This window comes from Pseudomonas sp. KK18 (genome assembly GCF_037094675.1).
Classification (GTDB): Bacteria; Pseudomonadota; Gammaproteobacteria; order Pseudomonadales; family Pseudomonadaceae; genus Aquipseudomonas.
On sequence record NZ_CP146605.1, the window covers coordinates 2,673,920 to 2,787,602 of the forward strand.

Consider the following 113,683-nt stretch of genomic DNA (forward strand, 5'->3'; position numbering starts at 1 on the left):
CACCGTGTAGCCGGCCAGATACTCGAGGGCGTTCTCGCGCTTGACGTTGCGCGCAGGCTTGCCGATGACCGCCACCAGTTCGCACTCGTAGTGCATGTAGGCGACGTTGTCCGGGCGCCAGGTCACCTGGTTGTGGCCGGTGTAGGTGCCGGGGGACTTGATGAACGCCAGCGGTTCAGTCGGTGGCTTGAAGGCCAGTTCGGCGGCGTGGTCGGCGTAGTTCAGGCCGAGGGCAAACATGCTGCCGGTGGCCGGTGGCAGCCATTCGACCTGGTCTTCGGCCAGCAGGCGACCGTCGGCCAGGCGCACGGCGTTTTCAGCTTCTACCAGCACCTGGTGGGCTTCACCTTCAAAGCGAATACGGGCGTGTTTCATGACAGCTCCTCTGCCTTGATGTGGTTGACCAGGCGGCCCAGGCCGCTGATCTCGACTTCAACCGTGTCGCCGGGTTGCACGTCCACCCGGCCTTCGGGGGTGCCGGTGATCAGCACATCGCCTTCGTGCAGGGTCATGAACTCGCTGATCTCGGCGATCAACTGCGGCAGGCTGCGCACGAAGTTGGCGGTGGAGTTTTGCTGGCGCAGTTCACCGTTGACGAACAGCTTCACGCTCAATTGATGCGGATTGGCGACCTGGTCGCGGGCCACCAGTTCCGGGCCCAATGCGCAGAAACCGTCCCGGCACTTGGCTTTCACCGCCGGGCGGTAGTAGCTGTCTTCCGGCAGGCTGAACTCATTGACGATGGTGTAGCCCGCCACATGCTCCAGGGCATTTTCGACGCTGACCCGGCTGGCGCTCTTGCCAATCACCACCCCGAGTGCCGGGCCCGGTTGCAGGCGTTCACCCTGTGGGTGCAGCACCACGCCGTCGTGGCCGTTGCGGGTATTGGGCGTCTTGATGAACAGCACCGGCTTCACCGGTGGCTTCTGGTAAGGCGCTTGTTCGAATTCGGCGAGACGTTGGTTCAGCAACCCCTGGTAGTTCAGCGCAACGCCGAACAGGGTGCCGTTCGCAACATCATGCAGGGCACGGCTCATGCTTTTCTCCTGGCAGTGGCGGGGCAGATTCGGACCTGCACCGTGGGAAATTCGTTAACCTGTTAACGTTATAATTAAGATGTTAACTATCGTCAAGCGTGGCAATATTTCAGGGCAGTCAAAACAACAAAGAGAATGCAGTGATGAGCGATCGTCAGCCGATCCCCAACATCAACATCGGGCAGGTCTACGACCAGCGTTACAGCGATGCCGAGGTGCACTACGACCGGCTCGGCAACCTGGCGGGATTTTTTGGCCGCAACATGCCGGTGCATCGCCATGACCGGTTTTTCCAGGTGCATTACGTCAAGACCGGCGCGGTGCGGGTCTACCTGGACGACCAGCAGTACCTCGAATCCGGGCCGATGTTTTTCCTCACGCCGCCGACGGTGGCGCATTCCTTCGTCACCGAAGCCGACGCCGACGGCCATGTGCTGACCGTGCGCCAGCAACTGGTGTGGGCCTTGATTGACGCCGACCCAAGCCTGGCCCCCGGCGCGCAATTGCCGGCGGCCTGTGTGGCGTTGGCGCGCCTGGCGCCGGAGTTTCAGCCCGAAGTGCGCCGCCTGGAATTCCTGTTTGATGAGCTGTGCAGCGAGATCAACGCCCAGGCCAGCGGGCGCGGTTCGGCGCTGGACAGCCTGACGCGCCTGATCATGATCAGCCTGCTGCGGCTCTGCGCCAATTCCCTGGAAGCCCGCCCTGCACGTCACGAAGACCTGCGGATTTTTCACCGCTTCAACGAACTGATCGAAGACCACTACCTGCAACACTGGCCGCTGTCGCGCTATGCCGACGGTATCGGCGTCACTGAAGCGCGGCTCAACGAGGTGTGCCGACGCATCGCCGACCTGCCGTCCAAGCGCCTGATTCTGGAGCGGCTGATGCAGGAGGCCCGGCGCCTGCTGCTGTTCACCGGCAGTTCGGCGAATGAAATCTGCTACCAGCTGGGGTTCAAGGACCCGGCGTATTTCAGCCGGTTCTTCCAGCGCTACGCGCAAATGACGCCGGGGGAATACCGCCAGCGTCAATCGGGGTTGCGCTGAGGTGGCCAGCGTTACCACAGGGCTACGGTGTAGCCGATGATCACCCGGCTTTCGTCGATGTCGCTGGTCAGGCCGTTGCTTGAGCGCAGGGTCGCATTGCGCAGGCGCACGTTGACGTTCTTCAACGGGCCGCTCTGCACGGTGTAGACCAGGTCGGTGTCGCGCTCCCATTCGTGGCCGTTGCGCACCGTGGCGGTTTGCGCATGGCTGCCGTCGACGTAGCGGGTCATGAAGGTCAGGCCCGGCAGGCCGAGGGCGGCGAAGTTGTAGTCGTAGCGCGCCTGCCAGGCATCGGTGTTGGCCTTGGTGAAGATATTGATGGTCACCAGGTTGACCGAATAGGGATCTTGCCCCGGGAAGGCAAAGTCGCCGTCACCGGAAAGGTTCTGGAAGCCCAGGCCGAATTTGTGTGCGCCCACCGACAAACTGAACATGCCGTTGAAAAAGCGGTTGTCGATCCGGCCGCCGTCCACGCGGGTAGGGCTGCGCAATAGCGTGCTGCCTTGCTCGCGGGTGTCGAAGTAGCGCAGGTCGGTGCGCAGGTTCACGCCCTGGGCCAGCGGCAGGTCATGCACCAGGCCGATGAAATTCTGGCGGTAGATGTCCTGCATCTGCGCGTAGTAATAAGTCGCCGCCAGGTGCGGATTGATTGCGTAGGTGCCGCCGGCCAGGTCCAGGTGGCTGCTGAAGACGCCGCCGTAGCTCATGGATTCGTTGTTGGAGGAGTCCCGCAGGTTCTGCTTTTCCAGGCGGCCGACGTTCAACGTCAGGCCGTCGATGTCCTGGGAGGTCACCAGTTCACCGTTGTAGGTCGACGGCAACAGCCGCGTGTCGTTATAGGCGGCCACCGGCAACAGCGGTTGCAGGGTGCCGAGCTTGAGCACGGTTTTCGACACGCGCAATTTGGCGGTCAGGCCGAGTTCGCTGTAGCTGTCGGCCGGCTCGCCGCTGGCGCCAGACGGCAACAGCCCGGTGCCCCGGCGGTCGCGGCTGGAGTCGAGCTTCAGGCCCATTTCACCCAGGGCGTCCACGCCAAACCCGACCACGCCTTCGGTGTAGCCCGACTCCAGGCGCAGCACAAAACCTTGCGCCCATTCGTCTGCCTTGTTCTGCGGCGCGTTGGCCTGGCGAAAGTCGCGGTTCATGTAGAAATTGCGCAGGTCCAGGCTGGCCTTGCTGTCCTGGATGAAGTCGGCGTGGGCGACCAGAGGGCTAAACGCGGCGCACAGGCCAGCGCTTGCCGCCGTGCGAAAGAGGCACGAATGCATGAGGGGCGTTCCTTTTGTTGTTTTTGTTGGTAGAGCCCGCCACCAGGGCAGGGGCGGGCATATTGTTAACATGTTATCTTTAAGCTGAATAGCTGGATTAACAGGTTTTTATGAATTCGTTTCGAAATTAACGACTTGCTGCGTGCGTCGGGTTGCGCACGCGGAACACCGACTCTAAGCTTCGTCGCTTCGACCTCTATTGCGCGTGAACCATGCCCACCCCCAGACCGTCCCTTACGCTCACCTTGCTCCAGGCCCGCGAAGCGACCATGGCGTTCTTCCGGCCGTTGCTCAATGAACATGACCTGACCGAACAGCAGTGGCGGGTGATCCGCATCCTGCGCCAGCAAGGCGAACTCGAAAGCCACCAACTGGCGCACCTCGCATGCATCCTCAAGCCGAGCATGACCGGCGTACTGGGGCGGCTGGAGCGTGACGGCATCGTGCGCCGGCGCAAATCCGCCGAAGACCAGCGCCGGGTGTTCGTCGCCCTGACCGAACAGGGCCAGCAGTGTTTCGTCGACATGAGCGCCGGGATGGAAAGCAATTACCTGAAGATCCAGGAGCAGTTCGGCGAGGAATCCCTGGAGCAATTGATGGAGCTGCTCCAGAAGCTCAAAGGCATCAAACCGTAATAATCAAAAAATAGTGGCTGAAGCCTGTCCCTTTTTTTCACGTGACTGGTCATTCCAGGTAAGTGAACAAAATCGAGAGCTTCTTCCAATGCCCGCAATACGCCCGTTGCTGAACCTCAGCCTCATGCTGAGCCTGAGTGCCAGCCCGTTGTTCGTTCCCATCAGCTATGCCGAAGACGGTGCGTCCCGGCGCAGCTACCAGGTGCCGGCCGGCAGCCTGAGCGCCGCGCTGACCCGTTTCGCCGGGTTGGCCGGGGTCAACCTCTCGGTGGACCCGGTGCTGGTCAGCGGCCGCAACAGCAGCGGGTTGTCCGGCGAATACGGCGTCGAAGAAGGTTTCGCGCGCCTGCTCCAGGGCTCCGGCCTGCAACTGCAGCCCATGGGCGAGCAGGCCTATAGGCTGACCCCGGTTCCCGAAGGCGGCAGCCTGCAACTGGCGCCCACCTCGATTCTCGGCGCCACCGGCGATGCCGGCAGCGAGTCCTTTGCTGGTGGCCAGGTGGCGCGCCGTGGCTCCCAGGGCCTGCTGGGCTCGAAGGACTTCATGGATACCCCGTTCAGCATGACCACCTACACCAGCGCGGCGGTCAAGAACCAACAGGCGCGTACCCTTGGCGACCTGATTGCCAGCGACCCCTCGGTGCGCGCCACCAACCCGGCCGGCGGGCGCTATGAGCAATTCACCATTCGCGGCTTCAGCCTGTTCAACAGTGATGTCGCCTACAACGGCCTCTATGGCGTATTGCCGACCTACACCATCGATATGGAAATGGCCGAGCGCGTCGACATCATCAAAGGCCCCAGCCAGTTGATCAACGGCATCTCGCCACGGGGCAGCGTGGGCGGCGGGATCAACGTGGTGCCCAGGCGTGCCACCGACACACCCATCACCTCGCTCACCGGCAGTTGGGCCTCCGACAGCCAGGCGGGCGGAGCCGTGGATATCGGCCGGCGTTTTGGTGAAGACAACCAGTTCGGCCTGCGTTTCAACGGCGTGAAACAGTCCGGCGACACCGCCTGGGATCACCAGAGTGTCGACCGCGAAATGGCCGTGCTGGGCCTGGATTTTCGCGGTGAACGCCTGCGACTCTCCACCGACATCGGCCGCACCGAGCGCGACACCGACGCCCCCCAGGAACGTGTGCAAGTCGGGCCCAACGCCAGGGTGCCGAGTGCCAACGACGTACGCCACAACTACGCGCAGCCCTGGAGCAAGGCAAGCACCAACGACACCTTCGGCACGGTCAACGGCGAGTTTGATCTCAGCGACAACGTAATGCTCTACGGCGGCGTCGGTGCGCGCAAAAGCAACCATGACTTCCTGCGCCATGCTGTGTCAGTGACCAACAACGCCGGCGATTTCAGCGTGCAGCCCCGCGACTTCACCCGTGATGAAAACGTGCGCACCGCCACGGCGGGCGTGCGCAACTGGTTCCATACCGGCCCGGTGAGCCATGAGGTCAACCTGGCGGCCAGCTACTTCTACATGGACTTCGAAAACGGCGGCGCGCGATATGCGCCGGGTTCGAGCAATATCTACAACCCTGTGGAAACCCCCGCGCCTGGCCGGCCAACGCGATTTGACTCGAAGGTCTACACCGAAAACCGTTTCAGCGGTGTGGCGTTGTCCGACACCCTGGGTTTTTTCGATGACCGGTTGCTGCTGACCCTCGGTGCGCGCTGGCAGCGGGTCAAGGTCGACGACTGGACCGATGACGTCAAAGGCGACACCGCCTACGACGAGGAAAAAATTTCACCGTCCGGCGGCATCCTGTTCAAGGCCACCGACAAGCTCTCGTTGTACGCCAACTACATGGAAGGCCTGAGCCAGGGCAAGGTCGCGCCGTCGGCGTCGGTCAACGATGACGAAATCTTCCCACCGTTCATCAGCCGTCAGGTCGAAGTCGGCGCCAAGTACGACGCCGGTGCGTTCGCGGTGACGGCCGCTGTATTCCGGATCAAGCAGCCGGCCTACGAGACCAACGCCACCACGCTGGTCTTCGGCCCCAATGGCAAGCGCCAGAACGATGGTGTGGAACTCAGCGTGTTCGGCGAGCCGCTCAAGGGTTTCCGCCTGCTGGGCGGGGTGATGTACATCGACAGCGAACTGACCCACACCACCAACGGCACCTACGACGGCAACCGCGCGCCGGCCACGCCCAAGTACAACGTCAACCTGGGCGCGGAGTGGGACGTGCCGACTGTTGAAGGCCTGACCCTGACCAGCCGCGGGATCTATTCCAGCTCGCAGTACCTGGACCAGTCCAACGTCAAGGAAATCGACGCCTGGACGCGGCTTGATGTCGGCGCACGCTACGCCTTCAAGGTCGACGACAAGCACATCACCCTGCGGGCCAATGTCGAGAACGTGGCCAACCGGCGCTACTGGAGTTCGGCCGGTGCCTCGGATGACAGCGAGCCGGGGTTGACCTTGTCGACGCCGCGCACTTACTTGCTGTCGGCCACCGTCGACTTCTGAGGAGCCTGCCATATAGCCTTCTGTACATCGATGGGCTTGGGCAGCAGGCGGTTCTGGTAAAACAGGTCCGCCGTCTCTTGCTGCGCCCCAATGATGTGCTTATCAATCGGCAGGATGGGCGATGGCGGCCGGTTGTCGACGTAACGTGCAATCACCCCGGCCGGCAAACCCATGAAACGGGTCAGCACCTGCAGGCTGTCTTCGCGCTGGCTGCGGGTCAGGGCTTCGGCGGCGCTCAGTTCATCGAGCAGGGCGTGGATGAACGGACCATTGGCCTCGGCGTATGCACGGCGCGCGGTATAGATCGGCCCAGACAGGTTCAAGCCTTCGCCGTTGGCCAGGACGCGGCTCGGGCTTTGGCTCAGGGCCAGTGACGAGTAGGGCTCCCAGATTGCCCAGGCGTCGACACTGCCTTGCTCGAAGGCGGCGCGGGCATCGGCCGGTGGCAGGTAAACCGGCTGGATATCCTTGTAGCTCAGGCCGGCTTTGTTCAAGGCCCGCAGGATCAGGTTGTGGGAGCTGGAGCCTTTCTGGAAGGCGACTTTCTTGCCCTTGAGGTCGGCGATGCCGTGCAGTGGGCTGTCGGCCTGCACCAGGATGGTTTCCGCCGTCGGCTTGGGCGGTTCAGCGCCGATGTAGACGAGGTCGGCGCCCGCCGCCTGGGCGAACAATGGCGGGATATCACCGGTGGACGCCACGTCCAGCGCGCCCACGTTCAAGGCTTCGAGCATCTGCGGGCCAGCGGGGAATTCGATCCATTGCACCTTCGTCTGGTCGAAGCGTTTTTCCAGCAGGCCATGTTCCTTGGCGAGTACCAGGGCGATCGAGCCTTTCTGGTAGCCGATCCTCAGGGTGGCCGGCTCGGCGGCCATTGCAGTTTGAGTCAGGGCAAACAGCGCAAACAACAGTGCAGGAATTCTCATGCCGGTTTCTCCGCAAAGCGATTGGCCGGTCGCGCCAATCCAAGGTTTTCACGCAGGGTGGTGCCGGCGTATTCGGTGCGGAACAGGCCACGCCGTTGCAGTTCCGGCACCACCCATTGGGCGAAATCTTCCAGCCCGCCCGGCAGGTGCGGCACCAGCACATTGAAGCCATCGGCGGCGCCATTCTCGAACCAGTGCTGCAGTTCATCGGCGATCTGCGCGGGTGTGCCGATCAGGCTGTAGTGCCCGCGTCCACCGGCGATGCGTCGGCCCAGTTGCGCCAGGCTCAGTTGTTCGCGGCCCGCCAGTTCGGTCAGCAGTTGCTGGCGGCTGCGCTGGCCGCTGTCGGTCAATGGCAGGTCCGGCAGCGGGCCGTCCAGCGGGTAGCCGGACAAGTCGAAGTTACCCAGCATGCGCCCCAGTAACGCGACGCCAACCTGCGGTTCGACCAACTGCTGGAAGGCCTCGAATTTGTCCCGGGCTTCAGTTTCTGTCTGCCCGACCACCACAAACACCCCCGGCATGATCTTCAGCGCATCCGGTTCCCGCCCATATCGAGCCAGGCGACCCTTGAGGTCGGCATAGAACGCCTGGGCATTGGCCAATGATGTCTGGGCGGTGAACACCACTTCGGCAGTTTGTGCCGCCAATTCGCGGCCTGCCTCGGACGAACCCGCCTGGACAATCACCGGCTGGCCCTGGGGCGAGCGCGCCACGTTCAGCGGGCCCTTCACACGAAAGTGTTCGCCGACATGCCCGAGTACATGCAGTTTCGCCGGGTCGTAGTAGCTGCCACTCGCCTTGTCGCGCACAAAGGCATCGTCTTCCCAGCTGTCCCACAGCCCCGTCACCACCTGGTGAAACTCCCGGGCACGGCTGTAGCGTTCGCCGTGGCCGAGGTGCTCGTCGCGGCCAAAATTCTGTGCTTCGGCGGCGTTGTCCGAGGTCACCAGGTTCCAGCCGGCGCGCCCGCCGGACAGATGATCCAGCGAGGCGAACTTGCGCGCCACATGGTACGGCTCGTTGTAGCTGGTGGTGGCCGTGGCGATCAGGCCGATGTGTTCGGTCACCACGCTCAATGCCGACAGCAGCGTCAGTGGCTCGAAGTGATCCGAGCGCGCCATGCGGCTGGCAATGTCTCCGGTGGCGGCGGCAATGCTGTCGGCCACGAACAGCGCGTCGAATTTCGCCGCTTCGGCAATTTGCGCCAGGCGTTTGTAGTGGGCGAAATCCAGCCCGGCATTGGCCGGTACATCGGGGTGACGCCAGGCGGCGACGTGGTGCCCGGTGGCCATCAGGAAAGCGCCGAGTTTCAGTTCACGGGGCATGCTCAAAAATCCTTGCGCAGTTGCACGCCGAAGTAACGTTCATCGTCACGGGGTACGGCGCGGTAGATGTAGCTGCCGCCACTGGCCAGCAGCGGTGAATAGGACTTGTCGGTGAGGTTCTTCGCCAGCAGGGCCACGCGCCAGCCGTTGCTGTAGTCGGCCAGGGCGACGCTGGCGTTCCAGATGCCGTAGGCGCCTTGCTTGGTGTCGACGTTCTGGCTGATGTCGTACTGCACTTCGCTCTGCCAGCTGTAGTCGGTACCCAGTTCGATATCCAGGCCGTTATCCAGCGGGATGCTGTAGTCGGCGCGCACGTAGCTTTTCCAGTCCGGGCTGAAGGGCAGCGGCTTGCCGTTGACGTTGCAGGACGCCGCCGCGCCAGGCGGGCAGGCGAACTCATCGATGCGGGCCCGGGTGTAGGCCAGCGCGCCGGAGAGCTTCAGTTGTTGGGTGGCCTGCAGTGCGTAGTCGAGTTCGACGCCTTCGGTGCTGACGCTGCCGGCGTTGATCAAGCGCGTCACCACTTGCCCGGCGACGGTGTCGAAGAAGTTCGCCTGGTAGTTGTCGTAGTCGCTGTGGAAGATCGCCAGGTTGGTGGTCAGGCGATTGTTCCAGCTGGTGGCCTTGATCCCGACTTCCCAGGTGTTGGAGGTTTCCGGTTTCAGCGCGTCGGTGTCCCGTGGCTGCATGTTGAAGAACACGTTGTAGGCCGGGCCCTTGTAGCCGCGCGAGTAGGTCAGGTAGCTGGTGACGGTGTCGCTCAGGTCGTATTGCACCCCCAGCCGGCCGGACCAGCCGTCTTCGTCCACCGAGCCGGAACTGCTGGTGGCCGGTTGAATGCCGCTGACCGTGGTGGCCGAGGTGGAGACGCGGCGGTGATCGTATTCCAGGTCGTCGTGGGTATAACGCAGGCCGGCGATGCCACGAAAGGCCGAGGTGAAATTCAGCGTGGTCTCGCCGAACACCGCGTAGCTGTCGCTGGTGGTGCCGTATTCGGCGATGCCGCGGTCGGTGCGCGTGGTGGTGGTCAGGGTGCGCTGGTAGGTTTCCTGGTCCTTGCCGTGCATGTAGAACAGGCCGCCGACGTATTCGAGGAACTCACCTTTGGGCGAGGCCAGGCGTAGCTCCTGGGAGTATTGGTCGAACGCCAGTTGGCCTTTGTCGGCGGTGCCGGGGAACGCGGCGGTCACGGTGCCCAGGCGGTCGCCGTCCTGGTACTGGGTGTTGTCCCAACCGCGCCAGGCGGTGATCGAGGTCAGGGTGTAGTCGCCGAGGTTCCAGTCCAGTTGCGCAGACAGGCCTTTGTTGGTGTCCTCCACGTGGCTGCGGGTGTCGGCGTTGATGTCGCGGTTGTCGCTGGTCCCGCGCACCGGGTTCAGCGCGTTGGCGAACGCCGGGGTCAGGGATTTGCTCACCACGCCATTCGGCGCATCGTCGTGGGACTGCATGTAGTCGGCAATCAGGGTCAGTTTCACGTCGTCGTTGGGGGTGAACTCCAGTTTGCCGCGCACGCCCTGATGGTTGTAGCCGTTCACTTCCTGGCCGTTGTGCTTGTTGTCGACGTTACCGTCGTAGCTGCCGAACAGCCCGCTGATGGAGCCCTTCAGCGTACCGGGAATCAGGCTGCCGCCCAGGCCGAAGCGGGTGCGGCTTTCATTGCCGCTGAAGTAGGACTGGTCGATATAGCCGTGGGTCTCGGCCGTCGGCGCCTTGCTGGTGATATTCAGCACGCCGGCCGAGGCGTTCTTGCCGAACAGTGTGCCCTGGGGCCCGCGCAGCACTTCGACACGATCCAGGTCGAGCAGGTCCAGGGTAGCCTGGCCGGGGCGGGCGTACACCACGCCGTCAATCACCGTCGCCACCGTGGGTTCAACCCCGGGCGAGGTGGATATCGTGCCCACTCCGCGTACGAACAACGAGGTGTCCTTGTTCGACGCGCCGGTACGGAAATTCAGCGAGGGTACCTGCTGGACGATGCTCGCCACGCCGTTGCGATTGTCACGCTCCAGTTGTTCGCCATCGAGCACCGAAACTGCTACCGGGACTTTTTGCAGCGACTCTTCGCGGCGGGTGGCAGTGACCGTGACCGGCTTGAGGGTGGGTTCCTGGTCGTCGGCGGCGAATGCAGCGGGAACGGGCAGGGCGGCGAGCCCCGCCAGTAGCCAACCCAGGTGGGCGCGGCGCCCGGTGGCGGCGCGTATGGATTGCGAAAGTTTTTGAGGTTGCCCCGAATGTGTGTGCATGCTCTGACCGCTCGAAAAATGCCCTGAACCGCTGCCGTTCTGCGACGACAGCGCCGTTGAATCCGTCTTGGGCATTCGCTCGAGCGAGTAGCAGACAAAACGCTTTGGTAGCGCTAACATCGGCATTATTGGTAGGTGCGATATAGAGCGTCAAATACTAAAAAATTAGTTTTATATTCTTTTAGGTTTTTAACAGGATCGTCCCTTGAGCGAAGACAAACCCCGGAAACGCCGTGGTGCCGGCCGCGTCACCTTGAATACCGTGGCGCGCCAGGCCGGTGTGTCAGCGATTACCGTGTCGCGCTATTTCAACCAGCCGGAGCAGGTCTCGCCCGAACGCCGCGAACGCATCGCGGCGGTGGTTGCCGAATTGGGCTATGTGCCGAACCTGGTGGCGGGTGGGCTGGCGTCGGCGCGGGGCAGGATCGTCGCGATGGTGATTCCAAACATCTCCGGGCCGATCTTCGCCAATACCATCCAGGGCTTCAGCGATACCCTCAGCCGCCACGGCTACCAATTGCTGCTGGCGTCCAGTTACTTCAGCGCCGAGCAGGAAGAAAATGCAGTGCGCGCGTTTCTCGGCTGGTCCCCGGCGGCATTGGTGCTCACCAGCCGCTTCCATAGCGCGGGCACCGAGAAGATGATCGCCGAGGCGGATATCCCGGTGGTTGAAACCTGGGATTACCAACCCGAGCGGGAGCCGTTGCAGATTGGCTTCTCGCATTACGAGGTGGGCGTGACGGCTGCGCGCTACCTGCATGGCAAGGGTTATCGGCGCATCGCGTTCGTACAGAACAGCGCGCCGGGGGACTTCAGTGCACTGGAACGCCGGGATGGCTACAGCGCGACCCTGATTGAGCTGGGCATGCAGCCGTGGGTGTTTGCCCCGGACGCCGATCGCGCACCGTTTGAGGCGGGCAAGCAAGCGATGCAGGCATTGATGAGTGCCGCCATTCCACCGGACGCAATCATCTTCGCCAATGACAACCTGGCCGCCGGTGGCCTGCTGGCCGGGCAACGGGCAGGTCTGGAGATCCCCAAGGATTGCGCCGTGCTCGGCTTTGGTGATTACCCGTTTGCCGAAATGCTCTTGCCCAGTCTCAGCACCATCAAGCCGCCCGCCCTGGAGATCGGTGTGCTGGCGGCGACGCGGGTACTGGAAAGCCTGGGCGTGTTGCCGGTTGAGGATGAGGTGCAGCGCTTGAACCTGCTGGAGTGCCGCTTGATCGAGCGCGAGAGCGCCTGAGTCCAGTTGCGGCTCATGGCCATGTTGCGTTGACTCTCGGTATTTTCTGATAACGGATTATTCAAGGTCAGGCGCTGAAACATGCGTTTGATTGCGTGCGCTCGTCTCTTTTTTATCAGTGGGTAGTTCTTCTTCGGTGACAAGTTTTAGCGATGGCTAATTGCAATTAGTGCGGTGAGTTTCGCGATTTAAAAAGTGCAATGACTTGGTGGGTTGTTCTTTTGAGTAGTGTCCATGTGATATTGCAAGATGGCCTATTGAACTGATCATTGATTGCCATTAGGTGCCGGGATAGACCAAGATCTTGCGTGAGGCTGGCGATATTTTCTTGCGCTGATGAACTAAGTTTAAACATGTCAGTCGATGCTTTAAACATCATGCGTACGGTCATGGCTAACTAATGGCGCCTATTGGTAGTTCTAAAAGGCCATAACTTAAGTGGGCTGTAATACAAAATGTTTTGGTGTAGGGTCCGTACCTTGTCATGACAGCGCTTGCGCTAAAAACCTCCAACTAAGTGTGGATGCCCTTGTTCCGGCGCGTGCCACGGAACAGGTTTTTAAATAGCCCCTCAGACTTGTGCAGATGCCCCAGCCGATACCGTCAATGCCCATCGATGCATGCCGAATGCAGATTCCGGATGCCGAACAAGTGTGCGCGTGGCTGATGCGAAAAGCCGGTCTGAAAACCGTCGACCTGGAACGTGCTCGACGGTTATCCCAGGAATCCGACGACCCCGAACTGCTCGGCCTGCTGACGCGCCTGGGGCTGGTTTCCGAAGTGGAACTGGCGCGGGCCTGGGCCGATTTGCTCGGCGCGCCGTTGCTGCTGGCCGATGCCGCACCGCCCGTGCTCGACCCGCTGCCGGCGCTGACCGAACGCTTCATGCGCCATTACCAGGTGGTGCCGGTGGGCTGGAGCCACGGTGGTGTGCGGGTGTTGGCGGCCAACCCGGCGCTGCTGTATCCGTTCCAGGCCCTGGCGTACGCGTGCGGCGTGCCGGTGTGGCTGGCGGTCGGGCCGCGCAACGAAGTCGAAACCCTGATCGAGCGTTACTACGGCCAGGGCCGTTCCGCCATGGGCACCCTGATCGAAAACCTCGATGAACAGGGTGGCGCCCTGGAAGACATCGAACACCTCAAGGACATGGCCTCCGAAGCCCCGGTGATTCGCCTGGTCAACCTGATCCTGCAACGGGCCGTGGAGCACCGCGCCTCGGACATCCATATCGAACCCTTCGAAAACCAGCTCAAGGTGCGCTACCGCATCGACGGTGTGCTGCATGAAGCGGAAGCGCCGCCGGCGAGTTCCTCGGCGGCGGTGATTTCCCGGGTCAAGATCATGGCGCGCCTCGACATCGCCGAGCGCCGCCTGCCGCAGGACGGCCGGATCATGTTGCGCATCCAGGGCAAGGAACTGGACCTGCGGGTATCCACGGTGCCCACCAGTTTTGGCGAGTCGGTGGTGATGCGCCTGCTGGACCGCCAGACCGTGCAGTTCGATTTCCAGAGCCTGGGCTTTGACGGCCAGCGCCTGGAAACCTTCCTTGAAGTGCTCGAGCGACCCCACGGCATCCTGCTGGTCACCGGGCCCACCGGCTCGGGTAAAACCACCACGCTCTATACCGCGTTGTCGCGGCTCAATACCGCCGAGCGCAAGATCATCACCGTCGAAGATCCGGTGGAATACCAACTGGAAGGCATCAACCAGATCCAGGTCAAACCCGCCATTGGGCTGGACTTCGCCGGCGCGCTGCGCTCCATCGTGCGCCAGGACCCGGACGTGATCATGATCGGTGAAATCCGCGACCTCGAAACCTGCCGCATCGCCATCCAGTCCTCCCTGACCGGCCACCTGGTGCTCTCGACCCTGCACACCAACAGTGCCGCAGCAAGTATCACGCGCCTGCTGGACATGGGGGTGGAGAGCTACCTGATCGCCTCGACCGTCAATGGCATCCTCGCGCAGCGCCTGGTGCGCCGCCTTGACCCGGCGACCCGTGAGGCGTTTGAAGCACCGCCGGAGTTGATCGAGGAACACGGCCTCGACCGCTTCACCGAGCAGCGCCCGATCCTGCTTTACCGGCCTCGCGCCAACGCCGCCGGCGGCGGTTACCACGGCCGCAGTGCAATCACCGAATTGCTGGTGATGAATGACGAACTGCGCAGCTTGTTGATGCGCCAGGCCGACGCCGCGACCCTCGAACAGGCCGCCCGCCGTGGTGGCTTGCGCACCCTGCATGAAGAAGGCCTGCGCCAGGCGGTGGCCGGTGTCACGTCCCTTGAAGAAGTGTTGCGCGCCACCCGTGGAGAGGGCGCGTGAGCCTGTTCAAATACCGCGCCCTGGACAGCCAGGGCGTCGCGCAGAACGGCACCCTCGAAGCGAAGGACCAGGCCGCCGCCGTCGCTGCGCTGCACAAACGTGGCCTGCTGCTGTTGCACATCGATGCCGCCGGTGCCCAAGGGCTGCGCAATACCTTCGGGCGCGGCCAGTTGAATGGCGCGGCGCTGGTCAGTTTTACCCAGCAACTGGCCACCCTGCTGGGCGCGGGCCAACCGTTGGAACGCTCGCTGGGCATCCTGCTCAAGCAGCCCGGCCAGCCGCAGACCCGAGCGCTGATCGAACGTATCCGCGAGCACGTCAAGGCCGGCAAGCCATTGTCGGCAGCGCTGGAAGAGGAGGGCAGCCAGTTTTCGCCGCTGTACCTGAGCATGGTCCGTGCCGGTGAGGCGGGCGGTGCGCTGGAGAACACCCTGCGCCAACTCAGCGACTACCTGGAACGCAGCCAGTTATTAAGAGGCGAGGTGATCAACGCGTTGATCTATCCCGCCTTCCTGGTGGTGGGCGTGCTCGGTTCCCTGGCGCTGTTGCTGGCTTACGTGGTGCCGCAGTTTGTGCCGATCTTCAAGGATCTGGGCGTGCCGATTCCGTTGATCACCGAAGTGATCCTGGGCCTTGGCCAGTTCCTCGACGCCTATGGCCTGGCGGTTTTTGCCGGGTTGATCGTGACGGTCTGGGCCCTGGCGGCACGCCTGCGCAACCCACGACACCGCGAGCAGTACGACCGGCGCGTGCTGGGTATCCGCGTTATCGGCCCGCTGTTGCAGCGGGTCGAAGCCGCACGCCTGGCACGCACCCTCGGCACCTTGCTGAGCAACGGCGTGGCGCTGCTGCAAGCGCTGGTGATCGCGCGCCAGGTCTGCACCAACCGTGCCTTGCAGGCACAAGTGGCCCAGGCCGCCGAGTCGGTGAAAGGCGGCGGCACCCTGGCCAGTGCATTTGGCAGCCAACCGCTGCTGCCGGACCTGGCCCTGCAAATGATTGAAGTCGGCGAACAGGCCGGTGAACTGGACAGCATGCTGCTCAAGGTCGCCGACGTGTTCGACGTCGAAGCCAAGCGCGGCATCGACCGCCTGCTCGCCGCCCTGGTGCCGTCCCTGACGGTGGTCATGGCGGTGCTGGTGGCGGTGATCATGCTCGCGATCATGCTGCCGCTGATGAGCCTGACCAGCAATATATGAAGACCCAAGGAAGCAAGCCGATGCGCCATACCCGTTTCAAACCCGCCCGCCGCCAAGGCGGTTTCACCTTGCTGGAAATGCTCGCGGTGATTGTGTTGCTGGGCATCGTCGCGACCATCGTGGTGCGCCAGGTGGGCGGCAACGTCGACAAGGGCAAATACGGCGCGGGCAAGGCGCAACTGGCCAGCCTGAGCATGAAGATCGAGAGCTACGGCCTGGACGTCGGCTCGCCACCCAAGACCCTCCAGCAATTGGTCGACAAGCCCGGCAACACCGCCGGCTGGGCCGGACCGTACGCCAAGCCCTCAGACCTCAAGGACCCGTTCGGCCATGCCTTCGGCTATCGCTTCCCCGGTGAACATGGCGCCTTCGACCTGATCTTCTACGGTCAGGACGGCCAGCCCGGCGGCGAAGGCTACAGCGCCGACCTGGGCAACTGGGAATAATGCCGGCCCTCCAACGCGGCTTTACCCTGCTGGAGATGCTGGTGGTGATCGTGTTGATCAGCATCGCGGCCGGGTTGGTGGGATTTGGCCTGCAACAAGGCCTGCGGGTAGCGAAAGAGCGCCAGGTGGTCGGGCAGATGGTGGATGCCCTGCGCAGCACACGGGCACGGGCGATTGTCAGCGGCAGGTCGGCCAAGACCGTCTTCGACTTGGCCCGGCTGAGCTTTCAGGCGCCGGGGCAACCCATCAAGCACTGGCCGGCCGATCTGCAAGTGACCCTGCACACCGCCGAACACGCAGGCGCTGCGGTGGAGTTTTACCCCGACGGCAGCTCTACCGGCGGCAACCTGTTATTGGCCAATGGTACGCGGCGCTGGCGCATCGACGTCGGCTGGCTGACCGGTAGCGTGCAGTCCAGGGCATTGCCATGAATCGTCAGTCGGGTTTCACCTTGCTGGAGATGCTCGCAGCGCTGACCCTCATGGCGATCTGCAGCACGGTGTTGCTGGTCGCGTTCGGCCAAAGCGCGCGCTCGTTGTTGCAGGTGGCCCACAGCGACCGCCTGACCCATACCGCCTTGAGCGTGATGGATCAGGAGGCGTCGGGGCCCCTAGCCAGTGGCGTGCGCCAGGGCGAGCTGGACGGCATTGCCTGGCAACTGCGCGTCGCCCAGCAGCCCACCCGCATCGGTCAGCCACATTTGTTTCGCCTCGATCTCAGCGTCAGCGAAGGTCTGCGCCGCGCAAATTTCAGTACCTTGAAACTGCGCGCCAGCCGCGACGGGAGCCTCCAGTGAAGCAGCAGCGGGGCTTCACGTTGCTCGAAATCATGATCGTGCTCAGCCTGCTGGGCGTGTTGTTGGCCCTGGTGGGCGGCGCGCTCCTGGGAGCCAACCGTGCAGTACTCAAGGCGCAGCGCTACACCGTCAGCCTGGATGAAAGTCGCGCCGCGCAACAGTTCCTGCGCACTTCCATCAGCGAGGCGCTGCCCCTGGACGTGACCGAGGACGACAGCCAGACCAACGGCTTTTTTGTCGGCGCTCCCCAGCGCCTGCAATACGTCGCGACCTTGCCGGGCGTGCTCGGCGGCGGTATCCAGCGTTTCACCTTGCAGTTGACCGAGCGCGAGTTGCAGGTGGCGTTCGCACGGTTTGAGTCCAATGCCCAAGTGAGCGTGCCGGCCACCCGCAGCGAACCGCAGGTGTTGCTGAAGAACGTCGAGGATCTGCAATTCAGCTATCGCGGCCTGTCGCCCAAGGGCCAGGCCACCGGTTGGATCAGTGACTGGCCGTGGACCAAACGCCTGCCTTATGCGGTACGCATTGCAGCACAAGTCAACGGACCGGTGCCGTGGGTCACCCAAGTGGTTGCCCTGCGGCTGAACCTCTCCAGCGGAGCATCAGGCGAATGAAGCGTCAGCGCGGCGTTGCATTGCTGCTGGTGCTGTGGGTACTGGCGTTGCTCAGCTTGCTGCTGGGCGGCCTGGCCGGTTGGGTACAACTGGAAAGCCGCCAGGCCCTGTGGCATCGCCAGCATACCCAGGCGCTGCTGGCGGCGGAGGCGGGCGTGGCGTTGGCCATGCAGGCCCTGGCCGACCCGCTGCAACGCAAGCAATGGATCGCCGACGGCCGCGAAATGCCCCTGGTATTTGATGACGCACAGCTTCACGTGAGCCTGCACAGCGAGCGCGGCAAGCTGTATTTGAACAGCGCCGAGGCCGCTGATTTTGCCCGCCTGGCCCTGGCCTGCGGCGCCACCCAGGCCCAGGCCAGCCGGCTCGCCAGGGACCTGGAAGTGCGGCGCAACGCAGGCCTGGCGCCGTTCCGCGTGGTGGAGGAGGTGCGGCAATTGCCCGGCATGACCCAGGCGCTGTACAGCCGGCTGGCCCCGGAAATCAGTTTGTGGAGCGGCCTGGACCGGCCCGATCCCGCTTTCGCCAGCCCCTTGATGCGCCAGGCGCTGAACCTGCCCCGGCAGAGCGCAGTAGGGGCCGACCCCGGTGACGTGCTGGTGATCGACAGCCGCGCACAACGCCCCGGCGGTTACCACGCCCGGTTACGAACCACGGTTTTATTGAGCCCATCGGAGGGAAGCGCACAACCTTATCGGGTGCTGCGTTGGCAAGAATGAATCCAAACCTTTCGGCGCCAGTGGCGCGCCTTCAACAGCTGGCCGAACCGCTCACCCGGCGCTGGCGCGGCAGCTTGCTGCAAGTGGGCTGGCGCCTGTGGCTCAAGGAGCTGCGTGGCTGCCTGCCGGCGTGGCTGTCGGTCCGTGACATCCCCGAGCACCGCTACCACTGGCCGTTGACCGGGCCGGTGGCAAAACCTGCCGACGAGGTGCGCCAGGTGCTGGTGCTCGCGCCCTCGGCGGTGTTGCTGCAAACGCTGCAACTGCCCCTGGCGGCCGCGCGCAACCTGTCGACGGTGGTGGGTTATGAGCTGGACCGCTTTACCCCGTTCGAAGCTGAACAGTTGTACTTCGTGGCCCGTCAGGAACGGCGCACCGCCACGCATGTGCAGGTGACCCTGGTGGCCATCCTGCGGGAGCGCCTGGATCAAATCCTGTTGGACTGCGCTGCCCTTGGCTTGCAGCCCCATGCGGTGGATGTGGACGGGCCAATGGGCATCGACCTGCTGCCGGCGCCGTTGCGCCCACGCCAGCGGCCGGCCGGGAAGGGCTTGCAACGCAGCCTGCCCTGGCTGTGCGGCGCCTTGCTGATTGCCGCGATGCTGCTGTGGCTCAACGACCGCCAGCGGGTGCTCGACGTCATGCAGGCGCAGGTGCAACAACAGAAAGCCCAGGTCGCCGAGGTCCAGAGCCTGCGCCAGCAACTGCTTAACACCCGTGGCGCCGCGCAGTACCTGATCCGCCGCAAGTCGGCACAACCGCCGTTGGCGGCGTTGCTCAACGAGCTGACCGCCTGCCTGCCCGCCGACACCTGGATCGACCAGTTGGACGTCAACAACGGCGCCGACGTGTCCTTCTCCGGGCAAAGCGCCAAGGCGAGTGCCCTGATCACTCGGATCAAGGCGTGCCACAGCCTGGAAAACCCCCAGTTCGAAGGGGTGATCCAACCCGATGCGCAAACCGGCAAGGATCAGTTTTCCCTGCGCGCCCACTTGCACCAGGAGGCCGCCGATGCGCCGACCACTGACACCCCGTGAGCGTCGCGGCGCCGCCTTGCTGGTCCTGGCGCTGGTGCTGGGCGGCGGTTACTGGCTGCTGATCGACAGCTGGTTCGCCGGGCCATTGCGTGCCATGGGCGAGCAGGCCGAACAGCTGCGCGAACAACAGCAACGCTATGCGGGCCTGCTGCACCAGGGCACCGCCTTGCGTGAGCAATTGGAGCAAGCCCGCCAGGACCCGGCCAGCAGCACCAGCCTGTTGCCGGGGGATGACCCCAGCGCCGTGGCGGCGGACCTGATGCAGCGCATCGCCGACCTGATCAACAGCCGCGCCGGCCTCGGCGGCGGCTGCAGCCTGACCCAGCGCATGCCCATCACCCCGGAGCAGGACGACACCGAGCCCTATCGCCAGGTCAAAGTCAGCCTGACCCTCAACTGCGCCATCGAACCCCTGACCGCGATCCTGCATGAGCTGGAGTACCAGCGACCGTTCCTTTTCGTGGATGAAATGAGCGTCCGTCGCGGGCCGAATGCCCCCGCCAGCGGCGGTGCCGGAAAGCTGGTGGTGCACCTGTTGGTGCGCGGTTATCTGCAACCGGCAGCCGCCACGCAGGCCCGCCGATGATCAATTCATTGCGCCCCCTCGAGTGGGGATTGCTCGGTGTGGCCGGGCTGCTGGGCCTGCTGATGGTGGGCATCTTGAGCAGCATCGGCGACGCGCCGCAGTGGTTGGATGAGCCTGCCTCCGCCGTGCGCGCCAATGCTTCGGCCAAGGTTCACGTGGCCCCGAGTGCGACCCTGGAAAGCCTCGCCGGCACCTGGCAGGCGCCGCTGTTCAGCCCCGACCGCAGCCCCGATGTCGCCGTGGGTCAGGCCGAGATTTCCAGCCTGTCGAGCCTGAAGCTGACCGGCGTGCTGCTCGACGGCGACCTGCGCGTCGCGCTGCTCAAGCGTGACGAGGGCCCGCCGCTCAAGGTCCACCAAGGCCAGACTCTGCCCAACGGCTGGCGCCTGGAACACCTGACACCGCTGCACGCCCGTTTTGTGCTGGATGGCCGCACGCAAACCCTGAGCCTCAGCGTTCCGCGTTTGCCGCCGCCGTCCACCACACCACCGATTTCCCTTCCTCACGAGCCCGCCCCTTGATCGATACTTCCCCTAGCGCCTTGCGCACCAGCGTGTTTTGCCTGGCCACCGCCGTCGCCTTGGGCGGCTGTGGGTCATTCCCCGATCACCTCGACCCGGACGATGCCTTGCTTCACGAGGCGATGCAGGGCACCGGTTCGCAACGGCCGCCCGTGGACCCGGCCAGCGAGTCGCCTGCGGCCGACAGCCGCCAACCCCAGGCGCCTACGCCGCCCCAGCGCCAGTTGATTCGCGGTAACCAGCAGTTCGTGCGCCAGCCCGCACCTGCGCCGGCGGTCAAGGATGAAGCCAGCGGCGACATCGTGTTCAACTTCGCCGACCAGCCGATTGAGGCGGTGATCAACAGCGTCATGGGCGACCTGCTGCACGAGAACTACAGCATCGCCCAGGGTGTGAAAGGCAACGTAAGCTTCTCCACCTCAAAGCCGGTGAGCAAGCAGCAGGCGCTGTCGATCCTCGAAACCCTGTTGTCCTGGACCGATAACGCGATGATCCGCCAGGGCCAGCGCTACGTGATCCTGCCCGCCAACCAGGCGGTGGCGGGCAAGCTGGTGCCGGAAATGAGCGTGTCGCAACCCTCCAGCGGACTCTCCGCACGGCTGTTTCCGCTGCGCTATATCTCGGCCACGGAAATGCAGAAACTGCTCAAGCCGTTCGCCCGGGAAAACGCATTCCTGCTGGTGGACCCGGCACGCAACGTGCTGAGCCTGGCCGGTACGCCGGATGAGTTGGCCAACTATCAGGACACCATCGACACCTTCGACGTCGATTGGCTCAAGGGGATGTCGGTGGGGGTGTTCGGTTTGCAACGGGCCTCGGTGGCCGAGTTGATGCCCGAGCTGCAAAAAATGTTTGGCCCCGACAGCGGCATGCCCCTGGCGGGCATGGTGCGCTTCCTGCCCATCGAGCGGACCAATTCGGTGGTGGCGATCTCGTCCCAGCCGCAGTACCTCAGTGAAGTTGGCGACTGGATTCACACCATAGATGAAGGCGGCGGCAACGAGCCGCAGATGTACGTCTACGACGTGCGCAACATGAAGGCCACGGACCTCGCCAAATACCTGCGGCAGATCTACGGCACCGGCGCGATCAAGGACGATGCGCCGGCCCAGGTGGCGCCGGGGCTGCGCACGGCGACCTTGTCGTCACTCAACACCAGCGGCGGCACCTCGGGTGGCTTGAACAACAGCAGCAATAGCCCGCCCGTCAGTGACGATGAGGACCAGGCCCCGGCCGCCAGCGAAGACGGTGAAAATGCAGAGCCGGGCGCTGCCAAAAGCCTCGACGCCGGCACCCGGATCACCGCGCAAAAAAGCAGTAACCAGTTGCTGGTACGCACCCGACCGGTGCAGTGGAAGGAGATCGAATCGGCGATCAAGCGCCTCGACAACCCGCCGCTGCAAGTGCAGATCGAGACGCGCATCCTCGAAGTCAAACTCACCGGCGAACTGGACCTAGGGGTGCAATGGTACCTGGGCCGCCTGGCGGGCAACTCCACCAGCACCACGGTAGCCAATACCCCTGGCAGCCAGGGCGCCCTGGGTGGCGGCGGTGCGGGATTGGGCGCGGATTCGCTGTTCTATTCCTTCGTCAGCTCCAACCTGCAAGTGGCCTTGCACGCCCTGGAAACCAACGGCCGCACCCAGGTGCTGTCGGCGCCATCGCTGGTGGTGATGAACAACCAGCCGGCGCAGATCCAGGTGGGTGACAACATCCCCATCAGCCAGACCACGGTCAACACCGGCAACGCCGACAGCACCTTGAGCAGCGTCGAATACGTGCAGACCGGGGTGATCCTCGACGTGGTGCCGCGGATCAACCCGGGCGGCCTGGTGTACATGGACATCCAGCAACAGGTCAGCGACGCCGAGAACCAAACCACCAACAGCAGCGACACACCCAACAACCCGCGTATCTCCACGCGCTCGGTGTCGACCCAGGTGGCGGTGCAAAGCGGCCAGACCGTGTTGCTCGGCGGGCTGATCAAGCAGGACAACGCCGAGAACGTCAGCGCCGTGCCGTACCTGGGGAAAATCCCCGGGCTGCGCTGGTTGTTTGGCAACACCAGCAAGTCCAGGGATCGCACCGAGTTGATCGTGCTGATCACGCCGAAGGTGATCACCAGCAGCGGTCAGGCGCGGCAGGTGACGGATGACTACCGCCAGCAGATGCAGCTGTTGCGACCGGCCAACTGAAGGACCTTTCAGCCCTTGCGTTGCAGGGTGTGATAACCCAGCGCCGCCCGTGCTTCACGCAGGGATTTGCCTTCATCGAGCAGCGTCCGGATACGCGCTTCCACCGCTTCAATCGAGCGTGCACAGGCTGCCACTTCATGGGCCCGCTCGCGCGGCACGATCACCACGCCGTTGGCGTCGGCGACCACGATGTCCCGGGCGCACACCCGGGCCTGGCCGATGGACACCGGCTGGTTTACCGCTTCCACTTCAACCCGGTCCTTGCCCGTGCGCATGAACCGGCCCTTGGTGAACAGCGGGTAGCCGTCGCCCAGGGCCTTGCTCACGTCGCGGCACACGCCATCGATCACCGTCGCGGCGATCCGCTGGCTGCCGGCGTACTGGGTCATGATGTCGCCCCACACCGTGCAGTCGGTGCGTCCGTCGTTGTCGATCACCACCACATCGCCTTCGGCCACGTCATCGATAAAGTCGCCTACGGTGCCCGGCGGGGTGCTGGCGCTGACGTAGCGCACCGTGAAGGCCGGGCCGACCACCACCTGGCGATAGTTGTCCAGGGGCATGATTCCCAGGCATTGGCCGGGCAGGCCGAGTTTGTCCAGGGCGTCGGACACGCCCGGGGTGTCCAGGCCTGCAAACAGGGCAACCAATTCTTGGTCTTGGGGTGACATGGGTAACTCCTCGTGGTGGTGACAAATCAGGTCGGGTGGCTGGAGGCCGGGCGGGGCTCGGCAATGGTCAGCAAAATGATGAAGCTGATGAACGAGCCGATCGCCAGCCAGGCGAACACGTAGTTCCAGCCGTAGTTGTCCAGCAGCAGGCCGGTGATGAAGGGCGTGGCGGCGGCGCCCAACTGGCCGATCATGTTCACGATGGCGTTGGAGATCGGGAAGGTCTTCTTGGTGGTCAGGCCCATCGGGTAGACCATGTAGGACGAGAAGCCGAGGCTCAGCACCACGCCGGTCAGCATCAGCAGCAAGCCGTAGGGCAGGGGCTCGGCCGGTGAGTTGATCAGCAGGTACATCATCAACGAGGTGCCGACGGCCGACAGCAACATGCCCGGCTTGCGGCGCCCGCCCATCAGGCGGTCCGAGCAGAAACCGCCCAGCAGGTTGCCCAGCACCGCGCCCACCCAGGGCGCTGCCGAGACCAGGCCCATGTTCATGATCGAAAACTGCTTGACGGTCATCAGGTAGGTGGGAATCCACGCCAGCAGCACGCTGGAGACACCGAGCTGGAAGCAGTAGCTGGTGGCGCACCCCCAGATATTCCATGAGGTGAAAACCTGACGGTTGGTTTCCAGGGGCTTTTCATCGCGGGTGCGGATCACCCGGTCGAGCTTTTTCACCCACGCCGGCGTCTTGTGCACACGGGCGGTCTGGGCGATTGCGGTGTCTTCGACGATGTATTGAAGTTCGGCCTGGTTGACGAAGCGGCTGCGGGACGGATGGTCGGTGACCAGGAAGTACCAGACCACCGCCAGCACGATGCCCGGGATCGCAAAGAAGTAGAAAATTTCGCGCCAGCCCCATACCGAAATGATCACGGCACACAGCGGCGGCACGATCACCGGTCCGAACTTCACGGCCGACAGAAAGATCCCCGACGCGGTGCCTTTTTCCCGTGCCGGAAACCAGTTATTGATGGTGGTGGTCATGCTGATGGGCAGCGGGCCTTCGGCGATACCCAGGCCCAGGCGATAGAGTTTCAGCGCCAGCAGTGAGCTGGCGGTGCCTACCAGGCCGGTCAGCAACGAGGTCAGCACCATGGCCCCCGGCAGGATCCGGCTGACGCCAAAGCGGCCGAAGGCAAAGCCCGACGGCAGTTGTGCCAGGGCGTAAGCCAGCAGGAACAGGCTGACCAGGCCACCGGCCTGGGCGTTGCTCATTGCAAATTCCTGGCGAATGAACGGCAGCGCCACGCCGAGGTTGGCCCGGTCGGCGGCGGCCACGGTGTAGATCAGGAAAATCAGCGCAGCAACCACCCAGCGGTATTGGCTGCGCACAGCGGGTTTTATGACTTCAGGCATAGACATGGGGGCGGACCTTGTTGTTGTGAGTGTTGTCCTGTTCGGCCTTAATCTTAAGAAGGGGCGCACGCCACCATTAGCGATATTTATCTATGTGAACTCATCACTTTTATTCTTCTGCCAGCAAGCTGCTGCAGAAGCCACGGATTGCCTCGCACGCCTGGCGCAACGACTTGTCATCCAGGGCATAGGCGATGCGGATGTACGGCCCCAGGCCGAAGGCGCTGCCATGCACCACGGCTACATTGGCCTCATCCAGCAACGCCAGGGCCACGTCTTCATCGCTGCGCAGCAGCCGCCCGCCCGCCGAGGTGCGCCCGATCAGCACGGCGCATGAGGCGAACGCGTAGAACGCGCCGGCGGGGCTGATGCACGTCAGGCCTGGCGTGTCGTTCAGCAACTGGACCATCAAGTCCCGGCGCGCCTGGAACACCCGGCGGCTGTCGCGGATGAAATCTCTGGGGCCTTCCAGTGCAGCGAGGGCCGCCTGTTGCGAGATCGAACAGGCGCCGGAGGTCTGCTGGCCCTGGAGTTTTTCCATGGCCTCCAGCAGCCAGCGTGGGCCGGTGGCGAAACCGATGCGCCAGCCGGTCATGGCATAGGCCTTGGACACGCCGTTCATGGTCAATGTACGCGGTGCCAGCCGGGGTTCAACCTGGGCCAGGGTATGGAACACCTGGCCGTCGAAGATCAGGTGCTCGTAGATGTCGTCCGCCAGGATCAGCACCTGCGGGTGGGCCAGCAGCACCTCGGCGAGTGCCCGCAAGTCGTCTTGGCTGTACACCGCACCGGTGGGGTTGGACGGTGAGTTGAGGATCAGCCAGCGCGTCTGCGGGGTCATTGCAGCGGCCAGGGCCTCGGGTGTCAGCTTGAAACCGCTGTCGGCATCACAGGTGACGATGCGCGCTTCGCCGCCGCACAGTTGCACCATCTCCGGGTAACTGACCCAGTACGGCGCGGGCACGATCACCTCGTCGCCTTCATTGAGTGTGGCTGCCAGGGCGTTGTAGATCACCTGCTTGCCGCCGTTGCACACGAGGGTGTCCTGCCAGGACACGTCCAGGCCGTTTTCGCGCCGGAACTTCGCCGCCACCGCCTCCCGCAGGGCCCGCGCACCGGCCACCTGGGTGTAGCGGGTATGCCCGGTTTCAATGGCCTGGATCGCGGCTTCGCGGATATGCGCCGGGGTGTCGAAATCCGGTTCGCCGGCGCACAGCGAGATAATCTGCGCGCCTTGCGCCCGGCGTTCGGCGACGCGGTCCATGATGCGATAGGTGGCAGACGGTTGTGCGCTGGCCAGGCGCTGGTTCAGCCGCTGGATATCGGCGCTCATCGGCTGATCGCCTCAAACTGTGCGTCGTGCATCACCTCGACCACCGAGCGCCCGCTGCGCACGGCCTGCACCATGCCGTCCTGGCGGCGGGCAATGCGCTCGCCCAGGTCCAGGACCTTTTCGATCACCGCCTGGGCCACGAATACCGTGCCGCAGGTATCGGCAATCACGTAGTCGTCCTCGCTGACGCTTACGCCAGCAACGCTGAGGGGCACGCCGGCGTCGAGCTGCACCACGCGGTTGCGCGCGCTGATCATGGTCACGCCGCGTCCGAACACCGGATAGCCGATGGCTTCGCTGCCGTCGATATCGCGGCTGAAACCATCAATCACCGTACCGCGTATGTGTTTGCGCAACGCCGCGTTGGCGATGATGTCGCCCCAGCAGGAAATGCCCTCGATACCGCCGGCAATCACCAGCACCCGGTCGTCTGTCGCGACCTGTTCGATCACCGGGGTGATCAAGTGCACGGTCGGGGCGATGTCGGACTTGGGGCCGAGCAGTACGGTACTGGCGCGGCCAACGATCTTCGGGCAGTTCCACAACGGGCGCAGGCCCACGGTGGCGCCGGGCAGGCCGAGAAAGTCGAGGGCGTCGGACACGGTGTTGGTGTCCAGTGCGGCCAGGCGGTCGAGCAAACGGTCAGGGGTCATGGGCAAGCCTCGGGTGACGGAGGCGGCCAGTGTCAGTCAGTGGCTATGATAGGTATATTACGAAGTACAGAAGCCTTGCATACGCTTAACCTATGGATAAGACCATGATCAACTTTCGCCTGATTCGTCACCTCTGGTTGTTCCTGGCCGTGGCTGAAGAGCAGAACTTTGGCCGTGCGGCCAAGCGCCTCGGCATGTCCCAGCCACCGCTGAGCGAGCAGATCCAGGTGCTGGAGCAGGCGCTCAAGGTCAAGCTGTTCGACCGCTCCCGACGGGGGGCCAAGCTGACTCCGGTGGGCGCGGCGATCCTGCCGGCGGTGCGCAAGTTCGCCGAGCAGCTGGAGCGCCTGGAACTCGCCGTGGAAGAAGCGGTGGCGGGGCAGTCGGGGATGTTGACCATCGGCGCGATTTCCACGGCGATGTTTGATGTGCTGCCGGGGTTGATCGAGCAACTGAAGCTTGATTACCCGCAGCTCACGGTGTCGGTGCGGGAAATCGACAGCGTCGAGGCGTTGCCGGCGCTGGAGGCCGGGGATATCGACCTGGCGTTTGCCCGGCTGGATGGTGACCTTGGGGCTTCGGTGCAGTCATTGCCGCTGACGGAGGACCGGCTGGTGGTGGCGTTGCCGGCGGATCACCCGTTGGCGAGTCGTACGCGGATCAGTTTGTCGAGCCTGGCGAATGAGCCGTTGGTGATGTTTTCGCGCAACGTCAGTCCGGTGTATTTCGACAATTTGATCGCTACCTGTCGTGCCAGCGGGTTTTCGCCTCGGGTGCTGCATGAAGTGCGGTCGGTGGCTTCGCAGATCGCGTTTGTCAGCTATGGGCAGGGTATTGCGTTGGTGCCGGCGTCGTTGAAGAAGCTGGCGCCGGCCAATGTGGTGTTTCGGGCGTTGAGCCAGAAGCTCAATGTGGTGACCACGGCCGTCGCCTGGAATACCCAGCGGCCGAACCCGGTGGTGGAGGCGGTGATCGCGCGGTTTCGCTAGGGGTTGGGGTTGAGTACATATCCGTTATTTAGGTAACGGCGGCTTATGGTTCCGCTCTTACAGCGGGTCACTTTTGGCAAACGCCCGGAATGCCGGCCCAGCCAAAAGTAACCAAAAGGTCTTTGCCCCACCACTCGGTGCCTCGCCTAGGCTCGGCATGCCCGCACTCCGGCCCGGTTCCGCGGGCCGCCGCGACGGGCCATCCATGGCCCGGCGCGGCTAAATCGGCATCCTTGCCGATTTACCCGCTCCACCGTGCCTACTTGCGGCCATCGTGGTTGACGGGGCCCGCAGATCAAAATCAGAGCACAGCGGCCTACCGGCCGGCTTGAGTGTTAAAAGCAAAAGCAAAGACCAGAGCGAAAACAGAGCTGCTTTTCTGTGGGAGCGGGCTTGCTCGCGAAAAACCTGAGAGCGCCGCGTTCATCCAGAATGCCCGCGTCATCGTTAACGACCTTCGCGAGCAAGCCCGCTCCCACATTTGGACCGTGCCCGCTTTAGCTTTTGATTTGGCTTTTAAACACTCAAGCCGGCCGGTAGGCCGCTGTGCTCTTGATCTGCTTTTGATCTTGATCTTGGGCGCCCCGTTAAACCACGCTGGCCGAACTGGACTTTTGCGCTTTTCAAAAGTGAGCCGCTGTAAGAGCGGAACCAATAGCGGCCATAACCGCAAAAACGGATATGTACCCAGGCAGATCAGAAATTCTGCCCCATGGAGAACTGGAACACCTGCTTGGTCGCATTCTCCGGCGTACGAACCGGCAACGCCAGGTTGATACTCAACGGCCCCAACGGGCTGTACCACGTAGCCCCAACCCCCACAGATGCACCCAGCTGACTCAGGTCAACCCCATTACAACCCTGGGTAGTACTGAGGGCACACTTGTCCGAATAAACGTTACCCACATCCCAGAACACAGACGTACGCACCGATTTATTATCTTTAAGGAACGGCATCGGAAACAGATATTCCGCCCCCCCGGTAATCAGGATGTTGCCCCCCAACGCCTCGGGACTGCGGTCGCTGTAGTACTGCTGGCCCGCACTGGCATACGCCCCGGTCGCCGGCGTACTGCGCGGCCCAAGCGTGCCGCTTTCAAACCCGCGCACCGAACCTTCACCCCCGGCCGTGTAGTTTTCATAAAACGGCAGGCCGTCCGTCGAGCCGTACCCGTTGGCGTAACCGAGCTTGGTATGCAAACGCAGCGTCGTCGAATTGGTGATCGGCACAAATGTCTGCCCGGAATAATCGAGTTTGTAGAAACTCAAGTCACTGCCCGGAAGCGTCACCGTCAGGTTCAGGTTCTGCGAGTAACCACGGGTCGGCATCACGCCTTTGTTCAACGTCGACTCCGACCACCCAAGGTTGGCCTTGAAGTTGGTGAACTCACTGCCTTCGCGCTGAAGAAAATCGTAGATCTCATCAGAGCTGTAGATGCCCGGGTCGATACTGTCGTGTTGCACCGTCAGGCCGAAACTCAACCGCGAGGTTTCATTGATCGGGTAGCCGAGTGTGGCCCCCAGGCCGTAACTGTTGATGGAGTAGTAGGAAACACCGCTGCCATCGTCGTAGTAGTTGTTGTAATCGGTGGCACTGTAGAACGCGTTATAGCCCAGGCTCACCCCGTCCGGCGTGAAGTAGGGGTTGGTAAAGCCAATGTTGTACTTGCTCTGGTACTGCGAGCGGGTCAGGCCCAGGCTGGCGTAATCCCCGGTGCCCAGGAAGTTGTTCTGGGTGATCGAACCGCCGAGGATCAGCCCGGCGTCCTGGGCAAAACCGACGCTGGCGGTAATCGAGCCGGACGCTTGTTCTTCGACCGCGTAGTTCACATCAAGCTGGTCGTCGACCCCCGCCACGGCCGGGGTTTCGACGTTGACCTCCTTGAAGAAGCCCAGGCGCTCAAGGCGAACCTTGGACTGGTCGATCAGGTAGGTCGACGCCCAGCCACCTTCCATCTGGCGCATTTCCCGGCGCAGCACCTGGTCGTCGGTCTTGGTGTTGCCACGGAAGTTGATGCGGTTCACGTAGGCCCGTTTGCCCGGGTCGACCGCAAACACGATGTCCACGGTGTGGTCTTCATCGTGGGGCGTGGGCATGCCGTTGACGTTGGCGAAGGTGTAGCCGTCGTTACCCAGGCGCCGGGTGATCAGGTCCGAGGTGGTGGTCATCAGCTTGCGCGAGAACACCTGGCCTTTCTGCACCAGCAACAGGGCTTCAAGCTGGTCCTGGGGCACTTTCAAGTCGCCGCTGAGCTTCACGTCACGCACCGTGTATTTCTCGCCTTCGTTGATGTTGACGGTGATGTAGACGTGCTTCTTGTCCGGGGTGATGGACACCTGGGTCGAGGTGATGTCCATGTTGATATAACCACGGTCCAGGTAATAGGAGCGCAGGCGTTCCAGGTCCCCGGTGAGTTTTTCACGGGCGTACTTGTCATCGTTGGTGAAGAACGACAGCCAGTTGCTGGTCTTGAGGGTGAACGTGCCGATCAGTTCCTTGTCGGTAAACACGTGGTTGCCCACCACGTTGATGTGCTGGATCGCGGCCACGGAGCCTTCGTCGATCTTGACCTTCAGGCCCACGCGGTTACGCGGCTGCGGCAGCACTTCGGTGTCGACCGTGGCCGAATAGCGACCCTGGGCCACGTACTGGCGCTGCAGTTCGTTGCGCATGCCTTCCAGGGTGGCGCGCTGGAAGATCTCGCCCTCGGCCAGGCCCGACTGCTTCATGCCCTTGAGCAGGTCTTCGGTGGAGATGGCCTTGTTGCCTTCGAACTCGATGCTGGACACCGATGGGCGCTCGACCACATTGATGATCAGCACCGTGCCGTCGCGGCTCAATTGGATGTCCTGGAAGAAGCCGGTCTTGAACAACGCACGGGTGGAATCCACCAGCCGTCGGTCATCCGCCTCGTCCCCCACGTTCAGCGGCAAGGCACCAAACACGCTGCCCGCCGAGACCCGTTGCAGACCGTTGATACGGATATCCGAGATTTTGAAGGCTTCAGCGTGTGCAAGTGTGACATTGAGCAGCAGCGCAACCGAGCAGAGCAGGCGCGAAAAATTCATCAAGATCTTTTCCAGAACACATCGACAAGCAGCGCAAGCGCGCCGGGATGACTCGCCGCAGACGGGTCACCACAACGCGGCCAGACGGGTGGACGGCAAGCATAAGAGCGGCGCGGGTTTGGTGCGGTTAACCAAGTGTCAAGTTAGGTAAAGGTTGGCCCCGGGGCGATGAGGCTGGGCGATACTGTGGGGGTACCCTTTCACGAGCTCGCCATGATCCGCGTATTGCTAGTCGACGATGACCAGGAACTGACTGAAATGCTGGGCCAATACCTGGAGCATGAAGGCTTTGAGGCGACCTGCGTGCACACCGGCGAGGAGGGTGAAGTTGAGGCGTTGTCGGGGCGCTACAGCATTGTGGTGCTGGACGTGATGCTGCCCAGGCTCTCGGGCATCGAGGTGCTCCGGCGTATCCGGGCCAGCAGCCAGGTGCCGGTGGTGTTGCTCACGGCCCGGGGCGACAACATCGACCGGATCACCGGGCTGGAACTCGGCGCGGACGATTATGTGCCCAAGCCCAGTTCCCCGGGTGAACTGGTGGCGCGGCTGCGCGCGATCATGCGCCGGGTGCAGCCCGTGGACCCGCCGGCCGCTGACGTGATCAAGACCGGCGCCCTGGTGCTCTGGCCCGGCAAGCGCCAGGCCCTCTGGAAAGGCTGCGCACTGGGGCTGACCAGTACCGAATTCAGCCTACTTGAAGTGCTGGCCCGGTGCGCCGGCCAGGTGGTGAGCAAAAAGGACCTGTCGCTCAATGCCCTGGGCTGCCCGTTGACCCGCTATGACCGGCGCATCGACGTGCATATCAGCAGCATTCGCCAGAAGTTGGGCCCGCGCCCGGATGCCAAGGCCTGGATCCAGAGCGTGCGTGGCCTCGGTTACCTGTTGATCGCCGAATGATGAAACCCAGCCGGCTGTTCTGGAAACTGTTCCTGGCCTTTTGGCTGGCCACCAGCCTGACGTTCCTGGTGGGCTTGAGCATTCTCGTGGCGGGCAGCCTGGGCCCCGGGGACCATCATCTGGATGCGATCCTGGCCAGCGAAGAACAGTTGCTGGAACAGTACGGTGTCGAGTCGGGCCGCCAGCTCCTGGCGGTGTGGCAGCCACCCCACGGCCAAGCCATTGGCGTTTATGACAGTGCCGGTCAATTGCTGGCCGGCACGCCGGTCTCGCAGGTGGCTTATGAAAAGTCGCTGATCAGCAAGGACGGGGCCACGCTGTCTCTCAGGTCTTCCCATCCTCCCCACGAACCCGGGCGCCTGGGCCACTGGATCCCGCTGATCATCGGCACGCTGATGAGCGCGCTGTTCAGTGGGTACATGGCCTACTACCTGGCGTGGCCGCTGGCTTATCTGCGGCGGGCGATGGGCGACGTTGCGCTGGGCCGCTTCGAAACCCGGGTGCGGCCGATGATGGGCAAGCGCCGTGATGAAATCGTCGACCTGGCCGAAGACTGCGACCGCATGGCCAACCAGCTCAAGCTGCTGGTGGAGGCCCAGCAACAGCTGTTGCACGACATCTCCCATGAACTGCGCTCACCGTTGACGCGCCTGCAAGTGGCCATCGGGCTGTTGCAGCAAGACCCGGCACGCCAGGAAATGCTCGGGCGCATCCAGCGTGAATCGGCGCGCATGGACACGCTGATCGAGGCGCTGCTGACCCTGGCGCGTGTGCAGGGCCGTCCCGAAAGCATCGAGCGCGAGCCGGTGGATATCGTCGAATTGCTGGCCGTGATTGTCGAGGATGCTCAGTTCGAGGCGGGTATCAAAGGCTGCAGTGTCAGCTTGCAGGCGTGTCCGGACTTTGTCAGTCGGGCCAGCGGCGAGCTGCTGTATCGGTGTTTCGAAAATGTCATTCGAAATGCCGTGCGCTACACGCAGCCTGATACCACGGTGCGGGTTTCGGCGGAGGTCAGCCCCGACACCCGTTGGCTGCGGGTATTGATCACCGATCAGGGTCCGGGCGTTGAAAACCTGCGGTTGCGGAGTATTTTCGAGCCTTTCGAACGTGGCCCGCATGACACCGATGCCGGTTTCGGACTGGGCCTGGCGATCGCCTTGAGGTCCGTGGAAATGCATGGCGGCACCATCGAGGCGCACAACGAGCCGTCCGGCGGGTTGAGCGTGGAAATCATCCTGCCTCGGGTGGGATCTTTACACGATATTACATTGGCTTGACCGCCCTGTACGCCCTGCGCCTTTAGACTTTTCTCCTGCGTGAGCTGATGTTCAGTGACGCCATTGGCGTGGAGGTGGCGATGTTTCAGGTGCACAAAAAAGGCTTCGTGGCCGGCAAGAAAATGGTCGACGGCCTGGTGCCTTACGATTTCTTCTGTGAAGACAGCCCGGCGATCAACCTGTTCGTGTTTACCGGCTCTGCGGCCCTCGGCCAAACCGTGGAAGAGCAGACATTGTGGGGCTTTACCCGGCTGGAGCGGTTTGAAGCCATGACCGGCGCCCTGGTGGCGAACAAGAAGAACGACGGCTGGTTTCAAAGCGTCAACGTGCTCACCGGGCCCAACCAGAACGGCACCCAAAGTGTGAAATTCCAGCGTGTGCTGAAGATCATCAAGCACGCCACCGCCACGGGCCGCGCGACCAGCAAGTTTGAATACGAGATTCATACGGATGAAGGCGACACCTACTTCACCCGCCGACCCGCTGCACCCGACAGTGCGCAAACCGTCATTTATGCGGCGGATCAATAGCGCGGCTGCCGGAGTTCAAAAAGAGCGAAAAGCAGCGAAAAGGGGACAGATTTATTTATAAAATAAATCTGTCCCCTTTTTACCGTCCTCTTTTTACCGTTACCTGCCGGCAGCCTCTACCGGTGTTGAAACCTTGGCAACGAAGCAATCCGCATCTTCGGCTCCTGCAACCTGGCCAGGTCACTGGCAATCTGCGCCCGCCAGAAATGCGCCCCGGCCAACTGCGCATCCACCCACGCCTGGCGCAGCAACACCTTGGCCTTGTCCACCGACCCGTACTGGGCCTGGCGCAGAATCAGCTGCGCCTTGATCCGCAACATCTGCGGCACGAACCAGCGCTCATGCCGGCCCAGCGCCAATTGCAGGGTGTCTTCCAATACCTCCAGCGCCAGTTTCTCCAGGCCCAGCCGCGCCAGCCCCAGGGCGTATTCACAACGCAGCAAGCTATAAAGCTGGCTATCGCCTTGGCCATGCAGGTGATGCAAGGCCTCACCCAGCAACGGCACGCCTTCTTCGGGCGACCCCTGGCGGATCAGCAGGATGCTCTCGAAGCACAGCCGAAACTGACGCCAGATGTGCAGGTCCTGCTGGGTCGTGCTGTCTTGCAGCAAGCCCAGGTAGTACCGCACCTTGGGCAGGTTGGACGCCAACAGCGCCAGGGGAATTGCCCCCAGGCACAGGGTGTACCAGAGGGTCGCGGGGTGATCGAGGGTGATGGCTTCATCGACGCAACTGCCGATCAGGCGCAGCGCCGGGTCGACATCGCCTTCCAGCAACTGCACCTGTGCCTTGAGGCAGCGGGCGGCGATGCGCTGGTCAAAATGCACGTCGATAATATGCGAGCGCGGCGCTGACGGTGACCCCAGTGCCTCGTCGATATTCTGTCGGGCGCCGGCCAGGTCGCCCATGTGAAACAACGCCAGCGCGCGCATGCGTTTACCCAGCAGTTGCTGGTTGTCGCTGTGGCTCAGGCTGATGTAGCGCTCGGCCAATTCCAGTGCTTCGGCGTACTGGTTGCAGCCGCAGCGGTCACTCCACAGGCCCCACAGCGCCCGCAGCTTGTGCTCGGCATCGCCCAGGTCGCGGGCGTCTTCACGCACCTGGCGCCAGGCTTCGCGCATTGGCCCGCCGGTGCCATAGGTGAGCATCAGCACGCTGGCCAGGGCGGTTTGCAACAGCATGCGCTGGCGCAGCGGCAGCGGCAGCGGGGTGGTGGCGGCGCTGGCCAGGCCTTTGTCGACCCAGGTGCGGCACTCGCTGACCAGCGACAGGCGCAGCCACAGCGGCACACCGCCCAGGGTCAGTTCGATGCCGGTGGGCAGGTCGCCCGAGGCTGAAAAGGCCCACTCCAGCGCGGTGCGGATGGTGTTGATTTCCGGGCCGTAGAGGCCGATCCAGGTCTCGGGAGAAAGCCCGTCGAGGGTCTGCCCGGCTTCCTGCAATACGCCCAGCGCATACAGTGCATGACGCTGGCGGGTGGCATCGGCTTCGCCGTGTTCGTTGAGCTTCTCCAGGGCGTAGGCGCGGGTGGTTTCCAGCAGGCGGTAGCGCTTGAGCAACTGCGATTCACCGGCGATCAGCAGCGACTTGTCCATCAGGCTTTCCAGCAAGGGCAGGGCATTGCGGGCATCGAGGGTACTGCTGGCGGTCATGGCCTTGACCGCGTCCAGGGTAAAAGAACCGGTGAACACCGCCAGTTGGCGCAACATGGCCTGTTCGTCGCCGGTGAGCATCGAGTAGGTCCAGTCCAGGGTCGCGCTCAGTGAACGGTGGCGGGCGAGGGCGGTGCGCCGGCCGGTCATTTGCAGGCGGAAGCTGCCGTCGAGCAACCCCACCAGGTCCTGGATGCCAAAGGTGCGGACCCGCGCTGCGGCGATTTCGATGGCCAGGGCGTTGCTATCGAGCTTGCGACAGATGGCGCTGGCGGCGGCGACGTCGGTGTCCTTGAACACGAAGGCGGGGTCGAGGGCCTTGACCCGTTCGATGAACAACGCGATGCCCGACCAGGTCATGGCTTGCTCGGCACTCAAGTTCACGTCTTCGTCCGGCACCAGCAGCGGTGCGAGGTCGTGCACCCGTTCGCCTTCGGCCCGCAGCGGTTCGCGGCTGGTGGTCAGCACGCAGCACTGGGGCGCGCAGCGCAGCAGCACTTCGACGACGTCGGCGGTGGCTTGCAGCACGTGCTCGCAGTTGTCGAGCACCAGCAGCAACGGGCTGTTGGCGAGCATCGAGGCCACGCTTTGCAAGGGCTCGTCACTTACGCTTTGAATGCCCAGCGCGTTGGCGAGCATGCCGGCCACCCATTGGCCGCTGGTGGCGGGGGCCAGGTCGACGAAGCACATGCCCTGGTGAAAGCGGCCCTGCAGCAGCTGCGCCACGGCCAGGGCCACGGTGGTCTTGCCGATGCCGCCGGGGCCGGTGATGGTCACGAAACGCTGGCTCAGTACCTGGTCGGCCAGGCTCAGGATCAGCTGTTCGCGGCCAATCACCGTGGTGGGCGCCGGTTGCAGGTTCGGTGCCTCTACTGTCGGGGCGGGCAGCAGGGCCTGGGTCATAGCGCCTTCACCCACCGCCTGCATCGTCACCGGCGCGACAAACCGATAACCCCGGCCTGGCACGGTGACGATGTAGCTGAAGTTGCCGTCATCCCCCAGCGCCCGGCGCAGCGCAACGATCTGCGCGCGCAGGTTGCATTCCTCCACCACCACTTTGGGCCAGGCGAAAGAGATCAGCTCGGACTTTTCCAGCAACTCGCCAGCCCGACTGGCGAGGGCGATCAGCAAGTACAAGGCGCGGCTGCCGAGGGTCACCGGCTCGCCGTTGCGCAGCAATACATGCTGGCGCGCCAACAAGAGAAAGGGGCCAAAACCGATTGCATTCTCGGTGTGGTCCGGGGCCTGGGGGACGAGGTCCGTGAAGGACACTGCGGGGGATTTGCTCGAACTCATCAATTTGTCCTTTTTTGTAGTCGGGCTTGTTATTGGCGATCAGGCCATTCGCCCTTTTGGGTGCTTACGTGCGGCAGCAGGCTTGGAGAGTTGAAGTCGATCAAAAAGGTGAGAGTTGTCGCCCTCCTTTGGGGCATGGACGTTGTTATAGGGCGCGGGGCCGTTGGGTTTCAGGCGATGAGACTGTTTCAATTTAGAAACATTTTATTACTAGAAAACCTGATGTAGCAGAATGTATGCCAGTTGGCATGTAACAAAGATGACAACAACCGTATGAAATTTATGGGGATTTTTGAGGTCGTCGAAAGCGGGGGAAGGTGGGTGTTCGGAAAGGCGAATATTTCTAATTGTGTCGTTCGGGATGCCGAATAAAACGGCGGTGGTTTGGCGTGGTTTTTTTGGCTGTGTATCAGACTGTGTATCAGCACCCACCTGATACACCGGCATGAATAGAAGGAGGGAACGCGACACAGACGGGATACACGCCTGGCTTTAAATCTGTCTACCAGATGGCGCAGGCGGTCACTCACCGCACAAGCGCCCTGGCCACATTCAGTCAAGCCAGGAGATTCAACAATGAAGCGCCATTACGCAGCCCTTGCCGCCACCCTCGCACTGTCCCTCGGTGCCTTCGCCGCCACCGCCCATGCCGAGGATGCCAAGCCTCAGGAAAAATGCTTCGGCGTGTCCCTCGCCGGTGCCAACGATTGCGCCGCCGGTGCCGGGACTTCCTGCGCCGGCACCGCCAAGGCGGATTACCAGGGCAACGCCTGGGTGCTGGTGGACAAAGGCACCTGCACCCAGATCAAAACCCCCAAAGGCTTCGGCAGCCTGACGGAACAACCATGATTGCCCTGGCCCCTGCGGTGCTCAAGCGTGTGCTGCCTGAGGCGCTGCTGTTGCTGGTGGCCCGCCTCGGGATCGCTTCGGTGTTTTTCCTCTCGGGCCGCACCAAGGTGACCGGTTTCCTGCAGCTCAAGCCGTCGACCTACACCTTGTTTCGCTCGGAATACGCCTTGCCGCTGGTGCCGCCGGACTGGGCAGCGCACCTGGCGACCTACGCCGAGCATCTGTTCCCGCTGTTGCTGGTGCTGGGCCTGCTGACCCGCCCGGCGGCTGCCGCGCTGTTGGGCATGACCCTGGTGATCGAGGTGTTCGTATACCCCGACGCCTGGCCGACCCACCTGACCTGGGCGGGCTTGTTGCTGCCGCTGCTGGCGTATGGCGGCGGGGCCTGGTCACTGGACCGCGTGCTGTCCGGCCAACGCCGTTAACCCTTTCACAACAATGATCAGGCCCCAAGGCCTGTGGAGAGTCGCATGCGTATTCTTTCTTCCCTGGCGATCGCCATGGCACTCGCTACACCGTTGGTGGCCTCGGCCGCCGATGCAGCCAAGCCCCAGCCGGGCACCGGTAAAAGCGTGGTGATCGTGCCCGGTTCCTTTGTCGACGGCTCCGGCTGGCGAGTGGTGCACGACATCCTGATTCACAAGGGCTACAAGGTCACCGTGGTGCATCAGGGCCATGAAAGCCTCGCCGCCGACGTGGCCGAGGCCCGCGAAGTGCTGGAGCAGCAGGTCGGCCCGGTGGTGCTGGTGGGTCACAGCTCCGGCGGCGGGGTGATCTCGATTGCCGGTGACCGCGACAAGGTCAAGTCGATGGTCTATGTCTCGGCCCTGCAACCGGAAGTCGGCGAGAACATGAGCCAGCTGCTGTCGTCGATGCCGGCGCCGAGCAATGACGTGATGCAGACCCGCGACGGGCATCTGTTCTTTGATCGCACCAAGTTCAATGCCGACTTTGCTGCCGACCTGACCACCAACCGCACCGACTTCATGGCCGCCTCCCAGGTGCCGGCCACCACCGCGCTGTTCGGCGGCACCGTGTGGGCCGCGGCCTGGCACAAGAAGCCGACCTACGCCGTGGTGTCCACCGAAGACCGTGCCCTGAGCCCCGATCTGCAGCGCTGGATGTACAAGCGCGCCGGCTCGAAAGTCACTGAAATCAAGGCCAGCCACTCGGTGTACATCTCCCAGCCCGAGGCTGTGGCGAAGGTCATCGAAGACGCGGCATCCGTCATCAAATAAACCCCACCCCGAGGAGTAATACCCATGAGCACATCCATCAAATCCCGCTTGAGCCTTGCCACTGCTGCCGCCCTGATCGCCATGGCGTCCGCTTCCTTCGCGGCCGCCGCCAGCGCCGCCGACCAGCCGGAACAGCCGGGTCGCTGCTACGGCGTGAACAACTGCAAGGGCGAAAGCCTGTGCGCCACGGCCAAGAACGATTGCAAGGGCCTCAACAGCTGCAAGGGCCAGGGCGTTGTCGTCAAGACCCCGTCCGAGTGCCTGAAGCTGGGCGGCACCACTACCGAACCGAAGTAACACCCCGGCGGGCCCAGGTTGGGCCCGCCGCCTATTTATGCAACGGAGACCACATGATGCCGACACCCAACCCGCGTTTTCCAGGCTATGGCCTGGGGCTGCGCAAGGAACACTACAGCGAGTTCCTGGAGAACCCGGTGGCGGTGGATTTCGTTGAAGTGATCTCCGAGAATTTCATGGTCGCGGGCGGCCAGCCCCGGCACATCCTGCGCCAGATTCGCGAGCGGTATCCGGTGGCGCTGCACGGGGTGTCGATGTCGATCGGCACGGCCGAGGGCCTCGATCGCGATTACCTGAAACGCCTCAAGTCGCTGGTGGACGAGATCGAACCGCTGTTTGTGTCCGACCACTTGAGCTGGTCCCGCAGTGGGGCCTTCAACTCCCATGATCTGTTGCCGGTGCCTTACACCCATGAGGCATTGGACCGGGTCTGCGCCAATATCGACCGGGCTCAAGAAGTGTTGGGCCGCACGATGCTGTTTGAAAACCCGTCCAGCTACCTGGCCTTTGATGGCGCGTCCATGAGCGAGTGGGAATTCATCGCCGCCATGTCCCGGCGCACCGGCTGCGAGCTGTTGCTGGACGTCAATAATGTGTTTGTCAGCGCCAGCAACCATGGCTTTGACGCTCTCGCGTTTCTCGACGGGATTCCGGCCGAGCGGGTCCGGCAAATTCACCTGGCCGGCCATAGCCAGGGCCGCGATTTGCTGATCGACAGCCACGACAGCCCGGTGTGTGATGGCGTCTGGGACTTGTATGCCAAGGCCGTTGCGTTGCTCGGCCCGGTCGCCACGATGATCGAGCGCGATGACGAGATCCCGCCCCTGGCAGAGCTGCTGGAGGAGCTGTCGATCGCCCGCATGCTCGGTGCCTCCGAGGCCTACAAGCGTGCGCAGGTGCGCTCATGAATCTCGCGCAATGGCAGCAGGCTTTTCATACCTGGCTGGTGAGTGCCTCGGAGCAGTCGGCCGAGATGTTGGGTAACAAGGCCGCGGGACTGGCGGTGTATCAGAACAACTACCGCGCGCAATTGGTGGGTTGCCTGGAACAGGCGTTTCCCAACCTGCGGCGCTGGGTCGGGGACGAGGCGTTCCTGGCCGCGTGCGTCAGCCATATCGACCGGCATCCGCCCCATGCCTGGACCCTGGACGTCTATCCCGAGGGTTTTCACCTGACCCTGGGCGAACTGTTCCCCAACAATCCCGACGTGCATGAACTGGCCTGGATCGAGTCGTCGCTCAATGAAGCGTTTGTCGCCGCCGATGCCAGCCCGTTGCCCATGGACGTGCTGGCGTCGGTGGATTGGGACACGGCACGCCTGCAACTCACGCCGTCGCTGCGCTGCCATGGGCTGACCACCAACGCCGAGGCGATCTGGTCGGCATTGTGGCAGCAAACCCCGGCGCCCGAGGCGCTGATGCTGGCCGAGGCCGGTGGGCTGCTGGTGTGGCGCCGCCAGTTCACCTCGCGCTTGCGCCAGGTCGATGCGCTGGAGTTCCAGGCCTTGGTGCACCTGCAAGGCGACGGCAGTTTTGCCGGGTTGTGCGAGTTTCTGGTAGCGCGCCTGGGGGAAGAGCAGGGCGTCGCGAAAGCCGGTGAGCTGTTGGCCGGCTGGATCGGCAGCGAGTTGATTGTGGGGGTCGTTGAAGACCTTTCTGTGTCGCATTTTTCGGAGCTATAAACCTATGTCTTTTTTCAATCGCCGTCGCTTTCTGATTTCCAGCGCCATTGCTTCAGTGGCGTTGTCACTGCCGGTCATGGCGACGCCCGCCCGTTGGACGATCCGCCAGGTCAGCACCGACCTGCTGGATATCGGCTACTACGAGGCCGGCCCGGAAGAGGGCAGGCCGATCATTTTGCTGCATGGCGCGGACGGCGACCTGGAGCGCTTCGCCGAGGTCGCACCCTACCTGGCCGCCCGGGGCTTTCGGGTAGTTGCCCCGTACCTGCGTGGCCATGGCACTACCACGCCGCTGGACAAGGCGGCACCCGCCAGCACTCAGGAAGTGGTGCTCGGCCAGGACGTGCTGGACTTGATGAACGCCTTGCACATCCCCGAGGCGGTGCTCGGCGGGTTCGATCTCGGCGGCCGCGCTGCCACCGCCGCGGCGACCTTGCGGCCAAGCCGTTGCGTGGCATTGGTCACCGTCAACAGCGCGCCGCAGCCCGCCCTGGCCGAGGTGCTGGTGCAGATGGCGCAGATGGGCAAATGGCGCACCTGAACATGAATATTTGGACAGCCGCGCATTTGCCCGCTGAAAAAAAAGGCCGCTGCCCGTAATCTAGACGCCTTTGCCACGTGTGCGGATTGTCCATGTCTTCAGTAGCTGATGGGTTGCCCAGTGATAAGCGTCTAGCGGCGGTTGTCGCCATTTCCCTGGGGATCGGCATGGCGACCCTCGACACGGCCATCGTCAACACCGCGTTGCCGACCCTGGCCGAAGGGATTGGCACCGACTCCGCTTCGGTGATCTGGGTGGTCAATGCCTACCAGTTGGCGACCATTGCGGCGGTACTGCCCTTTGCGTCCCTGAGTGATGTGGTCGGCCACCGCCGGGTGTTCCTCGGCGGCTTGCTGGTGTTTGTGGTGGCGTCGCTGTTTTGCGGGCTGGCCTGGTCACTGCCGACGCTGACTGCCGCCCGGGTGGTGCAGGGCCTGGGCGCTGCGGCAATCATGAGCGTCAACATTGCGCTGCTGCGGCACATCTACCCGGCAAAAATCCTCGGCCGAGGGCTGGGGTATAACTCATTGGTGGTGGGGCTGGCCTTTACCCTGGGGCCGACGGCGGCGTCGGCGATTCTATCGGTGGCTACCTGGCACTGGTTGTACCTGATCAACCTGCCCCTGGGGGCACTGGCCTTGTGGCTCGGGGTGCGGGCGATTCCGGTGATCCCGATCACCGGGCATGCCTTCGACCGGCTGGCGGCAATTCTCTGCGCCGGGTTGTTTGCCCTGCTGGTGCTGGGCCTGGGCTCGGCGGTGCACGGTGCGCAGGCGGTGTTGACGCTGGGGCTGATCGCCGTGGCGCTGCTGTGCGGGCTGTTGCTGATCCGCCGTCAGGCCGGGCACCCGGCGCCGATGCTTGCGGTGGATCTGTTCAAGCGCCCGCTGTTCACCTTGTCGGCCCTCACCGCGATTTGCGCGTTCAGCGCCCAGGGGCTGGCGTTTGTGTCGCTGCCGTTCCTGTTGCAAACCGTGTTGGGGCACAGCCAGGTGGCCACCGGTTTCCTGATGACGCCGTGGCCGGCGGTGGTCGCGGTGATGGCGCTGATTGCCGGGCGCCTGGCGGACCGTATCTCCCTGGCGTTGTTGTGCGGCATCGGCCTGGTGATGTTGAGCGCGGGCATGGCCTCGCTGGCGACCCTGGGCAACGACGCCTCGACCTTCGACATCGGTTGGCGCATGGCCCTGTGTGGCGCCGGGTTCGGTTTTTTCCAGTCGCCCAACCTCAAGGCGATCATGACCAGCGCACCGATTGCCCGCAGCGGGGGAGCCAGCGGGATCGTCGCCACTTCGCGGTTGATGGGGCAGACACTCGGCGCTTCGTTGGTGGCGTTGTGTTTCCACCTGTCCCTGAGCAGCGGCCCGCAGTACGCGTTGTGGCTGGGCTGCGGGTTTGCCCTGGTGGGCGCGGTGGCCAGCGGGTTGCGCCTGATGCAGGACGGCGCCAAGGTTTAATCATTTGGGCCTTGTAAAACCTTGAGGTAGACGGCTACCGTGGCCGTCTAAATAATTCTGAATGTTTCAGCTTTTATGTCTGATCTGGCCCAACGCAGTGCTGATTCCCACTCCCGCCGTGCCGCGCTGACCCTTGGCCTGTGCCTGCCCAGTGACGTGTTGCTGTACCTGGTGCTGCCGATGGAGTCCCAGGCGTTCGGTATCACCCTGGCCCAGGCCGGGGTGCTGCTGGCGGCCAACCGCCTGGTGCGGATCTTCGGCTACAAGCATGTTCTGAATTTCTACGCCCGCAACGGTGATCGGCTGACGTGCTCCATTGCCGCCGGCGCGGCGGCGGTGTGTGCCCTTGGCAACTCGATGCTGTCCGGGTTTGCGGCCTTGCTCGGGCTGCGGTTGGTCTGGGGCCTGTGTTTTGCGGCGTTGAACCTTTCCACTCAAGTATTGGCTACCTCTGAACCGCTGGGTGCGGCGCGGCGGGCGGGGCGGTCGCGGGCGTTGATTGCCCTGGGGCCGATGCTGGCCTTGCCGTTGGGTGGGTGGCTGACGTTGCAGGTTGGGCCGCGGCCGATCTTCTGGATTCTGGCGGTGTGTTGCCTGGTGGGGTTGTGGATGGCGCGGGGGTTGCCGACTGCGGGTCACAATTTGCATGGCACGCCGGGGCGGCGGTTCAAGTTGCCTGACAGTGTGGCGACCTGGTCGTTTATCGAAGGGGTGGCGCTGGATGGGCTGTTTATCTTTGGCCTGTCGATTCAGGCGCAGAAGCTGCTGGGGGGCAATGCGGTATTGATTGCCGGTGGGTTGATGGCGCTGCGTTATGTGTCGGAGTTGCTTCTGAGTCCGCTGGGGGGGCGTGCTGCGCAGCAGTTTGGTGCTACTTCAATGTTGCTGCTGTTTTCGTTTCTCAGTGCGTTGGCGTTGGGGGCGTTTGGTAGTCATTGGGTGATTGTGGGGGCGGCGGCGGTGTTGGTGTTGCGGGCGTTGCAGTTGCCGTTGGTGACGACGCTGGTGGCGGAGCGTAATCCGGGGGCGATGCGGGTTTCGGCGTTGGCGTCGAATGCGGTGTGGCGTGATGTGGGGGCGGGGCTTGGGCCTTTGCTGGCGGGGTTGTTGTTGCCGGTGGCGTCGGCGCCTTGGGTGTTTGGCGTGGCAGGGGCGGCGATTGCGGTCAGTGCGGTGTTTTGCTGGCGGGCCAGGGGTTTAGCATGAGATGGGGGGAGGGGGGTACATATCCGTTTCTTCGGTAACGGCCACTTAGGGTTCCGCTCTTACAGCGGGTCACTTTTTTACAAACGCCTAAAAAAGTAACCAAAAAACGCTTTGCCCCACCACTCGGTGCCTCGCTCAGGCTCGGCATGCCCGCACTCCGGCCCGGTTCCGCGGGCCGCCGCGACGGGCCATCCATGGCCCGGCGCGGCTAAATCGGCATCCTTGCCGATTTACCCGCTCCACCGTGCCTACTTGCGGCCATCGTGGTTGACGGGGCCCGCAGATCAAAATCAAAAGCAAGAGCACGGCGGCCTGAAAGCCGACCTGAGTGTTAAAAGCCAGATCAAAAGCCAAAGCGAAAACCGATCTGCTTTTCTGTGGGAGCGGGCTTGCTCGCGAAAAACCTGAGAGCGCCGCGTTGAATCAGGATGCCCGCGTCATCGTTAACGACCTTCGCGAGCAAGCCCGCTCCCACATTTTTGACCGTGCCCGCTTTAGATTTTGATTTGGCTTTTGCTCTTCAACACTCAAGCCGGCCGGTAGGCCGCTGTGCTGTTGATCTGCTTTTGATCTTAGGCGCCCCGTTAAACCACGCTGGCCGAACGCGGGCTTTGGAGCGTGGGTAACCCGGCAGGACGCCGGGTTAGCCGTCCTGGGCCAGGGATGGCCCATGACGGCGGCCCACGGTCCAAAGCCGGAGTGAGGGCACTCCGAGCCTAGGCGAGGAGCCGAGTGGTGGGGCAAGAGCGTTTTGCTTACTTTTGACTGGGCCGGCATTCCGGCTGTTCAAAAGTGAGCCGCTGTAAGAGCGGAACCCATATCAGCCATCACCCAAATAACGGATATGCCCCCCAATCAGCGAGCCTTCACAGCCTCAACCCAATCCGGATCCAGCCGCGTCTGGTCAGGCTCAATCCCCAACCCCCGCATCCTCTCCAGGTGCTCATCAACCTCGCGCACCAACTGCGCCTGAGAACTCGAATTGGCGTCCAGTTCGTGCATCTGCATCAACCCAAGGTGATAAAACCGCAGCAACTTGATCGCCACCGGATCATTCGCCTTCACCCCGTCAGTCACCTTGTGCATCACATTAGTCACACTCATCAGGCTGCGCTTGAGCTGCCACCCATACACCGCCGGCGCGAACCAGGCCTGGTTCCAGAACGGCCCCCGCACCAGCCCTACGGTAATCAACACCCCGGCAAACACCCCGCCCACATTAAAGCGAAAATTATCCCCCCCAGGCTCACCAAACAGCATCACCGCCAGGCTGGAAAGCACCATCGCCAACACCACAAACAACCCCGCGACTATCAACGTACTGCGTCGCGTCTGCTGGCGAAAAACAATCGGGTCGCACGGTTTGAGCTCAAACATCCAGGGTCAGTCTCCATGGCACAAGTAGGGTTATAACGCCGGCCAGCATCTTCTCATGCTTCACCCGTCGGAGTGACGGTAATCAGGTTGAACGATGGATCAGCGCAATTTCTCTAACCCCTGTAGGCAACCGACCCCCAAGTGAGGTGAACCATGACCCGGTACCAGCAACAGCCGCCCGGCACACCCAACCCCGACCGCACCCCCGGCGAAGAGGAACGTGACAACGACGCCCTGCGCCCCAACGACCCGGCCGAACGGCAAGACGAAGAAGAGCAGGTCGAGGAAGACCTGGAAAACCTGCACGACAAGGCCCGCCCGCTGTAGACCCTGCGCGCCAAGGAGGTAGTTATGACTAATCGTACAAGCGGCCCGCATTCATCCGAGCATTCCAGCGGCAAGGACGAATTGGGTTTCGACCCCGATTCCCCGGACGTCGCAGACCCACAGGTCGACCCGGTAGGCCCCGCCATTGCCCCGTTGGACAAGCCAGAAAAAACCGGCAAGAAGCCGGCCTATGATCCCCTCGGTGATCTGAAAAAGTGAAACAAGCCCCGCCGTCGTGCGGGGCTTTTTATTCCTCAACCAAGCCGTTTCGGGGCTGTCCATGTCACCTCGGTGATGCCGAACTTCTCCGCCCAGGGACGAGTGGTCTTTTTCACCCGCTCGTGCCCCGGCCGGCCTATCCGCCCCACGTGGGCAATGTCGGCGTCAACGGCCGCCCAATGCCACGCTTCGGCGTTGTTCATGACCTCGGTACGCACCACAAAGGTTTTTGGTTCGCCGTGTAGCAAGTAGTGGATGGTGTAGATCATTGCGGTACTCATGATGCCTCCCTGTCTTGTAGTGAATGGATATAAATCAGTTCAGAAAGGTTCAGAAAGTTTGTGCATCTGAGGGCTTGCATTTGATTCAACCCACAATTGGCAAATAACCGCCGTCAGGGTATTAGTGGTGCTTTCGCCACCGACTCCAGGATTGCGTCATGCCAGAGCTGACCCACAGCCGCCTCTACCTGCAACGTCTGGGCTACGACACGCCGCCTCCGCCCACCCTGCAAACCCTGCAGGATCTGCAGTTGCGCCATGTCAGCACCTTTGCGTTTGAAAGCCTGTCGACCCTGCTGCACGCACCGGTGCCGATCGATTTGCCGAGCGTCGAACAAAAAGTCCTGTTCGACGGCCGTGGTGGTTATTGCTACGAGCTGAACCAGCTGTTCCTGGCCTTGTTGCAGGAGTTGGGCTTCGAGGCGCGGGGCATTACCGGCCGTGTGGTGATGGGGGGGCCTCCCGATGAACTTACGGCGCGCACCCATCGGCTGAGCCTGGTGACCCTGGACGGCGTGCGTTACATCAGTGATGTCGGCTTTGGTGGCATGGTGCCCACCAGTCCGTTGCAACTGGACACCGATGCCACCCAGGCCACCGCCCATGAACCCTATCGCCTGAGCCTGGACGAGGGCAGCTACACCTTGTGGGCGCAGGTCGCCGGTGAGTGGCGCGGCTTATATGTGTTCGACCTGCAGGTGCAGTCACACTTCGACTACGAAATCGGTAACTGGTACGTCTCCACCCACCCGGATTCGCCGTTCCTCGGCCAGCTGAAAGTCGCACTGATTGGTCCGGGATTTCGCCGCACGCTGAACAACGGCCAGTACGCGATTCACTACCTGGACCGGGCCAGCGAAAAGCGTGCAATCGAGGACGTCGAAGAGTTGCTGAACCTGTTGCAGGCCAGCTTTGGCATTCGCCTGCCGCAGCATCCGCAGTTGCGGTCAATTTTCGGTCGTTTGCTGGCTCCCGTCCAAGACGCTTGATGTAGAGCCTTCGCTGAACCGTTTTACCTCGAAAAAGGTGCAAATTAATTCGAACCTTTCGCCAAAACGAGGGTTCGAAGCGTTTCCTGAATAATTTGCCACCTGCAATGGAGACGTAAAACGATGTCCAAACTATTCGGAAAGATCCTCAAGAATTCCTCGGTCCTGGCCTTGATCGCGGCACCTGGTGTGGTGTTCGCAGCAGCGCCGACCGACCCGATTTCCACCTTCGGGATCCTCGGCAGCTACAACGACTTCAAACTCGAAGGCGGTAGCCAAAGCGACAAGGACCACATGCCTGAAGCCGGCCTGTTCTATAACTTCGGCAACAAGCTGACGGCTGAATCCGGCTTTATCTACCAGGCCGGTATCGAAGCCAAGTACGGCGAGAAGAGCGACAACAAGCTCAAGGAAGGCCAGGCCGACCTCGACCTCGGCTGGCGTGCCGCGCTGGATGCGCGCAACTTCGTCGACGTGCTGGTGGGTGGCGGCTACAGCTGGACCCGCTACGAGCCGGACTCGGGCGACTACGACATGAAACTCACCAACAAATCGCCGTTCGCCAAGGCGGCCCTGGGCTACAACCACCAGTTCGACGACATGACCATGCGTGTTGAACTGGGCGCCCGCCATACCATCGACGGCCGCGCCAAGCTCAAGGTCGACGGCATCGGCAGCGACACCGTGGACCTCAAGGACCGCACCAACCCGTACGCCGAAGTCAGCCTGCTGATGAACCAGAAAGGCGATCTGCCAGTGATGGCGGGCCTGTACTACACCCGCACCGAGTACAAGCTCGATGACGATTCGTACGTGGCCGACAACACCAAGCTCAAGCGTGACGAGTATGGGTTCAAGGTCGGTATAGCCTTCTAAGCCCACCTCGATTCTAACGGTGGGAGCGGGCTTGCTCGCGAATGCGGTGTATCAGTAACAGATCTGATGACTGATACACCGCATTCGCGAGCAAGCCCGCTCCCACATTTGATCGGCGTTGCGGCTCAATCAACTGTCCGCCCAAGCCCCCCTTTCTGTCCCCCAATACCCTCAACGCCGCGCCCTGGCTGCCTTAGTGTGGATCACGCTTTCACACAATAAGAGAGAAGGTGGCTATGCGGGCAATCAACCCCCGTCGCATCAGTCTGCTGCTGGCCGTGACCTGCCTGCTGACAGCCTGTGGCGACAAACCGAAACATCCCCCCGAACGTGCCACGGCGGCCAATGCCATGCCGAGCGACGCAGCCCTGGCCCAGGTCTACGACACCAGTTGCAAGCTGTGCCACGCCAACCCGGCCTCCGGTGCGCCGCTGACCGGTGACGGCCCGGCCTGGAGCCCGCGCATCGCCCAGGGCCCGGACACCCTGCTGGACCACACCATCAACGGCTACAACGGCATGCCGCCGATGGGCCTGTGCGTGCAGTGCTCCGAAGAGCAATTCCTGGGGCTGATCAGTTTTATGTCGGGTCAACACATCCAATAAGCATAACGGGGTAGGCAATGGCGCTTTCACGGCGAGAATTATTGCAGCGCGGCGCGGTAGCCGGCGCGTTCATGGCATTGACCAGTAACCCGGTACTGGCCCAGCTGGCCCGGGCACCGCGGCTGATTCCCTGGCGCAATTGGTCGGGGGCGCAAACCTGTCTGCCCCTGGCGCGGCTGGCGCCGAAGAACCTTGATGAACTGGTGCAGGTCATCGGCCAGGCACCGGGCAAGGTGCGGCCGGTGGGCTCGGGCCATTCGTTCAGTGCCCTGGTGCCCACCGACGGCACGCTGCTGTCCCTGAGTTACTTCAATGGCCTGCTGGATCACGACCCGCAAACCGTGCAGGCCACCTTCGCCGCCGGCACGCCGATGTCGCGCATGGGCCAGGCCTTGAAAGACGTCGGGCAGGCGCTGCCGAACATGGCGGATATCGACTACCAGACCCTGGCCGGGGCGATCTCCACTTCCACTCACGGCACCGGTGTGGGCTTCACCTCATATTCCGGTTGCGTCACCGGGCTGCAACTGGTGACCGCCCAGGGTGAGGTGCTGGAGTGCGACGCCAAGCGCCACCCCGAGGTGTTCAGTGCCGCCCGGGTGTCCCTCGGCGCCCTCGGCGTGGCCACCCAGGTCCGCCTGCAAAACCGCGCACCGTACCGCCTGCGGGAGCGCCAGTGGATCGCCAAGACTGAAGAACTGCTGGAGGACGTGGCTAAGAACACCCGGGAAAACCAGCACTGGGAAATGCTCGTGGTGACCCATTCCGACTACGCCCTGTCCATCGCCCTGAACGAAACCACCGACCCCGAAACCCCGCCCATCGACCCGGCGGAGGCGGGCGGCAACGAGTTTGTGTCGATCATCGAGAAACTCGACAAATACGGCAGCGATTTCCCCGAGGCCCGGCGTACCTTGCTCAACAGCCTGCGCTTTTTTGCCAGCTTCGATGACCGCGTGGCCGAGTCGTTCCAGGTGTACGCCAACGTGCGCAACGTGCGTTTCAACGAGATGGAATATTCAGTGCCCGCCGAGCACGGGCCGGCGTGCCTGCGGGAAATCCTCAAGCTGATCAACGACAAGGACCTGCGCACCTGGTTTCCCATCGAGTACCGCTACGTCAAGGCCGATGAAATTCCGCTGAGCATGTTCGAGGGCCGCGACAGCTGTTCGATTTCCGTGCACCAGCACTACACCATGGACCACCACAACTTCTTCGCCGCCGTAGAACCGATCTTCTGGAAATACGCCGGTCGCCCGCACTGGGGCAAGTTGCACACCCTCAATGCGCGCACCTTGCAGCCGCTGTATCCGCGCTGGGAGGAATTTACCCGAGTGCGCCGCGAGCTGGACCCCAGCGGCAAATTCCTCAATGCGCACCTGTCGTCTATTCTGGGAGTGGCCTGATGAACCGCAGACATTTCATGCTCGGCACCGGCGTGTTGCTGGTGGGGGGGGCCATCTTGCTGAGGCCCGGCGACCGGGGCAGCCCGTACACCGAGTATTTCCGCAGCCTCAACCAGGAACTCAAGGCCCGTGGGCCGATGCGCCCGGTGATGCTGATCGACCTCGATCGCCTGGACCACAACATCGACGTGGTGATGCAGTCCGTGCAGCGCGGCGGCAAACATCTGCGGCTGGTGGAGAAATCCCTGCCGTCGCCGGGGCTGTTGGCGTACATCGCCAAGCGAGCCGGCACCCAGCGCCTGATGTCGTTTCACCAGCCATTTCTGAATCACGACACCCAGGTGTTTCCCGACGCCGACATCCTGCTGGGCAAGCCGTTGCCGGTGCGTTCCGCCGAGTTGTTTTACCAAACCCACAAGGGCCCGTTCGACCCGTCCCGCCAGCTGCAATGGCTGCTGGACACGCCCGAGCGCCTGCAACAATACCTGGCGCTGGCCCAGGGGCTGGGCACCAAACTGCGGGTCAATATCGAGCTGGATGTGGGCCTGCATCGCGGCGGCATCAGCGACAACGCGGTACTGGGGCAAATGCTCACGCTGATCAGCGCTCATCCGCAGCAGCTGGAATTCAGTGGGTTCATGGGCTACGACCCGTTCGTGGGCATGGGCGTGCCGGGGATTCTCGGCTCGCCCCAGGACCTGTTCGACAAAGTCATGCAGCGCTACAACGGCTATGTGGATTACACCCGCCAGCACTTTGCGCCGCTGTGGCGCGACGGGCTGACGTTGAATACGGCAGGCAGCCCGAGCTATCGCATTCACGAGCAGGAGAAGCTCAGCAGCGAGGTGTCGGTGGGCACGGCGTTGCTCAAGCCGACGCACTATGACTTGCCGTCGCTGAGCGAGCATGTGCCGGCGGCCTATATCGCCACGCCCGTGTTGAAAAGCACCGGGCCGGTGGACATTCCGGCGCTGGACGGCAAGTCGCGGTTGTTCTCGTGGTGGGATGCGAATCAGCGCGCCACGCTCTTTATTTATGGGGGCAACTGGATGGCGGAGTTTGAATCGCCCAGGGGCTTGCAGAGCAATGACCTGTACGGGCGCAGCTCCAATCAGGAGATGGTCAATGGTTCGCCCAAGGTGGGGCTGAACGTGGAAGACCAGGTGTTTCTGCGCCCGACCCAGAGTGAGTTTGTGCTGCTGCAGTTCGGCGATTTGCTGGCAGTACGGGGCGGGAAAATCGTCGGTACCTGGCCGGTCTACACCTGACAACGCCGTCCCACTGTAGGAGCGAGCTTGCTCGCGAAAAACCCGAGGACGACGCGTTCATCCAGACAGCCCGCGTTATCGTTGACGTTTTTCGCGAGCAAGCTCGCTCCTACAGTTTTTGTCGGGTTTACAGGGCAAACGGAATCGTCAGCTTCGCCCACAACATGTCGCCTTCCGGCCGGTTCTGCACATCAAACTCCTTGGCCCAGCGCACCTCGGCACTCGCATACTTGAGGAAGGTGAAATACACCGCCGGACCGATCGCAAACACCTGGCCCTTGACCCCGTCATCCACATCTTCGCCATAGATGTTCACCACGGTATGCCCGTATTGCTTATCGTCGGTGGTCTGCTTGAGGTAGTAGCCGTTGAGCCCAAGGCTGAGGTTATCCGTCACCTTGTAGCTGGCCGAGTAGTCGAAGTGAAAAATCTGCCCCGACCGGTAATGGGTATCGGGGTTTTCCTTGTTGAAGCTGTAGGTGGTCTTGATCGACAGCTCAGTGCGCTCGTTGGGCATCCAGGTCGCCGACACCAACGGTTTGTAGGTGTAGAAATTGTTGCTGGTATTGGCCAGGCGCGTGGCGTCGTATTCGCCGGTGGGCAGGGTGATTTCCAGGGCGGTGCCCACTGTCAGGTTCTTGCCCAGGTCCCAGAGGATGATCGGCGCCACGGTGGTGTCGCCCATGCTTTCCCGGGTGTCGGACATGCCGAACAGCGACACCTGTTGCTTCAGGTACGGCTGGGCGATGTAGCCGCCCAGGCGCCCGCCGAATACCCGCAACGGGCTGAGGTAATCCAGGCGCGGGATGATCGCGTCGGACTTGATCTTCACGTCCGGCACCTTGCCACCCAACGAGCTGATATCGAGCTTCCTGGCTTCGTAATGGTTGTAATAGATGTTGAAGGCGAACATGTGGTCGGGCAGGTTGTTGACGTCCAGCGGCAGGATGTAGAAGCCATCGGTGCCGGGGCCGATGTTGTCGACGCCGCCTTCGGTGGCCAGGGCCGGCAGGCTGATGAGGGTCAACAGGGCGAGTTGCACGGGGTAAAACGCACGGGTCGTGTTCATGTCTGGGCTCATTATTATTATCAGGACGACGCTGCCTATAGAAATAAGCCCTCGGCGCCCGGCGGGGCAGGGTATTGGCGGCCACATAGGGGGACTTTGGCGGACAGCTTTCATCCAGAGTGCAGCAGTTCTTGCAAGAGCCTATGATTGTCAGGATGTTTCCAAAACAAGAACTGAAGCACTCAGTCGGGAATCGAAGATCCATGCAAAGGAAAGCCGTTGATCCGCACTATGATCTGGCCCTGGTCTCGCCATTTCTGTTGCAAACCCTCGGCCAAGTGGTCGCGCAAAAAGGCGCGAGCGCCGAGCACCTGTGCCGTGGCCTGGGATTCACCCTGGCCGACCTGGACGACCCGGCCCAGCGCATTTCCTATCGCCAGGCGGTAGCGATGATCCAGCGTGCACTCAAGGTGTTGCCCGACCAGGGGCTGGGCCTGTGGGTAGGCCATCAGAACGTACTCGGCACCCTGGGCCTGCTCGGCCATGTGATTTCACTGTGCAAGACGTTGCGCGATGCGTTTGCCATCGGGGAACGTCATCAGCACACCTCCGGTGGTATCGCCACCTCGCGCACCCATGAAGGCCCCCAGGAAGTTTTCGTCGATATCGAATGCCTGCTGCCCTACGCCGAGGTGCAGGTGTTTGCCGCCGAGGAGTTCTTCGCCAGCCTGATGGTGTATGGCCGCGCCCTGGTGGGCGAGGGCTTCATGCCGCTGCGGGTCGAATTTATCCACGCCGCGCCCAGCTATGTCGCTGACTATCACCAGCTGTTGGGTGCGGATGTGCGTTTTGGCTGCCTGCATAACCGCATGGTCCTGGCCAGCCACTGGCTGGATGTGCGGCTGCCCAATCACCATGCCCTGGCCTTGCGCCAGGCCCTGGAACTGCTGGAACTGGAAAGCGCGCAACTGCATCAGAAAATGGATTTGATCCAGGCGGTGGAGCGCGCGATTTCCCGGGATTTGCAGGGCAGCCAGCTGGAAAAGGTCGCCAGTGACTTGAACATGAGCGGGCGTACCTTGCGCCGGCGCCTGACCGAGCATGGGCTGACGTTCGAGGGCTTGCTGGAACAGGTGCGCAGGGCAAGGACCATGGGCTTGCTGAGCAACCCGGGGTTGTCCATCGAACGGATCACCGAGGAAGTTGGCTACAGCGATGTGCGCAGTTTTCGGCGGGCGTTCAAGCGCTGGACCGGGCTGAGCCCCAGTGCGTTTCGCGGTGAAGGCGCAGGGCCGGGGTGATCGTCAGGATTGGCCCCATTGGCTACCTGATCTTTCCCCGGATTGGCTATTTGTCCAATGTCCCCTCGTCACTACTCTAGACACCAATCCCCACTGTTCTGGAGTATCACCATGCAAGCTCGTACCGACTTCTACACCGCCTCCCCGGATGCCATGAAAGCCATGCTGGCCCTGGAGGCTGCCGTCGGCAAACTGTCCATCGAACTGCCGCTGCTGGAACTGGTGCGCCTGCGTGTGTCGCAGATCAACGGCTGCGCCTTCTGCCTCGACATGCACACCGCCGACGCCCGCAAGGGGGGCGAGACCGAGCGTCGCCTGTACACCGTGTCGGCCTGGCGTGAAACGCCGTTCTTCACCCCCCGTGAACGCGCCGCGCTGGCCTGGGCCGAAAGCCTGACCCTGCTGAGCCAGACCCACGCACCGGATGCAGACTTCACCGAACTGGCCGCCCACTTCAGCCCGCAAGAGCAAGTCGACCTGAGCGTGGCGATCGCCACCATCAACAGCTGGAACCGTCTGGCGGTGGGTTTTCGCAAGATGCCTAAATAACCCCGCGTCACCTGTGGCGAGGGAGCTTGCTCCCGCTGGGCTGCGTAGCAGACCCACAGAATTTTCCCACGAGATGCCGGGATTGCTTCGATTTGGACCGCAGATTAACCTCCCCCGGTTGCTGACACTCAGCAATCGGGCTTCGCGGCCCGCTAACTTGATGCATAATTGCCACCGCTTTGCGCCGGACACTTTGGTGTTCGGCGTTTCGTGTTATGGCAGCTGTGCGTGGGATACCTTCGGGTATGCCGAGTTCCAAGTTCTCGGTCCGCGAACCTGCGTACAGCTGCCACCTTCCATCGCGTCGCGGCGATTAGGTGCAGCTCCAGCCAAACTTGGAGATATGTCATGCACAAAGTCACGCCGAATCCCCCGCCTAAAGATTCAGCAGCGCTGTTGGACGCTGCGAGTCGCGCTGCCCGTCACGCTCTTCCACCTCCGCCACACACCAACGGCTACCTTCCACTGTTTTCCATCAATGCTGCCGCCAATACGGAGGCGCTGCTGGCCAACGCCTATGAGACCCTTAATGGCGCGTGCGGCCTTGTTCAGGATCTGGCGGAGACAATGGACGACAAGCAACGTTGTCAGTTACTGGCCATCGGGCAGTTGCTGGAGTTGACGGTGTTGTTGGTTGATCGGGCGATGGAGCAGAAATGTCCGGTCTAGGCGGTTAAGGAACCGTATTCAACCTAAGAAGCAGATCCAGTGTGGGAGCTGTCGAGCCCCGGCGAGGCTGCGATGGTGGCGGCACAGTCAATATTGATATCGGCTGATCCACCGCCATCGCGGCCTCGCTAAAGCTCGACGGCTCCCACCTTTGTTCTTCTAGAAGTTAACTGTTGCACTCAAGCGCGCCGTCAACGGCGCACCCTGGAACAGGTAGTCATCGCCCATGTATTCGCCGGCATCGCGCCAGTAACGCTTGTCGAACAGGTTGTCGACGCTCAGGCGAAACACCGTTTCATAGCCATCGAGTTTGGTGGTGTAGCGGCTGCCGACGTTGACGATGGCGTAGTCGCCCACTTCCACATCACCGGTGCGATTGGCGTACTTGTTGGCGCTGTATTGCACGCCGCCGAGCAGCGCCAGGCCGTCGACCCAGGGCAGGGCGTAGTCGGCGTACAGACTGGCCCGCAGTTTCGGCACGTTGATCGCTTGATGGCCTTCGTATTCCGGCGTGCCGCTGCCCGTCACCCGTGCACGGATGGCCGCGACGCTGGCGGCGATCTGCAAGCGCTGGGTGGCCCAGCCGTTGGCGGACAATTCCAGGCCGGTGTTTTTCTGCTCGCCCTGTTGCACGTAGGTGTAGTCGCCGGCGTCATCCGGCCTGGCATATTGATAGGCCTGGCGAGTCTGGAAGATCGCGGCGGCAAAGCTGATGCGGCGCCAGTCGTATTTCACCCCGGCTTCGATCTGGCGGGAAACTGTCGGGGCGAGGGTTTCATCTTTATTCAGGGCAAACCACGGCGCGGTACCGCCCACGGACAGGCCTTTGCTGTAGCTGGTGTAGAGCGACAGGTTTTCAATCGGTTTGTAGATCAGCGCCGCCTGGGGCAGGAACACATACTGCCGGGTGTGGCGCGACTCGTTGCCCTGATCATCGAAAGCCTTTTCGTCCAGGCGCACTTCGCGGCCGCCCACGATGGTCTGCCATTGCTCGTTGAAGCTGATGCGGTCGGTGACGAACAGGCCGTATTGGCGGCTGTCGAGGTTGCGATGACTATCGTTCAGGGGCTTATCGGTGGGCGCGAAGTTTTCCGGGTCCTGATTGATATTGCCGGAGCCAATCATCTCGTTGACCGATTCGCGCTTGTCCACCACTCGCCGAAACGCACTGCTGCCAAACGTCAACTCATGCCCCAGGCCACCGGTATTGAACAACCCGGTCATCGCGGCCTGGATTTCATCATCGCGCCGGGTGTCATCAGGGCTGCGGAAGTCATAGATATCGTAGTTGCCTTCCGGGCTGAAGTAGTTCGGTACCTTGGCCCCGGCACAGCTCGCGGACCCGTAGCAGCCCCACGCAAACGAACTGTAATCATCAATCACCACCTTGCTGCGCGCCGCGCTGACGCTGCCTTTCCACTGGTCACTGAAGCGATATTCAAACTTGCCGTTGAGGTTCAGCGAATCAATCCCTACCTGATTCGCACCGCTCTGATGCCCCAGCAGTTTTTTCGGCGACGCGTCGTGCGGCACCTCGGTCCCGCCCAGCAGCTGATAACCCGGCACCGAGCGCTGTTGCTTGTTCTGATACTCGGCATCCAGCTGCAATACCGCGTCGGGGCTGATGTTCCAGTCGAACGCCAGGGACAGGAAATCCCGGTGGCCATTGGCATGTTCGACATAGGAATGCAGGTCTTCATGGGCCACGTTGGCGCGCAGGCCGAACTGCTGCTCGCTGCCAAACCAGCCGCCCACGTCGGTGGCCAGGTAACCACTGCCGCGATCATCGGTGGACACCGTCACCGAGCGCACATCCTCCGGGCGCTTGGTCACGTAATTGATCACGCCGCTGGGCTCGGAAATCCCGCTTTGCATACCCGACAATCCCTTGAGCAGCTCCACGCGCTGCTTGTTCTCCAGGGCAACGTTCTGCTCGCCGGTGATGGTGCGGCCATTGATCTTGTAACTGCTGGCGGCATTCAGCGAGAAACCGCGCACCACGAAGTTTTCGTAGTAGCCGATGGGCGCATAGCTGTCGCCCACCGAGGCGTCATTGCGCAGCACTTCGCTGAGCAAGCGCGCCTGCTGGTCCTTGATCAACGACTCGTTGAACACCGCGATCGAGGCCGGCGTGTCGAGCAACGGCGCCTCATTGAAAGCGCCCACCGACGCGGTGTCGGTGTTATAGCCGGATTCATCCTGGCCCTGGACCTTCACCTCCGGCAGCTCGATATCAGCCGCCTGGCTGCTTCCAATACCTGCGCTGAGCAACAGGCCGAGGGCAAAACGTGAAGGGGCAGCGGGGCGAAGACGCAAAACCATGGGGGAAGGCCTGAGAGCGCAGAGCGGAGGGCGCATAAGCTAGGCATAACGGCGGCGTTTTACAAGTTTTCGAGAATGGTTCGCTTTGAGACGTCCCGTCTCAGCCCGCAGATCAATCCTGCTGCTGCTCGACAGCGGCCCCTGGCAACTGCGATAGACAAGGCTTCTCTCACCGTTGAAGGAGATCGTCATGAGTATCGCTGGAAAAGTTGCACTGGTGACCGGCGCCGGGCAGGGCATCGGCCGGGCCATCGCCCTGCGCCTGGCGCGGGACGGCGCCGACATAGCGTTGGTGGACATCAACAGCGCGAAGATTGAAGCGGTGGCGGCCGAGGTGGTTGCACTGGGGCGCAAGGCCTCGGTGTATGTCGCCGATGTCTCGAAGCTGGAGCAAGTGGTCGCGGCGGTGGACCATGCCCACCAGACCCTGGGCGGCTTCGACATCATCATCAACAACGCCGGTGTCGCACAGATTGACGCACTGCTGGACGTAACCCCGGAACAAGTCGACCGCACGTTGCGTATCAACGTGCAGGGCACGCTTTGGGGCATCCAGGCCGCAGGCAAGAAATTCAAGGCGCTGAAGCAGAAGGGCAAGATCATCAATGCCTGCTCGATTGCCGGCCATGAAGGCTTTGCGCTGCTGGGGGTGTACTCGGCCACCAAGTTTGCCGTGCGTGCGCTGACCCAGGCCGCGGCGAGGGAACTGGCCATTGACGGGATTACCGTCAACGCCTACTGCCCGGGTGTGGTGGGCACCGACATGTGGGTCGAGATCGACAAGCGCATGGCCGGGATTACCGGCGCCGAGGTGGGGGCGACGTACAAGAAGTATGTGGACGGGATTGCGTTGGGCCGGGCGGAAACGCCGGAGGATGTGGCGGGGCTGGTGTCGTACCTGGCGGGGCCGGATTCGGATTACATGACCGGGCAATCGCCGTTGATTGATGGCGGGATTCTGTACCGCTGAGCTGGCGGAATCACTCGGTCAAAAAATGTGGGAGCGGGCTTGCTCGCGAAGGCGGAGTGTCAGTCACCGGAAATGTTGACTGGTACACCGCCTTCGCGAGCAAGCCCGCTCCCACATTTTTGACCGTGTTGGGTCAGTGCTTGCCGGGCATGTCGATACCCAGCTGGTTAACCCGCCGATACAAGGTCGCCCTGGAAATCCCCAACGCCTGCGCCGCCGCCAGCGGCTTCCACCGATGCCGAATCAGTGCGTCCAGCACCAACTGCCGTTCCGGGCTGACGCTTTCCGATGTTTCCACCGCAACCGCGTCACCGCGAACTTCCACCGGCAAATCCGCCAGTTGAATTGTCCCGCCGTCGCACACCGCACAGGCGTATGCCAATACATGCCGCAGTTGCCGCACATTCCCCGGCCAGGCATAACCCAGCAGCGACTCCAGCGCCGCTGCCGCGATCCCGACCGCAACACCGCTGTGCCGCGCCTCCTGCTCCAGAAGCCGATTGATCAATGCCAGTTTGTCCATGCGCTCGCGCAATGGCGGCACACAGAACCGCGCACAGCCCAACCGGAAATACAAATCCTCGCGAAAGCTTCCAGCACTCACCAGCGCCGCCAAGTCCCGATGGCTGGCGCAGATCACCTGGATATCCACCGCCCGGGTTTTTGCCCCGCCCAGCGGCGCCACTTCACCTTCGGCCATTACCCGCAGCAGTCGCGTCTGCAACGCCAGCGGCATGTCGCCGATCTCGTCGAGAAACAACGTGCCGCCATCGGCCTGCAACAGCAGCCCGGTCATGCCCTTGCTGGAGGCACCGGTAAATGCCCCGGCCACGTAGCCGAACAGTTCGCTCTCGATCAGGTTTTCCGGGATCGCCGCGCAGTTCACCGCCACAAAGGGTCCGTCGCGACGGGCACTGCGTTCATGCAACTGGCGGGCAAACACTTCCTTGCCGGCGCCGGTTTCGCCCTGGACCAGCACCGGCAGGTTGCGGTCCTTGACCCGCACGGCCAGGCGCAGATGTTCTTCTACTCGCGGGTCTACCTGATGACTCGAAGACACCGTCGTACGTGCAGCCTTACGCCGCGGCGCGCTGACCCGTACCTGCAACGCCCCCGGCTCGCCGAGCCAATGCAACTGCTGCGTCGATTGATCGGTCACGGCGCGCAACGCGTCCAGGTCAAACACTTCGCCGATATGCTCCGGCAATTGCCCGAAGCGCAACCTCAGGGCCTGCCGCGCCTTGCTGTTCAAGGCTTGCAGCCGCCCATCCTGATCCCACGCCAGCAGCATGTCGGGCTGGCTGTCGACGTAACCGGGCGTGCTGTGGGCCTGCAACACCCAATGTTGCCGGGCGCTGTGCATGAAAAACGCGTTCTCGATGGCCCGCGCGCTTTGCGCCACCATCTGCCGAACCAGGTGCTGGCTGCGCCGGTCATCCGGCGATTTGAGGGCGGAGGCGTCCATCACGCCCAGCAGGTTGCCCAGGGGATCAAAGATGGGGGCGGCAGAGCAGGTCAGGCCGATAAACGCCGCACGAAAGTGGTCGCGCTTGTGCACGGTGACCGCGGCCTTGCTGGTCAGCACCGTGGCCACGCCACAGGTGCCTTCCTCGGCTTCCGACCAGCAGGTGCCCAGGTACAGGCCGGCCTTGCGGCAGTCGTTACGAATGCCGGCGTCCACACGATGGTCGATGGTCTGGCCCTGGGCGTCGGTAAGCATCACGCAGTAATCGGCGTGGCGCACCCGGTTGTGAATCTGCCCGACTTCCTCACTGGCGATGCGCATGAACAGCTCGGCGCGTTCGCGGCATTCCTTGAGCAGGGTGCTGGTGAGGATGCGCGGCCCTTGCAGGGAACCGGGGTCGAGGTGGTGCTGCTCCAAGGAGCGGCGCCAGGAATCAAAAATCAGCGACGGCACCGGAGCCTGGGGCAGGCGGTCGGCGTTGCGTACCACGCGGCTGACACAGTCGACATGGTCCTTGGAGTTCACGGCGAGCATTGAAGCCTCCGGTTCTCGATCCTTGTTGTTATGCCCGCCATTAAGCGCCCATGGGCCGGGAGGAACAAGGCCGGCCTGACCAACTGCCCGAGGTGAGACGCAGCGTCTCATTGCGCCGCAGACGCTGCGGGCAGGTTGCAACGGCGCGTCTCATTGAACGGCCCACAGTGGCACGTCCACGCTTCCAGGCAACTGCTCTGGGTCAAGGCTTTTCCGGGTTTTCCAGCGGATTGGCACAGGCCGTGCTGAGTGCCTTGCAGCTGGCCTGATCCAGCCTTTTGTGTGTCGAGACAACCTGGAGAACAACAAGATGTCCACTCACCTGTCCACCGATCAATTGCTCCATGCCTACACCGTGATGCGCACCATCCGTGATTTCGAAGAACGCCTGCACGTGGAATTCGCCACCGGCGAGATTCCCGGTTTCGTGCATTTGTATGCCGGCCAGGAGGCCAGCGCCGCCGGGGTCATGGCCCACCTCAACGATGAAGATTGCATCGCCTCCAACCACCGTGGCCACGGCCATTGCATCGCCAAGGGCGTGGATGTGTTCGGCATGATGGCCGAGATCTACGGCAAGAAGACCGGCGTCTGCGGCGGCAAGGGCGGCTCCATGCACATCGCCGACCAGGAGAAGGGCATGCTCGGCGCCAACGGCATTGTGGGTGCCGGGGCGCCGCTGGCAGCCGGTGCGGCGCTGGCGGCCAAGCTCAAGGGCAGCGCGGGTGTGGCGGTCGCGTTTTTCGGCGACGGCGGCTCCAACGAGGGCGCGGTGTTTGAAGCGATGAACCTGGCCTCGATCATGAACCTGCCGTGCCTGTTCGTGGCCGAGAACAACGGATATGCCGAAGCCACCGGGTCCGGCTGGTCGGTGGCCTGCAAGGACATTGCCGAGCGTGCCGTGGGTTTTGGCATGCCGGGGGTGATTGTCGACGGCAACGACTTTTTTGCCGTGCACGCCGCCCTCGGCGTCGCGGTAGAGCGTGCCCGCAGCGGTAAAGGGCCGACGCTGGTGGAGGTCAAACTGAGCCGTTTCTACGGCCACTTCGAAGGCGATGCGCAAACCTATCGCGGCCCGGACGAAGTGAAAAACCTGCGGGAAACCGGCGACTGCCTGAGCCTGTTTCGCCAGCGCTGCACCGCCGAAGGCTGGCTCGACGCGGCTCAGTTCGAACGCATCGACACCGAAGTCGCGCAGCTGATCGAAGACGCCGTGCGCCTGGCCAAGTCCGATCCCAAACCCCAGGCCGCCGACCTGCTCAGCGATGTCTACGTCGCCTACCGCTAACCGCCACCCACTACAAAAACAATCCGTGGAGAAGTCATCATGGCTAGAAAAATCAGCTATCAGCAGGCAATCAACGAAGCCCTGGCCCAGGAAATGCGCCGCGACCAGAGCGTGTTCATCATCGGCCAGGATGTGTCCGGCGGCACCGGTTCGCCCGGTGAACAGGACGCCTGGGGTGGCGTGCTCGGCGTCACCAAGGGGCTGTATCCGGAGTTCCCCGACCGCGTGCTCGACGCGCCACTTTCCGAGGTCGGTTATGTGGGCATGGCCGTCGGTGCAGCCACCCGTGGCATGCGCCCGGTGTGCGAGTTGATGTTCGTCGACTTTATCGGCTGCTGCCTCGACCAGTTGCTCAACCAGGCGGCGAAGTTTCGCTATATGTTCGGTGGCAAGACCACCACGCCGCTGGTGGTGCGCGCCATGTACGGCGCCGGCCTGCGTGCGGCGGCCCAGCATTCGCAGATGCTCACCTCGATGTGGACGCATATTCCCGGGCTCAAGGTGGTGTGCCCGGCCACGCCCTATGACGCCAAGGGCATGCTGATCCAGGCGATCCGCGACAACGACCCGGTGATTTTCCTCGAACACAAAATGCTCTACAGCCTCCAGGGCGAAGTGCCGGAAGAGCTGTACACCGTGCCGTTCGGCGAAGCCAACTACGTGCGTGAAGGCAACGATGTAACCCTGGTGACCTACGGGCGCATGGTGCACATCGCCCTGGAAGCCGCCGCCAATCTGGCGCGCCAGGGTATCGACTGCGAAGTGTTGGACCTGCGCACCACCAGCCCGCTGGACGAAGACAGCATCCTTGAAAGCGTGGAGAAAACCGGGCGCCTGGTGGTGATCGACGAGTCCAACCCACGTTGCTCGATTGCCACGGACATCAGTGCATTGGTGGCGCAACGGGCGTTCGGCTTCCTGCGCGCGCCGATCGAAATGGTCACCGCGCCTCACACGCCGGTGCCGTTCTCCGATGCCCTGGAGGACCTGTACATCCCCAACGCGGCGAAGATCGAAGCTGCGGTGCTGAAGATCGCCGACAAGAGGAATGCCGCATGATCCATACACTGACCATGCCCAAGTGGGGGCTGTCGATGACCGAGGGCCGGGTTGATGTCTGGCTCAAGCAGCCGGGCGACCCGGTGGAGAAGGGTGAAGAAGTGCTGGATGTCGAGACCGACAAGATTTCCAGCAGTGTCGAGGCACCCTTCAGCGGGGTGCTGCGGCGGGTGTTGGCCCAGAGCGATGAGACATTGCCCGTGGGGGCATTGCTGGCAATCGTGGTGGAAGGCGAGGCCAGCGAGGCCGAGATTGATGGGGTGATCGAGGCGTTCCAGGCGGGGTTCGTTTCCAGTGCCGCCGAGGCTGAAGCCAGCGGGCCATCGGCACAGAAGGTCGAGGTGGGCGGGCGCCTGCTGCGCTATCTGGACCTCGGGGAGGGCGGCACACCGCTGGTGCTGGTGCACGGCTTTGGTGGCGACCTGAATAACTGGCTGTTCAATCACCCGGTGCTCGCGGCTGAGCGGCGGGTGATCGCCCTGGATTTGCCGGGGCATGGCGAGTCGGGCAAGTACCTGCAAACGGGCGAGCTTGAGGAGCTGAGCCAGGCGGTATTGGCACTGCTGGATTATCTGAAGGTTGACCGGGTACACCTCGCCGGGCATTCCATGGGCGGGCTGGTTTCCCTGAACCTCGCGCGGGTGGCACCGCAGCGTGTGGCGTCGTTGACCCTGATCGCCAGCGCTGGATTGGGTACGCAGATCAACAGTGACTACCTGCAAGGTTTTATCGACGCGAGCAATCGCAATGCACTCAAGCCGCAACTGGTGCAACTGTTCAGCGATCCGGCGCTGGTGACCCGGCAGATGCTGGAAGACATGCTCAAGTTCAAGCGCCTGGAGGGTGTGGAGCAGGCGTTGCGGCAGATCACCGGGGTGTTGTTCAGCGGTGGTCGGCAATTGGTGGATTTGCGCAGTGTGGTGGGGCAGCAGCCGAGCCTGGTGATCTGGGGCAGTGATGATGCAATCATCCCGGCGAGCCATGCCCATGGGTTGGACGCTCAGGTGGAGATACTGCCGGGGCAGGGGCATATGGTGCAGCTGGAGGCGGCGGAGCGGGTGAATCAGTTGATGCTGGCGTTTCTTCGGACCTGATCGTTCCCACGCTCCGCGTGGGAACGATCTTCAAATGTGGGAGCGGGCTTGCTCGCGAAGGCGGTGTATCAGTGCCAGATTTATTGACTGACCCACCGCATTCGCGAGCAAGCCCGCTCCCACACAAGCCCGCTCCTACATTTACCTCTGGCGCTTCAGGGTCTCGCTGGGCAACTCCTGAAACAACGCCCGATAACTGTTGGAAAACCGCCCCAAATGCCAGAACGACCAATTCATCGCCACCTCCGCCACGGTGGTGTCCACTGACGGCGGGCTCAACAACTCCCGCCGTGCACTGTTCAACCGGCGCAACCGCAACCACTGCGCCGGGCTCATCCCTGTATACGTCTTGAACCCGTGCTGCAACTGGCGCAACGGCACCCCGGCAATGCGCGCCAGTTGCACTAGGTTGACGGTTTCATCCGGCACATCCGCCGCCCATTCGCCAATGCGCGCCATGATGATTCGCTCCTCGGTGCGTCGCTGCAATGAGCCCTTGTCGAGGCACACGCAGGCGTTGTCGAGGATGAACAGGCAGTCGTCCAGTAACTGCTGAGTCAGCGCATCACGACTCGGCGGGTCCAGCGTCGCCGACAGCCGTGTCAGCGTGCCGCTGAGCCAGCGGCTGAACAACGGGTTTTGCAGGGAGTTGAGCGGGGCCATGAACAACCCCTCCAGCTTCGTCACATCCAGACCATGGCGCTGGACAAACTGCGGCCCGAACACCACTGCCACTTCGCGGTAGTTTTCCGGGGTGATCCAGGTGTTGCGGCTTTCGCCATTGAGCACGTACAGCGCGTTGTCGCTGCCATCGAAACAGAACGCCAGGGAACCCGGCGGCGCGTTGAAGTTCTGCTCCACCCGGGTGTTCATCCGCTCTTCGTACACCTCGACACCTTGCAGGTCGAGATAGCGGATCTGCCCGGCAAAATGCCCCGGGGACATCTGCTGGTACTGCTGCACCCAACCGGGTGTCGCACTGCATTGAGCGGCCACATCACCGGTGGTGAAGGCCTGTACGCGCAAAGCTGTTGCCTGTGTCATGGGTAACCTGGGCGCACTCTATTGGTGCGTTGTGGTTGGCGCAAAGTGGATAGATGCCGTTGGACGGCTGGCCCAAGATAGACCTCAATGCGCCGCGAGGGAAGCCCGCGGCGCAGCATCCAACCCATGACGAGGTCCTTATGAACGCCCCCTTCGATCAGCTGTCCGCCTGGCTGAAAGAACACAAGATTACCGAAGTCGAATGCGTGATCAGTGATTTGACTGGCATCGCACGCGGCAAGATTTCGCCCACCAACAAGTTCCTGCATGAGCGAGGCATGCGCCTGCCGGAAAGTGTGTTGCTGCAAACGGTAACCGGGGACTTTGTCGACGACGATATCTACTACGACCTGCTGGACCCGGCCGACATCGACATGATCTGCCGCCCGGTGTCCAACGCCACCTACGTGGTGCCATGGGCCATCGAGCCGACGGCCATCGTGATCCACGACACCTTCGACAAGCAGGGCAACCCCATCGAACTGTCGCCGCGCAACGTGCTGAAAAAGGTCCTGCAACTCTATACCGACCAGGGCTGGCAGCCGATTGTCGCGCCGGAGATGGAGTTCTACCTGACCCAGCGCTGCGAAGACCCGGACCTGCCGCTGAAGACCCCGCTGGGCCGTTCCGGTCGCGCCGAAAGTGGCCGCCAATCGTTCTCCATCGATGCCGCCAACGAATTCGACCCGCTGTTCGAAGACGTCTACGACTGGTGCGAAGCCCAGGGCCTGGACCTCGACACGCTGATCCATGAAGACGGCCCGGCGCAGATGGAAATCAACTTCCGCCACGGCGATGCCCTCGACCTGGCCGACCAGATCACCGTGTTCAAACGCACCCTGCGCGAGGCTGCACTCAAGCACAACGTGGCGGCCACCTTCATGGCCAAACCGGTGGCCGACGAGCCCGGCAGCGCCATGCACCTGCACCAGAGCGTGGTGGAGATCGCCACCGGCAAACAGGTGTTTGTCGATGAACACGGCAACAAGAGCCAGCTGTTCCTCAACCACATCGGCGGCCTGCAGAAGTACATCCCCAAGCTGCTGCCGATGTTTGCGCCTAACGTCAACTCGTTCCGCCGCTTCCTGCCGGACACCTCGGCACCGGTCAACGTCGAGTGGGGCGAAGAAAACCGCACCGTTGGCCTGCGTGTACCGAGTTCCAGCCCCGACGCCATGCGCGTGGAAAACCGTCTGCCGGGCGCCGACGCCAACCCGTACCTGGCCATCGCCGCCAGCCTGCTGTGCGGCTACCTCGGCATGATCGAAAAGGTCGAGCCCAGCGCCCCGGTGGAAGGCCGCGCCTACGAGCGCCGCAACCTGAGGCTGCCGATCACCATCGAAGACGCCCTGGCGCGCATGGAAGAGTGCGACACCGTCAAGCAGTACCTGGGGGACAAGTTTGTGCGCGGCTACGTCGCGGTCAAGCGTGCCGAACACGAGAATTTCAAGCGGGTGATCAGCTCCTGGGAACGTGAGTTCCTGCTGCTGAGCGTCTGACGAATCGTCCGTAGCTTAGCGAGGCTGCCGTCGGGCCCACCGCAATTGTGTCCGATACATCGCTACGCAGCCTCGCCAAGGCTCGACAGCTGCTACGGGCAGAATGGCTGGATGAATACATAAAAATCAATCAAGCAAAGGGGTGTCGATATGCGTCTGGTGAAAAAGCTTCTCCCGCTGGCCTTGGCGGCATTGTTCAGCAGCGCGGGCCACGCCGCGCAGACGGTCAGTGTGTACAACTGGACCGACTACATCGGTGAGACCACCTTGGCCGACTTCCAGGCCAAGACCGGGATCAAGGTGATCTACGACGTGTTCGACTCCAACGAAACCCTGGAAGGCAAACTGCTCGCCGGCCGTACCGGCTACGATGTGGTGGTGCCGTCCAACCACTTCCTGGCGCGCCAGGTAAAGGCCGGCGCGTTCCTCAAGCTGGACCGTTCGCAGCTACCCAACTTCAAGAACCTCGACCCCAAGCTGCTCAAACTGCTGGAGAAAAACGACCCGGGCAACGAGCATTCGGTGCCGTACCTGTGGGGCACCAACGGCATCGGCTATAACGTGGACAAGGTCAAGCAGGTGTTGGGCATCGACCATATCGATTCGTGGGCCGTGCTGTTTGAACCGGAGAACATCAAGAAGCTCCACGAGTGCGGCGTAGCATTCCTCGACTCGGCGGATGAACTGTTCCCGGCGATCCTCAACTACATGGGCAAGGACCCGCGCAGCGAGAATCCCGAAGACTACAAACAGGCCGAGGCCAAGCTGCTGACCCTGCGGCCGTACATCACTTATTTCCATTCCTCCAAGTACATCTCGGACCTGGCCAACGGTGATATCTGCGTCGCCTTCGGTTATTCCGGCGACGTGTTCCAGGCGGCCAACCGCGCCAAGGAAGCCAAGAACGGCGTGAACATCGCCTACTCGATCCCCAAGGAAGGCAGCAACCTGTGGTTCGACCTGCTGGCCATCCCGGCGGACGCCGCCAACCCGAAAGCCGCCCACGCCTTCATCAACTACTTGCTGGACCCTGAAGTGATCGCCAAGGTCAGCGCCAGCGTCGGCTACGCCAACCCGAACCCGGCGGCCAAGGCCTTCATGGCCCCCGAGCTGGTGAACAACCCCGAGATCTACCCGTACCAGGAAGTGCTCGACAAACTCTACATTTCCACCACCCCGACGCCCGCCGTCATGCGCTTGATGACGCGGTCCTGGAGCAAAGTGAAGACCAACAAATGAACCGTTCCTCCTCCGACCACGCTCGTTCCTATTACCTGGCTTCGGCCAACGCCATGCCCCGGCGCCCAGCGCTGGGGGCTGACCTGACCGCCGATGTGTGTGTGATCGGCGGTGGGTTCACCGGGGTCAACACCGCCATCGAACTGGCCCAGCGCGGGCTGTCGGTGATCCTGCTGGAGGCCCGGCGGATTGGCTGGGGCGCCAGCGGGCGCAATGGCGGGCAGTTGATTCGCGGGATTGGGCATGATGTATCGGGCTTTGCCAGGTACGTGGGGGAGGAGGGCGTGCGTTACCTGCAGCAGGCCGGGATCGATTCGGTGGCGCTGGTGGGGGAGCGGATTCGCGAGCACGGGATTGACTGTGATTTGCGCTGGGGGTTTTGCGAGTTGGCGAATACGCCGGCGCAGTTTGCGGCGTTTCAGGGGGAGCTGGAGAGCCTGGCTGCCTTGGGGTATGCGCCTGAAACACGGTTGGTGGCATCGCAGGATATGGCGCAGGTGGTTGGCTCAGGCTTGTATGCGGGTGGCCTGGTGGACATGGGCTCCGGGCATCTGCACCCGTTGAACCTGGTGCTGGGGGAGGCTGGAGTGGCCGAATCCCTTGGGGTGCGGATCTTTGAAGACAGCCCGGTGCTGGAGTTGATCCATGGCGACACGGTGCAGGTGCGTTGCGAGTTTGGCAGAGTGCGCGCCGGTAGCCTGGTGCTGGCGTGCAATGCGCATCTGGAGGAATTGGAGCCGAAGTTGAGCGGCAAGGTGTTGCCAGCGGGGAGCTACATCATTGCGACCGAGCCGCTGTCGGTTGGGGTGGCTGATCAGTTGATTCCGCAGAACCTGGCGTTGTGTGATCAGAAAGTGGGGTTGGATTATTACCGCCTTTCGGCGGATCGGCGGTTGTTGTTTGGGGGGGCTTGTCATTATTCGGGGCGTGATCCGGTGGATATCGCGGGGTATATGCGGCCGAAGATGCTCAAGGTTTTTCCGCAGTTGGCGAATACCGCGATTGAGTTTCAGTGGGGGGGGAAGATCGGCATCACCGCCAACCGCTTTCCCCAGGTGGGGCGCCTGAAGCAGCATCCGAATGTGTTCTATGCCCAGGGGTATTCGGGGCATGGGTTGAACGTGACTCACTGGTGTGCGCGGTTGTTGGCTGAGGGGATTCAGGCTGGGCAGAGCCGGGGGTTGGATATTTTCAGCCAGGTGCCGCATATGACGTTTCCTGGGGGGAAGGTGTTGCGTTCGCCGCTGCTGGCGTTGGGGATGTTGTGGTATCGGGTTCGGGAGATGGTGGGGTGATTGATTGGGTACATATCCGTTTCTTCGGTAACGGCCACCTATGGTTTCGCTCTTACAGCGAGTCACTTTGCAAAAGCGGCAAAGTAACCAAAGCGCTCTGCCCCGCCTGTCGGCACCTCGCCTAGGCTCGGTGTTCCCTCACTCCGGCACCGCGAAGCGGGCCGCCGCGACGGGCCATCCATGGCCCGGCGCGGCTAAACCGGCGTCCTGCCGGTTTACCCGCTGCGCAATACCTGCGTTCGGCCTCGGGCTTATTGGGGCAGTCAGATCAAAATCAAAAGCAAGAGCACGGCGGCCTGAGAGCCGACCTGAGTGTTAAAAGCCAGATCAAAAGCCAGAGCGAAAGCAGAGCTGCTTTTCTGTAGGAGCTGGCTTGCCGGCGATGCAGACACCTCGGTCTTCCAGACACACCGAGGTGATGCCATCGCAGGCAAGCCAGCTCCCACATTTGAACCGTGCCCGCTTTAGCTTTTGATTTAGCTTTTAACACTCAAGCCGGCTTTCAGGCCGCTGTGTTCTTGATCTTGCTTTTGATCTTGATCTTGGGCGCCCCGTTAAACCACGCTGGCCGAACGCAGGCTTTGGAGCGTGGGTAACCCGGCAGGACGCCGGGTTAGCCGTCCTGGGCCAAGGATGGCCCATGACGGCGGCCCACGGTCCAAAGCCGGAGTGAGGGCACTCCGAGCCACAGCGAGGAGCCGAGTGGTGGGGCAAGAGCGTTTTGCTTACTTTTGCGCTGTTCAAAAGTGAGCCGCTGTAAGAGCGGAACCAATTTAAGCCATCACCCAAATAACGGATATTCACCCCCAAAGCCTACCGCTCAATCGACCGACTCCACCGCGCATTCCACTCGGGTCGTGCCTGGTTCACCTGATCCCAGTCAATCGAAATCGCCGTCTGCAAATAACTGTTCATCGCCTCCACCCGCGCCCGGGTTTTGTCGGTAGTCGGCGTCGTAGGATTCGAAGGAATCTGATCCCCCAGTTCCAAAGCCGGCGCCTGAGCCTCTGCGGTCAACAAGAACTGCGCCAGTTTCTGCGCCAGCTCCGGCTGGTCATTCCGCGCAATCACACACTCCGCCACGTTCAACACCACCGCGCCTTCCTTCGGCTGCGCATACTCCATCGGCACACCCAACAACTGTTGCGTGGTCACCTGTGTTGGCGTCAGCGGAAAGATCGCCGCCTCATCCGTCTGCACCATCTCGGAAATCTTCGCCGAGCTGGCGATGTACTCCAGCACATTCGGCCCAACCGTCTTCGGCCAGGCCTTGAACCCCGGATCCACGTTGGTCTCGCTACCCCCCTGAATCCGGTTGAACATGAGGAACCCGTGCAACCCAAATGTGGACGAGGCCAACGACTGGAACACCACCTTGTCCTTGAAGCGCGGGTCGGCCAGGTCCATCCACGACGTCGGCGGCGCCCAGCCCTTTTCCTTGAACATCTTGGCGTTGTAACCCAACCCGGTCACCCCGAGCGTCACCGCAACCGCTTCTTCCTTGATCTTCGCCTTGGCCGGAATCTGATCCAGGGTCGGATTGGGCGTGAGCTTCTCGCACAACCCCATGGAAATCGCGCGGTACATGATGCCGTCGTCGAGGAACATCACGTGCATCTGCGGGTTGTCCTTGTTGGCCTGCACCTTGGCCAGGATGTCCGACGAGGTGCCCGGCACGATCACCACCTTGACGTTGTTGGCCTTTTCGAACGCGGGCAGCACCTTGTCGGCGTAGACCCGCTCCATGGTGCCGCCGTTCATGCCCAGGTACAGCGTCGGTGCGGCGTGGGCCGCCGTGCTCAACAGGGCGAGGGACAGGCAAGACAGCGCAGTACGTTTGATCATGTGCATGAATCTTCCTCTCAGGCTTGGAAACGACGGATGGAAAATGCTTCGATGGGCTGCCGGCTGGCCCCCGTGCAGACGATCTCTGCCAGGGCTTCACCGACCGCAGGGCCGAGCTGGAACCCGGCGCCGGCAAAGCCGAAACCGTGGAGCAGGCCGGGTTGGGTGCTGCTGTCGCCGATCACCGGTTCGTGGTCGGGCAGATAACCTTCGGTGCCGCTCCAGGTACGGATCGCCTGGGCACCCTTGAGGAACGGGTACAACTCGCCGGCATTGCGCAGAATCTCCAGCACCGCCGCTTGCCCCGGGCGGGCTTGTTGCGGGCCCAGGGCAAAGCCGCGCCCGCCACCGAGGATGCAATTGCCCCGGGCGACTTGCCGCGCATAAATCCCGCCGCCTTCCACCCCGGTGCTCACGTCCATCACCACCGGCAACGGCTCGGTCACCAGCATCGCCGGGTGTGCCGAGGTCATCGGCACCGGTTCGCCAAATTGCGCGGCCACAGTACTGGCCCAGGCGCCGGCGCAGTTCAACAGCCAGCGGGCTTGAAGCTGCACACCATTGGCACAGCGCACCTGAAACAGCTGGCCGTCATGCTCAACCTGGGTGACTTCGGTTTGCTCCATCACCCTCGCACCGTGGCGTTGGGCGGCGCGGGCAAAGGCGGGGGAGACCAGGCGCGGATTGGCGTGGCCGTCTTCGGGGCATAACGACGCGCCGACCGCCACATCACCCACCCACGGGAACCGGGCGCGCAGTTGAGCGTGATCCAGCATTTGCAGGCCCAGGCCAAAGCCTCGAGTGGCGTCGGCGTAAGCCTGCAGAGCGGCCAGGTCTTCGTGACTGCGGGCCAGTTTCAGATGCCCGGAGCGCACATATTCGCCATTGATGCCAATCAGCCCCGGCAAGTCGGACCACAGCGCATGGGCGCGTTGGGACAACGGCAACTGATGTAATGGCCGACCCTGGCGCCGCACGCCGCCATAGTTCACACCGCTGGAGTGCGAGCCACAAAAGTCCCGCTCCACCAGCACCACGCGCCGGCCTTTCTGCGCCAGCATCAAGGCCGCTGAAGCGCCGACAATCCCGCCGCCCAGCACGATCACTTCGCTGTCGATCATGACTGCACCTCCACGCCAAACGGCAAGGGTTTGATCGGTGCCTGGCCCCGCAGGCGGCCAACGTTTTGAATCTCGCGCCCACTGCGTTCGGCAATGATTTCTGCCGCTGCGAGCCCACACATCCGGCCCTGGCAACGGCCCATGCCAACCCGGCAATGGGCCTTGACCCGGTTCACTTCCCAGTGGCCTTCGTCCACCACCGCGCGCACTTCGCCGACGCTGACTTCTTCACAGCGGCACAGGATCAGTTCGTCCGGAGCTTCAGCGGCCCAGTTTTCCGGGAAGGGGAAGGCGGTTTCCAGGCCGTGGCGAAAGCGCTGGATACCTGCCAGTTGTTGTTCCAGCACGGGCCCGCGACGGTGGTCGATGGCAACACCGCTGTCTTCGAGCAAGGCCAATGCCGCTCGCTCGCCGGCCATTTGCGCCGCATCGGCGCCCATGATTCCTGCACCGTCGCCAGCCAGATACACGCCCGCGACACTGCTACGCCCGGCCGCATCTCGCTGGGGCAACCAGGCGCGGTTCAATGCATTCCAGGCAAATTCACACCCAAGTAAATCCGCCAGTTGAGTCTCGCTGCGCAGGGCATGGGCGAAGGCCACGGCATCACAGGCGATTTCCTGCTGGTCCCAGTGGATGCCCGTCACTCGTTGCTCGCCGTTGATGTGCGACAACGTTGCCCCTTGATGCACCGGGATGCCGTGGGCCGTGAGCCAGGCGCGGTAGTACAAACCCTTGGCCAGGGTCGCCGGCTGGCCGAGCAATGCCGGCAGGGCGCGGCATTGGGCGCTGAACGGCGCGCTGTCGAGCACCGCCACCACCCTGGCCCCGGCCTTGGCGTACTGATACGCCACCAGGTACAGCAACGGCCCGCTGCCGCAAAACGCGACGCGCTCACCGATGGCGCAGCCTTGATACTTCAGCGCGATTTGCGCCGCGCCCAGGCTGTACACACCGGGCAGCGTCCAGCCCGGCACGGGCAGGATGCGGTCGGTGGCGCCCGTGGCGACGATGATCTGCGCGTATTCGATGCTTTCGGCGTGGCCGTTGTTGAGCATGTCCAGGCGGCCATTTTCCGCATTCCACACCAGGGTTTCCGGCCGGTAGTCGATCCGGGTGGCCAGCTCATCCATGGTGCGATGCAGCGCTGTCGCCTTGCCCGCTTCAAACCCATACAGCTGCTTGGCCGAGCGCTGGAAGTTCGCCGGCTGGCGCCGATAGATCTGGCCGCCACCGCGCAGGCTCTCGTCCACCAACACCGGGGTTACGCCATGGTCCAGCAAAGTCCGGGCTGCGGTAATGCCCGCCGGGCCTGCGCCCACTATCACCACGCTCTTCATGCCTGGCGCCCCGGGTCACGGTGAATCGCCTGGCCGTCTTCCAGCAAGGTCGAACAGGCGCGCACTCGCCGACCATCCTCCAGCCGTACCCAGCAATCCTGGCAAGCTCCCATCAGGCAGAAACCGGCGCGGCGTTCGGCGCTGAAATCACTGCCCCGCAGGTGCTCGACGCAGGTCAGTACGGCAGTCAGCAAGGTGTCCCCGAGCAGGCCCGTGGCAGGCTGCCCATCGAGGGTGAACGCCAGGCTGGGCCGCTCGGTTTCCGCCAGTCGTTTGAACAGTGCCATCAATGTTTCCCTACCAACACGCGATCCAGGCCGTAGACCCGGTCCAGCAGAATCATTGCCGCCGCCGTCAACCCGATCACCAGCGCCGACACGGCCGCCATCATCGGGTCGATGGATTCGGTGGCGTACACGTACATGCGCACCGGCAAGGTCTGGGTGGCCGGCGAGCTGACAAAGATCGACAGGGTCACTTCATCGAAACTGTTGATGAACGCCAGCAACCAGCCGCCGGCCACGCCGGGCAGAATCATCGGCAAGGTGATCTGGCGAAACAGGGTGAAGCGGCTGGCGCCGAGGGATTCGGCAGCCTGCTCGGCGCTGCGGTCAATGCCGATGGCGGCCGCCAATACCAGGCGCAATACGTAAGGCGTGATGATCACCACGTGCGCCAGCATCAACCAGGTGAAGCTGCCGTTGACGCCCATCATTGCGAACAGCCGCAGCATCGCCACCCCCAGCACCAGGTGCGGGATGATGATCGGCGAGAGGAACAGCGCACTGAAGAAGTTACGGCCGGGGAACTGGTAGCGACTGATTGCCAGCGCCGCCGGTACCGCGATCAACGTCGCCAGGGTGGCGGCAACGAACGCCAGGACCAGGCTGTTGTAGAACGCCTGGATAAAGTCCGCGCGCTCGAACACCGCATGAAACCAGCGCAGCGAGAAGCCCGAGGTGGGCAGGCTCAAGGTGTTTTCCGGGGTGAAGGCCACCAGGCACACCACCACCAGCGGCGCCATCATGAACAGCACCACCAGGCCGTGAAAGCCCAGGGCCAAAGGACCGTTTCTGGACATCGTCTTATACTCCCAGGGACTTTTTGTAGCGGCCTTCGACCATGCGGTTCCAGCTCAGCATGATCAGCAAGTTGACCAACAGCAACACCACCGCGATGGTCGCGCCCATGGGCCAGTTGAGTTCCGAGAGGTATTGGTCGTAGACCACCGTGGCGACCATCTTCAGGCGGCGTCCGCCCAGCAGGCCGGGGATCGCGAAGGAGCTGGCAGCCAGGCCGAACACGATCAGGGTGCCGGACAGCACGCCGGGCATCACCTGCGGCAACACGATCTTGCGCATCACCGTGGCCTGGCTGGCACCCAGGGACAGCGCCGCCTGTTCCGCCGACGGGTCGAGCTTCTGCAGGGAGGTCCACACCGGGATGATCATGAACGGCAGCATCACGTGCACCAGTGCGATGATCACGGCGAACGAGGTGTACAGCAGCTTCACCGGCTTGCCGCCCAGGGCCTGGATCACCTGGTTCACCAGGCCATCGGCACCCAGCAGCAGGCTCCAGCCGAAGGCCCGCACCACCACCGAAATCAGCAGCGGGGTGAGGATCAGGATCAGGAAGATCGAGCGCCATGGCGTGCCCATGCGGCTGAGGATGTAGGCCTCGGGCACGCCGATCACCACGCAGAGCAAGGTCACCAGGGCACTGATCCAGAAGGTGCGCCAGAAGATCTCGTAGAAGTACGAATCGCTGAACAGCGACAGGTAGTGGGCGAAGGTCCACTCATCGGCCTTCACCCCTACCTGATAGTCGAACACGTTGAACGACAGCACCAGTGTCAGGCCCAGGGGCAGGATCAGCAGCCCGAAAAACAACACCAGCGCCGGCAACGACAACAGGTAGCCACGGCTCATGCGCGCACCTCATCCGCGGCCAGCACCCGCAACAGGTTCGACTCCCAGTCCAGGCCCACTGCAGCGCCGCAAGCCAATGGCGCGCTGCCGTCATTGCGGCGGACCACGGTCAGCTCGCCGATCTCGGTCTTGATGCGATACAGCCATTGGCTGCCGAAGAAGTAGCTGTCGAGGATCTTGCCTTGCAGCCGGCCGTTGCCGGCGGCCACCAGGTCGATCTTTTCCGGGCGCAGGCTCAGGGTCAGTTGGCCGTTGCCGGGCTCGAAGCGCACTTGCGGCGCGCCGAGTTGATCGAAGTCGCCCGCCAGCAGGTTGGCCTTGCCGACAAAATCCGAGATGAAGCGTGTGCGCGGGTGTTCATAGAGTTTGTACGGCGCGTCGATCTGCGTCACGCGCCCGGCCTGCATCACTACTACCCGGTCGCTGATGGACAGCGCCTCGGCCTGGTCGTGGGTGACCATCAGGGTGGTGATCCCGACTTCACACTGGATGCGACGGATCTCGAACTGCATCTCTTCCCGCAGGTTGGCGTCGAGGTTGGAGAGGGGCTCGTCCAGCAGCAACACCGGCGGCTCGATCACCAGGGCGCGGGCCAGGGCCACGCGCTGGCGCTGGCCGCCGGACAGTTCCCGCGGGTAGCGCTCGGCGTGGGGCGCCAGGCGCACCAGTTCCAGCACGGTCTTGACTCTGCTTGCGATCTCAGTGGCAGGCACCTTGCGCATCTTCAGGCCGAAGGCGACGTTGTCGCGCACGCTCATGTGGGGGAACAGCGCGTAGCTCTGGAACACCACGCCGAGGCCGCGGCTGGCGGGTTTGGCATGGGTGATGTCGCGACCGTCGAGGACGATCTGGCCACCGGTGACGTCGACGAAGCCGGCGATCATTTGCAAGGTGGTGGTCTTGCCGCAGCCCGAGGGGCCGAGCAGGGACACGAATTCGCCTTTTTCCACCGCAAGATCAGTGGCGACCACCGCGTCGACGGCGCCGTAGCGTTTGCTCAAGGCGTTGAGTTGGAGAAAAGCCATGTCTGCGTTCCACCTTTTTGAGTCGCGTCGAAACGCGCTTTTTTGTTTTGGGCAGATGCGAAAAGGGTGTTGCGGGTGCGTTGGCGCTCGATCTTGAGTCGGCTGCCGTTAGTTGTTCATTTCGCCCCTGTGGACGCAGATTAGGGCGAAAGACTAGGATGGCGGAAGATGGAATTTCACTGGATAGAGTACTTTTTTCAGTTTCATTCACTGACCAGAATTTAGTGTGAGATATCGGCTTATGGATTCCACTGAGCGGAATGAAAGTGTCAAGGAAGTCGGCGCCGGTGGCGTCTCCCGGTTGTTTGCATTACTGCGCATCCTCGGCGCGGCGCCGGACGGTGGTGAACGGGTGACGCAACTGGCGCAGCAGGTGGGGCTGTCGCAACCCACCACCCACCGACTGCTGCGCAGCCTGATGGACGAGGGCATGGTGGAGCAGGATGCGCGCAGCAAGCGCTATCGGCTGAGCCTGGAGTTCTTCGCACTGGCGGCGAATGCGGGCAACACCGGCAACCTGCGGGACCTGGTGCGGCCGAGCATGTTGCGCCTCAGTGCGTCGTTGGGGGATTCATTGTTCCTGCTGGCGCGCAGCGGGTTTGATGCGATCTGCCTGGACCGCAGTGAAGGGCCGTATCCGATCCGTACCTTTACCGGTGATATCGGCGGCCGCGTGGCGCTGGGCGTGGGGCAGGGCAGTCTGGCGATTTTGGCGTTTTTGCCAGAGGAGGAGCGCGAGACGGTGATCCGCTACAACTTGCCGCGGCTCAAGGATTTTCACCTGTACGACGAGGTGTTTTTGCGTTCGGAGGTGGAGAGTGTGCGGCGGTTGGGGTATGCGGCGCGAAACACCGGGGTGCTGGAAGGCATGGCCGGGTTGGCGGTGCCGATCCTGGATCGCAATGGGCATGCGGTGGCGGCGTTGAGTGTGGCGACCATCAGCGACCGGCTCGGGCCGGGGCGGTTGCCGACGGTGGTGGAGTTGTTGAAGCGCGAGGCGGCGGCGATCGGGCCGAAGATCAACCCGTTTGACCCGACGTTGCGCCGGCCTTCGCAGATCTTCGGTGGGTAGGTAATACCAGTAACGACACAGATCAAATGTGGGAGCGGGCTTGCTCGCGAATGCGGTGTATCAGTAAAAAATTTGGTGACTGACACACCGCATTCGCGAGCAAGCCCGCTCCCACATTTTAGACCGTGGCCATCTGTGGGATCCGGGTTGGACTCATCGCCGCCATCGCCACCGAAGTCGCCGCCGTGCGCGTCTCCACTCCCAGCTTCACATACACATGCTCCAGATGCTTGTTCACCGTCCTCGGACTCAACCCAAGAATGTCGCCAATATCCCGATTGGTCTTGCCACACGCCACCCAACGCAGCACTTCCACCTCCCGCTCCGTCAGTTGAAACCGCGCCGACAATAGCTTGTGCGCCGGCTCATCCTCCAGGGTGATCACGCTCGGCTGTGTCGCCGCCCGCGCCGACAGCAAAATCCGCGACGTACGCAAATGCGCCGCCACCCGCGCCAGCACTTCATCGGTCTGGATCGGCTTGGTCACGTAATCGCTGCCGCCCACCTCGAACCCCTGCACCACATGCTTGCTGTCGGTGAGCCCGGTCATGAACACCACGGGAATGTCCGCGCTGGCCGGTTGCGCCTTGAGCCGGCGGCAGGTTTCAAATCCGTCCAGCCCGGGCATCACCGCGTCCAGCAGGATCAAATCCGGGCGCCGGCGTTGCACGCGGTTCAGCGCGCTGAGGCCGTCCAGCGCCACCAGCACCATGTAGCCGGCGTCGTCCAGGGCGTCGGAGAGCATGGCCAGGTTGTCCGGGGTGTCGTCGACAATCAGCACCACGCCGGGCTCAGCGCTGTGGGTCAAGGCATTCATCTTCGGCCTCCTTCAGGATGCGGTTGAGTTCTTCCAGGCGAAAGCTTTTCAGCAAGGCCCGGAGCTTGTTGATGAACGGTGCGGTACCTGGGCAGTCCAGCACGATGGCGTCGAGCTTTTCATGCAAACCACGCACATAGCCAATGGCGCTCAGTTCGGCGAGCACCGCGAGTTCTTCTGCGCTGGGTAGCGCGCCCTGGGGCGCGACCGGCGCGGCTGTCGGTGTGCGGCGACGCAGCCATTGCAAGTCCAGGTGCAGTTGCAGGCGCCCGAGCAGTTCCGGAGTGCGCACCGGCTTGGCCAGGTAGTCGTTGCAGGCGCCGGCGATGCTGCGTTCGCGGTCGTCGGTGAAGGCGTTGGCGGAGATGATGATTATCGGCGCGGTGGACAACGCGTTACGCCGGATCAGCCTGCTGGTGGCCCAGCCGTCCATGGTCGGCATCGACAGGTCCATCAGGATCAGGTCCGGCGACAGCAGCGCCACCTGGCGGATCGCCTCCTGGCCGTTGCTGGCCTGGGACACCTCGAAGCCCAGGGGCGTGAGCATGCCGCTGAGCACCTTGCGATGGTCCACGTGGTCATCCACCACCAGGATGCGCCGTCGTTCGCCGTGGTAGCCGATGATGTCGTGCTCCACATGCACCACGGCTTGCGGCACGCGGACCTGGGACAGGAACAGCCGTACCTGGAAGCAGGTGCCCTTGTCCAGCTCGCTGACCACCCGCAATTCGCCGCCCATCAGCGAGGTCAGCATGCGTGTGATGGTCAGGCCCAGACCCACGCCCTTGTCCTGGCGCATCAGGTCGCCGCGTTCGAACGGCTGGAAAATCCGCTCGATCTGTTCGGGGTCAATCCCGATGCCGGTGTCGATGATTTCGAAGTTGGCGGTCTCGCGCATGTAGCTGACCCGCAGGCGCACCTCGCCGCTGTCGGTAAAGTTGATCGCGTTGCCCAGCAGGTTGATCAGGATCTGCCGCACGCGTTTTTCATCGCCGCGCACTACGGCGGGGATCTTGCCCACGCAGTCCAGGCGAAAGCGCAGGCCCTTGTCTTCGGCCTGGGGGGTGAACATCTGCTCCAGGTCGTGGATCAGTTCCGGGAAGGGGATTTCGGTGAGCTCCAGGCGCAGCTTGCCGGCCTCGATCTTCGCCACGTCCAGCAGGCCGTCGATCAGCGACAGCAGGTGCGAGCCGCTGCGCAGGATGGTCGCCAGGGCGTCCTGATGCTGTTCGGGCATGGCACTGTCGCGCTGCAGGATCTGGGTGAAGCCGAGGATGCTGTTGAGCGGCGTGCGCAGCTCGTGGGACAGCCCGGTGACGTAGCGACTCTTGGCCGCGTTCGCTGCTTCCGAGGCTTCCTTGGCCTGTTGCAGGGCCTGGTCGGTGAGGCTGTGGGCGGCGATCTCCTGCATCAGCAGCGAGGTTTGCCGGTCGGATTCTTCCTGGGCCACCCGCCGGCTTTCGCGGGTGAGTACTACCCACCAGGCGAGTACGGCGGCCAGCACCGAGAGCGTGAGGAACGCCTTGAAAAACGCCTGGTACAAGGTTTGCGAATGGGGCAAACCCTGGGCTGCCTGCATGTAGATCAGCGCCAGGGCCCCGGCGAGCATCAGTACCAGCGCCAGTAACAAGCCCAGGTAGTGCGCGAGCCGGGTATGCAGGCGCGGTACCAGCGTGGTCGGCAACAACCAGCGCAACACCCCTTCGAACTGGCTGGCCAGGCGCGCGTGGGGTTTGCAACGGTCGCCGCAACGCGCATCCAGTGAGCAACAGAGCGAGCAGATCGGCGTGCTGTAGGCCGGGCAGAACGCCATGTCGGCGGTCTCGAACGGGTTGCTGCACAGCCCGCAGATCACCAGGCCGGTGCCGGGTTGCGGGTGAATCAATTGCGCCTCGCTGCTGCGCGCAATGTAGTAGCGGCCCTTGGTCAGCCACGCCAATAGCGGCGCCATGATTAACGCGGTACCCAGCGCGACAAACGGTGGCGCAGCCTGGGCCAGGGCGCCGAACAGGCCGAAGTGGGCGAGGATCGACAGCAGCGAGGCAATCAGCATCGAGCCGACGCCCACCGGGTTGATGTCGTAGAGGTGCGCACGCTTGAATTCGATGTGCTTGGGTGACAGGCCCAGGGGCTTGTTGATTACCAGGTCCGCTACCAGCGTGCCGATCCAGGCAATCGCGATATTCGCGTAGAGCCCCAGCACCTGCTCGATCACATCGAACACGCCGAGCTCCATCAGCATCAGCGCAATGGCGACGTTGAACACCAGCCACACCACGCGGCCGGGGTGGCTGTGGGTCACGCGGGCAAAGAAGTTCGACCAGGCCAGGGAGCCGGCGTAGGCGTTGGTCAGGTTGATCTTCATCTGCGAGATGAACACGAACAGCACCATCGCCCCCAGCGCCCATTCGGGAGAGGAGAACACATAGCCGAACGCGACGAGGTACATCTGGGTTGGCTCGGCGGCGCGCTCCATGGGGATTTCATGTTGCAGGGCGAGGAACGCCAGGAACGCCCCGGCGAACATTTTCAACGCCCCCGGCACGATCCAGCCGGGCCCGGCGCATAACAGCGCGGCCCACCAGCGCTTGCGGTTGGCGCTGGTTTTTTCCGGAAGGAAGCGCAGGTAGTCCACCTGTTCGCCGATCTGCGTGACCAGCGACAGCGCCACGGTGCAGGCGGCGCAGAACGACAGCAGATTGAAGTCGCCACCGTCGCTGCTGCGGCCGACAAAGCTGGTCCAGTCGCTGAAGGCCTCGGGGTTCTTCCACAACACGAAGCCATAGGGCAGCACCAGCAGCACCAGCCACAACGGTTGCGTCCACAGTTGCAGGCGGCTGATCAGCGTTACGCCGTAGGCCACCAGCGGGATCACCAGCAGTGAACAGATGACATAGGCGATGGCCAGCGGGATATGGAAATACAACTCCAGGGCCAGGGCCATGATCGCCGCTTCCAGGGCGAAGAACAGGAAGGTGAAGCTGGCGTAGATCAGCGAGGTGATGGTGGAGCCGATGTAACCGAAGCCCGCGCCGCGGGTCAGCAGGTCCATGTCTACGCCATAGCGGGCGGCGTAGTAGCTGATGGGCAGGCCGGTGAGAAAGATCACCAGGCTGATGGCGAGGATCGCCCAGAAGGTGTTGGTAAAGCCGTAGCTCAAGGCCAATACGCCGCCGATGGCCTCCAGCGCCAGGAACGACACCGCGCCCAAGGCGGTGTTGGCGATGCGCAGTTCCGACCATTTGCGGAAGGACTTCGGGGTGTAGCGCAGGGCGTAGTCTTCCATGGTCTCGTCGGCGACCCAGGAGTTGTAGTCGCGGCGGATCTTGACGATGCGCTGGGTGCCGGGGAGGGGGTGCACGGTGGGGAACTCCTGCAAGGATGGGGAGATGGCAGCAATATTCGTGCCCCAGTCCTGCGGGGTGCGCTCTTCGTGGCGAGGGAGCTTGCTCCCGTTGGACTGCGAAGCAGGCCCAGCAAGACCACTTCATTTTTCCAGGCAGAACCGGGTCGCCGGTTTTGGGGCCGCTGCGCAGCCCAACGGGAGCAAGCTACCTCGCCACAGGGGGTTCCTTTCCCAAGGCGGGCGGGATCCTGCTCGAAAATGGTGCGTAACGGCATACGTCAAATGACGTATCCCGTTACGTCAGGCTGCGTATACCCGCCGTGGCCACCTGCCGCCATGCTGAACCCCTCATTGCAGAGGAGTCGCCCCATGGAATCACGATTGATCCGCTCCAAACCGTTGTTGGCTTTATCACTGCTGGCGGCGAGTCTGTTCAGCCATGGCGTCATGGCCGACAACGAAGGCCTGGCGGTGACGCCGACCGAAGTCACCGTCGGCCAGTTGCACTCGGCCACCGGCACCATGGCGATTTCCGAAACCGGTTCGATCCAGGCCGAACGCCTGGCCATCGAGCAGATCAACGCCTCGGGCGGGATCCTCGGGCGGCAGATCAAGGTGATCCAGGAAGACGGCGCGTCCGACTGGCCGACCTTCGCCGAAAAGGCCAAGAAACTGCTGGTGAACGACAAGGTGGCTGCAGTGTTCGGCTGCTGGACCTCCGCTTCACGTAAAGCCGTATTGCCGATCTTCGAGAAAGAAAACGGCCTGCTCTACTACCCGACCTTCTATGAAGGCCTGGAACAGTCGAAAAACGTGATCTACACCGGCCAGGAAGCGACCCAGCAAATCCTTGCCAGCCTCGACTGGATCGCCAAGACCAAGGGCGCCAAAACCTTCTATCTGGTGGGCTCGGACTACATCTGGCCGCGCACCTCGATGAAGATCGCGCGCAAGCACATTGAAAACGTGCTGCACGGCACCGTGGTCGGCGAAGACTACTACCCGCTGGGCAACACCCAGTTCGGTTCGCTGATCAACAAGGTCAAGCTGAAAAAGCCTGACGTGGTGTTTGCGGCCGTGGTGGGCGGCTCCAACGTGGCCTTCTACAAACAGCTCAACGCAGCGGGCGTGAACGCGTCCAAGCAAACCCTGTTGACCCTGTCGGTGACCGAAGACGAACTGCTGGGCATCGGCGGCGAAAACATGGCTGGCTTCTATGCCTCGATGAAGTACTTCCAGAGCCTCGACAACCCGAACAACAAAGCCTTCGTGGAAGCGTTCAAGGCCAAGTACGGCAAGGATGCAGTGATCGGTGATGTGACCCAGGCGGCCTACCTCGGCCCATGGTTGTGGAAAGCGGCGGTGGAGAAGGCCGGCAGTTTCGACGTGGATAAAGTCGTCGCCGCATCGCCTGGCATCGAGCTGAAAAACGCGCCGGAAGGCTATGTGAAGATCCACGAAAACCATCACCTGTGGAGCAAGTCGCGCATTGGTGAAGTGCAGCCAAACGGGCAGTTCAAGGTGATCTACGAGTCGGATCTGATCGAGCCGAATCCGTTTCCGAAAGGCTATCAATAACCTCGGGTCTGGCGCTGATCTGAATGTGGGAACTGGTTTTGTGTGGGAGCGGGCTTGCTCGCGAAAGCGGTGAATCAGTGAGTGCATCCGGTACTGACACACCGTATTCGCGAGCAAGCCCGCTCCCACACAAGCCAGCTCCCACATAAAGCAGAAGCAGATTGCATTTCAACCTCCCGCTCAGGAGACCATCATCATGGAATGGCTATCGGAATTTGGAGCCATCGCGGCGATGCAGGGGTTCAACGGCTTGTCCGTGTTCTGCGTGCTGTTGCTGATGGCATTGGGACTGGCAATCATCTTCGGCCAGATGGGCGTGATCAACATGGCCCACGGTGAGTTCCTGACCATTGGCGCCTACACCACCTACGTCTGTTCCAGCCTTACCGCGCATTTCGCGCCAGGCTTTCAGCCGTACTACTTTTTCGTTGCCATTGCCCTGTCATTCCTCGTCGCCGGCGCCGTGGGCTGGCTGGTGGAATGGGCGATGATCAGCCGCTTGTACAAGCGGCCCCTGGACACTTTGCTCGCCACCTGGGGTTTGTCCCTGGTGATGCAGCAAACCTTCCGCTCGGTGTTCGGCGCCCGTGAAGTGAGTGCCGAACCGCCGGCCTGGCTGATGGGTTCGGTGAACCTCAGCGACGCCATCGAGATCCCGCGCAACGGCCTGTTCATGATGGGCCTGACCGTGCTGCTGACCGGGGCGATCTTCGTCATGCTCTACCGTTCGCGCTGGGGCTTGCAGGTGCGCGCCACCGTGCAGAACCGCTTGATGAGCCGGGCGGTGGGCATCAACACGCGCAAGGTCGACCGCATGACCTTCGCCCTCGGCTGCGGCGTGGCGGGCGTGGCCGGTGCGGCGTTCACCACCATCGGCTCCACCGGGCCGACCGCCGGTTCGCAGTACATCGTCGACACCTTCCTGGTCGTCGTATTCGGCGGCGCGCAAAGCCTGTTCGGCACCATTGCCTCGGCGTTCGTGATTGCCCAGACCCAATCGCTGTCGGAGTTTTTCCTCAGTGGCTCGATGGCCAAGGTGCTGACGCTGTCGTCGGTGATCCTGATCCTGATGCTGCGCCCGCAAGGGTTGTTCTCCATCAAAGTGCGCAAGTAGAGGCGAACCGATGAAGGCTCTAGACAAACTGCTGGGCGGCCAGCAAAACCTGATCGGCATCGTGCTGTTGGCGCTGTTGATCCTCGTGGTGTTCCCGCTGACCCTGGACGCCTTCCGGCTGAACATGGTCGGCAAGTACCTGACCTACGCGTTCGTCGCGGTGGGCCTGGTGCTGTGCTGGGGCTATGGCGGGATTCTCAGCCTCGGGCAGGGGGTGTTTTTCGGCGTCGGCGGCTACTGCATGGCGATGTTCCTGAAGCTTGAGGCCTCGGACCCGATCAGCACCAAGATCCAGTCCACCCCGGGCATCCCGGACTTCATGGACTGGAACCAGATCACCGAATTGCCGTGGCTTTGGCAGCCGTTCCACAGCTTCACCTTCACCCTGTTCGCGGTGATTGCGGTGCCGGTGCTGCTGGCGTTCATCATTGGCATGGCGCTGTTCAAGCGGCGGGTGGGCGATGTGTATTTCTCCATCGTCACCCAGGCGATTGCGCTGATCCTCACGGTGCTGATCGTCGGCCAGCAAGGCCTTACCGGTGGTGTCAATGGCATTACTGACCTCAAGACCCTGCTGGGCTGGGACCTGCGCGGTGACGGCGCGAAGATGATCCTGTACTTCATCAACGCCGGGCTGTTGTTCGGCTGCATCTTCATTGGCCGTTTTATCCTCGCCTCGAAGCTGGGCCGGCTGTTGATGGCCATGCGCGACAAGGAAGAGCGGGTACGGTTTTCCGGGTATGACGTGGCCAGTTTCAAGATTTTCGTGTTCTGCGTGGCGGCGGCGTTCTCGGCGATTGGCGGGGCGATGTTTGCCTTGCAGGTGGGCTTTATGTCGCCGTCGTTCGTGGGCATCGTGCCGTCCATCGAGATGGTGATCTTTGCCGCGGTGGGCGGGCGCATGTCACTGCTGGGCGCGGTGTATGGCGCGTTGCTGGTGAACTATGGCAAGACCTACTTTTCCGAATCCTTCCCTGAGCTTTGGCTGTACCTGATGGGCGGGTTGTTTATCGCCGTGGTCATGTACTTCCCCAACGGCCTGGCGGGGTTGTGGGACAGCCATGGTCGCCAGGCCCTGGCCCGAGTGTTGCGGCGCAAGCCGGTGGTCAAGGCCGAGCCCGCGAAGATCAAGCCCAAGGCTGAAGCCAAGATCCTGGAGACACAGCCATGACCGCCGTCGGTTTTGAAATGAAGAAACCGGTGTTGGCTATCGAAGGCCTCACCGTGTCATTCGATGGCTTCAAGGCTGTCGACAACCTCAACCTGTATATCGACCGCAATGAAGTGCGGGTGGTGATCGGGCCCAACGGCGCCGGCAAAACCACGGTGCTGGATTTGATCTGCGGCAAGACCCGCGCCACCAGTGGCAGCATCCAGTTCGACGGCCAGGAACTGACCAAAATGCGCGAATACAACATCGTGCGCGCTGGGGTAGGGCGCAAGTTCCAGAACCCATCGATCTACGAAAACCTCACGGTGTTTGAAAACCTCGAGATGTCGTATCCGGCCGGGCGCAAGGTGTGGGGCGCGCTGTTTTTCAAGCGTAATGCCCAGGTGATTGCGCGGGTCGAGGAGGTGGCGCGGGAAATCTTCCTCGGCGACTTGTTGCAGCAGCAGGCGGACCTGCTGTCTCACGGGCAAAAGCAGTGGCTGGAGATTGGCATGCTGCTGATGCAAGACCCTGAATTGCTGATGCTCGACGAGCCGGTGGCCGGGATGAGCGTCAACGAGCGGGCGCAAACGGCCGAGTTGCTCAAGCGCATCAGCCAGGGGCGCTCGGTGTTGGTGATCGAGCATGACATGGAGTTCGTCAAGAGCATTGCCCACAAGGTCACGGTTTTGCATCAGGGCAAGGTGCTGGCCGAGGGCAGCATGGAGTCGGTGCAGAGCAATCCGAAAGTCATTGAAGTGTATTTGGGCCACTGAGGAGTCGGGCATGTTCAAGATCGACAAACTGTCGTGTGGGTACGGGCAGAGCCAGATTCTTCACGACCTGGAGCTGGATGTGGCGAAGCGTGAGATCGTCGCGGTGATGGGGCGCAACGGGATGGGCAAGACCACGTTGTTCAAGAGCCTGATGGGTATTTTGCCGCAGTGGCAGGGGCAGGTGAGTGTGGATGGGCATGATGTGTCTGCGCTTGAAACCCATGAGCGGGTGGAGCGGGGGATTGCCTATGTGCCGCAGGGGCGGATGATTTTTCCCAGCATGAGTGTGTTGGAGAATATTCAGACTGGGTTGCCGGCGGCGGCCCGGGGCAGGGTGCCTGAGGATTTGTATGCGCTGTTTCCGGTGCTGTATGACATGCGTTCGCGCAAGGGTGGGAATTTGTCTGGGGGGCAGCAACAGCAGTTGGCGATTGCCCGGGCGTTGGCGACGAATCCCAAGGTGTTGTTGCTCGATGAGCCGACTGAGGGGATTCAGCCTTCGATCATCAAGGACATTGCTCGTACGCTTAAGGAGATTCGCAATTTGCGGGATTTGACGATTGTTGTTTCTGAGCAGGTGTTGTCGTTTACTTTGGAAATTGCTGATCGGTTTTTGGTGATTGAGAAGGGGAGGTTTGTGATTGAGGAAACTCGGGATCGGGTGGATGAGGCGACTATCAGTCGGTACTTGTCGGTTTGACCTGGCTGGGTACATATCCGTTATTTGGGTAACGGCGGCTTATGGTTTCGCTCTTACAGCGAGTCACTTTGCAAAAGCGTGTACGGACCGGACACATGGTGGACACATGTGCGGGGACATGGTTGACACATTATGAACCGTAATCAGGCTGTTTCACGTCGATCGTTCGCAAAAAATGATGGCAGAAATAGACGTCAAATAGCCCGTCACTCTCAGTGTTGGGACGTAGTGCGATGTGATGTCCGGCCAGGCCTTTGGCGATCCTGAAATAGCGCTTCTGAAACTTAAATCGGCTGTGATAAACCTTGGCCTTTAAATCGTCCGGCCCGTACTCAAACGCCAAAAGCGTCTCCGGATAAGCCCAGGGGCTTTCTCGGTATCGGTCCATTGGAACCTTGTAATCCAGGGCTTGATGAGGGCGTTGATGGTTATAAACCTCTCGCCATTGATCAAGATTTGTTTGCGCTTCTGCAAGCGTCCGAAAATGGCGGCCGTTGAGCACTTCAGCCTTGAGTGACCGATGAAATCGTTCGATTTTCCCATTGGTTTGAGGGTGGAAAGGCCGACTGAAACTTACTCTGATACCTAGGCGAACGAGCCAGATACTCAGTTCCGTGATCTCCCCCGGATTACGCGGAGAGCCCCATGGGGGCCCGTTATCGACGTTGATACGAGCTGGTAAACCGTAGCGCCGAAAAACCGCGATCAACTGCTCCTGTACCGTGGCTGTGCGCTCGTTGGCACAGGCTTTGATTGCCAAGTTGAAACGAGAATGGTCGTCCAAAACAGTTAGCGGATGGCATCGGCCTTGTTGCGTTGGGAAATGCCCTTTGAAATCCATCTGCCAAAGATCATTGGGCGCGTCGTGTTCAAACCTCAACCTTGCTGCCTGTAACTCTTTTGGGACCGTTTGAACCAAACCATGGCGATGTAAGACATTGGTGACAGTGCTAGGAGCGATACGCTTATCTAACAGATTGCTGATCGTGCGGCCGCCCCAGGCTGGATGCTCCCGCCTAATTGCCAAGACTTCAGTCTCCAGCGCGGGCTCGGTAAGTTTTGGGCTAGTGGCTGGCCTGCGGGATTTCTCCAGCAGACCTTGCTGGCCTTGTTCTTCGTAGCGACCGAGCCACTTGTACGCGGTTTGGGGACTGATACCGAACCGTCGACACAGTTCTCGTTTATTGCTGCCGGGTTGCCGGGCTAAGGCAACGAACTCTTTTTTCAGGCTCATGGCGTCTCTCGTATTCCAGGGCATGATGGTTTTCCGGCGTAGTTAGCTCGCCGAAAAGTGTCAACCATGTCCCCGTACACCCGTCAACCATGTGTCCGGTCCGTACAAAAAGCGGCAAAGTAACCAAAGCGCTCTGCCCCGCCTGTCGGCGCCTCGCCTAGGCTCGGCGTTCCCTCACTCCGGCATTGCTCCGCGGGCCGCCGCGATGGGCCATCCTTGGCCCAGCGCGGCTAAACCGGCGTCCTGCCGGTTTACCCGCTCCGCAATACCTGCGTTCGGCCTTGGGCTTATTGGGGCAGTCAGAGCAAGATCAAGATCAAAAGCAAGAGCACGGCGGCCTGAAAGCCGACCTGAGTGTTAAAAGCCAAATCAAAAACCAGAGCGAAAGCAGAGCTGCTTTTCTGTAGGAGCTGGCTTGCCGGCGATGCAGACACCTCGGTACATCAGACACACCGAGGCGATGCCATCGCCGGCAAGCCAGCTCCTACAGTGCACCGTGCCCGCTTTAGCTTTTGATTTTGCTTCTAAACACTCAAGCCGGAGTAGGGCACTCCTCGCCTAGGCGAGGAGCCGAGTGGTGGGGCAAGAGCGTTTTGCTTACTTTTGACTGGGCCGGCATTCCGGCTGTTCAAAAGTGAGCCGCTGTAAGAGCGGAACCGATACAAGCCATCACCCAAATAATGGATATACACACCGCCCGTCACAGCTCCAGCCGAACCTGCGCACACAACCCCCCGCCGTCCCGGTTGCTCAACGTCAACTCCCCACCAATCGCCACCGCCAGTTGCTGGGCAATCGCCAACCCCAGCCCTGTACCACCAGTGCCACGATTACGCGAACTCTCCACCCGGTAAAACGGCTGCATCACCTGCACCAGTTCATCCTCGGCAATCCCCGGCCCCCGGTCCAGCACCTTGATCGAAAGCTCACCCGCCGCCGTCGACCCCACCTCCAACTGCGCCTCCCCGGCAAATTTCAGCGCGTTGTCCACCAGGTTCACCAGCACCCGACGCAACGCATGGGGCCGCGTATCCAAAACCACCGCGCTTTTACCGGTCAAACTCACTTGCTTGTTCATATCCTGGTAATCAAACACCAGGCTGTCGAGAAACGCATCCAGGTCGATCCGGCAACTGGCCTCGGTGGACCCATGCACACTGCGGGCATACGCCACACCCTCGCGCACCAGATGCTCCATTTCCCCCAGGTCACTCCAGAGCTTTTCCCGGTCCACCGAGTCCTCCATGAACTCGGCACGCAATTTCATGCGGGTGATCGGCGTCTGCAAGTCATGGGAGATCGCCGCCAGAATCTGCATGCGCTCCTTGAGGTACTCGGCAATCCGTTTCTGCATTTCGTTGAACGCCGCCGCCGCATGCGCCACCTCGGTGGGGCCGGTTTCGTCCAGCGGCGTCGGGCGGGCATTCGGGTCGAGGGTTTCCACCGCCCGTGCCAGGCGTGTCAGTGGGCGGATGGCGATGCGCACGGCGATCCAGGTGCACACCAGCAACACCACCAGTTGCAGCACCAGTACCACCGGCAGCCAGAACGCAAACGGGATCGGCTTGGGATAGACATCAATCGTGACCGGGCTGCCATCGGCCAGGGTCAGGTGCGCCTGGAAGTGTTTTTGCAGGCCCGGGATGTCGCGGAACGTCAGCGGGTAGTGCTCGCCCAACGCATCGGAAATCGACGTCGCGGCCATGGGCACGTTGTCGCTGGCCATCGGCTCGCCGGGTTCGCCGGCATTCAGCAGGTAGCGGTAGGCGTTGCGGTCGAGGCGCGGCAGCCAGCTGGCACGCTCGGCGGCGGGCAGGCGGTCGAGGATCGCGATCGACGTCGATACGTCGTTTTCCAGGTTGCCCAGCATTACGCTGCGGGCACTCATGTAGCGTTCATAGAACTGCGCACTGAACGACAGGGCGTTGGCGCACAGCAGGCTGACGATGAAAATTACCGTCAGTTGCGCCGCGAGGGTGCGCGGCCAGCGGAACGTGAGGGTCATGCCGGGTCCCCAAGGATTTCCACGGCCAGGGAGAACACATAGCCTTCGCTGCGCACGGTCTTGATGTAGGCCGGTTCGCGGGCGTCGTCCAAAAGGCGCTGGCGCAGGCGGCTGACCAGCAGGTCGATGGAGCGGTCGAACAGGTCCGCGTCCCGGCCCTGTGTCAGGTTCAGCAACTGGTCACGGTTGAGCACCCGTTGCGGATGGTCGAGGAAGACGCGCAGCAAACGGTATTCGGCACCGCTCAAGGCCACCAGGGTGTTGTCTTCGTCCAGCAGATGGCGGGCGGTGGTGTCCAGGCGCCAGCGGCCAAAGCGGATCAGCCGGCCGCTTTCGGTCACCACCAGGTTTGGCGGCAGCATCCGTGTGCGCCGCAGCACGGCGTTGATGCGGGCCAGCAGTTCACGGGCGGCGAAGGGCTTGACCAGGTAATCGTCGGCGCCCATTTCCAGGCCGATGATGCGGTCGGTTTCATCGTTGCGCGCGGTGAGCATCAGGATCGGCGTGGCCTTGTGCTTGCCCACCCGCAGTTCGCGGCACAGCTGCAAGCCGTCGTCGCCGGGCATCATGATGTCCAGCACGATCAGGTCCACGGGCGTGGTGTCGAGGAAGCTGCGCATCTGCCGGCCGTCAGCCACCACGGTGGTGCGCAGGCCGTTCTTTTTCAGGTAGTTGCCCACCAGTTCGCGGATCTCCCGATCGTCATCGACAATCAGAATGTGATCGACGTGATCCATGCTGCCTTCCTCGTTGATTAGTCATTGATGCGCAGTCTAGCCACTGGCGGCGGGCTTGCCTTGTGCCCTTTGTATTGCAGTGTATCTGGCGGTGACGAGATACACATCGACGCAAAAATCCGGGCCTGGCCGACACAATCCGGATACCTCGCAAGGTTCAAATGAGCCCATCGAGGTAATCCGCCTCGGCCCACTTGAACCCCCGGGGAACCACCCATGACTATCAAAGCTGCCTATGCCAGTTGCCTGTTTGCCTTACTCACTGGCCTGAGTGTTGCCGCCCATGCCGAAACCACCGCCAGCCAGCCGGATATCCACCAGGTGCTGTCGATCTCCGAGGAGTCCGGTGGCGCGCTGTGCGGCATCGTCAACTCGAAACTGACCTACCTCGATTCCGAGGGCCAGCGCCACGTCCTCGACTACCGCAAATTTTCCAGCAATTGCCTTGAAGGCAGCTGAGGAGACCGGCCATGACCCCACTCAACAGCTTTCTCAGCGCCCTGGCGTTTTCCCTAGCGGGTGTGGCGGCGGATGTGAATGCCGCCACCGCGAAAAAACTCACTGGCAGTGAAACCTGCTTCCAGAACACGCCGCTGGCGCAAAACGGCGCGGCTCGCAAACGCGCCGAAACACCCCCGGCCACGAGGTGACACCCATGAACTTCATCCGATACCTGCGCCGCTCAAAAGGCCTGCTGCTGTTGGCACTGGTGGTTGCCTTGGTCGGCGTGCCCAAGGCGGTGAACTACCTGATCAACAACGTCGACGCCGAAAGTTTCAGCCAGTCCGATGAGCGCATGCCGTCCCTCGACGGCGCGGTGGCCTGGCTCAACTCGCCGCCGCTGACGGCCGAGGGCCTGAAGGGCAAGGTGGTGCTGGTGGATTTCTGGACCTACGACTGCGTCAACTGCCAGCGCAGCCTGCCGTACGTCAATCAGTGGGCGAAGAAGTACGCCAGGGACGGGTTGGTGGTGATCGGTGTGCACACGCCGGAAAACGCCTATGAGAAAGTCCTGGATAACGTACGCAGCCAGGTCAAGAAGCTGGACATCCATTACCCGGTGGCCATCGACAACGACTACCGCATCTGGCGCGCCTTCGATAACCAGTACTGGCCGGCCCATTACTTCTTCGATGCCACCGGCAAAGTGCGCTACAGCCATTTCGGCGAGGGCCGCTACGACAATCAGGAGAAAGTCATCCAGGCCTTGCTGGAAGAAGCCAGGGCAGCGAACGCGCCAACCTAAGCTAATGCCAAAAAGGTATTTATTGCGGGGTTTTTAGATCGTTTAGCTTCACCACTCCACGTACCTGTTCATGGAGTGAGCACCCAATGTCGCACCCGCTGGCAATCAATACCTTGCCCCTGCTGGACCTGGCGCTGCTCGACGGCAGCCCGGCCCAGCGTGGGCAGTTTCTCGATGACCTGCGCCACGCTGCGCGGCATATCGGTTTTTTCTACCTCACCGGCCACGGCATCGACGCCGGGTTGCTCACCCAGGTGCAGCAGCAGGCGCGCCGGTTTTTCGCCTTGCCGGAGGCCGACAAGCTTGCTGTCGGCATGATCAACTCCCCGCACTTTCGCGGCTACAACCGCGCCGCGTCGGAGATCACCCGGGGGCAGCCGGACCTGCGTGAGCAGTTCGACCTCGGCGCCGAGCGCGAGCCGCTGCAGCAAGGCCCGGATTCACCGGCCTGGTCGCGCCTGCAAGGCCCCAACCAGTGGCCTGCCGCGTTGCCTGAACTCAAGCCCTTGTTACTGGCCTGGCAGCAGGCGATGACGCAGATGTCCCTGCGCCTGTTGCGCGCCTTTGCCCAGGCCTTGTCGCTGCCGGAAAACGCTTTCGACCCGCTGTATGGCGCCAAGCCCAATGAACACATCAAGCTGATCCGCTACCCCGGCCGCCACGCCCAGCAGAGTCGCCAGGGTGTCGGTGCCCACAAGGATTCCGGCTTTCTCAGCTTCCTCCTGCAAGACCAGCAGGCCGGCCTGCAAGTGGAAGTGGAGGAGGGCCGCTGGATCGACGCCTCGCCGCGCCCCGACACCCTGGTGGTGAACATCGGCGAGTTGCTGGAACTGGCCACCAACGGCTACCTGCGTGCCACGGTGCACCGGGTCGAATCGCCGCCCCTGGGCAGCGAGCGTTTGTCCCTGGCGTTTTTCCTCGGTGCGCAACTGGACGCGGTGGTGCCGGTGTATCAGTTGCCGCCCGAGTTGCTGCGCGATGCCCACGGCCCCACCAGTGACCCGCGTAACCCGCTGCTGCGGGACGTCGGCTGGAACTACCTCAAGGGCCGCCTGCGTTCCCATCCGGATGTCGCCCAACGGTTTTACGCCGATGCCACGATTCCCCAAGCCCTGTCCGCCTGATAAGGAACATCACCATGCTCAAGAAAACAGCCCTGGCCCTGGCCGTCCTGATTGCCTCCTTCGACGCGCAGGCCGCCGAGGCCCTGCGTGTGGCGGCGGACCCGATTCCCCACGCGCAAATCCTCGAATACGTGCAGAAGCTCGACCCGCAGCTGCAGCTGAAAATCATCGAAATCCCCAACGGCGTGAACTCCAATGAACTGCTGGCCCACGGTGATGTGGACGCCAACTACTTCCAGCACTTGCCGTACCTGCACTCCCAGGAACAGGCTCTCGGCCAGAAATTCACAGTGGCGGCCACCGTGCATATCGAGCCGCTGGGTATCTATTCCCATCGCCACACCAGCTTTGCCCAGGTGCCGGATAAAGGCACCGTGGCCGTGCCCAACAACGTCACCAACCTGAGCCGTGCGCTGTACCTGCTGCAAGCCAACGGCCTGATCACGCTCAAGCCCGGTTTCAACGACCCGGCCAAGGACCAGGCAACGCCCAAGGACATTGCCGAGAACCCCAGGCACCTGAAGATCCTCGAGATCGAATCACCACAGATTCCTCGTGCCCTGGATGATGTCGACCTCGCCGTGATCAATGGCAACTACGCCCTCGAGGCCGGCCTGTCACCGGCCAAGGATGCCCTTGGGCTGGAAAAAGCCCAGGGCAATCCCTACGCGAATATCCTCGTGACCACCCCGAAATTGCAGGACGACCCACGGATCAAACAGCTGGCAAAGGACCTGAATTCGCCGGAGGTGGCCAAGTTCATCACCGAAAAATATGCAGGTTCGGTGATTCCGGTAGCTGTCGAATGATCGTCGTCGAGCAGGTCAGCAAAACCTACGCCGATGGCCAGCCGCCGGCGCTGGATAACGTGTCGTTGCAGATTGCCGATGGTTCGATCTTCGGGATCGTGGGGCGGAGCGGGGCGGGCAAGAGTACTTTGCTGCGTTGCCTGAACCTGCTGGAGCGCCCGACTTCCGGGCGCATCCTCATGGACGGCCAGGACCTGACGCTGCTCAGTGACAAGCAATTGCGCCAGCAACGCCAGCGTATCGGCATGATCTTCCAGGGTTTCAACCTGCTGCATTCACGCAACGTCGCCGACAATGTGGCGGTGCCCCTGGAAATCGCCGGCCAGCCCAAGGCCGAGCGCGTTGCCCGGGTCAAGGAATTGCTGGAACTGGTCGGCCTGAGTGACAAGGCGCTGGCGTTTCCGTCGCAACTGTCCGGCGGCCAGAAGCAGCGCGTCGGCATCGCCCGGGCACTGGCGGCGCGCCCGGATTATTTGCTGTCGGACGAAGCCACCAGCGCCCTCGACCCGGAAACCACCGCGTCGATCCTGGAACTGCTGCGCAGTATCAATCGGCAACTGGGGGTGACCATCGTGTTGATCACCCACGAGCTGGATGTGGTCAAGGCTATCTGCGACAGCGCGGTATCCCTGGCCAATGGGCGCGTGGTGGAAAGCGGCAGCCTGATTCAATTGCAGGCCGACCCCGCCTCAAGCCTGGGCCGCTCACTGGCCCCCAGCCTGCCAGCGGTGAGGGCAGTATGAAAACGGACTGGAACGACATCCTGCAACTGCTGCTCACGGCCACTGGCGAAACCCTGTACATGGTGCTGCTGGCGGCGGTCTTTACCTTGCTGATCGGCCTGCCCCTGGGGGTGCTGCTGTTTGTCAGTCGCCGCGGCGGGCTGTTCCCCTTGCCACGGGTGAACCGTGTGCTGGGTGCGGTGATCAACCTGGGCCGCTCATTGCCCTTTGTGGTGATGCTGATTGCCTTGATTCCGCTGACCCGGCTGATCGTCGGCACCACCCTGGGCAGCACCGCCGCCGTGGTGCCGATCACCATTGGCGCCTTTCCGTTCTTTGCGCGGATTGTCGAAAACGCGCTGGACGAAGTGGACAAGGGGCGTATCGAAGCCATCGTTGCCATGGGCGGGGATATTCGGCATGTGATCTTCAAGGTGCTGCTGCCGGAGGCGCTCCCTGCGTTGCTTGCGGGGTTGACCCTGACCCTGGTGATGCTGATCGGCTTTTCGTCCATGGCGGGGGTGATTGGCGGTGGCGGCCTGGGGGACCTGGCGATTCGTTATGGGTACCAGCGTTTCAATAACCAGATCATGGTGGTGACGGTGATTGTGTTGGTGGTGCTGGTCCAGGGCGTGCAAAGCCTGGGGGATCGTTGCGTGAGGTCGCTGGCGCATCGTCGATAAACGGTTATGTACTAATGAATTTTTAATATTTCTAGTTATATGCGTGACTGAGTAAAGTTCCCTTACGTACCTTCACCTCGTCGCCGGGAAATACTCTTCATGAACCGTCCCCACGGGCATCCCACGCCGATCCTGACTTTGCCCCAGGGCGAAAAAGACCCGTTGTCGATTCGCGCCAAGGCACTGGTTTTTGCCGACCCGCGTTCCCTGCAACTGCTCGAATATTTGCAACGTGTTGGCCCCAGTGAAGCGCCGGTGTTGATCAATGGCGAGACCGGCACCGGCAAGGAGCTGGTGGCGCGCTATATCCACAGCGCCAGCGGCCGCACCGGTGCGTTTGTGCCGGTGAACTGTGGGGCCATCAGCGAGAACCTTGCGGAAAGCGAATTTTTTGGGCATGAGGCCGGCTCGTTTTCCGGGGCCTCGGGGCGGCGGATCGGCTGGTTTGAAGAAGCCGATGGCGGGACCCTGTTCCTCGATGAGATCGGTGACTTGCCGCTGCCGTTGCAGGTGAAGCTGCTGCGGGTATTGCAGGAGCAGGAAGTGGTGCGAGTGGGGTCGCGCAAGCCGATCAAGATCAATATCCGGCTGGTGACGGCCACCAACATCGACCTGGAGCAGGCGGTGGAGGCGGGCAACTTTCGTCTTGACCTGTTCTATCGCATCAACGTGGCGCAGGTGCAGGTGTTGCCGTTGCGTGAGCGGCCGCTGGATATCCTGCCGTTGGTTGAGCATTTTCGGCGGCTCTACAGTGCCAGGTTGAAAATCGCCGAGCCGATGTTGTCGGAGTCGGCGACCCAGGCGTTGCTGGATTATCCGTGGCCGGGGAATATTCGTGAGCTGGAGAATGTGGTGCACCTGGCGCTTTTGGTGGCTGGGGACAGGCCGATCATGCCGTCGCACTTGAAGTTTTCTGCGGGGTTGAGTGCGATGCATGCCAGCGTTAACAGCGGGGCGCCGAGGATTCCGCAGGAGGTGGTGCGGGAGCAGTTGCTACGGTTGTTCGAGGTGCCGGGGGATTCGTTGTTGCACGATATCGAGGATTTGATCGTGCGGGAGGCGTTTGCGTTTTGTGGGTTTAATCAGTTGCGTACGGCGGAGTTGTTGGGGGTGACGCGCAATGCCATGCGGACGCTTTTGGTGAATCATGGGATGCTCAAGGGGCGGGTTAAACCCTGATTTTTTGGTGTACATATCCGTTATTTGGGTAACGGCGGCTTATGGTTTCGCTCTTACAGCGAGTCACTTTGCAAAAGCGGCAAAGTAACCAAAGCGCTCTGCCCCGCCTGTCGGCGCCTCGCTGTGGCTCGGCGTTCCCTCACTCCGGCACCGCGAAGCGGGCCGCCGCGACGGGCCATCCATGGCCCGGCGCGGCTAAACCGGCGTCCTGCCGGTTTACCCGCTCCGCAATACCTGCGTTCGGCCTCGGGCTTATTGGGGCAGTCAGATCAAAAGCAAAAGCAAAAGCACAGCGGCCTCCCGGCCGGCTTGAGTGTTAAAAGCATAAGCAAAGACCAGAGCGAAAACAGATCTGCTTTTCTGTGGGAGCGGGCTTGCTCGCGAAAAACCTGAGGTCGCCGCGTTCATCCAGAATGCCCGCGTCATCGTTAACGACCTTCGCGAGCAAGCCCGCTCCCACATTTTGGACCGTGCCCGCTTTAGCTTTTGATTTTGCTTTTAACACTCAAGCCGGCCGGTAGCCCCCGGTGTCAGGGTAGTTGTCGTGCCCCCACTTTTTTAAAAACATTCCGGGGGCGGCAAGAGTATGGTCATGCCTTTCTACTCAGAAGAGCGCAAAGCTGCGCTGCTAAAAATGATGCTTCCGCCCCTGAGCCTCTCGGCGGCGGAGGTCGCTCGCCGCGAGGGTTGCAGCGATATGTCTCTCCATTATTGGCGCAAGCAAGCCGCTGCCAGAGGAACGCAATTGTCCGACACCAAACAACCTGTTGAGAATTGGTCAGCCGAATCCAAAATGGCGGTCATCATAGAAACAGCAGCTCTGTCAGAGCTGGAACTGGGTGAGTACTGCCGGCGAAAAGGGATTTTTCCTGAGCAAATCACTGATTGGCGCAATGCATTTATCGCCAGTAGCACCCAGCAAACAAAGGTTAAAAATGTAAACACCGGCCAGTCGAAGAACGATAAAAACCGTATCCGCGAGCTTGAGCGCGAACTGCGGCGCAAGGATGCGGCATTGGCTGAGACAGCGGCGTTACTGGTGTTGCGAAAAAAGCTCAATGCCTACTGGGGGAGCGACGACGAGGGCAACTGACCTTGTTGCCAGAACGGTATTTACTCGTTGGTTGGCTTAATGAAGCCATCGCGGCGGGCGCCCGCAGGGCGCCTGCTTGTCTGGAGGTCGGCATTTCGCTACGGACTGAATCGCCCCGGGTTTCGTAGACACCTCCATGCCTTAAAATGAGGCCCATTAGGAGGTGCCATGAGCAACCAGCGTTATCCCGAAGAGTTCAAAATCCAGGCGGTCAACCAAGTGACCGAAAAGCAGCTTCCTGTCTCGGAGGTGGCTGCCCGATTGGGTGTGTCCGTGCACAGCCTCTACGCCTGGATTAAGCGCTACACCAAGCCCCAAGAGCAGCGCGTTCAGGAGGACGATCAGAGTGCCGAGCTTCGCCGTCTACGTGCTGAGCTAAAGCGGGTGACGGAGGAGCGAGACATCTTAAAAAAGGCCGCCGCGTACTTTGCCAAGGAGTGCGGCTGAAGTACGCCTTTATTAAGCAGCTTGCGGGTGACTACTCCATTCGACGTCTTTGTCTGACGCTGAAGGTTCATCCCAGCGGCTACTACGCATGGCTATCCGAACCAAAATCTGCGCGAACCAAGGATGATCAACGACTGCTCGGTTTGATCAAGCATTCCTGGCTGGAAAGCGGTGGTGTTTATGGTTATCGCAAGATCCATGATGACCTGCGCGAGGTCGGCGAGAGCTGTGGCCGCCATCGGGTGGCTAGGTTAATGCGCCTTGAGGGTTTGCGTTCTCAAACTGGGTATCGGCGACGCCCAGGAAAATCTGGCGGCAAACCAGCGGTTGCCTCACCAAATTTATTGAAGCGCCAGTTCGATGTCAGAGAGCCCAACAAAGTCTGGGTCACCGACATCACCTACATCCGAACATATGAAGGCTGGCTGTATTTGGCCGTGGTGCTCGATCTGTTTTCACGCCAAGTCGTTGGCTGGTCAATGAAGTCACAAATGACGAGCGACTTGGCCATCGATGCACTGCTAATGGCGGTGTGGAGGCGTAAGCCGAAGCAGGAAGTAATGATTCACTCTGATCAGGGCAGCCAGTACAGCAGCTCTGATTGGCGCAGCTTTTTAAAGGCCAACAACCTGGTCGCCAGCATGAGCCGTCGAGGTAACTGCCACGACAACGCCGTAGCTGAGAGTTTTTTCCAGCTGCTGAAACGGGAACGAATCAAGAGAAAAATCTACACCACGCGGCAAGATGCTCGTGGGGATGTATTCGATTACATCGAGATGTTTTACAACCCAAAACGACGTCATGGTTTCAACAATCAACTGTCACCGGTAGAGTTTGAAAAGCGTTACACAGCGAGCTTGGAGAGTGTCTAGAAAACCCGGGGCGATTCAGACACTGCAACGCTGGAGTTTGCCTGAAAAAATACTGGCCGATGGGCGTACCACAACCTCAAGACCCGTGCCCAGCAATGCGCTCAGCGATTTCGAGCGCCAGGCCATCGTAGCGCTGTGCAACAGCAAGGCTTACGCGCATCTGCCCCCGAGTCAGATCGTGCCACAACTGGCGGACGAGGGGCGTTATGTAGCCTCAGAGGCGACGTTTTATCGTGTGTTGCATGCCGCAGGCCAGCAACATCGTCGTTCACGTGCCAAGCGACCTCATCGTCATCCGGCACCCACCACTCATGCGGCGACAGCCGCGAACCAGGTGTGGTCGTGGGACATCACGTACCTGCCGTCACCCATTCGAGGGAAGTTTTACTACCTCTACCTGATCGAAGATATCTACAGCCGAAAGGCGGTGGGCTGGGAAGTTTACGACGTAGAAAGTGGTGAAAAAGCAGCAGTATTACTGCAACGAAGCGTGACCCAGGAACAGTGCTGGCGCCAGCCGCTGGTGCTGCACTCTGACAACGGCGCGCCGATGAAGTCGGTGACGCTGCTGACCAAGATGTACGATCTGGGCATCACGCCATCTCGTGGTCGACCGCGGGTCAGCAATGACAACCCGTATTCGGAATCACTGTTCAGGACGCTGAAATACTGCCCGCAGTGGCCACTAGATGGTTTTAGCAGCCTGGATGATGCGCGTGTTTGGGTGAGGGACTTTATGACCTGGTACAACACCGAGCATCGTCATAGCCGAATCCGTTTTGTGACACCGGCTCAACGTCACGAGGGAAAAGACCGGGAAATCCTGGCCCGGCGCGATGCAATCTACGGGCAAGCTAGAGAAAAGAGACCGGAGCGTTGGTCTGGTGAGACACGCAACTGGAAGCCAGCCGGAACGGTATATCTGAACCCCGAAAGGGAGCTGACAGTGAGCATCAAGGTCGCGTAGCACGATGGTGGACGCGACAACTACCTTGAAAAACGCCGGTAGGCCGCTGTGCTCTTGATCTGCTTTTGATCTTGATCTTGGGCGCCCCGTTAAACCACGCTGGCCGAACGCAGGCTTTGGAGCGTGGGTAACCCGGCAGGACGCCGGGTTAGCCGTCCTGGGCCAGGGATGGCCCATGACGGCGGCCCACGGTCCAAAGCCGGAGTGAGGGCACACCGAGCCTAGGCGAGGTGCCGAGTGGTGGGGCAAGAGCGTTTTGCTTACTTTTGCGCTTTTCAAAAGTGAGCCGCTGTAAGAGCGGAACCAATATCAGCCATAACCGAAGAAACGGATATGTACTCAATCAACCCCGACCCACCTCAACATCCCTCCCCGAAGCCCCAATCCTGCGCAACAAAGGCAACACCTCCGCCCCCACATGAATCGACTCTTCCAGATGCGGAAACCCCGAGAGAATAAAGCTGTCCACCCCAAGCTGGTGATACTCCTCGATCCGCTCCGCCACCCGCTCATAACTCCCCACCAGCGCCGTCCCGGCCCCGCCCCGTACCAGGCCCACACCGGCCCAGAGGTTGGCCGAAACCTCCAGCTCCCGCGCCCCACGCCCACGGCCTTTCATCAACTCGGTCTGGCGACTCTGCCCCACCGATTCATACTTGGCCATCTGCCGCTGCGCCTGGTCAATGGCGTCCTTGGGTATCTCCTCCAACAGCCGCTCCACATGCGCCCAGGCCGCCTCGTCAGTGCGATCGGCAAAGATGTGCAAGCGCAACCCAAAGCGCAACGTCCGCCCCTGCATCGCGGCCAACTCACGCATCCGCAGCACCCGCTCGGCAATCATCGCCGGCGGCTCACACCACATCAGGTACGTCTGCCCATGGGCAGCCCCCACCTGCTCGGCAGCCTCGGAGGCACCCCCAAAATAGATCGCCGGCACCTCGGCCCCAGGCGCCACCGGCGTGTTGATCCCACTGCGGTAGTAGCGCCCCGGATGCGCCGGCTGCTTGCCAGCCCACACCGCCTGGAACACCTGCAAAAACTCCGCAGTACGCGCATAACGCTCATCGTGTTCGAGAAAGTCCCCCAACGAACGCTGCTCAAAACGGCTGGACCCCGTCACCACATGCAACGCCAGGCGATTCTCGCTGAGCAATTGCAAGGTCGCCGCACGGTGGGCGGTATAGGCCGGCAGCTCCATGCCTGGTCGCAACGTCAGGAGGAATTTAAGCCGTCGCACCTCCTGGGCCAGCACCGCGGTAATCAGCCACGGATCCTCGAAACCGCTGGCGGTGGGCACCATGATCCCGTCGAACCCGGCCTGTTCGGTAGCTCGCACGATCTGGCGCAGGTAATCGAGGGTGGGGGCACGTTCGCCTTGCTGGAACAGCCCGACCTTGGGCAGGCCGCTGCTGGTGAGGTGGCGGCCGTCGCCATTGGTGGGCAGGAACCAGTCGAGCTGGATCGGGGGGCGAACCTCAGTGTTCATGGTGCAGGCGCTCCTTGCGCAGGCCGTGTTGAAAAAGCAGCGGCAGGATCTGTTCACCAAAGCGCAGCACTTCGCCGACCGCCGGGCCGCCTTGCAGGATGATGTGGCCAAGGCCCAGGCCGTGCAGTTCCTGCAGGCGCGTGGCGATTTGGCGGGGCGTGCCCACCAGGATCAACGGTTGGCCAGGGTGCAGTTGCAGCAGGTTCGGGTGGATCTCCCACTGGCGCAACGGGTGACGGTCGCGGGGCACGGTGGCGATGCGGTGGTTGGGCAGGTCCTGGGTCGGCAGCAGGGCGGCGGCGGTTTCCCAGGCCAGGTCCTCGCTGTCGCCGATGACCAGGCCGAAGGTACAGGCGAAAGCCAGGCCCGGCTGAAGCTGGCGCCAGCGTTGTATTTCCTGGGCCAGCCACTGCGGATGCCCAGGCCGCAACAGGCAGACCTGGGCGTGGCCGGCCACCAGCGCGTGGCTTTGGCTGTCGTCCAGCACCAGTGGCGGCGCGGGCAGTTCGCGGCGGGCGACGCCGGCGTTTTCCAGTTGGAAATAGCGGCCTTGATAATCCAGGCCGCCGTCATTCGATGCCAGCAGTTGTTGGAGAATCTCCAGGTATTCGCCGATGCGTTCGCTGCGCTGGTCGCGGTTCAGCCATTCGCCAAACGCACTGCGCAGGCTGCCTTGTTCGCCGTCGGGCAAGTGCAGGCGCACCCGGTGGCTGCTGATCGATTGCAGGCTTTGCAGGGTGGTGGCCAGGGCCGCCGGCAGCATGACTTCCGGCGGTACGCTCACCGACAATTGCACCCGTCGGGTGTGGGCGCATAACGCCGCCGCCACACCGAGGCTGTCGGCACACAGCGCGCCGCCGGGGATCCACAGGCCGTCGATGCCGGCGTATTCCACCGCCTGGGCCAGCTGGATCCACTGCCCCGGCCGCGCCGCCCAGTCGGGGGTACAGAGGGGCATCAACCAACTGAATTCAAGGGGCATACACGGGCTCCATAGTTTGGCATCAGCATCACGCGTCGTCGTAGCAGCTGTCGAGCCCCGGCGAGGCTGCGTTCGCGGTGTATCTGACACACCGCTACGCAGCCTCGTTTCACTCGACAGCTGCTACGGGAGCTGACGCTTTCAGGGCGTTTGATCATCCTACTCTCGTCCTCGCCATCCGAGGGCCGGGGCGATGTCCCGGGCGATGATTTCCAGGCGCTTGAGGATCTGCGCCTGGGTCGAGCTTTCGGCCTGGACCACGGCGATCACGTAGTCAGCATAGGGCAGCAGGGACGGGTCCTGTTGCAGGCTGGCGATCACTTCGTCGGGATGACCGTGGTGCACGTTCATCAGGCGCAGGTGCTCCTGCAGGTCCACGGCTTGATCAATCAGGCCTTCGCGTTGCAGGCGCGGGATGTGGCGCTCGATATCCACCGCCAGTTCCGCTTGGGCACTGGCGCGATCCGATGCCGGGAAAATTGCCCGCACCACGCCGATTCTCGGTGGGCGATCGGTGCGGGTCCAGGCATTCAAGTAGGCATCGGCCAGGGGTTTCTGCACCGTCAGCGGATCGTGGGTGGCGGTGCCCAGCAGCAAGCCGTTGCCCTGGCTGGCGGTGTATGCCGCGCCTTCGAGGCTGCCGTGGGAGTGCCACAAGCGGCTGCTCAAGCCGGTTGCTGGCGGTTGCAGGGTCAGCGCGCTGTGGGGCGTCAACGGCTCGCCGTCGAGTAACTGCTGGACCTGCTGCTGGTGTTCGCTGAAATCGACCTGGCGTTGCACGGCATCACGGCCAAACGCGCTGAAATTGTCGAGGTTGGCGCCGCCGCTGCCCAGGCCCAATTGCACCCGGCCGCCGCTGAGGGCATCGAGCACACTGGCGTCTTCCGCCAGGCGGATCGGGTCTTCGAAAGGCAGCACGATCACCCCGGTGCCCAGTTCGATATGCCGGGTTCGCTCGGCCACCGCCGCCAGCAATACCAGCGGCGACGGCAGCCGGCCAAAGCCGTTGCTCAGGTGGTGCTGGGCAATCCAGCCACCGTCGAAACCGAGGGCCTCGGCGACTTCGAATTGTTCGATCAGGTCGCGGTAGACCTGCTGTGGATCGTCGCCAAAGGCGTGGCTGAGAAAGCCCAGTTTGAAGCTCATGTCAGGGTTCCTTGGGGCAGTGTCGGTTGCCAGCCCAGGGCCGGGGCGATCTGTTCGCGGATGATTTCCAGGGCACGGATCGCCTCCCGCAGCGGGGTGCTGGCGGTCTGTACTTGCAGCACCAGGTGGTCGTTGGCCGTCAGTCTTGGCCCTTGCTGCAACTGCTCGATGATCTGCTCGACCGGGCCGTGCAGGATGCCGAGGCGCCTGAGGGTGGCGTCGAAATCATCATCCACCGGCGCCTTGTACACGCCGATGCTCTGTTGGCGTTGCACGTAGGCCTGGATATCGTTGCGCGTGGCGGCGTCCGGGTTCGGGATCAGCGCCTGTACCCGGGTGACACGGGGCGGGGTGCCGTTGTCACCGGTCCAGGCGTTGCGATAGCGCTTGACCAGTTCTACCCCGGCTTCGGGCGGCAGGTGCGGGTTGGGCGCCATGATCAGGCCGTGGCCGCGCTCGGCCACCCGTTCCACCCGTGAGGTGGCTTCCCAGATTCGCTGCCCAAGGCCGGCTGCCCGTGGCAACAGGCGCGAGCCGCTGTCGGTCAGGGGGGCGTTGCCCAGGGCATGGATCAACTGTTGCAGGTGCTGCTCATAATCGCGGTGGCGCGCCTCAGGCTCACGACCGAATGCGGTGAACGTGTCGGGATCAAAACCCGCACCCAGGCCCAGCTCCAGCCGGCCATTGCTCAACAGGTCCAGCACCGAGGCGTCTTCCGCCAGGCGCAGCGGCGCTTCCTGGGGCAACACGATAATCCCGGTGCCCAGGCTGATCCGCCGGGTGCGCTGGGCGATGGCGGCAAGCAATACCAGGGGCGAGGGCAGGCGGCCGTTTTCGCTGGCGAAGTGATGCTGCGCCACCCAGCCACTGTCAAAGCCCAGCTCTTCGGCGACCTTGAACAACTCCACGGTGTCGCGGTAGACCTTGGGCTCGAAGCCGGGGCTGTAGACCCGGCTGAGAAACCCCAGGGAAAAACGCGAACTCATGGCTGCACCTCGCGGGCCAGTTGTTTTTGCAGGGCGGGGCCGGCGTTGATCGACTCCGGCAGGCCGCTGAACGGGCTGATGGTCAAGTAACCCTTGTTGAGCCATACCGCCTCATCCTGCTTCTGCTGCTCGGCGGTGGCGGCGGGGCTGTACTGGAAGCCGATGCCGGGTTTGCCCGGCAGCTTGAATTGCTTGAGGTCGTCTGTGTACACCGCTTCAAAGCCCACGTAGCTGCCGATGCGGGTGAGTTTCACGCCCTTGATCCGTGGGTCTTTTGGCAGGTTGATATTCAGGCCCAGGCCCTTGGGCAAGAGCGCGCCGTCGGGCTGGCGATGCTGGTCCAGGGCATTGACCAGTTTCGCCACCAGTTGCGCCGCGCGTTGTGGGTCTGCCTCCTTCAAATCGGTGCTGACCGCCAGCGCCGGAATGCCCGCCTGCACCGCGACACTGGCGACGTTGAACGTGCCGGAAGCGCTGTTGATCGCCCCCAGGTTATTCCCGGGGTTGGGGCCGACGATCACCAGGTCGGGGTGGGGCATGACTTTTTTCAGGCCCATCAGCAAGGCCATCACCGGCGTGCCGCTGATTTCGATCTGCACGTCTTTGCCGGCGCATTCGGGGCTTTGGCACACGCCGTTTTCAGTGGTGCTGATGTAGTAACTGTCGGGGTAGGCCGGGTCGTCGTCATGGCCAACGGTGACTTCGCGACCAAAGAAAAACGCACCGCCCCGTGCGCTCTGGTCGGCCTGCGGTGCGGCAATCCGCACCGTATGCCCCTGGGCCTTGAGCTCGGTGTACAGGGCGCGAATATTGGGGTGCTGATAACCGTCGTCGTTGCTCAGCAAAATGTTCAGGGCAAAGGCTTTCGAGACGAACAGGCTGCCGACTGCCAGCATCCATGCGCTGCGCTTCATGGTGTGGCTCCCTGGGTAAAGCGATTGGCCGGGCGCGGCAGGCCGAGGTTTTCCCGCAGGGTGGTGCCTTCGTATTCGGTGCGGAACAGCCCGCGTTGCTGCAGCAGTGGAATCACCTGCTCGACGAACAGGTCGATGCCGCCTGGGAAGTACGGGAAGAACACATTAAACCCGTCACAGGCACGGGCTTCGAACCACTGCTCGAAGAAGTCGGCAATGTCTTCGGCGGTGCCGATTACCGGGTTGCCGGCGGTCAGGTGCAGGTACAGCTGGCGGATGCTCAGGTTCTGGCTGCGGGCCAGTTCCAGCAGTTTGTCGCGGCGGCTGCCGCGCTGGCCTACCGGGGTTTCCGGCAGCGGGCCGTCGAGGTCGTAGCCCGACAGGTCGATGTCATCGCCCAGGGTGTCGGCCAGGAAACGCAGGCCCAGCACCGGGTCCACCAGGGCCTGGAATTCTTCGAACAGCGCCTGGGCCTGTTCGCGGGTTTCGCCGATAAACGGGGTGACACCGGGCAGGATCTTGATGTGGTCGGGGTCACGGCCAAAGGCGGCGGCGCGTTGCTTGATGTCTTGATAGAAAGCCTGGGCGCCGGCCAGGTCATGGCTGACCGCAAAAATCAGCTCGGCAACGCGGGCGGCGAGGGCCTTGCCGGGTTCCGACGCACCGGCCTGCACCAGCACTGGATGGCCCTGTGGAGGGCGGGCGACGTTGAGTGGGCCACGTACGGAAAAATGTTCGCCGCGATGATTCAGGGTGTGCAGTTTGGCCGGGTCGAAATACTCCCCGCTGGCCTTGTTGCGGGTGAAGGCGTCGTCGTCCCAGCTGTCCCACAAGCCCTTGACCACGTCGTGGAATTCTTCGGCGCGCTGGTAGCGGTCGCCATGGTCGATATGGGTTTCACGGCCGAAGTTCCAGGCCTCATCCGAGACCACCGAGGTCACCAGGTTCCAGGCGGCGCGCCCCTTGGACAGGTGATCGAGGGAGGCGAACTTGCGGGCGATATGGTACGGCTCGTTGTAGCTGGTGGTGGCGGTGGCGATCAGGCCGATGTTGCTGGTGACGGCTGCCAAAGCGGCCATCAGGGTCAAGGGTTCGAAGTGTTCGGCGCGGGCAGTGCGGCTGAGGGCGTCATGATGATGGCCCCACAGGGCGACCACGTCGGCGACGAACAAGGCGTCGAATTTGCCGCGCTCGGCGGTTTGCGCGATGTGTTTGAAGTGCTCGAAATCCAGGCTGGCATCCGCCTGGGCCAGGGGATGGCGCCAGGCTGATACATGGTGGCCGCTGTTGGCCAGGAAGGCCCCCAGCTTGAGTTGATCGGTACGTCGGGTCATGGACAGGCTCCCGCAAAAGGTCAGGCGCAGGGCCGGCGAACCGGCCCCGCGGGCTGGGTCAGAAGGCGTACGTCACGCCGGTGTACCAATAGCCACCGGTGGTGCCGTAAGGCGAAAAGGTACCGTACGGGAAGCCGCCGGAACTGCTTACCAGGTCGGTGCGTTTCGGGTACTTGTTGAACAGGTTGTTGGCCCCCGCATTCAGGGTCACGGCCTTGGTCAGGTGGTAGTCGATGTTCAGGTCGGTGATCCAGGTCGGCGCGAAGTTGCGGTCGTAGATCTCGGCGGTGCCGTACTCGGTGTAGGAGCCGTAGCGGGTCAGGTTGAGGCTGGTTTCAACCTTGTCGTAGGTCCAGGTGGTGCCCAGCAGCAGCTTGGATTGCGGCAAGCCGTACTTGAGGTTGCCCTGGCGCTGGCGGTCATAGCCACCGTCCGGGCCGAGGGCCTGGGCGGCCACGGTCGAGGCGTGGATCGAGTCGATCTGGGTGGTGTTCCAGTTGAAGCCGGCGCTGTATTTCAGGCTGCCATAGGCACCGATGTCCTGGCGGTAGTCGCCCACCAGGTCGACGCCGCGGGTGGTGGTGTCGAGGGCGTTGGTGAAGTAGGTCACCGCCTGATTCGGGTTGAGCCCGGCGGCGGCGAGGATCGCGCTGATTTGCGGCGTGCCGCCCAGGTAACCGGTCTGGGCGATGCGGTCCTTGATCACGATCTGGTAGGCATCCAGGGTGATGTTGGTGTTGTCAGTGGGTTGCAGGGTCAGCCCGATGCTGTAGTTGGTCGACTTTTCAGGCTTGAGAGTGGTCGCGCCCAGGGCCTTGGCCACATCGGAGTTCACCGCCACGTTGCGGTAGTCGAACAGTTGCCCGTTGACGCTGGTTTGCGAGGTGGAGCTGTAGATCTGCTGGGCCAGGGACGGTGCGCGGAACCCGGTGCTGACGGTGCCGCGCAAGGCCAGGATCGGGGTCAGCTGGTAGCGGGTGGAGAACTTGCCGTTGGTGGTGGTGCCCGAGCCGTCGTTGTAGTGCTCGTAGCGCCCGGCCAGGTCCACGTGCCATTTGTCGGTGAGGTCCTGGCCGATCTCGCCGTAGCCCGCGAGGCTGATGCGGCTTTTTTCGGCGGCGTCGGCCGGGGTGGTACCGGCACCGGAAATGGTCCCGGGTGGAATGATCGCGCCGTTGGCACCGGTGTCGAACGGCCCGCTGGCGTAGGAGGCGAGGTCACCCTTGCCGATCTTGTAGTCTTCGTAGCGCTGTTCCAGGCCCCAGGAAATCTGCGTCGGCTTGTACAGGCCGAGGTCGAAGGCGCGGGTCAGGTCGAGGTTGTTGGTCCACTGGCTGAAGGTTTTTACGCCGGTGTCGACCGAGGTCGGTGAGTTCGGGCCGTAGCTCAGGTTGTAGGTGTCGGTGAGGGTGGCCCGGGCATGGTCCTGGCCGTAGGTGCTCGACAGGTCATAGTCCCAGCCGGCGGCCTGGCCCTTGCCGCCAAACGCCACCTGGAAGTCGTCTTCGATGAAGCGCAGGTTGTCTTCGATACCTTCCGGGTACGGGGTCTGGATGCCGTTGAACGACGGCGGCTGGTGGAATGCCAGGGGCTTTTCCGAGTTGCGGTGGGTGTAGGTCGAGAACGAGTACAGGGTCAGCGCGTCGGCGACCGGCAGCTCGGCGTTGTAGCCGAGGCTGAAGTTCTTCGCCTCGGGCAAGCCGGTGCCGTAGTAGGTGTGGCGTTGGCTGGTGTTGCCGGCACTGTCGGTGTACGGCGCCGCATCGGAACGGTCCGAGACGTCCTGTTTCTTCACGTCCAGGGCGAGGTTGATGAAACCGTCGTTGGGCAGGGACAGGCCGACATTGCCGGTTTGACGCACGGTTTCGCCGTCGCCGTTTTCATAGTTCTGGCCGTAGGTGGTGGACAAGCTGCCGCCGTGGTCGGTTTGCTTGAGCACGATGTTGATCACGCCGCCGATGGCGTCCGACCCGTATTGCGCCGAGGCGCCGTCACGCAGGACTTCGATGTGATCCACCAGGGCGGTGGGGATCATGTCCAGGTCCACCGGTTGCGAGCCGGAGTTGAGGGAGGTGGCGTTGTTCAGCAGCGCGCTGTTGTGGCGGCGCTTGCCGTTGACCAGCACCAGCACCTGGTCGCCGTTCAAGCCGCGCAGGCTGATGGGGCGCACGATCGAGGTCGAACCGAAGCCCGACGAGGCCGGCTGGTTGAGGGACGGCAGCACCTTGCTCAAGGCACGGGTCAGGTCGCCCTGGCCGGTGGCGAGCAACTGCTTGGAAGAAATCACGTCCACCGGCGCCGGGCTGTCGGCCAGGGTGCGGGCCTGGCCACGGTTGCCGATGACCACGACGGTGTCCAGGGGGTTATCGCTGGCCGGGGCGTCGGCGGCGAGGGTCAGGCTGCTGTAGCTGACGGCCTCGCACACGGCGAGGAACAACAGGGTATGGGCGAAAGCCTTGCCGGGTTGGCGGCGGCCTGCGGCGCGTGATGGATTCATGATGTGCAACACTCCAGTGTGGTTAGGCAACGGGCCTTGTTCGAGGACGGCTTGTTAAGTTCAAGCTCTGGTGGAGGCAGGAGAGCAAAGGCTGTGCCATCGCTGAAAAGTCTTGGATAACAAGGAGTTGTTGGAGGGTTTGCGGGGCGGGTGGTGTTTTTCTAACAGGCGGGAGGGCAGGGTGTTGGTTTTTGTGCAGGGGATTTTTTCGCGAAGCTGCTAGCGTACGCTGGGCCGGGGGAGCGCCTCCTTGGCACACCCCTTGCTCTCCCCCCGCCATACCTAAACCCAAGGAAGCTTTTCTGTATGCCTAGACCTGGCCCGCGCAACGCCCTCACTGATATTCCCGGCCTGGAGGTTGGCCACGCCACAGACCTGTACGCCGACACCGGCGTCACGGTGATCCGCCCGGATGGTTTCTGGACTGCCAGTATCGACATTCGCGGTGGAGGCCCAGGTGGTCGCGAAACCGCGGCGCTAGAGCCGGAGAACATGGTGGGCCAGCTGCACGCGCTGGTGTTTGCCGGTGGCTCGGTGTTTGGCCTGGCGGCGGCGGATGCGGTGGCGGCGAAGTTGTCCCAGGACCAGGTGGGGTTGCATTTGAAGCCGGGTGCGCCGGCGATTCCTATCGTGCCGGCGGCGGTGTTGCATGATTTGGCGAATGGCGGGGACAAGGATTGGGGCCTGGAGCCACCTTACCGGCGGCTGGGGTTTGAGGCGCTGGCCAATGCCGGTCCGGAGTTTGAGCTGGGCTCTGTCGGGGCCGGGCGTGGGGCCATGGCCGGGGTGCTGAAAGGCGGGCTGGGGACGGCGTCCCTGGATTTGGGCGATGGGTTGGTGGTTGCCGCGTTGGTGGTGGCTAACCCGATTGGTTCGGTCTACATGCCGGATGGCGAGACGTTCTGGGCGTGGCCCTGGGAGGTGGCGGGGGAGTTTGGCGGGGCGCGGCCGGTGACGGAGATGGATTGCAGTGATCCGATGCCGGAGTTGTCGCGGCTGGATTCCATGGGGCGTCTGCAAGCGGGGGCCAATACCACGCTGGTGGTGGTGGCGAGTACGGCGCGGTTGACGGTGGCGGAGTGCAAGCGGGTGGCGATCATGGCGCAGGACGGGATTGCCCGGGCGGTGCGGCCGGCGCATTTGCCGTTTGATGGGGATACGGTTTTTGCGTTGGCTTCGGGGGCGGTGGAGGTGGCGGATGGGCCTCGGCGGCAGGTGGAGATTGGGCGGATTGGGTCGGCGGCGGCTGATTGTGTGGCTCGGTCGATTGCTCGGGGGGTGTTTGCTGCGCGGGGTTAGGGTGGGGTGTATATCCGTTACTCCGCGGGCCGCCGCGACGGGCCATCCATGGCCCGGCGCGGCTAAACCGGCGTCCTGCCGGTTTACCCGCTGCGCAATACCTGCGTTCGGCCTCGGGCTTATTGGGGCAGTCAGAGCAAGATCAAAAGCAAGAGCACAGCGGCCTCCCGGCCGGCTTGAGTGTTAAAAGCAAAGAACAGAGCGAAAGCAGAGCTGCTTTTCTGTGGGAGCGGGCTTGCTCGCGAAAAACCTGAGAGCGCCGCGTTCATCCAGAATGCCCGCGTCATCGTTAACGACCTTCGCGAGCAAGCCCGCTCCCACATTTGGACCGTGCCCGCTTTAGCTTTTGATTTACAACACTCAAGCCGGCCGGGAGGCCGCTGTGCTGTTGATCTGCTTTTGATCTTGATCTTAGGCGCCCCGTTAAACCACGCTGGCCGAAGCGAGGTGCCGAGTGGTGGGGCAAAAGCGGAACCAATACAAGCCATCACCTAAATAACGGATATCCCCCCAATCCGCGCCCGCGCCCGCAGCGCCTCCCCAGGCAACCCCAAAGCCTCATACACCACCACCAAAGCTCGATTCGTCGGCACATCCAGCCCGTCATACCGCCGGCGCAATTCCAGCGTCTGCTGCGCCCCAAGCCAATCCCCAACCCGCAACCGTGCGTCCAGCTCCACCTGCGCAAACAAATCCCGCTGCGCATGACTCCCGCCAATCTCATTCAGCCGCGGCAACGCTATCCCCAGCTGTTCCAACGCCCGCCGGGCATCCCCCCGGGCATGCGCCAACAACCCCTCAGCCAACGGCAACGTCACTTCCCGCCAAACCGGCCGCGCTTCCACACTGTGCCTGCGCAAAGCCGCCAACAACTGATCCGCCTCAGGCTTGCCCGCCCGGGCCAACCCATACAAATACTGCACACTCAAAAATGGCTGTACCGCATCCCCAACCCGACGCTGCAGGTAGGGCGCCAACGCCTGCCACCGCTCACCCACATCAATCCCGGCCAGCTCCAGCCGCGCCAGCAATGACACCGCGCCCACCTGATCCTGGGAGTACTCCGGCAAGATCCCCCACACATGCCGGTCATAAATCTCCAGCACCCGCTGATCCTCCCCGCGCCCCAGATAAAACAACGCGAGATGCCACCAGTTATGGGTGTACATGAACGAGTTAAGCCCGTCCCAGTGCTGCTTCACGCCCTCCAGAAACCCGATGCCTTCCTCGATACGCCCCTGGGTCAGCATCACATGGGCCACTGCGTGATGGGCCCATGGCTCGGACGCCTGCAACCGCAACGCCTCAAGCGCACTGGCCTCGGCTTCCTCCAGCAAATGACACTGCTCATACGCAAACGCCAGTAGCCCATGACTGTGGGCGATATCCGGCGCGCCGGCGGTGGCTTTCAAACCGATCCGCAGCAGCGCCGGCCAGTTGCCCCGGTTGAATTCCAGGTACTGGTTGAGCTTGGCCGCAAGCAGGTCCCGCGGATAAAGATCCAGCAGATGCTCGCTGAGGCGCAGCACTTCATCCAGCTCGTCGTTGATCCAGGCTTGCAGCACTTGCAGATACACGAGCGCCCGTGGATGCCGGGAATTCACCGCCGCCGCCCGCTGACGGTACTTCTCGGCCAGCACAGGGCCCTCGGGCGACTCGATAAACATCAGCAGCAGGCCGGCAAATCCGTTGGCCAATGCTGAGTCGGGGTCGGCATCGGCGACCGCGAGGATGCCCTCGGCACGGGGCTGATAGCCGAGAAAACCGCCGACGAAATCATCCAGGCCCTGACGGGTGGCGGGGTTGAGGGTGTCGATGGGGTTGCCCAGGTAATCCAGTGACATGCGCTTCAAACTCATGGGTTCAGATAGCGGTTAGACGGGCAAACCTTGTGCCAGTGATGGGTCCCTCAAACTTCAAACCTTACCGTAGCAGCTGCCGAGCCTTGGCGAGGCTGCGTTGGCGGCATACCTGACACACCGCAGACGCAGCCTCGCCAAGGCTCGGCAGCTGCTACGCACAACCATTCCTCAAGAGGGCGGGCTGTTGCTTTTTCCACACTCGTCCCGGCCACTGTGGTTTTTTCATCACTGCCAAGGCCTGTGATGCCCGCAAACGCGGCCCGTCGCCCCATGGCACAGCCCTTGCTAAATCCCTGACAAAACCTTAGTCAAGGAGTCTCCATGCGCCCTTTATCTTTTCGCCGTGTCCTTTCATACCTGGGACTTGGCGCCGTGCTGCTGGCCGGCACCGCTCAGGCGCAACCCCATGACGGCGGGGTGCTGAACCTGGTGGCCCAACCCGAACCGCCGTCGCTGATGCACGGCGTGGTCAGCCACGTGTCCACCCAGTACGTCAGCGGCAAGATCCTCCAGGGCCTGCTGACCTTCGACACCGACCTGAAACCCAAACCGGTATTGGCCAAGGCCTGGACCGTTTCTCCCGATGGCCTGACCTACACCTTCGATTTGCAGGACAACGTGCGCTGGCATGATGGCCACGCGTTCACCGCCGATGACGTGGTGTTCAGCTTCCAGACCTTCTACCCCGAAGTGGACAAGCGCCTGGGCGGGGTCTTCACCGAGTACGTCGACAGCATCACCGCCAAGGACCCGCTGCAGGTGGTGTTCCAGCTCAAGAAACCCTTCGCGCCGTTGCTCTCGGCCCTGGGCAGCGGGCTGCGGCCTGTGGTGCCCAAGCACCTCTACGAGAACACTGACTTTCGCAACAACCCCTATAACCTCAAGCCTGTCGGCACCGGCCCGTTTGTGTTTGTGGAGTGGAAACGCGGCGCCTATATCAAGCTGGCAAAGAACCCCGACTACTGGAAAAAGGGCCTGCCACACCTGGATGCGATCATCTTCCACGTGATCCCGGACGGCTCGTCCCGCGCTGCGGCGTTCGAGCGCAACGACGTGCAGGTGCTGCGCAGCGGTGATGCCGACTATTCCGACCTCAAGCGCCTGACCGCCTTGCCGGACGTGCAGTCGTCGGAAAAAGGCTGGGAGCTGTATTCCGGCCTGGCCTTCCTGCAGATCAATACGCGCAAGCCGCCGCTGAACAACCCCAAGGTGCGCCAGGCGATCCTGTATGCGCTGAACCGCCAGTTCATCGTCGACAACATCTTCTTCGGTTCGGGCAAAGTTGCCCCCGGCCAGTTCGTGTCCACCTCGCCGTACCACGACCCGCAATTGCCGCAGTACACCTATGACGTGAAAAAAGCCAAGGCGCTGATTGCCGAGTCCGGCGTGGACGTGGGCGCCGTGCGGATTCGCCTGCTCAACGGCGAGAAGGGCGGTGCCTGGGAGCGCCTGGCCGAATACACCAAGCAAGCCCTGCAGCCGCTGGGCTTCAAGGTACAAGTGGTGACGTCCGACGCCGCCACCTGGTTCCAGCGCGTCAGCGACTGGGACTTCGACCTGACCTACAACTTCATCTTCCAGATCGGCGACCCGTACCTGACCAACGCCTACCTGTACCGCTCCGACTACATCCTCAAGACTTCGCCATTTGCCAACGTCAGCGGCTACAACAGCCCCGAGGCCGATGCCCTGTGGACCCAGGTCGCCAACACCCCGGAAGGCCCGGAACGCACCAGGCTCTATAGCCAGTTGGAAAACGTGCTGAACACCGACCTGCCGATCGCGCCGATCTTCGAAATGCGCTACCCGACACTGTTCCACAAAGAGGTGAAGAACCTGCTGCAAACCGCCACCAGCCTTAACGAAGACTACGAAAGCGTCTACCTCGACGCGCCTGCACCATGAACGGGTTGCTGTATTTCAGC

Annotated in this window: 100 protein-coding genes and 3 pseudogenes (2 of these 103 cut by a window edge); 65 read left to right on the forward strand and 38 right to left on the reverse strand. The window is 62.4% G+C overall.

Annotated elements, in window-relative coordinates; all coding sequences use genetic code 11:
- A protein-coding gene (locus V6607_RS12210; protein WP_134326178.1) for a fumarylacetoacetate hydrolase family protein crosses the window boundary here: on the reverse strand, window positions 1–375 show its 5' end (the start). Its footprint begins 396 nt before the window's first position; 375 of the gene's 771 nt are visible here — the first part of the coding sequence; the start codon lies at window positions 373–375; the stop codon falls past the left edge of the window.
- Window positions 372–1,037, reverse strand: coding sequence for a fumarylacetoacetate hydrolase family protein (locus V6607_RS12215; protein WP_008437186.1), 666 nt, complete (start codon window positions 1,035–1,037; stop codon window positions 372–374). The genes V6607_RS12210 and V6607_RS12215 overlap by 4 nt, the downstream gene beginning before the upstream one ends.
- A 143-nt stretch (window positions 1,038–1,180) precedes the next feature.
- Here V6607_RS12215 and hpaA point away from each other — a divergent pair, with 143 nt between their 5' ends.
- Window positions 1,181–2,083 (forward strand): 4-hydroxyphenylacetate catabolism regulatory protein HpaA, encoded by a 903-nt coding sequence (hpaA, locus tag V6607_RS12220; RefSeq protein WP_003209891.1) that lies wholly within the window; start codon window positions 1,181–1,183, stop codon window positions 2,081–2,083.
- Between the two features lie 11 nt (window positions 2,084–2,094).
- Here hpaA and V6607_RS12225 read toward each other — a convergent pair whose 3' ends face one another.
- Window positions 2,095–3,351, reverse strand: coding sequence for an OprD family porin (locus tag V6607_RS12225; protein WP_134326179.1), 1,257 nt, complete (start codon window positions 3,349–3,351; stop codon window positions 2,095–2,097).
- Window positions 3,352–3,563: 212 nt separating this feature from the next.
- Between V6607_RS12225 and hpaR the strand changes: the two genes are divergently transcribed.
- Both hpaR and V6607_RS12235 read left to right on the forward strand, forming a co-directional pair.
- On the forward strand, window positions 3,564–3,986 hold the full coding sequence (gene hpaR, locus V6607_RS12230) for a homoprotocatechuate degradation operon regulator HpaR (RefSeq protein WP_008437189.1): 423 nt from the start codon (window positions 3,564–3,566) through the stop codon (window positions 3,984–3,986).
- 88 nt (window positions 3,987–4,074) lie between these two features.
- Window positions 4,075–6,465, forward strand: a complete 2,391-nt coding sequence (locus V6607_RS12235; protein ID WP_134326180.1) for a TonB-dependent receptor — start codon at window positions 4,075–4,077, stop codon at window positions 6,463–6,465.
- Here V6607_RS12235 and V6607_RS12240 read toward each other — a convergent pair.
- The 3 genes from V6607_RS12240 to V6607_RS12250 are packed head-to-tail and all read right to left on the reverse strand — an operon-like array spanning window position 6,435 to window position 10,959.
- Window positions 6,435–7,388: a sulfonate ABC transporter substrate-binding protein gene (locus V6607_RS12240; protein WP_102605828.1), complete on the reverse strand. Its 954-nt coding sequence runs from the start codon at window positions 7,386–7,388 to the stop codon at window positions 6,435–6,437. The genes V6607_RS12235 and V6607_RS12240 overlap by 31 nt on opposite strands.
- Complete coding sequence (locus V6607_RS12245; RefSeq protein ID WP_134326181.1) at window positions 7,385–8,716, reverse strand: LLM class flavin-dependent oxidoreductase; 1,332 nt, start codon at window positions 8,714–8,716, stop codon at window positions 7,385–7,387. Before V6607_RS12245 ends, V6607_RS12240 begins: the two co-directional genes overlap by 4 nt.
- Before the next feature lie 2 nt (window positions 8,717–8,718).
- On the reverse strand, window positions 8,719–10,959 hold the full coding sequence (locus V6607_RS12250) for a TonB-dependent receptor (RefSeq protein WP_134326182.1): 2,241 nt from the start codon (window positions 10,957–10,959) through the stop codon (window positions 8,719–8,721).
- A 205-nt stretch (window positions 10,960–11,164) separates the two neighbouring features.
- Here V6607_RS12250 and V6607_RS12255 point away from each other — a divergent pair, with 205 nt between their 5' ends.
- From V6607_RS12255 to gspD, 12 genes are all read left to right on the forward strand, one after another.
- On the forward strand, window positions 11,165–12,205 hold the full coding sequence (locus V6607_RS12255; RefSeq protein ID WP_008437199.1) for a LacI family DNA-binding transcriptional regulator: 1,041 nt from the start codon (window positions 11,165–11,167) through the stop codon (window positions 12,203–12,205).
- 627 nt (window positions 12,206–12,832) lie between these two features.
- A complete protein-coding gene (gene gspE / locus V6607_RS12260) occupies window positions 12,833–14,527 on the forward strand; it encodes a type II secretion system ATPase GspE (RefSeq protein WP_166742193.1) in 1,695 nt (564 codons plus the stop codon).
- Entirely contained in the window at window positions 14,524–15,726 is a 1,203-nt protein-coding gene (gspF, locus tag V6607_RS12265) for a type II secretion system inner membrane protein GspF (protein WP_008437202.1), read from the forward strand. Before gspE ends, gspF begins: the two co-directional genes overlap by 4 nt.
- 20 nt (window positions 15,727–15,746) lie before the next feature.
- Complete coding sequence (gene gspG / locus V6607_RS12270) at window positions 15,747–16,172, forward strand: type II secretion system major pseudopilin GspG (protein WP_003209911.1); 426 nt, start codon at window positions 15,747–15,749, stop codon at window positions 16,170–16,172.
- Window positions 16,172–16,603: a type II secretion system protein gene (locus V6607_RS12275; protein ID WP_003209913.1), complete on the forward strand. Its 432-nt coding sequence runs from the start codon at window positions 16,172–16,174 to the stop codon at window positions 16,601–16,603. The genes gspG and V6607_RS12275 overlap by 1 nt, the downstream gene beginning before the upstream one ends.
- Entirely contained in the window at window positions 16,600–16,968 is a 369-nt protein-coding gene (locus V6607_RS12280) for a type II secretion system protein (RefSeq protein WP_134326185.1), read from the forward strand. Before V6607_RS12275 ends, V6607_RS12280 begins: the two co-directional genes overlap by 4 nt.
- Complete coding sequence (locus tag V6607_RS12285; protein ID WP_003209916.1) at window positions 16,965–17,582, forward strand: prepilin-type N-terminal cleavage/methylation domain-containing protein; 618 nt, start codon at window positions 16,965–16,967, stop codon at window positions 17,580–17,582. The genes V6607_RS12280 and V6607_RS12285 overlap by 4 nt, the downstream gene beginning before the upstream one ends.
- A complete protein-coding gene (locus tag V6607_RS12290; protein ID WP_134326186.1) occupies window positions 17,579–18,301 on the forward strand; it encodes a general secretion pathway protein GspK in 723 nt (240 codons plus the stop codon). Before V6607_RS12285 ends, V6607_RS12290 begins: the two co-directional genes overlap by 4 nt.
- A complete protein-coding gene (locus V6607_RS12295; RefSeq protein ID WP_134326187.1) occupies window positions 18,298–19,338 on the forward strand; it encodes a PilN domain-containing protein in 1,041 nt (346 codons plus the stop codon). Before V6607_RS12290 ends, V6607_RS12295 begins: the two co-directional genes overlap by 4 nt.
- A complete protein-coding gene (gene gspM / locus V6607_RS12300; protein WP_032899613.1) occupies window positions 19,313–19,924 on the forward strand; it encodes a type II secretion system protein GspM in 612 nt (203 codons plus the stop codon). Before V6607_RS12295 ends, gspM begins: the two co-directional genes overlap by 26 nt.
- Entirely contained in the window at window positions 19,921–20,445 is a 525-nt protein-coding gene (locus tag V6607_RS12305) for a general secretion pathway protein GspN (protein ID WP_134326188.1), read from the forward strand. The genes gspM and V6607_RS12305 overlap by 4 nt, the downstream gene beginning before the upstream one ends.
- Window positions 20,442–22,640 carry a type II secretion system secretin GspD gene (gene gspD / locus V6607_RS12310; RefSeq protein ID WP_134326189.1) on the forward strand — a complete coding sequence of 733 codons (2,199 nt, stop codon included), beginning with the start codon at window positions 20,442–20,444 and terminating at the stop codon, window positions 22,638–22,640. The genes V6607_RS12305 and gspD overlap by 4 nt, the downstream gene beginning before the upstream one ends.
- A gap of 8 nt (window positions 22,641–22,648) precedes the next feature.
- Here the strand turns inward: gspD and V6607_RS12315 are convergent, their stop codons facing one another.
- From V6607_RS12315 to V6607_RS12330, 4 genes are all read right to left on the reverse strand, one after another.
- Complete coding sequence (locus tag V6607_RS12315) at window positions 22,649–23,311, reverse strand: RraA family protein (protein WP_102368634.1); 663 nt, start codon at window positions 23,309–23,311, stop codon at window positions 22,649–22,651.
- A gap of 26 nt (window positions 23,312–23,337) precedes the next feature.
- Window positions 23,338–24,675 carry an MFS transporter gene (locus tag V6607_RS12320; RefSeq protein WP_023658999.1) on the reverse strand — a complete coding sequence of 446 codons (1,338 nt, stop codon included), beginning with the start codon at window positions 24,673–24,675 and terminating at the stop codon, window positions 23,338–23,340.
- Window positions 24,676–24,778: 103 nt separating this feature from the next.
- Window positions 24,779–26,002, reverse strand: a complete 1,224-nt coding sequence (locus V6607_RS12325; protein WP_134326190.1) for a pyridoxal phosphate-dependent aminotransferase — start codon at window positions 26,000–26,002, stop codon at window positions 24,779–24,781.
- Window positions 25,999–26,655: an RraA family protein gene (locus V6607_RS12330; protein ID WP_134326191.1), complete on the reverse strand. Its 657-nt coding sequence runs from the start codon at window positions 26,653–26,655 to the stop codon at window positions 25,999–26,001. Before V6607_RS12330 ends, V6607_RS12325 begins: the two co-directional genes overlap by 4 nt.
- Window positions 26,656–26,759: 104 nt before the next feature.
- On the opposite strand from V6607_RS12330, the gene V6607_RS12335 reads away from it, so the two are divergent.
- Window positions 26,760–27,644, forward strand: a complete 885-nt coding sequence (locus tag V6607_RS12335) for a LysR family transcriptional regulator (RefSeq protein ID WP_134326192.1) — start codon at window positions 26,760–26,762, stop codon at window positions 27,642–27,644.
- A 696-nt stretch (window positions 27,645–28,340) separates the two neighbouring features.
- Here the strand turns inward: V6607_RS12335 and bamA are convergent.
- Entirely contained in the window at window positions 28,341–30,713 is a 2,373-nt protein-coding gene (gene bamA, locus V6607_RS12340; protein WP_134326193.1) for an outer membrane protein assembly factor BamA, read from the reverse strand.
- 213 nt (window positions 30,714–30,926) lie between these two features.
- On the opposite strand from bamA, the gene V6607_RS12345 reads away from it, so the two are divergent.
- The 3 genes from V6607_RS12345 (at window position 30,927) to V6607_RS12355 (ending at window position 33,417) form a co-directional block, all read left to right on the forward strand.
- Window positions 30,927–31,610, forward strand: coding sequence for a response regulator transcription factor (locus V6607_RS12345; protein WP_003211262.1), 684 nt, complete (start codon window positions 30,927–30,929; stop codon window positions 31,608–31,610).
- Window positions 31,607–32,887: a HAMP domain-containing sensor histidine kinase gene (locus tag V6607_RS12350; protein ID WP_134326194.1), complete on the forward strand. Its 1,281-nt coding sequence runs from the start codon at window positions 31,607–31,609 to the stop codon at window positions 32,885–32,887. The genes V6607_RS12345 and V6607_RS12350 overlap by 4 nt, the downstream gene beginning before the upstream one ends.
- Before the next feature lie 80 nt (window positions 32,888–32,967).
- Window positions 32,968–33,417 carry a hypothetical protein gene (locus V6607_RS12355; protein WP_043225222.1) on the forward strand — a complete coding sequence of 150 codons (450 nt, stop codon included), beginning with the start codon at window positions 32,968–32,970 and terminating at the stop codon, window positions 33,415–33,417.
- Window positions 33,418–33,533: 116 nt separating this feature from the next.
- Here the strand turns inward: V6607_RS12355 and V6607_RS12360 are convergent, their stop codons facing one another.
- The gene (locus V6607_RS12360; protein ID WP_134326195.1) at window positions 33,534–36,365 is read right to left on the reverse strand and encodes a winged helix-turn-helix domain-containing protein; all 2,832 of its coding nucleotides are present in this window, start codon (window positions 36,363–36,365) and stop codon (window positions 33,534–33,536) included.
- 576 nt (window positions 36,366–36,941) lie between these two features.
- Between V6607_RS12360 and V6607_RS12365 the strand changes: the two genes are divergently transcribed.
- The 9 genes from V6607_RS12365 to V6607_RS12405 all read left to right on the forward strand — a co-directional run bounded on the left by V6607_RS12365 (window position 36,942) and on the right by V6607_RS12405 (window position 43,634).
- Complete coding sequence (locus V6607_RS12365; protein ID WP_003211270.1) at window positions 36,942–37,214, forward strand: DUF2282 domain-containing protein; 273 nt, start codon at window positions 36,942–36,944, stop codon at window positions 37,212–37,214.
- Complete coding sequence (locus V6607_RS12370; RefSeq protein WP_003211272.1) at window positions 37,211–37,639, forward strand: DoxX family protein; 429 nt, start codon at window positions 37,211–37,213, stop codon at window positions 37,637–37,639. Before V6607_RS12365 ends, V6607_RS12370 begins: the two co-directional genes overlap by 4 nt.
- Window positions 37,640–37,684: 45 nt before the next feature.
- Window positions 37,685–38,452, forward strand: coding sequence for an alpha/beta hydrolase (locus V6607_RS12375; RefSeq protein WP_003211274.1), 768 nt, complete (start codon window positions 37,685–37,687; stop codon window positions 38,450–38,452).
- Window positions 38,453–38,476: 24 nt separating this feature from the next.
- Complete coding sequence (locus V6607_RS12380; protein WP_003211275.1) at window positions 38,477–38,749, forward strand: hypothetical protein; 273 nt, start codon at window positions 38,477–38,479, stop codon at window positions 38,747–38,749.
- Window positions 38,750–38,805: 56 nt separating this feature from the next.
- Window positions 38,806–39,657, forward strand: a complete 852-nt coding sequence (locus V6607_RS12385) for a DUF692 domain-containing protein (RefSeq protein WP_134327647.1) — start codon at window positions 38,806–38,808, stop codon at window positions 39,655–39,657.
- The gene (locus V6607_RS12390) at window positions 39,654–40,430 is read left to right on the forward strand and encodes a DNA-binding domain-containing protein (protein ID WP_102368640.1); all 777 of its coding nucleotides are present in this window, start codon (window positions 39,654–39,656) and stop codon (window positions 40,428–40,430) included. Before V6607_RS12385 ends, V6607_RS12390 begins: the two co-directional genes overlap by 4 nt.
- Window positions 40,431–40,434: 4 nt before the next feature.
- Window positions 40,435–40,971, forward strand: a complete 537-nt coding sequence (locus tag V6607_RS12395; RefSeq protein WP_102368641.1) for an alpha/beta hydrolase — start codon at window positions 40,435–40,437, stop codon at window positions 40,969–40,971.
- A gap of 92 nt (window positions 40,972–41,063) precedes the next feature.
- A complete protein-coding gene (locus V6607_RS12400) occupies window positions 41,064–42,428 on the forward strand; it encodes an MFS transporter (protein WP_023658995.1) in 1,365 nt (454 codons plus the stop codon).
- A 75-nt stretch (window positions 42,429–42,503) separates the two neighbouring features.
- Window positions 42,504–43,634 carry an MFS transporter gene (locus V6607_RS12405; RefSeq protein ID WP_017478989.1) on the forward strand — a complete coding sequence of 377 codons (1,131 nt, stop codon included), beginning with the start codon at window positions 42,504–42,506 and terminating at the stop codon, window positions 43,632–43,634.
- Window positions 43,635–44,489: 855 nt separating this feature from the next.
- Here V6607_RS12405 and V6607_RS12410 read toward each other — a convergent pair.
- Window positions 44,490–45,011 carry a DUF3087 family protein gene (locus V6607_RS12410; protein WP_003210892.1) on the reverse strand — a complete coding sequence of 174 codons (522 nt, stop codon included), beginning with the start codon at window positions 45,009–45,011 and terminating at the stop codon, window positions 44,490–44,492.
- A 153-nt stretch (window positions 45,012–45,164) separates the two neighbouring features.
- On the opposite strand from V6607_RS12410, the gene V6607_RS12415 reads away from it, so the two are divergent.
- Both V6607_RS12415 and V6607_RS12420 read left to right on the forward strand, forming a co-directional pair.
- Window positions 45,165–45,338, forward strand: coding sequence for a hypothetical protein (locus V6607_RS12415; RefSeq protein ID WP_003210891.1), 174 nt, complete (start codon window positions 45,165–45,167; stop codon window positions 45,336–45,338).
- Window positions 45,339–45,362: 24 nt separating this feature from the next.
- Window positions 45,363–45,557 (forward strand): DUF6021 family protein, encoded by a 195-nt coding sequence (locus V6607_RS12420; RefSeq protein WP_003210890.1) that lies wholly within the window; start codon window positions 45,363–45,365, stop codon window positions 45,555–45,557.
- Between the two features lie 35 nt (window positions 45,558–45,592).
- On the opposite strand, the gene V6607_RS12425 is transcribed toward V6607_RS12420, so the two are convergent.
- A complete protein-coding gene (locus tag V6607_RS12425) occupies window positions 45,593–45,838 on the reverse strand; it encodes a DUF6555 family protein (protein ID WP_134326196.1) in 246 nt (81 codons plus the stop codon).
- A 158-nt stretch (window positions 45,839–45,996) separates the two neighbouring features.
- On the opposite strand from V6607_RS12425, the gene V6607_RS12430 reads away from it, so the two are divergent.
- The 5 genes from V6607_RS12430 to V6607_RS12450 all read left to right on the forward strand — a co-directional run bounded on the left by V6607_RS12430 (window position 45,997) and on the right by V6607_RS12450 (window position 50,982).
- Window positions 45,997–46,827 (forward strand): arylamine N-acetyltransferase, encoded by an 831-nt coding sequence (locus V6607_RS12430; protein WP_134326197.1) that lies wholly within the window; start codon window positions 45,997–45,999, stop codon window positions 46,825–46,827.
- Window positions 46,828–46,950: 123 nt separating this feature from the next.
- Window positions 46,951–47,703 carry an outer membrane beta-barrel protein gene (locus V6607_RS12435; RefSeq protein WP_003210885.1) on the forward strand — a complete coding sequence of 251 codons (753 nt, stop codon included), beginning with the start codon at window positions 46,951–46,953 and terminating at the stop codon, window positions 47,701–47,703.
- Window positions 47,704–47,939: 236 nt separating this feature from the next.
- The gene (locus V6607_RS12440) at window positions 47,940–48,308 is read left to right on the forward strand and encodes a cytochrome c5 family protein (protein ID WP_134326198.1); all 369 of its coding nucleotides are present in this window, start codon (window positions 47,940–47,942) and stop codon (window positions 48,306–48,308) included.
- Between the two features lie 77 nt (window positions 48,309–48,385).
- Window positions 48,386–49,714: a D-arabinono-1,4-lactone oxidase gene (locus V6607_RS12445; protein WP_166742194.1), complete on the forward strand. Its 1,329-nt coding sequence runs from the start codon at window positions 48,386–48,388 to the stop codon at window positions 49,712–49,714.
- Between the two features lie 59 nt (window positions 49,715–49,773).
- Complete coding sequence (locus V6607_RS12450) at window positions 49,774–50,982, forward strand: DSD1 family PLP-dependent enzyme (protein WP_166742195.1); 1,209 nt, start codon at window positions 49,774–49,776, stop codon at window positions 50,980–50,982.
- A 127-nt stretch (window positions 50,983–51,109) separates the two neighbouring features.
- Here V6607_RS12450 and V6607_RS12455 read toward each other — a convergent pair whose 3' ends face one another.
- Entirely contained in the window at window positions 51,110–52,051 is a 942-nt protein-coding gene (locus V6607_RS12455) for a transporter (RefSeq protein WP_003219185.1), read from the reverse strand.
- A 203-nt stretch (window positions 52,052–52,254) separates the two neighbouring features.
- On the opposite strand from V6607_RS12455, the gene V6607_RS12460 reads away from it, so the two are divergent.
- From V6607_RS12460 to V6607_RS12470, 3 genes are all read left to right on the forward strand, one after another.
- Window positions 52,255–53,292, forward strand: a complete 1,038-nt coding sequence (locus V6607_RS12460; RefSeq protein ID WP_008430730.1) for an AraC family transcriptional regulator ligand-binding domain-containing protein — start codon at window positions 52,255–52,257, stop codon at window positions 53,290–53,292.
- 111 nt (window positions 53,293–53,403) lie between these two features.
- Window positions 53,404–53,841: a carboxymuconolactone decarboxylase family protein gene (locus V6607_RS12465; protein ID WP_003219182.1), complete on the forward strand. Its 438-nt coding sequence runs from the start codon at window positions 53,404–53,406 to the stop codon at window positions 53,839–53,841.
- A gap of 348 nt (window positions 53,842–54,189) precedes the next feature.
- On the forward strand, window positions 54,190–54,510 hold the full coding sequence (locus V6607_RS12470; RefSeq protein WP_008430732.1) for a DUF6124 family protein: 321 nt from the start codon (window positions 54,190–54,192) through the stop codon (window positions 54,508–54,510).
- Window positions 54,511–54,669: 159 nt separating this feature from the next.
- Here the strand turns inward: V6607_RS12470 and V6607_RS12475 are convergent, their stop codons facing one another.
- Window positions 54,670–56,832 (reverse strand): TonB-dependent siderophore receptor, encoded by a 2,163-nt coding sequence (locus V6607_RS12475; protein WP_134326201.1) that lies wholly within the window; start codon window positions 56,830–56,832, stop codon window positions 54,670–54,672.
- Window positions 56,833–57,022: 190 nt separating this feature from the next.
- Here V6607_RS12475 and V6607_RS12480 point away from each other — a divergent pair, with 190 nt between their 5' ends.
- A complete protein-coding gene (locus V6607_RS12480) occupies window positions 57,023–57,802 on the forward strand; it encodes an acetoin reductase (RefSeq protein ID WP_134326202.1) in 780 nt (259 codons plus the stop codon).
- A 133-nt stretch (window positions 57,803–57,935) separates the two neighbouring features.
- Here V6607_RS12480 and V6607_RS12485 read toward each other — a convergent pair whose 3' ends face one another.
- A complete protein-coding gene (locus V6607_RS12485; protein ID WP_134326203.1) occupies window positions 57,936–59,801 on the reverse strand; it encodes a sigma-54-dependent Fis family transcriptional regulator in 1,866 nt (621 codons plus the stop codon).
- Between the two features lie 310 nt (window positions 59,802–60,111).
- Between V6607_RS12485 and V6607_RS12490 the strand changes: the two genes are divergently transcribed.
- From V6607_RS12490 to V6607_RS12500, 3 genes are read left to right on the forward strand one after another with little or no spacing between them, the layout of a single operon-like run.
- Window positions 60,112–61,089 carry a thiamine pyrophosphate-dependent dehydrogenase E1 component subunit alpha gene (locus tag V6607_RS12490; protein ID WP_003219159.1) on the forward strand — a complete coding sequence of 326 codons (978 nt, stop codon included), beginning with the start codon at window positions 60,112–60,114 and terminating at the stop codon, window positions 61,087–61,089.
- Window positions 61,090–61,128: 39 nt separating this feature from the next.
- Window positions 61,129–62,148 carry an alpha-ketoacid dehydrogenase subunit beta gene (locus V6607_RS12495; RefSeq protein ID WP_003219158.1) on the forward strand — a complete coding sequence of 340 codons (1,020 nt, stop codon included), beginning with the start codon at window positions 61,129–61,131 and terminating at the stop codon, window positions 62,146–62,148.
- Window positions 62,145–63,242, forward strand: a complete 1,098-nt coding sequence (locus tag V6607_RS12500; RefSeq protein WP_134326204.1) for an acetoin dehydrogenase dihydrolipoyllysine-residue acetyltransferase subunit — start codon at window positions 62,145–62,147, stop codon at window positions 63,240–63,242. The genes V6607_RS12495 and V6607_RS12500 overlap by 4 nt, the downstream gene beginning before the upstream one ends.
- A 141-nt stretch (window positions 63,243–63,383) precedes the next feature.
- On the opposite strand, the gene V6607_RS12505 is transcribed toward V6607_RS12500, so the two are convergent.
- The gene (locus tag V6607_RS12505) at window positions 63,384–64,286 is read right to left on the reverse strand and encodes a helix-turn-helix domain-containing protein (protein WP_134326205.1); all 903 of its coding nucleotides are present in this window, start codon (window positions 64,284–64,286) and stop codon (window positions 63,384–63,386) included.
- 140 nt (window positions 64,287–64,426) lie between these two features.
- Here V6607_RS12505 and V6607_RS12510 point away from each other — a divergent pair, with 140 nt between their 5' ends.
- From V6607_RS12510 to V6607_RS12520, 3 genes are all read left to right on the forward strand, one after another.
- Window positions 64,427–65,785, forward strand: coding sequence for a glutamine synthetase family protein (locus tag V6607_RS12510; protein WP_003219154.1), 1,359 nt, complete (start codon window positions 64,427–64,429; stop codon window positions 65,783–65,785).
- A 150-nt stretch (window positions 65,786–65,935) separates the two neighbouring features.
- Window positions 65,936–67,024, forward strand: a complete 1,089-nt coding sequence (locus V6607_RS12515; protein ID WP_134326206.1) for a polyamine ABC transporter substrate-binding protein — start codon at window positions 65,936–65,938, stop codon at window positions 67,022–67,024.
- Window positions 67,021–68,319: an FAD-binding oxidoreductase gene (locus V6607_RS12520; protein ID WP_134326207.1), complete on the forward strand. Its 1,299-nt coding sequence runs from the start codon at window positions 67,021–67,023 to the stop codon at window positions 68,317–68,319. Before V6607_RS12515 ends, V6607_RS12520 begins: the two co-directional genes overlap by 4 nt.
- 813 nt (window positions 68,320–69,132) lie before the next feature.
- Here V6607_RS12520 and V6607_RS12525 read toward each other — a convergent pair.
- The 7 genes from V6607_RS12525 to V6607_RS12555 are packed head-to-tail and all read right to left on the reverse strand — an operon-like array spanning window position 69,133 to window position 75,581.
- The gene (locus V6607_RS12525; protein ID WP_134326208.1) at window positions 69,133–70,164 is read right to left on the reverse strand and encodes an ABC transporter substrate-binding protein; all 1,032 of its coding nucleotides are present in this window, start codon (window positions 70,162–70,164) and stop codon (window positions 69,133–69,135) included.
- Between the two features lie 17 nt (window positions 70,165–70,181).
- Entirely contained in the window at window positions 70,182–71,285 is a 1,104-nt protein-coding gene (locus tag V6607_RS12530; protein WP_134326209.1) for an FAD-dependent oxidoreductase, read from the reverse strand.
- Window positions 71,282–72,625, reverse strand: coding sequence for an FAD/NAD(P)-binding oxidoreductase (locus V6607_RS12535; protein ID WP_134326210.1), 1,344 nt, complete (start codon window positions 72,623–72,625; stop codon window positions 71,282–71,284). Before V6607_RS12535 ends, V6607_RS12530 begins: the two co-directional genes overlap by 4 nt.
- Window positions 72,622–72,912, reverse strand: a complete 291-nt coding sequence (locus V6607_RS12540) for a (2Fe-2S)-binding protein (RefSeq protein WP_134326211.1) — start codon at window positions 72,910–72,912, stop codon at window positions 72,622–72,624. The genes V6607_RS12535 and V6607_RS12540 overlap by 4 nt, the downstream gene beginning before the upstream one ends.
- Window positions 72,912–73,706 carry an ABC transporter permease gene (locus V6607_RS12545; protein ID WP_003218275.1) on the reverse strand — a complete coding sequence of 265 codons (795 nt, stop codon included), beginning with the start codon at window positions 73,704–73,706 and terminating at the stop codon, window positions 72,912–72,914. The genes V6607_RS12540 and V6607_RS12545 overlap by 1 nt, the downstream gene beginning before the upstream one ends.
- A 4-nt stretch (window positions 73,707–73,710) precedes the next feature.
- A complete protein-coding gene (locus tag V6607_RS12550) occupies window positions 73,711–74,556 on the reverse strand; it encodes an ABC transporter permease (protein WP_003218273.1) in 846 nt (281 codons plus the stop codon).
- A complete protein-coding gene (locus V6607_RS12555) occupies window positions 74,553–75,581 on the reverse strand; it encodes an ABC transporter ATP-binding protein (protein ID WP_134326212.1) in 1,029 nt (342 codons plus the stop codon). Before V6607_RS12555 ends, V6607_RS12550 begins: the two co-directional genes overlap by 4 nt.
- Before the next feature lie 241 nt (window positions 75,582–75,822).
- Here V6607_RS12555 and V6607_RS12560 point away from each other — a divergent pair, with 241 nt between their 5' ends.
- Window positions 75,823–76,653, forward strand: coding sequence for an IclR family transcriptional regulator (locus V6607_RS12560; RefSeq protein WP_003218269.1), 831 nt, complete (start codon window positions 75,823–75,825; stop codon window positions 76,651–76,653).
- Between the two features lie 118 nt (window positions 76,654–76,771).
- On the opposite strand, the gene V6607_RS12565 is transcribed toward V6607_RS12560, so the two are convergent.
- Together V6607_RS12565 and V6607_RS12570 are read right to left on the reverse strand one after the other, a co-directional pair.
- Window positions 76,772–77,470 (reverse strand): response regulator, encoded by a 699-nt coding sequence (locus V6607_RS12565; RefSeq protein ID WP_008430557.1) that lies wholly within the window; start codon window positions 77,468–77,470, stop codon window positions 76,772–76,774.
- Complete coding sequence (locus V6607_RS12570; protein ID WP_134327648.1) at window positions 77,445–80,831, reverse strand: ATP-binding protein; 3,387 nt, start codon at window positions 80,829–80,831, stop codon at window positions 77,445–77,447. Before V6607_RS12570 ends, V6607_RS12565 begins: the two co-directional genes overlap by 26 nt.
- 354 nt (window positions 80,832–81,185) lie before the next feature.
- On the opposite strand from V6607_RS12570, the gene urtA reads away from it, so the two are divergent.
- The 5 genes from urtA (at window position 81,186) to urtE (ending at window position 86,134) form a co-directional block, all read left to right on the forward strand.
- Window positions 81,186–82,394 (forward strand): urea ABC transporter substrate-binding protein, encoded by a 1,209-nt coding sequence (gene urtA, locus V6607_RS12575; RefSeq protein ID WP_003218263.1) that lies wholly within the window; start codon window positions 81,186–81,188, stop codon window positions 82,392–82,394.
- Between the two features lie 196 nt (window positions 82,395–82,590).
- Window positions 82,591–83,508, forward strand: a complete 918-nt coding sequence (gene urtB / locus V6607_RS12580) for an urea ABC transporter permease subunit UrtB (RefSeq protein ID WP_003218261.1) — start codon at window positions 82,591–82,593, stop codon at window positions 83,506–83,508.
- 10 nt (window positions 83,509–83,518) lie between these two features.
- Window positions 83,519–84,679 carry an urea ABC transporter permease subunit UrtC gene (gene urtC / locus V6607_RS12585; RefSeq protein WP_003218260.1) on the forward strand — a complete coding sequence of 387 codons (1,161 nt, stop codon included), beginning with the start codon at window positions 83,519–83,521 and terminating at the stop codon, window positions 84,677–84,679.
- The gene (gene urtD, locus V6607_RS12590) at window positions 84,676–85,434 is read left to right on the forward strand and encodes an urea ABC transporter ATP-binding protein UrtD (protein WP_003218258.1); all 759 of its coding nucleotides are present in this window, start codon (window positions 84,676–84,678) and stop codon (window positions 85,432–85,434) included. Before urtC ends, urtD begins: the two co-directional genes overlap by 4 nt.
- 10 nt (window positions 85,435–85,444) lie before the next feature.
- The gene (gene urtE / locus V6607_RS12595) at window positions 85,445–86,134 is read left to right on the forward strand and encodes an urea ABC transporter ATP-binding subunit UrtE (RefSeq protein WP_008430563.1); all 690 of its coding nucleotides are present in this window, start codon (window positions 85,445–85,447) and stop codon (window positions 86,132–86,134) included.
- A 130-nt stretch (window positions 86,135–86,264) separates the two neighbouring features.
- On the opposite strand, the gene V6607_RS12600 is transcribed toward urtE, so the two are convergent.
- From V6607_RS12600 to V6607_RS12610, 3 genes are all read right to left on the reverse strand, one after another.
- Entirely contained in the window at window positions 86,265–87,392 is a 1,128-nt protein-coding gene (locus V6607_RS12600; protein ID WP_338739149.1) for an IS481 family transposase, read from the reverse strand.
- 676 nt (window positions 87,393–88,068) lie between these two features.
- Window positions 88,069–89,373, reverse strand: a complete 1,305-nt coding sequence (locus V6607_RS12605) for a HAMP domain-containing sensor histidine kinase (RefSeq protein WP_003212508.1) — start codon at window positions 89,371–89,373, stop codon at window positions 88,069–88,071.
- Complete coding sequence (locus V6607_RS12610) at window positions 89,370–90,110, reverse strand: response regulator (protein ID WP_003212510.1); 741 nt, start codon at window positions 90,108–90,110, stop codon at window positions 89,370–89,372. The genes V6607_RS12605 and V6607_RS12610 overlap by 4 nt, the downstream gene beginning before the upstream one ends.
- 216 nt (window positions 90,111–90,326) lie before the next feature.
- On the opposite strand from V6607_RS12610, the gene V6607_RS12615 reads away from it, so the two are divergent.
- From V6607_RS12615 to V6607_RS12665, 11 genes and pseudogenes are all read left to right on the forward strand, one after another.
- Window positions 90,327–90,569, forward strand: a complete 243-nt coding sequence (locus V6607_RS12615) for a DUF2790 domain-containing protein (RefSeq protein ID WP_003212513.1) — start codon at window positions 90,327–90,329, stop codon at window positions 90,567–90,569.
- Between the two features lie 11 nt (window positions 90,570–90,580).
- Entirely contained in the window at window positions 90,581–90,760 is a 180-nt protein-coding gene (locus V6607_RS12620; RefSeq protein WP_087695230.1) for a hypothetical protein, read from the forward strand.
- A 20-nt stretch (window positions 90,761–90,780) separates the two neighbouring features.
- A pseudogene (locus tag V6607_RS12625) lies at window positions 90,781–91,356 on the forward strand (thioredoxin family protein); the annotation flags it as partial.
- 86 nt (window positions 91,357–91,442) lie between these two features.
- Window positions 91,443–92,480 carry an isopenicillin N synthase family oxygenase gene (locus V6607_RS12630; RefSeq protein WP_003212519.1) on the forward strand — a complete coding sequence of 346 codons (1,038 nt, stop codon included), beginning with the start codon at window positions 91,443–91,445 and terminating at the stop codon, window positions 92,478–92,480.
- A gap of 14 nt (window positions 92,481–92,494) precedes the next feature.
- The gene (locus tag V6607_RS12635) at window positions 92,495–93,289 is read left to right on the forward strand and encodes a MetQ/NlpA family ABC transporter substrate-binding protein (protein WP_003212522.1); all 795 of its coding nucleotides are present in this window, start codon (window positions 92,495–92,497) and stop codon (window positions 93,287–93,289) included.
- Window positions 93,286–94,032: an ATP-binding cassette domain-containing protein gene (locus V6607_RS12640; protein WP_003212524.1), complete on the forward strand. Its 747-nt coding sequence runs from the start codon at window positions 93,286–93,288 to the stop codon at window positions 94,030–94,032. Before V6607_RS12635 ends, V6607_RS12640 begins: the two co-directional genes overlap by 4 nt.
- Window positions 94,029–94,694, forward strand: coding sequence for a methionine ABC transporter permease (locus V6607_RS12645; RefSeq protein ID WP_003212526.1), 666 nt, complete (start codon window positions 94,029–94,031; stop codon window positions 94,692–94,694). The genes V6607_RS12640 and V6607_RS12645 overlap by 4 nt, the downstream gene beginning before the upstream one ends.
- A 99-nt stretch (window positions 94,695–94,793) precedes the next feature.
- Window positions 94,794–95,873: a sigma-54 dependent transcriptional regulator gene (locus V6607_RS12650; RefSeq protein WP_003212528.1), complete on the forward strand. Its 1,080-nt coding sequence runs from the start codon at window positions 94,794–94,796 to the stop codon at window positions 95,871–95,873.
- Between the two features lie 592 nt (window positions 95,874–96,465).
- Window positions 96,466–97,073, forward strand: a pseudogene (locus V6607_RS12655) (IS3 family transposase); the annotation flags it as partial.
- 61 nt (window positions 97,074–97,134) lie between these two features.
- Window positions 97,135–98,285, forward strand: a protein-coding gene (locus tag V6607_RS12660) for an IS3 family transposase (RefSeq protein ID WP_134326149.1) whose coding sequence is annotated in 2 segments (ribosomal slippage) — window positions 97,135–97,369 and window positions 97,369–98,285 — 1,152 coding nt in all. Because the reading frame shifts where the segments join, the coding sequence is not laid out codon by codon here.
- Between the two features lie 10 nt (window positions 98,286–98,295).
- Window positions 98,296–99,252 (forward strand): annotated as a pseudogene (locus V6607_RS12665) (IS3 family transposase); the annotation flags it as partial.
- A gap of 343 nt (window positions 99,253–99,595) precedes the next feature.
- Here V6607_RS12665 and V6607_RS12670 read toward each other — a convergent pair.
- The 7 genes from V6607_RS12670 to V6607_RS12700 form a co-directional block, all read right to left on the reverse strand.
- Entirely contained in the window at window positions 99,596–100,738 is a 1,143-nt protein-coding gene (locus tag V6607_RS12670) for an LLM class flavin-dependent oxidoreductase (RefSeq protein WP_003218626.1), read from the reverse strand.
- Window positions 100,728–101,720 carry an LLM class flavin-dependent oxidoreductase gene (locus V6607_RS12675; RefSeq protein WP_134326215.1) on the reverse strand — a complete coding sequence of 331 codons (993 nt, stop codon included), beginning with the start codon at window positions 101,718–101,720 and terminating at the stop codon, window positions 100,728–100,730. Before V6607_RS12675 ends, V6607_RS12670 begins: the two co-directional genes overlap by 11 nt.
- Window positions 101,721–101,879: 159 nt before the next feature.
- The gene (locus V6607_RS12680; protein ID WP_134326216.1) at window positions 101,880–102,866 is read right to left on the reverse strand and encodes an LLM class flavin-dependent oxidoreductase; all 987 of its coding nucleotides are present in this window, start codon (window positions 102,864–102,866) and stop codon (window positions 101,880–101,882) included.
- Entirely contained in the window at window positions 102,863–103,852 is a 990-nt protein-coding gene (locus tag V6607_RS12685) for an LLM class flavin-dependent oxidoreductase (protein ID WP_134326217.1), read from the reverse strand. Before V6607_RS12685 ends, V6607_RS12680 begins: the two co-directional genes overlap by 4 nt.
- The gene (locus tag V6607_RS12690; protein ID WP_003218619.1) at window positions 103,849–104,766 is read right to left on the reverse strand and encodes a 5'/3'-nucleotidase SurE; all 918 of its coding nucleotides are present in this window, start codon (window positions 104,764–104,766) and stop codon (window positions 103,849–103,851) included. Before V6607_RS12690 ends, V6607_RS12685 begins: the two co-directional genes overlap by 4 nt.
- Window positions 104,763–106,100 carry an LLM class flavin-dependent oxidoreductase gene (locus V6607_RS12695; RefSeq protein WP_134326218.1) on the reverse strand — a complete coding sequence of 446 codons (1,338 nt, stop codon included), beginning with the start codon at window positions 106,098–106,100 and terminating at the stop codon, window positions 104,763–104,765. Before V6607_RS12695 ends, V6607_RS12690 begins: the two co-directional genes overlap by 4 nt.
- 58 nt (window positions 106,101–106,158) lie before the next feature.
- On the reverse strand, window positions 106,159–108,597 hold the full coding sequence (locus V6607_RS12700) for a TonB-dependent receptor (RefSeq protein ID WP_134326219.1): 2,439 nt from the start codon (window positions 108,595–108,597) through the stop codon (window positions 106,159–106,161).
- Between the two features lie 306 nt (window positions 108,598–108,903).
- On the opposite strand from V6607_RS12700, the gene V6607_RS12705 reads away from it, so the two are divergent.
- The gene (locus tag V6607_RS12705; protein ID WP_003218615.1) at window positions 108,904–109,896 is read left to right on the forward strand and encodes a P1 family peptidase; all 993 of its coding nucleotides are present in this window, start codon (window positions 108,904–108,906) and stop codon (window positions 109,894–109,896) included.
- Between the two features lie 491 nt (window positions 109,897–110,387).
- Here V6607_RS12705 and V6607_RS12710 read toward each other — a convergent pair whose 3' ends face one another.
- Window positions 110,388–111,740, reverse strand: a complete 1,353-nt coding sequence (locus V6607_RS12710) for a tetratricopeptide repeat protein (protein ID WP_134326220.1) — start codon at window positions 111,738–111,740, stop codon at window positions 110,388–110,390.
- Window positions 111,741–112,079: 339 nt separating this feature from the next.
- Here V6607_RS12710 and V6607_RS12715 point away from each other — a divergent pair, with 339 nt between their 5' ends.
- Both V6607_RS12715 and V6607_RS12720 read left to right on the forward strand, forming a co-directional pair.
- Window positions 112,080–113,663 carry an ABC transporter substrate-binding protein gene (locus V6607_RS12715; RefSeq protein ID WP_102368663.1) on the forward strand — a complete coding sequence of 528 codons (1,584 nt, stop codon included), beginning with the start codon at window positions 112,080–112,082 and terminating at the stop codon, window positions 113,661–113,663.
- Window positions 113,660–113,683, forward strand: partial view of an ABC transporter permease gene (locus tag V6607_RS12720; RefSeq protein ID WP_134326221.1) — the 5' end (the start) only. The gene runs 954 nt beyond the window's last position; 24 of the gene's 978 nt are visible here — the first part of the coding sequence; the start codon lies at window positions 113,660–113,662; its stop codon lies off the right edge, out of view. The genes V6607_RS12715 and V6607_RS12720 overlap by 4 nt, the downstream gene beginning before the upstream one ends.

Coding starts and splice junctions, on each gene's coding strand:
- V6607_RS12555 (WP_134326212.1), bottom strand. CDS start 75,581: ATGGCTTTTCTCCAACTCAACGCCTTGAGCAAACGCTACGGCGCCGTC.
- V6607_RS12715 (WP_102368663.1), top strand. CDS start 112,080: ATGCGCCCTTTATCTTTTCGCCGTGTCCTTTCATACCTGGGACTTGGC.
- V6607_RS12695 (WP_134326218.1), bottom strand. CDS start 106,100: ATGACCCGACGTACCGATCAACTCAAGCTGGGGGCCTTCCTGGCCAAC.
- V6607_RS12650 (WP_003212528.1), top strand. CDS start 94,794: ATGAACCGTCCCCACGGGCATCCCACGCCGATCCTGACTTTGCCCCAG.
- V6607_RS12490 (WP_003219159.1), top strand. CDS start 60,112: ATGTCCACTCACCTGTCCACCGATCAATTGCTCCATGCCTACACCGTG.
- V6607_RS12460 (WP_008430730.1), top strand. CDS start 52,255: ATGCAAAGGAAAGCCGTTGATCCGCACTATGATCTGGCCCTGGTCTCG.
- urtC (WP_003218260.1), top strand. CDS start 83,519: ATGAAGGCTCTAGACAAACTGCTGGGCGGCCAGCAAAACCTGATCGGC.
- V6607_RS12670 (WP_003218626.1), bottom strand. CDS start 100,738: ATGAACACTGAGGTTCGCCCCCCGATCCAGCTCGACTGGTTCCTGCCC.
- V6607_RS12405 (WP_017478989.1), top strand. CDS start 42,504: ATGTCTGATCTGGCCCAACGCAGTGCTGATTCCCACTCCCGCCGTGCC.
- V6607_RS12440 (WP_134326198.1), top strand. CDS start 47,940: ATGCGGGCAATCAACCCCCGTCGCATCAGTCTGCTGCTGGCCGTGACC.
- V6607_RS12620 (WP_087695230.1), top strand. CDS start 90,581: ATGACCCCACTCAACAGCTTTCTCAGCGCCCTGGCGTTTTCCCTAGCG.
- V6607_RS12430 (WP_134326197.1), top strand. CDS start 45,997: ATGCCAGAGCTGACCCACAGCCGCCTCTACCTGCAACGTCTGGGCTAC.
- V6607_RS12480 (WP_134326202.1), top strand. CDS start 57,023: ATGAGTATCGCTGGAAAAGTTGCACTGGTGACCGGCGCCGGGCAGGGC.
- V6607_RS12560 (WP_003218269.1), top strand. CDS start 75,823: ATGGATTCCACTGAGCGGAATGAAAGTGTCAAGGAAGTCGGCGCCGGT.
- gspE (WP_166742193.1), top strand. CDS start 12,833: ATGCAGATTCCGGATGCCGAACAAGTGTGCGCGTGGCTGATGCGAAAA.
- urtD (WP_003218258.1), top strand. CDS start 84,676: ATGACCGCCGTCGGTTTTGAAATGAAGAAACCGGTGTTGGCTATCGAA.
- V6607_RS12600 (WP_338739149.1), bottom strand. CDS start 87,392: ATGCCCTGGAATACGAGAGACGCCATGAGCCTGAAAAAAGAGTTCGTT.
- V6607_RS12680 (WP_134326216.1), bottom strand. CDS start 102,866: ATGAGCTTCAAACTGGGCTTTCTCAGCCACGCCTTTGGCGACGATCCA.
- V6607_RS12400 (WP_023658995.1), top strand. CDS start 41,064: ATGTCTTCAGTAGCTGATGGGTTGCCCAGTGATAAGCGTCTAGCGGCG.
- V6607_RS12505 (WP_134326205.1), bottom strand. CDS start 64,286: ATGACACAGGCAACAGCTTTGCGCGTACAGGCCTTCACCACCGGTGAT.
- V6607_RS12245 (WP_134326181.1), bottom strand. CDS start 8,716: ATGCCCCGTGAACTGAAACTCGGCGCTTTCCTGATGGCCACCGGGCAC.
- V6607_RS12545 (WP_003218275.1), bottom strand. CDS start 73,706: ATGTCCAGAAACGGTCCTTTGGCCCTGGGCTTTCACGGCCTGGTGGTG.
- V6607_RS12345 (WP_003211262.1), top strand. CDS start 30,927: ATGATCCGCGTATTGCTAGTCGACGATGACCAGGAACTGACTGAAATG.
- V6607_RS12425 (WP_134326196.1), bottom strand. CDS start 45,838: ATGAGTACCGCAATGATCTACACCATCCACTACTTGCTACACGGCGAA.
- gspM (WP_032899613.1), top strand. CDS start 19,313: ATGCGCCGACCACTGACACCCCGTGAGCGTCGCGGCGCCGCCTTGCTG.
- V6607_RS12705 (WP_003218615.1), top strand. CDS start 108,904: ATGCCTAGACCTGGCCCGCGCAACGCCCTCACTGATATTCCCGGCCTG.
- V6607_RS12525 (WP_134326208.1), bottom strand. CDS start 70,164: ATGATCAAACGTACTGCGCTGTCTTGCCTGTCCCTCGCCCTGTTGAGC.
- V6607_RS12455 (WP_003219185.1), bottom strand. CDS start 52,051: ATGAACACGACCCGTGCGTTTTACCCCGTGCAACTCGCCCTGTTGACC.
- V6607_RS12315 (WP_102368634.1), bottom strand. CDS start 23,311: ATGTCACCCCAAGACCAAGAATTGGTTGCCCTGTTTGCAGGCCTGGAC.
- V6607_RS12610 (WP_003212510.1), bottom strand. CDS start 90,110: ATGGATCACGTCGATCACATTCTGATTGTCGATGACGATCGGGAGATC.
- V6607_RS12630 (WP_003212519.1), top strand. CDS start 91,443: ATGTCGCACCCGCTGGCAATCAATACCTTGCCCCTGCTGGACCTGGCG.
- V6607_RS12510 (WP_003219154.1), top strand. CDS start 64,427: ATGAACGCCCCCTTCGATCAGCTGTCCGCCTGGCTGAAAGAACACAAG.
- V6607_RS12215 (WP_008437186.1), bottom strand. CDS start 1,037: ATGAGCCGTGCCCTGCATGATGTTGCGAACGGCACCCTGTTCGGCGTT.
- V6607_RS12395 (WP_102368641.1), top strand. CDS start 40,435: ATGTCTTTTTTCAATCGCCGTCGCTTTCTGATTTCCAGCGCCATTGCT.
- V6607_RS12710 (WP_134326220.1), bottom strand. CDS start 111,740: ATGTCACTGGATTACCTGGGCAACCCCATCGACACCCTCAACCCCGCC.
- hpaR (WP_008437189.1), top strand. CDS start 3,564: ATGCCCACCCCCAGACCGTCCCTTACGCTCACCTTGCTCCAGGCCCGC.
- V6607_RS12675 (WP_134326215.1), bottom strand. CDS start 101,720: ATGCCCCTTGAATTCAGTTGGTTGATGCCCCTCTGTACCCCCGACTGG.
- V6607_RS12640 (WP_003212524.1), top strand. CDS start 93,286: ATGATCGTCGTCGAGCAGGTCAGCAAAACCTACGCCGATGGCCAGCCG.
- V6607_RS12605 (WP_003212508.1), bottom strand. CDS start 89,373: ATGACCCTCACGTTCCGCTGGCCGCGCACCCTCGCGGCGCAACTGACG.
- V6607_RS12275 (WP_003209913.1), top strand. CDS start 16,172: ATGCCGGCCCTCCAACGCGGCTTTACCCTGCTGGAGATGCTGGTGGTG.
- urtE (WP_008430563.1), top strand. CDS start 85,445: ATGTTCAAGATCGACAAACTGTCGTGTGGGTACGGGCAGAGCCAGATT.
- V6607_RS12535 (WP_134326210.1), bottom strand. CDS start 72,625: ATGAAGAGCGTGGTGATAGTGGGCGCAGGCCCGGCGGGCATTACCGCA.
- V6607_RS12325 (WP_134326190.1), bottom strand. CDS start 26,002: ATGAGCGCCGATATCCAGCGGCTGAACCAGCGCCTGGCCAGCGCACAA.
- V6607_RS12410 (WP_003210892.1), bottom strand. CDS start 45,011: ATGTTTGAGCTCAAACCGTGCGACCCGATTGTTTTTCGCCAGCAGACG.
- V6607_RS12240 (WP_102605828.1), bottom strand. CDS start 7,388: ATGAGAATTCCTGCACTGTTGTTTGCGCTGTTTGCCCTGACTCAAACT.
- V6607_RS12685 (WP_134326217.1), bottom strand. CDS start 103,852: ATGAGTTCGCGTTTTTCCCTGGGGTTTCTCAGCCGGGTCTACAGCCCC.
- V6607_RS12485 (WP_134326203.1), bottom strand. CDS start 59,801: ATGCTCGCCGTGAACTCCAAGGACCATGTCGACTGTGTCAGCCGCGTG.
- V6607_RS12515 (WP_134326206.1), top strand. CDS start 65,936: ATGCGTCTGGTGAAAAAGCTTCTCCCGCTGGCCTTGGCGGCATTGTTC.
- V6607_RS12565 (WP_008430557.1), bottom strand. CDS start 77,470: ATGAATGCCTTGACCCACAGCGCTGAGCCCGGCGTGGTGCTGATTGTC.
- V6607_RS12355 (WP_043225222.1), top strand. CDS start 32,968: ATGTTTCAGGTGCACAAAAAAGGCTTCGTGGCCGGCAAGAAAATGGTC.
- V6607_RS12225 (WP_134326179.1), bottom strand. CDS start 3,351: ATGCATTCGTGCCTCTTTCGCACGGCGGCAAGCGCTGGCCTGTGCGCC.
- V6607_RS12375 (WP_003211274.1), top strand. CDS start 37,685: ATGCGTATTCTTTCTTCCCTGGCGATCGCCATGGCACTCGCTACACCG.
- V6607_RS12700 (WP_134326219.1), bottom strand. CDS start 108,597: ATGAATCCATCACGCGCCGCAGGCCGCCGCCAACCCGGCAAGGCTTTC.
- V6607_RS12360 (WP_134326195.1), bottom strand. CDS start 36,365: ATGAGTTCGAGCAAATCCCCCGCAGTGTCCTTCACGGACCTCGTCCCC.
- V6607_RS12475 (WP_134326201.1), bottom strand. CDS start 56,832: ATGGTTTTGCGTCTTCGCCCCGCTGCCCCTTCACGTTTTGCCCTCGGC.
- gspG (WP_003209911.1), top strand. CDS start 15,747: ATGCGCCATACCCGTTTCAAACCCGCCCGCCGCCAAGGCGGTTTCACC.
- V6607_RS12550 (WP_003218273.1), bottom strand. CDS start 74,556: ATGAGCCGTGGCTACCTGTTGTCGTTGCCGGCGCTGGTGTTGTTTTTC.
- V6607_RS12320 (WP_023658999.1), bottom strand. CDS start 24,675: ATGTCTATGCCTGAAGTCATAAAACCCGCTGTGCGCAGCCAATACCGC.
- V6607_RS12385 (WP_134327647.1), top strand. CDS start 38,806: ATGCCGACACCCAACCCGCGTTTTCCAGGCTATGGCCTGGGGCTGCGC.
- V6607_RS12435 (WP_003210885.1), top strand. CDS start 46,951: ATGTCCAAACTATTCGGAAAGATCCTCAAGAATTCCTCGGTCCTGGCC.
- V6607_RS12370 (WP_003211272.1), top strand. CDS start 37,211: ATGATTGCCCTGGCCCCTGCGGTGCTCAAGCGTGTGCTGCCTGAGGCG.
- V6607_RS12235 (WP_134326180.1), top strand. CDS start 4,075: ATGCCCGCAATACGCCCGTTGCTGAACCTCAGCCTCATGCTGAGCCTG.
- V6607_RS12250 (WP_134326182.1), bottom strand. CDS start 10,959: ATGCACACACATTCGGGGCAACCTCAAAAACTTTCGCAATCCATACGC.
- V6607_RS12500 (WP_134326204.1), top strand. CDS start 62,145: ATGATCCATACACTGACCATGCCCAAGTGGGGGCTGTCGATGACCGAG.
- urtA (WP_003218263.1), top strand. CDS start 81,186: ATGGAATCACGATTGATCCGCTCCAAACCGTTGTTGGCTTTATCACTG.
- V6607_RS12470 (WP_008430732.1), top strand. CDS start 54,190: ATGCACAAAGTCACGCCGAATCCCCCGCCTAAAGATTCAGCAGCGCTG.
- V6607_RS12390 (WP_102368640.1), top strand. CDS start 39,654: ATGAATCTCGCGCAATGGCAGCAGGCTTTTCATACCTGGCTGGTGAGT.
- V6607_RS12330 (WP_134326191.1), bottom strand. CDS start 26,655: ATGACCCCTGACCGTTTGCTCGACCGCCTGGCCGCACTGGACACCAAC.
- V6607_RS12615 (WP_003212513.1), top strand. CDS start 90,327: ATGACTATCAAAGCTGCCTATGCCAGTTGCCTGTTTGCCTTACTCACT.
- V6607_RS12690 (WP_003218619.1), bottom strand. CDS start 104,766: ATGAAGCGCAGCGCATGGATGCTGGCAGTCGGCAGCCTGTTCGTCTCG.
- V6607_RS12365 (WP_003211270.1), top strand. CDS start 36,942: ATGAAGCGCCATTACGCAGCCCTTGCCGCCACCCTCGCACTGTCCCTC.
- V6607_RS12295 (WP_134326187.1), top strand. CDS start 18,298: ATGAATCCAAACCTTTCGGCGCCAGTGGCGCGCCTTCAACAGCTGGCC.
- V6607_RS12305 (WP_134326188.1), top strand. CDS start 19,921: ATGATCAATTCATTGCGCCCCCTCGAGTGGGGATTGCTCGGTGTGGCC.
- V6607_RS12335 (WP_134326192.1), top strand. CDS start 26,760: ATGATCAACTTTCGCCTGATTCGTCACCTCTGGTTGTTCCTGGCCGTG.
- V6607_RS12635 (WP_003212522.1), top strand. CDS start 92,495: ATGCTCAAGAAAACAGCCCTGGCCCTGGCCGTCCTGATTGCCTCCTTC.
- bamA (WP_134326193.1), bottom strand. CDS start 30,713: ATGAATTTTTCGCGCCTGCTCTGCTCGGTTGCGCTGCTGCTCAATGTC.
- V6607_RS12645 (WP_003212526.1), top strand. CDS start 94,029: ATGAAAACGGACTGGAACGACATCCTGCAACTGCTGCTCACGGCCACT.
- V6607_RS12290 (WP_134326186.1), top strand. CDS start 17,579: ATGAAGCGTCAGCGCGGCGTTGCATTGCTGCTGGTGCTGTGGGTACTG.
- hpaA (WP_003209891.1), top strand. CDS start 1,181: ATGAGCGATCGTCAGCCGATCCCCAACATCAACATCGGGCAGGTCTAC.
- V6607_RS12420 (WP_003210890.1), top strand. CDS start 45,363: ATGACTAATCGTACAAGCGGCCCGCATTCATCCGAGCATTCCAGCGGC.
- urtB (WP_003218261.1), top strand. CDS start 82,591: ATGGAATGGCTATCGGAATTTGGAGCCATCGCGGCGATGCAGGGGTTC.
- V6607_RS12520 (WP_134326207.1), top strand. CDS start 67,021: ATGAACCGTTCCTCCTCCGACCACGCTCGTTCCTATTACCTGGCTTCG.
- V6607_RS12495 (WP_003219158.1), top strand. CDS start 61,129: ATGGCTAGAAAAATCAGCTATCAGCAGGCAATCAACGAAGCCCTGGCC.
- V6607_RS12540 (WP_134326211.1), bottom strand. CDS start 72,912: ATGGCACTGTTCAAACGACTGGCGGAAACCGAGCGGCCCAGCCTGGCG.
- V6607_RS12350 (WP_134326194.1), top strand. CDS start 31,607: ATGATGAAACCCAGCCGGCTGTTCTGGAAACTGTTCCTGGCCTTTTGG.
- V6607_RS12530 (WP_134326209.1), bottom strand. CDS start 71,285: ATGATCGACAGCGAAGTGATCGTGCTGGGCGGCGGGATTGTCGGCGCT.
- V6607_RS12380 (WP_003211275.1), top strand. CDS start 38,477: ATGAGCACATCCATCAAATCCCGCTTGAGCCTTGCCACTGCTGCCGCC.
- V6607_RS12280 (WP_134326185.1), top strand. CDS start 16,600: ATGAATCGTCAGTCGGGTTTCACCTTGCTGGAGATGCTCGCAGCGCTG.
- V6607_RS12415 (WP_003210891.1), top strand. CDS start 45,165: ATGACCCGGTACCAGCAACAGCCGCCCGGCACACCCAACCCCGACCGC.
- V6607_RS12465 (WP_003219182.1), top strand. CDS start 53,404: ATGCAAGCTCGTACCGACTTCTACACCGCCTCCCCGGATGCCATGAAA.